This window comes from Paraburkholderia podalyriae, from assembly GCF_014397785.1.
GTDB lineage: Bacteria > Pseudomonadota > Gammaproteobacteria > Burkholderiales > Burkholderiaceae > Paraburkholderia > Paraburkholderia podalyriae.
In genome coordinates this window covers 56,036-171,378 of sequence record NZ_VZQQ01000010.1, presented here as the reverse complement: position 1 = coordinate 171,378, position 115,343 = coordinate 56,036, and the positions used below count along the sequence as shown (strand labels likewise).

At 63.9% G+C, this 115,343-nt stretch carries 104 protein-coding genes and 6 tRNA genes (2 of these 110 running past the window's edge); 35 read left to right on the top strand and 75 right to left on the bottom strand.

The window, feature by feature from the left end; genetic code table 11:
* The 6 genes from F6X42_RS14505 to F6X42_RS14480 form a co-directional block, all read right to left on the bottom strand.
* Nucleotides 1-198, bottom strand: partial view of a branched-chain amino acid ABC transporter permease gene (locus F6X42_RS14505; protein ID WP_187634881.1) — the 5' portion only. 1,149 nt of this gene lie to the left of the window's left edge; the window shows 198 of its 1,347 coding nt (coding positions 1-198); the start codon lies at nt 196-198; the stop codon falls past the left edge of the window.
* On the bottom strand, nt 191-1,129 hold the full coding sequence (locus F6X42_RS14500; protein ID WP_187634880.1) for a branched-chain amino acid ABC transporter permease: 939 nt from the start codon (nt 1,127-1,129) through the stop codon (nt 191-193). Before F6X42_RS14500 ends, F6X42_RS14505 begins: the two co-directional genes overlap by 8 nt.
* A gap of 4 nt (nt 1,130-1,133) precedes the next feature.
* Nucleotides 1,134-1,583, bottom strand: coding sequence for an acyl-CoA thioesterase (locus F6X42_RS14495; RefSeq protein ID WP_187634879.1), 450 nt, complete (start codon nt 1,581-1,583; stop codon nt 1,134-1,136).
* A 31-nt stretch (nt 1,584-1,614) separates the two neighbouring features.
* Nucleotides 1,615-2,763, bottom strand: coding sequence for a 4-hydroxybutyrate dehydrogenase (gene gbd, locus F6X42_RS14490; protein WP_187634878.1), 1,149 nt, complete (start codon nt 2,761-2,763; stop codon nt 1,615-1,617).
* 44 nt (nt 2,764-2,807) lie between these two features.
* Entirely contained in the window at nt 2,808-3,338 is a 531-nt protein-coding gene (locus tag F6X42_RS14485; protein WP_187634877.1) for an NUDIX domain-containing protein, read from the bottom strand.
* 217 nt (nt 3,339-3,555) lie between these two features.
* Nucleotides 3,556-4,863, bottom strand: a complete 1,308-nt coding sequence (locus tag F6X42_RS14480) for a YbfB/YjiJ family MFS transporter (RefSeq protein ID WP_187634876.1) — start codon at nt 4,861-4,863, stop codon at nt 3,556-3,558.
* A gap of 101 nt (nt 4,864-4,964) precedes the next feature.
* Here F6X42_RS14480 and F6X42_RS14475 point away from each other — a divergent pair, with 101 nt between their 5' ends.
* Entirely contained in the window at nt 4,965-5,885 is a 921-nt protein-coding gene (locus tag F6X42_RS14475; protein ID WP_187634875.1) for a LysR family transcriptional regulator, read from the top strand.
* Nucleotides 5,886-5,954: 69 nt separating this feature from the next.
* Here the strand turns inward: F6X42_RS14475 and alaS are convergent, their stop codons facing one another.
* A complete protein-coding gene (gene alaS, locus F6X42_RS14470; RefSeq protein ID WP_187634874.1) occupies nt 5,955-8,579 on the bottom strand; it encodes an alanine--tRNA ligase in 2,625 nt (874 codons plus the stop codon).
* A gap of 265 nt (nt 8,580-8,844) precedes the next feature.
* Between alaS and F6X42_RS14465 the strand changes: the two genes are divergently transcribed.
* Entirely contained in the window at nt 8,845-10,065 is a 1,221-nt protein-coding gene (locus tag F6X42_RS14465) for a CaiB/BaiF CoA transferase family protein (protein ID WP_187634873.1), read from the top strand.
* Nucleotides 10,066-10,083: 18 nt separating this feature from the next.
* On the opposite strand, the gene F6X42_RS14460 is transcribed toward F6X42_RS14465, so the two are convergent.
* Nucleotides 10,084-10,644: an RBBP9/YdeN family alpha/beta hydrolase gene (locus tag F6X42_RS14460; RefSeq protein ID WP_187634872.1), complete on the bottom strand. Its 561-nt coding sequence runs from the start codon at nt 10,642-10,644 to the stop codon at nt 10,084-10,086.
* Between the two features lie 54 nt (nt 10,645-10,698).
* A complete protein-coding gene (gene ggt, locus F6X42_RS14455) occupies nt 10,699-12,516 on the bottom strand; it encodes a gamma-glutamyltransferase (protein WP_187634871.1) in 1,818 nt (605 codons plus the stop codon).
* Between the two features lie 349 nt (nt 12,517-12,865).
* Here ggt and F6X42_RS14450 point away from each other — a divergent pair, with 349 nt between their 5' ends.
* Together F6X42_RS14450 and F6X42_RS14445 are read left to right on the top strand one after the other, a co-directional pair.
* Nucleotides 12,866-14,590, top strand: coding sequence for a glutamine--tRNA ligase/YqeY domain fusion protein (locus F6X42_RS14450; protein WP_187634870.1), 1,725 nt, complete (start codon nt 12,866-12,868; stop codon nt 14,588-14,590).
* A 199-nt stretch (nt 14,591-14,789) separates the two neighbouring features.
* Nucleotides 14,790-15,683 (top strand): transporter substrate-binding domain-containing protein, encoded by an 894-nt coding sequence (locus F6X42_RS14445; protein WP_187634962.1) that lies wholly within the window; start codon nt 14,790-14,792, stop codon nt 15,681-15,683.
* Between the two features lie 16 nt (nt 15,684-15,699).
* Here the strand turns inward: F6X42_RS14445 and F6X42_RS14440 are convergent, their stop codons facing one another.
* From F6X42_RS14440 to F6X42_RS14420, 5 genes are all read right to left on the bottom strand, one after another.
* A complete protein-coding gene (locus F6X42_RS14440; RefSeq protein ID WP_187634869.1) occupies nt 15,700-16,149 on the bottom strand; it encodes an NUDIX hydrolase in 450 nt (149 codons plus the stop codon).
* Between the two features lie 46 nt (nt 16,150-16,195).
* On the bottom strand, nt 16,196-16,579 hold the full coding sequence (locus tag F6X42_RS14435; RefSeq protein ID WP_187634868.1) for a hypothetical protein: 384 nt from the start codon (nt 16,577-16,579) through the stop codon (nt 16,196-16,198).
* A 109-nt stretch (nt 16,580-16,688) separates the two neighbouring features.
* Nucleotides 16,689-18,257, bottom strand: a complete 1,569-nt coding sequence (locus F6X42_RS14430; protein WP_187634867.1) for a methyl-accepting chemotaxis protein — start codon at nt 18,255-18,257, stop codon at nt 16,689-16,691.
* 209 nt (nt 18,258-18,466) lie between these two features.
* Nucleotides 18,467-18,543, bottom strand: a tRNA-Arg gene (locus tag F6X42_RS14425).
* 119 nt (nt 18,544-18,662) lie between these two features.
* The gene (locus F6X42_RS14420; RefSeq protein ID WP_187634866.1) at nt 18,663-19,493 is read right to left on the bottom strand and encodes an undecaprenyl-diphosphate phosphatase; all 831 of its coding nucleotides are present in this window, start codon (nt 19,491-19,493) and stop codon (nt 18,663-18,665) included.
* 585 nt (nt 19,494-20,078) lie between these two features.
* Between F6X42_RS14420 and F6X42_RS14415 the strand changes: the two genes are divergently transcribed.
* From F6X42_RS14415 to F6X42_RS14405, 3 genes are all read left to right on the top strand, one after another.
* Complete coding sequence (locus tag F6X42_RS14415) at nt 20,079-20,987, top strand: aldose epimerase family protein (protein WP_187634865.1); 909 nt, start codon at nt 20,079-20,081, stop codon at nt 20,985-20,987.
* Nucleotides 20,988-21,146: 159 nt separating this feature from the next.
* Nucleotides 21,147-21,860 carry a peptidoglycan DD-metalloendopeptidase family protein gene (locus F6X42_RS14410; RefSeq protein WP_187634864.1) on the top strand — a complete coding sequence of 238 codons (714 nt, stop codon included), beginning with the start codon at nt 21,147-21,149 and terminating at the stop codon, nt 21,858-21,860.
* 97 nt (nt 21,861-21,957) lie between these two features.
* Nucleotides 21,958-22,284, top strand: coding sequence for a hypothetical protein (locus tag F6X42_RS14405; RefSeq protein WP_187634863.1), 327 nt, complete (start codon nt 21,958-21,960; stop codon nt 22,282-22,284).
* A 44-nt stretch (nt 22,285-22,328) separates the two neighbouring features.
* On the opposite strand, the gene F6X42_RS14400 is transcribed toward F6X42_RS14405, so the two are convergent.
* Nucleotides 22,329-22,604: a hypothetical protein gene (locus F6X42_RS14400; RefSeq protein WP_187634966.1), complete on the bottom strand. Its 276-nt coding sequence runs from the start codon at nt 22,602-22,604 to the stop codon at nt 22,329-22,331.
* 419 nt (nt 22,605-23,023) lie between these two features.
* On the opposite strand from F6X42_RS14400, the gene F6X42_RS14395 reads away from it, so the two are divergent.
* From F6X42_RS14395 to F6X42_RS14385, 3 genes are read left to right on the top strand one after another with little or no spacing between them, the layout of a single operon-like run.
* Nucleotides 23,024-23,242: a hypothetical protein gene (locus F6X42_RS14395; RefSeq protein ID WP_187634862.1), complete on the top strand. Its 219-nt coding sequence runs from the start codon at nt 23,024-23,026 to the stop codon at nt 23,240-23,242.
* Nucleotides 23,243-23,268: 26 nt separating this feature from the next.
* Nucleotides 23,269-23,577, top strand: a complete 309-nt coding sequence (locus tag F6X42_RS14390) for a DUF2288 domain-containing protein (protein WP_187634961.1) — start codon at nt 23,269-23,271, stop codon at nt 23,575-23,577.
* Nucleotides 23,574-24,983 (top strand): MATE family efflux transporter, encoded by a 1,410-nt coding sequence (locus F6X42_RS14385; RefSeq protein WP_376776367.1) that lies wholly within the window; start codon nt 23,574-23,576, stop codon nt 24,981-24,983. Before F6X42_RS14390 ends, F6X42_RS14385 begins: the two co-directional genes overlap by 4 nt.
* 290 nt (nt 24,984-25,273) lie before the next feature.
* Here F6X42_RS14385 and F6X42_RS14380 read toward each other — a convergent pair whose 3' ends face one another.
* Entirely contained in the window at nt 25,274-25,441 is a 168-nt protein-coding gene (locus tag F6X42_RS14380) for a hypothetical protein (protein WP_187634861.1), read from the bottom strand.
* Nucleotides 25,442-25,622: 181 nt separating this feature from the next.
* Between F6X42_RS14380 and F6X42_RS14375 the strand changes: the two genes are divergently transcribed.
* The 5 genes from F6X42_RS14375 (at nt 25,623) to F6X42_RS14355 (ending at nt 28,139) form a co-directional block, all read left to right on the top strand.
* Nucleotides 25,623-25,799, top strand: a complete 177-nt coding sequence (locus F6X42_RS14375) for a hypothetical protein (protein WP_187634860.1) — start codon at nt 25,623-25,625, stop codon at nt 25,797-25,799.
* Nucleotides 25,800-26,148: 349 nt separating this feature from the next.
* Nucleotides 26,149-26,307: a DUF3309 family protein gene (locus F6X42_RS14370; protein WP_187634859.1), complete on the top strand. Its 159-nt coding sequence runs from the start codon at nt 26,149-26,151 to the stop codon at nt 26,305-26,307.
* Between the two features lie 110 nt (nt 26,308-26,417).
* A tRNA-Pro gene (locus tag F6X42_RS14365) sits at nt 26,418-26,494 on the top strand.
* 218 nt (nt 26,495-26,712) lie between these two features.
* Nucleotides 26,713-27,171: a SixA phosphatase family protein gene (locus F6X42_RS14360; RefSeq protein ID WP_187634858.1), complete on the top strand. Its 459-nt coding sequence runs from the start codon at nt 26,713-26,715 to the stop codon at nt 27,169-27,171.
* A gap of 155 nt (nt 27,172-27,326) precedes the next feature.
* Entirely contained in the window at nt 27,327-28,139 is an 813-nt protein-coding gene (locus F6X42_RS14355; RefSeq protein ID WP_187634857.1) for a GNAT family N-acetyltransferase, read from the top strand.
* Between the two features lie 96 nt (nt 28,140-28,235).
* On the opposite strand, the gene ppx is transcribed toward F6X42_RS14355, so the two are convergent.
* On the bottom strand, nt 28,236-29,747 hold the full coding sequence (gene ppx, locus F6X42_RS14350) for an exopolyphosphatase (RefSeq protein WP_187634856.1): 1,512 nt from the start codon (nt 29,745-29,747) through the stop codon (nt 28,236-28,238).
* A 346-nt stretch (nt 29,748-30,093) separates the two neighbouring features.
* On the opposite strand from ppx, the gene ppk1 reads away from it, so the two are divergent.
* Nucleotides 30,094-32,157 (top strand): polyphosphate kinase 1, encoded by a 2,064-nt coding sequence (gene ppk1 / locus F6X42_RS14345; protein WP_187634959.1) that lies wholly within the window; start codon nt 30,094-30,096, stop codon nt 32,155-32,157.
* A 17-nt stretch (nt 32,158-32,174) separates the two neighbouring features.
* On the opposite strand, the gene phoR is transcribed toward ppk1, so the two are convergent.
* From phoR to F6X42_RS14290, 11 genes are all read right to left on the bottom strand, one after another.
* Nucleotides 32,175-33,488, bottom strand: a complete 1,314-nt coding sequence (gene phoR, locus F6X42_RS14340) for a phosphate regulon sensor histidine kinase PhoR (RefSeq protein ID WP_187634855.1) — start codon at nt 33,486-33,488, stop codon at nt 32,175-32,177.
* 86 nt (nt 33,489-33,574) lie between these two features.
* Nucleotides 33,575-34,276: a phosphate regulon transcriptional regulator PhoB gene (gene phoB / locus F6X42_RS14335; protein WP_008922879.1), complete on the bottom strand. Its 702-nt coding sequence runs from the start codon at nt 34,274-34,276 to the stop codon at nt 33,575-33,577.
* A gap of 26 nt (nt 34,277-34,302) precedes the next feature.
* Nucleotides 34,303-35,007: a phosphate signaling complex protein PhoU gene (gene phoU, locus F6X42_RS14330; protein WP_187634854.1), complete on the bottom strand. Its 705-nt coding sequence runs from the start codon at nt 35,005-35,007 to the stop codon at nt 34,303-34,305.
* Nucleotides 35,008-35,035: 28 nt separating this feature from the next.
* A complete protein-coding gene (gene pstB, locus F6X42_RS14325; protein WP_376776370.1) occupies nt 35,036-35,878 on the bottom strand; it encodes a phosphate ABC transporter ATP-binding protein PstB in 843 nt (280 codons plus the stop codon).
* A 22-nt stretch (nt 35,879-35,900) separates the two neighbouring features.
* Nucleotides 35,901-36,797 (bottom strand): phosphate ABC transporter permease PstA, encoded by an 897-nt coding sequence (gene pstA, locus F6X42_RS14320; RefSeq protein WP_187634852.1) that lies wholly within the window; start codon nt 36,795-36,797, stop codon nt 35,901-35,903.
* Nucleotides 36,794-37,795, bottom strand: coding sequence for a phosphate ABC transporter permease PstC (gene pstC / locus F6X42_RS14315; protein WP_187634851.1), 1,002 nt, complete (start codon nt 37,793-37,795; stop codon nt 36,794-36,796). The genes pstA and pstC overlap by 4 nt, the downstream gene beginning before the upstream one ends.
* 160 nt (nt 37,796-37,955) lie before the next feature.
* Complete coding sequence (gene pstS / locus F6X42_RS14310) at nt 37,956-38,987, bottom strand: phosphate ABC transporter substrate-binding protein PstS (RefSeq protein WP_187634850.1); 1,032 nt, start codon at nt 38,985-38,987, stop codon at nt 37,956-37,958.
* Nucleotides 38,988-39,382: 395 nt separating this feature from the next.
* On the bottom strand, nt 39,383-40,741 hold the full coding sequence (glmM, locus tag F6X42_RS14305; protein WP_187634849.1) for a phosphoglucosamine mutase: 1,359 nt from the start codon (nt 40,739-40,741) through the stop codon (nt 39,383-39,385).
* A gap of 29 nt (nt 40,742-40,770) precedes the next feature.
* Nucleotides 40,771-41,670 carry a dihydropteroate synthase gene (gene folP, locus F6X42_RS14300; protein WP_376776366.1) on the bottom strand — a complete coding sequence of 300 codons (900 nt, stop codon included), beginning with the start codon at nt 41,668-41,670 and terminating at the stop codon, nt 40,771-40,773.
* A gap of 83 nt (nt 41,671-41,753) precedes the next feature.
* A complete protein-coding gene (ftsH, locus tag F6X42_RS14295) occupies nt 41,754-43,643 on the bottom strand; it encodes an ATP-dependent zinc metalloprotease FtsH (RefSeq protein ID WP_187634848.1) in 1,890 nt (629 codons plus the stop codon).
* Between the two features lie 189 nt (nt 43,644-43,832).
* A complete protein-coding gene (locus F6X42_RS14290) occupies nt 43,833-44,495 on the bottom strand; it encodes an RlmE family RNA methyltransferase (protein ID WP_187634847.1) in 663 nt (220 codons plus the stop codon).
* A gap of 189 nt (nt 44,496-44,684) precedes the next feature.
* Between F6X42_RS14290 and F6X42_RS14285 the strand changes: the two genes are divergently transcribed.
* A complete protein-coding gene (locus tag F6X42_RS14285; protein ID WP_187634846.1) occupies nt 44,685-45,212 on the top strand; it encodes a YhbY family RNA-binding protein in 528 nt (175 codons plus the stop codon).
* A gap of 171 nt (nt 45,213-45,383) precedes the next feature.
* Here the strand turns inward: F6X42_RS14285 and F6X42_RS14280 are convergent, their stop codons facing one another.
* The 7 genes from F6X42_RS14280 to gloB form a co-directional block, all read right to left on the bottom strand.
* Nucleotides 45,384-45,893, bottom strand: coding sequence for a DUF4149 domain-containing protein (locus F6X42_RS14280; protein ID WP_187634845.1), 510 nt, complete (start codon nt 45,891-45,893; stop codon nt 45,384-45,386).
* A gap of 20 nt (nt 45,894-45,913) precedes the next feature.
* Nucleotides 45,914-46,390: a transcription elongation factor GreA gene (greA, locus tag F6X42_RS14275; RefSeq protein ID WP_187634844.1), complete on the bottom strand. Its 477-nt coding sequence runs from the start codon at nt 46,388-46,390 to the stop codon at nt 45,914-45,916.
* 153 nt (nt 46,391-46,543) lie between these two features.
* The gene (carB, locus tag F6X42_RS14270) at nt 46,544-49,798 is read right to left on the bottom strand and encodes a carbamoyl-phosphate synthase large subunit (RefSeq protein ID WP_187634843.1); all 3,255 of its coding nucleotides are present in this window, start codon (nt 49,796-49,798) and stop codon (nt 46,544-46,546) included.
* A gap of 157 nt (nt 49,799-49,955) precedes the next feature.
* The gene (carA, locus tag F6X42_RS14265; protein ID WP_187634842.1) at nt 49,956-51,110 is read right to left on the bottom strand and encodes a glutamine-hydrolyzing carbamoyl-phosphate synthase small subunit; all 1,155 of its coding nucleotides are present in this window, start codon (nt 51,108-51,110) and stop codon (nt 49,956-49,958) included.
* 456 nt (nt 51,111-51,566) lie between these two features.
* A complete protein-coding gene (locus F6X42_RS14260; protein ID WP_187634841.1) occupies nt 51,567-52,808 on the bottom strand; it encodes an MFS transporter in 1,242 nt (413 codons plus the stop codon).
* Between the two features lie 263 nt (nt 52,809-53,071).
* On the bottom strand, nt 53,072-54,760 hold the full coding sequence (locus F6X42_RS14255) for a transglycosylase SLT domain-containing protein (protein WP_187634840.1): 1,689 nt from the start codon (nt 54,758-54,760) through the stop codon (nt 53,072-53,074).
* Between the two features lie 158 nt (nt 54,761-54,918).
* Nucleotides 54,919-55,710 carry a hydroxyacylglutathione hydrolase gene (gloB, locus tag F6X42_RS14250; protein WP_187634839.1) on the bottom strand — a complete coding sequence of 264 codons (792 nt, stop codon included), beginning with the start codon at nt 55,708-55,710 and terminating at the stop codon, nt 54,919-54,921.
* 18 nt (nt 55,711-55,728) lie between these two features.
* Between gloB and F6X42_RS14245 the strand changes: the two genes are divergently transcribed.
* From F6X42_RS14245 to F6X42_RS14225, 5 genes are all read left to right on the top strand, one after another.
* On the top strand, nt 55,729-56,607 hold the full coding sequence (locus F6X42_RS14245) for a class I SAM-dependent methyltransferase (RefSeq protein WP_187634838.1): 879 nt from the start codon (nt 55,729-55,731) through the stop codon (nt 56,605-56,607).
* Nucleotides 56,604-57,050 carry a ribonuclease HI gene (gene rnhA, locus F6X42_RS14240; protein ID WP_187634837.1) on the top strand — a complete coding sequence of 149 codons (447 nt, stop codon included), beginning with the start codon at nt 56,604-56,606 and terminating at the stop codon, nt 57,048-57,050. The genes F6X42_RS14245 and rnhA overlap by 4 nt, the downstream gene beginning before the upstream one ends.
* An 80-nt stretch (nt 57,051-57,130) precedes the next feature.
* Nucleotides 57,131-57,865, top strand: a complete 735-nt coding sequence (gene dnaQ / locus F6X42_RS14235) for a DNA polymerase III subunit epsilon (protein WP_187634836.1) — start codon at nt 57,131-57,133, stop codon at nt 57,863-57,865.
* A gap of 48 nt (nt 57,866-57,913) precedes the next feature.
* A tRNA-Val gene (locus F6X42_RS14230) sits at nt 57,914-57,988 on the top strand.
* Between the two features lie 504 nt (nt 57,989-58,492).
* Nucleotides 58,493-60,367, top strand: coding sequence for an ABC transporter ATP-binding protein (locus tag F6X42_RS14225; protein ID WP_187634835.1), 1,875 nt, complete (start codon nt 58,493-58,495; stop codon nt 60,365-60,367).
* A gap of 85 nt (nt 60,368-60,452) precedes the next feature.
* Here F6X42_RS14225 and F6X42_RS14220 read toward each other — a convergent pair whose 3' ends face one another.
* The 3 genes from F6X42_RS14220 to F6X42_RS14210 all read right to left on the bottom strand — a co-directional run bounded on the left by F6X42_RS14220 (nt 60,453) and on the right by F6X42_RS14210 (nt 63,250).
* Nucleotides 60,453-60,917: a DUF2214 family protein gene (locus tag F6X42_RS14220; protein WP_187634834.1), complete on the bottom strand. Its 465-nt coding sequence runs from the start codon at nt 60,915-60,917 to the stop codon at nt 60,453-60,455.
* Nucleotides 60,918-61,067: 150 nt separating this feature from the next.
* Nucleotides 61,068-61,916: a hypothetical protein gene (locus tag F6X42_RS14215; RefSeq protein WP_187634833.1), complete on the bottom strand. Its 849-nt coding sequence runs from the start codon at nt 61,914-61,916 to the stop codon at nt 61,068-61,070.
* Between the two features lie 269 nt (nt 61,917-62,185).
* On the bottom strand, nt 62,186-63,250 hold the full coding sequence (locus tag F6X42_RS14210; protein ID WP_187634832.1) for a glycosyltransferase family 4 protein: 1,065 nt from the start codon (nt 63,248-63,250) through the stop codon (nt 62,186-62,188).
* Nucleotides 63,251-63,943: 693 nt separating this feature from the next.
* Between F6X42_RS14210 and F6X42_RS14205 the strand changes: the two genes are divergently transcribed.
* Nucleotides 63,944-65,779, top strand: a complete 1,836-nt coding sequence (locus F6X42_RS14205) for an ABC transporter ATP-binding protein (protein ID WP_187634831.1) — start codon at nt 63,944-63,946, stop codon at nt 65,777-65,779.
* Nucleotides 65,780-65,868: 89 nt separating this feature from the next.
* Here F6X42_RS14205 and otsA read toward each other — a convergent pair whose 3' ends face one another.
* Together otsA and otsB are read right to left on the bottom strand one after the other, a co-directional pair.
* Entirely contained in the window at nt 65,869-67,347 is a 1,479-nt protein-coding gene (gene otsA / locus F6X42_RS14200; RefSeq protein ID WP_187634830.1) for an alpha,alpha-trehalose-phosphate synthase (UDP-forming), read from the bottom strand.
* Between the two features lie 52 nt (nt 67,348-67,399).
* Complete coding sequence (otsB, locus tag F6X42_RS14195; RefSeq protein WP_187634829.1) at nt 67,400-68,149, bottom strand: trehalose-phosphatase; 750 nt, start codon at nt 68,147-68,149, stop codon at nt 67,400-67,402.
* Nucleotides 68,150-68,515: 366 nt separating this feature from the next.
* Between otsB and F6X42_RS14190 the strand changes: the two genes are divergently transcribed.
* Genes F6X42_RS14190 through F6X42_RS14180 form a run of 3 tightly spaced genes read left to right on the top strand, consistent with a single transcriptional unit; the run spans nt 68,516 to nt 70,658 of the window.
* On the top strand, nt 68,516-69,250 hold the full coding sequence (locus tag F6X42_RS14190; RefSeq protein ID WP_376776369.1) for an SCO family protein: 735 nt from the start codon (nt 68,516-68,518) through the stop codon (nt 69,248-69,250).
* Nucleotides 69,251-69,273: 23 nt separating this feature from the next.
* Nucleotides 69,274-69,735, top strand: a complete 462-nt coding sequence (locus tag F6X42_RS14185) for a copper chaperone PCu(A)C (protein ID WP_187634827.1) — start codon at nt 69,274-69,276, stop codon at nt 69,733-69,735.
* A gap of 38 nt (nt 69,736-69,773) precedes the next feature.
* A complete protein-coding gene (locus F6X42_RS14180; RefSeq protein ID WP_187634826.1) occupies nt 69,774-70,658 on the top strand; it encodes a cytochrome c oxidase assembly protein in 885 nt (294 codons plus the stop codon).
* 11 nt (nt 70,659-70,669) lie between these two features.
* Here F6X42_RS14180 and F6X42_RS14175 read toward each other — a convergent pair whose 3' ends face one another.
* The 8 genes from F6X42_RS14175 to uvrC form a co-directional block, all read right to left on the bottom strand.
* Nucleotides 70,670-71,170, bottom strand: coding sequence for a GNAT family N-acetyltransferase (locus tag F6X42_RS14175; protein WP_187634825.1), 501 nt, complete (start codon nt 71,168-71,170; stop codon nt 70,670-70,672).
* A gap of 132 nt (nt 71,171-71,302) precedes the next feature.
* The gene (locus tag F6X42_RS14170) at nt 71,303-72,052 is read right to left on the bottom strand and encodes a TraB/GumN family protein (RefSeq protein ID WP_187634824.1); all 750 of its coding nucleotides are present in this window, start codon (nt 72,050-72,052) and stop codon (nt 71,303-71,305) included.
* 209 nt (nt 72,053-72,261) lie between these two features.
* Entirely contained in the window at nt 72,262-72,954 is a 693-nt protein-coding gene (locus F6X42_RS14165; protein ID WP_246530095.1) for a hypothetical protein, read from the bottom strand.
* A gap of 513 nt (nt 72,955-73,467) precedes the next feature.
* A tRNA-Cys gene (locus F6X42_RS14160) sits at nt 73,468-73,541 on the bottom strand.
* Nucleotides 73,542-73,668: 127 nt separating this feature from the next.
* Nucleotides 73,669-73,744: transfer RNA gene (locus F6X42_RS14155), tRNA-Gly, on the bottom strand.
* 62 nt (nt 73,745-73,806) lie between these two features.
* Nucleotides 73,807-73,882, bottom strand: a tRNA-Gly gene (locus F6X42_RS14150).
* A gap of 195 nt (nt 73,883-74,077) precedes the next feature.
* Nucleotides 74,078-74,671 (bottom strand): CDP-diacylglycerol--glycerol-3-phosphate 3-phosphatidyltransferase, encoded by a 594-nt coding sequence (gene pgsA, locus F6X42_RS14145; protein ID WP_187634823.1) that lies wholly within the window; start codon nt 74,669-74,671, stop codon nt 74,078-74,080.
* 204 nt (nt 74,672-74,875) lie between these two features.
* On the bottom strand, nt 74,876-77,080 hold the full coding sequence (gene uvrC / locus F6X42_RS14140; protein WP_187634822.1) for an excinuclease ABC subunit UvrC: 2,205 nt from the start codon (nt 77,078-77,080) through the stop codon (nt 74,876-74,878).
* 256 nt (nt 77,081-77,336) lie between these two features.
* On the opposite strand from uvrC, the gene earP reads away from it, so the two are divergent.
* From earP to F6X42_RS14120, 4 genes are all read left to right on the top strand, one after another.
* Nucleotides 77,337-78,530, top strand: coding sequence for an elongation factor P maturation arginine rhamnosyltransferase EarP (gene earP / locus F6X42_RS14135; protein WP_187634821.1), 1,194 nt, complete (start codon nt 77,337-77,339; stop codon nt 78,528-78,530).
* Nucleotides 78,531-78,921: 391 nt separating this feature from the next.
* Nucleotides 78,922-79,479, top strand: a complete 558-nt coding sequence (efp, locus tag F6X42_RS14130) for an elongation factor P (protein ID WP_187634820.1) — start codon at nt 78,922-78,924, stop codon at nt 79,477-79,479.
* Nucleotides 79,480-79,746: 267 nt separating this feature from the next.
* Nucleotides 79,747-79,953, top strand: coding sequence for a CsbD family protein (locus F6X42_RS14125; RefSeq protein WP_187634819.1), 207 nt, complete (start codon nt 79,747-79,749; stop codon nt 79,951-79,953).
* Nucleotides 79,954-80,141: 188 nt separating this feature from the next.
* Complete coding sequence (locus F6X42_RS14120; RefSeq protein ID WP_187634818.1) at nt 80,142-81,524, top strand: sigma-54-dependent transcriptional regulator; 1,383 nt, start codon at nt 80,142-80,144, stop codon at nt 81,522-81,524.
* Between the two features lie 110 nt (nt 81,525-81,634).
* On the opposite strand, the gene nagZ is transcribed toward F6X42_RS14120, so the two are convergent.
* From nagZ to F6X42_RS14005, 23 genes are all read right to left on the bottom strand, one after another.
* Entirely contained in the window at nt 81,635-82,663 is a 1,029-nt protein-coding gene (gene nagZ, locus F6X42_RS14115; RefSeq protein WP_187634817.1) for a beta-N-acetylhexosaminidase, read from the bottom strand.
* A 65-nt stretch (nt 82,664-82,728) separates the two neighbouring features.
* Nucleotides 82,729-83,196 carry a holo-ACP synthase gene (gene acpS, locus F6X42_RS14110; RefSeq protein ID WP_187634816.1) on the bottom strand — a complete coding sequence of 156 codons (468 nt, stop codon included), beginning with the start codon at nt 83,194-83,196 and terminating at the stop codon, nt 82,729-82,731.
* 24 nt (nt 83,197-83,220) lie between these two features.
* Nucleotides 83,221-83,985: a pyridoxine 5'-phosphate synthase gene (pdxJ, locus tag F6X42_RS14105; RefSeq protein WP_187634815.1), complete on the bottom strand. Its 765-nt coding sequence runs from the start codon at nt 83,983-83,985 to the stop codon at nt 83,221-83,223.
* Complete coding sequence (recO, locus tag F6X42_RS14100; protein ID WP_187634814.1) at nt 83,982-84,923, bottom strand: DNA repair protein RecO; 942 nt, start codon at nt 84,921-84,923, stop codon at nt 83,982-83,984. Before recO ends, pdxJ begins: the two co-directional genes overlap by 4 nt.
* Complete coding sequence (era, locus tag F6X42_RS14095; protein ID WP_187634813.1) at nt 84,910-85,809, bottom strand: GTPase Era; 900 nt, start codon at nt 85,807-85,809, stop codon at nt 84,910-84,912. The genes recO and era overlap by 14 nt, the downstream gene beginning before the upstream one ends.
* Before the next feature lie 54 nt (nt 85,810-85,863).
* Entirely contained in the window at nt 85,864-87,135 is a 1,272-nt protein-coding gene (gene rnc / locus F6X42_RS14090) for a ribonuclease III (RefSeq protein ID WP_187634812.1), read from the bottom strand.
* 184 nt (nt 87,136-87,319) lie between these two features.
* Nucleotides 87,320-88,213 carry a signal peptidase I gene (gene lepB / locus F6X42_RS14085; protein ID WP_187634811.1) on the bottom strand — a complete coding sequence of 298 codons (894 nt, stop codon included), beginning with the start codon at nt 88,211-88,213 and terminating at the stop codon, nt 87,320-87,322.
* 18 nt (nt 88,214-88,231) lie between these two features.
* The gene (gene lepA, locus F6X42_RS14080) at nt 88,232-90,025 is read right to left on the bottom strand and encodes a translation elongation factor 4 (RefSeq protein ID WP_187634810.1); all 1,794 of its coding nucleotides are present in this window, start codon (nt 90,023-90,025) and stop codon (nt 88,232-88,234) included.
* A 176-nt stretch (nt 90,026-90,201) separates the two neighbouring features.
* Nucleotides 90,202-91,908 (bottom strand): group II intron reverse transcriptase/maturase, encoded by a 1,707-nt coding sequence (gene ltrA / locus F6X42_RS14075; RefSeq protein WP_187634809.1) that lies wholly within the window; start codon nt 91,906-91,908, stop codon nt 90,202-90,204.
* Between the two features lie 1,213 nt (nt 91,909-93,121).
* The gene (locus F6X42_RS14070) at nt 93,122-93,394 is read right to left on the bottom strand and encodes a glutaredoxin family protein (RefSeq protein WP_187634808.1); all 273 of its coding nucleotides are present in this window, start codon (nt 93,392-93,394) and stop codon (nt 93,122-93,124) included.
* Complete coding sequence (locus tag F6X42_RS14065; protein WP_187634807.1) at nt 93,391-94,902, bottom strand: DegQ family serine endoprotease; 1,512 nt, start codon at nt 94,900-94,902, stop codon at nt 93,391-93,393. The genes F6X42_RS14070 and F6X42_RS14065 overlap by 4 nt, the downstream gene beginning before the upstream one ends.
* Before the next feature lie 37 nt (nt 94,903-94,939).
* Complete coding sequence (locus F6X42_RS14060) at nt 94,940-95,980, bottom strand: MucB/RseB family sigma factor regulatory protein (protein WP_187634806.1); 1,041 nt, start codon at nt 95,978-95,980, stop codon at nt 94,940-94,942.
* 4 nt (nt 95,981-95,984) lie between these two features.
* Nucleotides 95,985-96,602 carry a sigma-E factor negative regulatory protein gene (locus F6X42_RS14055; RefSeq protein ID WP_187634805.1) on the bottom strand — a complete coding sequence of 206 codons (618 nt, stop codon included), beginning with the start codon at nt 96,600-96,602 and terminating at the stop codon, nt 95,985-95,987.
* 93 nt (nt 96,603-96,695) lie between these two features.
* A complete protein-coding gene (rpoE, locus tag F6X42_RS14050) occupies nt 96,696-97,295 on the bottom strand; it encodes an RNA polymerase sigma factor RpoE (protein ID WP_006051939.1) in 600 nt (199 codons plus the stop codon).
* 101 nt (nt 97,296-97,396) lie between these two features.
* Complete coding sequence (locus tag F6X42_RS14045; RefSeq protein WP_312892675.1) at nt 97,397-97,915, bottom strand: hypothetical protein; 519 nt, start codon at nt 97,913-97,915, stop codon at nt 97,397-97,399.
* A gap of 14 nt (nt 97,916-97,929) precedes the next feature.
* Nucleotides 97,930-99,168 carry a beta-ketoacyl-ACP synthase II gene (gene fabF, locus F6X42_RS14040; protein ID WP_187634804.1) on the bottom strand — a complete coding sequence of 413 codons (1,239 nt, stop codon included), beginning with the start codon at nt 99,166-99,168 and terminating at the stop codon, nt 97,930-97,932.
* 259 nt (nt 99,169-99,427) lie between these two features.
* Entirely contained in the window at nt 99,428-99,667 is a 240-nt protein-coding gene (gene acpP / locus F6X42_RS14035; RefSeq protein WP_004197638.1) for an acyl carrier protein, read from the bottom strand.
* Nucleotides 99,668-99,819: 152 nt separating this feature from the next.
* Complete coding sequence (gene fabG / locus F6X42_RS14030) at nt 99,820-100,569, bottom strand: 3-oxoacyl-ACP reductase FabG (RefSeq protein WP_187634803.1); 750 nt, start codon at nt 100,567-100,569, stop codon at nt 99,820-99,822.
* A 114-nt stretch (nt 100,570-100,683) separates the two neighbouring features.
* A complete protein-coding gene (fabD, locus tag F6X42_RS14025) occupies nt 100,684-101,619 on the bottom strand; it encodes an ACP S-malonyltransferase (protein ID WP_187634802.1) in 936 nt (311 codons plus the stop codon).
* 118 nt (nt 101,620-101,737) lie between these two features.
* Nucleotides 101,738-102,727, bottom strand: a complete 990-nt coding sequence (locus F6X42_RS14020) for a beta-ketoacyl-ACP synthase III (protein ID WP_187634801.1) — start codon at nt 102,725-102,727, stop codon at nt 101,738-101,740.
* A complete protein-coding gene (plsX, locus tag F6X42_RS14015; RefSeq protein WP_187634800.1) occupies nt 102,727-103,833 on the bottom strand; it encodes a phosphate acyltransferase PlsX in 1,107 nt (368 codons plus the stop codon). The genes F6X42_RS14020 and plsX overlap by 1 nt, the downstream gene beginning before the upstream one ends.
* A 171-nt stretch (nt 103,834-104,004) precedes the next feature.
* Nucleotides 104,005-104,184, bottom strand: coding sequence for a 50S ribosomal protein L32 (rpmF, locus tag F6X42_RS14010; protein WP_006051932.1), 180 nt, complete (start codon nt 104,182-104,184; stop codon nt 104,005-104,007).
* A gap of 100 nt (nt 104,185-104,284) precedes the next feature.
* On the bottom strand, nt 104,285-104,926 hold the full coding sequence (locus F6X42_RS14005) for a DUF177 domain-containing protein (protein WP_187634799.1): 642 nt from the start codon (nt 104,924-104,926) through the stop codon (nt 104,285-104,287).
* Between the two features lie 248 nt (nt 104,927-105,174).
* Here F6X42_RS14005 and F6X42_RS14000 point away from each other — a divergent pair, with 248 nt between their 5' ends.
* Together F6X42_RS14000 and F6X42_RS13995 are read left to right on the top strand one after the other, a co-directional pair.
* A complete protein-coding gene (locus F6X42_RS14000; protein ID WP_187634798.1) occupies nt 105,175-105,792 on the top strand; it encodes a Maf-like protein in 618 nt (205 codons plus the stop codon).
* The gene (locus F6X42_RS13995; protein ID WP_187634797.1) at nt 105,789-106,508 is read left to right on the top strand and encodes an SAM-dependent methyltransferase; all 720 of its coding nucleotides are present in this window, start codon (nt 105,789-105,791) and stop codon (nt 106,506-106,508) included. Before F6X42_RS14000 ends, F6X42_RS13995 begins: the two co-directional genes overlap by 4 nt.
* A gap of 79 nt (nt 106,509-106,587) precedes the next feature.
* On the opposite strand, the gene F6X42_RS13990 is transcribed toward F6X42_RS13995, so the two are convergent.
* Genes F6X42_RS13990 through F6X42_RS13975 form a run of 4 tightly spaced genes read right to left on the bottom strand, consistent with a single transcriptional unit; the run spans nt 106,588 to nt 109,734 of the window.
* Complete coding sequence (locus F6X42_RS13990) at nt 106,588-107,589, bottom strand: S49 family peptidase (protein ID WP_187634796.1); 1,002 nt, start codon at nt 107,587-107,589, stop codon at nt 106,588-106,590.
* A gap of 27 nt (nt 107,590-107,616) precedes the next feature.
* Nucleotides 107,617-108,036 (bottom strand): Rieske (2Fe-2S) protein, encoded by a 420-nt coding sequence (locus tag F6X42_RS13985; RefSeq protein WP_187634795.1) that lies wholly within the window; start codon nt 108,034-108,036, stop codon nt 107,617-107,619.
* Nucleotides 108,033-108,692 (bottom strand): HAD-IA family hydrolase, encoded by a 660-nt coding sequence (locus F6X42_RS13980; protein ID WP_187634794.1) that lies wholly within the window; start codon nt 108,690-108,692, stop codon nt 108,033-108,035. Before F6X42_RS13980 ends, F6X42_RS13985 begins: the two co-directional genes overlap by 4 nt.
* Complete coding sequence (locus F6X42_RS13975) at nt 108,685-109,734, bottom strand: RluA family pseudouridine synthase (protein WP_187634793.1); 1,050 nt, start codon at nt 109,732-109,734, stop codon at nt 108,685-108,687. Before F6X42_RS13975 ends, F6X42_RS13980 begins: the two co-directional genes overlap by 8 nt.
* Before the next feature lie 740 nt (nt 109,735-110,474).
* Between F6X42_RS13975 and F6X42_RS13970 the strand changes: the two genes are divergently transcribed.
* The 3 genes from F6X42_RS13970 to mobA all read left to right on the top strand — a co-directional run.
* Nucleotides 110,475-113,660, top strand: coding sequence for an Rne/Rng family ribonuclease (locus F6X42_RS13970; RefSeq protein ID WP_187634792.1), 3,186 nt, complete (start codon nt 110,475-110,477; stop codon nt 113,658-113,660).
* A gap of 191 nt (nt 113,661-113,851) precedes the next feature.
* Nucleotides 113,852-114,958, top strand: coding sequence for a GTP 3',8-cyclase MoaA (gene moaA, locus F6X42_RS13965; protein ID WP_187634791.1), 1,107 nt, complete (start codon nt 113,852-113,854; stop codon nt 114,956-114,958).
* Between the two features lie 11 nt (nt 114,959-114,969).
* Nucleotides 114,970-115,343: the 5' portion of a molybdenum cofactor guanylyltransferase MobA gene (mobA, locus tag F6X42_RS13960; RefSeq protein WP_187634790.1), read on the top strand. It continues 253 nt past the right edge of the window; the window shows 374 of its 627 coding nt (coding positions 1-374); its start codon is at nt 114,970-114,972; its stop codon lies off the right edge, out of view.

The following is a 115,343-nucleotide window of genomic DNA, read 5'->3' as shown; positions in this document are numbered from 1 at the left end:
CAGCAGGTCGTACGACAGCGCGAATACGATCATCGTCGCGCTTTGCGCGAGGTACGCCAGCAGCCAGCTGTGCGGCCAGATGAAAGGCGGTACGCCCAGAAAGGCGACGAGCGCGAACCACGGCGCGAGCGCGCGGCCGCGCCTGCGACGCGGCAGCCCGCTTTCCACCGCGACCGACGCCCCAACCCGCTTACGCATGATCGTCACGCCGTCCGAAGAGCCCGCGCGGCCTCATCGCCAGCATCGCGACGAGCAGCAGATACGGCAGCAGCGGTGCGAGTTGCGCGAGCGTCAGCGCGTCCCATTCGGGCGGCAGCACCGCGCCGGCGAGCGACACCACGTCGCCCAACGACAGATCGCTGGCGACCGCCAGCGTCTGCACGCACCCGACCAGCAGCGACGCGGCCAGCGCCCCGCTCAGCGACCCCAGGCCGCCGATCACGACCACGACGAACACGATCGAGCCGAGCGACTCCGCCATCGCCGGCTCGATCACGAAGAGCGGCGCGCCGATCACACCAGCCAGCGCGGCAAGCGCGGTGCCGGCTGCGAACACGCCGGTGAACACCCGTGGCACGTTGTGGCCGAGCGCTTCGACCGCCTGCGCATGCGTGAGCGCGGCGCGCACGATCAAGCCCGTCTTCGACGCGCGCAGGATCGCGACGAGCGCCGCGAGCATCGCGAGCGACACCGCCATCATGAACGCGCGATAGCGCGTGAAGACCGCGCCGTACAGCGAGAACAGTGGACCGTCGAGCACGGCCGGAATCGGTGCCGACAGCGGACTGAGCCCCCAGCCGAGCTTGACGAGTTCGCCGAGCAGATAGGCGGCGCCGAACGTCAGCAGCAGTTCGGGCAGATGGCCGTGCCCGCGCACCCGCCGCAGCAGCCAGCGCTCGAGCGCCGCGCCCAGCAGACCGACGACGAGCGGCGCGATCACCAGCGCGCTCCAGAAGCCGGCGCGCGCCGCCACTGAAAAGCCGACGTACGCGCCGAGCATGTAGAAGCTCGCATGGGCGAAGTTGAGCACGCCGAGCATGCTGAAAATCAGCGTCAGCCCGGCCGACAGCATGAACAGCAACAGCCCGTAGCTCAGGCCGTTGAGCACTGTGACGATGAACGACTGCACGCGACTATTGCGCCGGCCCGGCGACGCACAGCGGTTCGAGCGCCGCGCGCAGTGCCGCCGGCAGGTTCACCGGACGGCGCGTCGCGCGATCGACGTAGACGTGCACGAAATGTCCCTGCGCGGCGGGCGCGGCCTCGCCGTCGCGGAACAGCCCCACCTGGTAGCGCACGCTCGAGGTGCCGAGCCGCGTGACGCGCAAGCCCGCGTCGACCCGATCGGGAAACACGAGCGGCGCGAAGTAGTTGCACTGCGTCTCGACGACGAGGCCGATCGTCGCGCCGTGCTCGAAATCGAGCACGCCCGCGCGGATCAGATACTCGTTCACGACGGTGTCGAAATAGCTGTAGTAGACGACGTTGTTCACGTGGCCGTAGACGTCGTTGTCCATCCAGCGCGTGGTGATCGGCAGCATATGCGGATACGCGGCGCGGCCGGCGGGGGCGGGTTTGTTCATCGGATGTGGCGGTTGGTGGATGGTGACGCCGTCACAGCGACTCGGTCAGCATGCGGCGATAGTCGTCGGCACTCGCCTCGCGCGGATTCGTGCGATGGCAATGGTCGACCAGCGCGCCCTGCACGACCTTGTCGAACATGCTTTCGTCGACACCCATCTGTTTGAGGCCGGTCGGCAGACCGAGCCGCGCAGTCATGTCAAACAGCGCCTGCGCCAGATCCGCATGCTCGGGCACCCCCATCACGCGACGCATGCGCGCATAGCGACGCTCGGCCACCACGCTAGGCGCGCGCTCGTTGAAGCGCAGCACCGCGGGCAGCACGACCGCGTTCAGCGTGCCGTGATGCAGCGACGTGCGGCCGTTCACCTTCAGGCCGCCCAGCGGATGCGACAGCGAGTGCACGCAGCCGAGGCCCTTCTGGAATGCCATCCCGCCCTGCATCGACGCACTCATCATGTTCAGGCGCGCTTCGCGATCGTTGCCATCCGCGCACGCGCGCTCGATGCTGGCCCATGCGCGTTCCAGACCGTCGAGCGCGATCCCGTCGGCGGGTGGATTGAAAGCCGGCGCGAGGAAGGTTTCGATGCAGTGCGCGATCGCGTCCATGCCGGTCGCGGCGGTCAGCCCCGGCGGCAGGCCGAGCGTGAGGCCCGGATCGCACAGCGCCGATTTCGGCAGCAGATTCCACGAATGAAAGCCGAGCTTGCGGCCGTCGTTCAGAATCACGATCGCGCCGCGCGCGACTTCGCTGCCGGTGCCGGCCGTGGTCGGAATTGCGATCAGCGGCGCGACCGCGTCGGTGATCTTCGCGCTGCCGCCTTCGATCGTCGCGTACTGCGTGAGCGGCCCCGGATGCGTGGCCGCGATCGCGACGCCCTTCGCGAGATCGATCGACGAACCGCCGCCCACCGCGATCAGCCCGTCGCAGCGCTGGTCGCGATACGCCTGGGCGGCCGCAAGCACCATTTCCTCGGTCGGGTTCGACGGCGTGTCGTCGAACAGCGGCACGTCGCCGAGCTTCAGCGCGTCGAGCGCCTGCCGCGCGATGCCGGCCGCGACGACGCCCTTGTCGCTGATCAATAGAGGCCGCTCGATGCCGATCCGCGCGCACTCGGATGACAGTTGCGACAGGGCATCGAAGCCCAGATGAATATGGGTCAGGTAGTAGATGTAGGCCATGCCGTTGCTTCTCCCTGAGCGTGCGCTCATTGACCGCTGATGGTTCACTGCCCCGGCCGCTCGACGAACTCGAACGGCAAACCGCGCCGCCGCATCCATTCGCCGAGCGCCTGGCCGGTGCCCGCGCGCCACGGCCGCAGCTTCGCGGGCTCGACGAGCCGGTATTCGAGCAGTTCGGGCGACAGCGCAATCGCCCCGTGCGCCTTCACGTGATACGCGATGATCAGCTCGTTCTTGCGGATGAATTCGTACACGCCGATCAGCTCGACCGATTCCGTGTGCAGCGACGTCTCCTCGAGCACTTCGCGCGCGATCCCCTGCTCCGGCGTTTCGCCGTTTTCGAGGAAACCGGTGATCAGCGCGAACATCCCCTCGGGCCACGCGGCATTGCGCGCGAGCAGGATCTTGCCCTCGTACTCGACGATCGCGGCGACGACCGGCAGCGGGTTATTCCAATGGACGTAGCCGCACGCGGTATCGGGACAGCTCTGACGAACGCGGCCGCCCTCGTGCTCGGGGTCGCTGCGTTCGGTCAGCGGCTTCGCGCAGCGGGGACAGAATCGGTACTCGGTCATGGTGGGGGACGTCTCTTTGGTCTTTTGCATCACGCGGCGCACGGCTCGCGCGCATCGCCTTCGCGGCAAGCGGCGGCAGCTGCGCGAATACCGCGTTCGATTCGCTCGGAAACATGATGCGCACGGCGAGGATTTCCTGCAACCGCCCGGCGACAGGCGCGAGGAGATGACGGAAAGCGGTCATTTTAGTGCGCTCGTGCGAGATTTGTTTTTAGCGTTAGTTGCAACCGCAATCCGGCATGCGGCCCCGGCCACGCGGCATGCGCGTCACCGCGATCAGCCCCGCCGCCCCTGCCAGCAGCGCGCCTGCGGCGAGGCACAGCGCCAGCGAAAACGATCCCGTGTGCGCGGCGATCGGCGCGGCCACCAGCGGACCGGCAATCTGCCCGATGCCATAGGCCGCCGTTGCGTATCCCATCAGCCCGGCCGCGTCGTCGCCGCGCAGACGCCGCGCCTCGCGCATCGCGAATAGCGTGATCGCGGTAAACGGCAGGCCGATCAGGATGCTGCCGAGCGAAAAGCCCGCCGCCGTCGGCCACACGATGCCCAGCGCAATGCCGAGTGCCTGCAGCACATACGAGCCCGCGAGCAGCACGCGGTTGTCCCAATGCACGGGCAAGCGCGCGGCGAACAACGCGCCGACGATCAGCGCGGCGCCCAACATCGGCCAGAACAGGTCCGGCCACGCCGAGCCAGGCAACGCGTGGCGCGCGATGACCGGCAGAAAGGTCGCGGTGATGATGTAGCCGAAGCCCGGGATGCCGTACAGCAGCACCAGCCAGAAGGCGTCGGCGCGGTGGACCGCATGGCCGGCCTGAACGCCGGCCGTACCGGGCGGCTGCTTTGCGCTGGCGCGTGGTCCGATGGCGGGTTTGGGCACCGCTGAGCTTTCGTCAGCGGGGGCCGCGGCCTTCGCACGTGGTGCGTCGCCAAACACCGGCCACACCAGCACCGACAGCACCGCGCCGATCGCCGCAAAGCCAATCCATCCGATCACCGCGCCATAGCCGCCCGCGACGCTGACCAGCAAGCCGGTCCCGACGATCCCCACGCCCGGCCCCGTATAGATGACCCCGCTCCACGCATGCGCGCCGAGTTCGGCGAGCCGCCGCAAGCCCCATTGCGACGCGAACACGAACGTCCATGCGCTGACCGCGCCCGCGACGAAGCGAACCAGCGCCCACACCCAGAACTGCCCGGTGACGCCCATCGCGAGCGTCAGCAGCACGGTCGCGACGAGCCCGACGCGCACCATGCGCGAGGGCTTGACCCGCAGCGCCGCGCACGTGAGCGCACCGGCGAAATAGCCGGCGTAGTTGAACGATGCGAGCCAGCCGCCGTGCTGGATGTCGAGCTGCGGCTGACCGAGCGATGCGCTGTGCAGCATCAGCGGCAGCAGCGGCGTGAATGCGAAGCGCCCGATGCCGAGCGCGACGGCCAGCGTCACCATGCAGGCGAGCGCCGCGCGCCGGGCGGCGTGCGGTTCGTGGAAGCGCTGGTACGCGCGCGAGGCAAGGTCGTTCATGATCGGACGGTCAAACGGCGACGATATGAATCCATCTTAGCTTGACCTTTTGATCACAGAAAATGAATAATTAGGATGCCAACCATCGCCAGGAGAGAATCATGGATCTGGCCGCTCTCACCATCTTTCGCGCGGTCGTGCGCGAAAACGGCGTGACACGCGCGGCGGCGAAGCTCAATCGCGTGCAATCGAACGTGACCACGCGCATCAAGCAGCTCGAGGAGCAGCTCGGCACCGAGTTGTTCATCCGCGATGGCCGCCGCCTCGTGCTGACGCCGGCCGGCGAGACGCTGCTGCCCTACGCGGAACGGCTGCTCGCGCTTGCCGACGAAGCGTGCCATGCGGTGCGTGAGGATCGTCCGAGCGGCCGTCTGCGTCTCGGCACGATGGAAAGCGTCGCGGCGACGCGTCTGCCCGGCCTGCTCGCGCAATATCACCAGCAATGGCCGGCCGTCGCGCTGGAGCTGGAAATCGGCACGACCGGCAAGCTGATCGAGCGGGTGCGCGAGTTCGAGGTCGATGCGGCGCTGATCGCGACACCCTTCGATCCCGCCGCGATCGGCGAGCTGTTCGAGACCGTGCCGGTGTTCCGCGAAGAGCTCGTGATGCTGACGCCGCGTGGTCATCGGCCGATCCGCGAAGCGCGCGACATCGCGCTATCGACGCTGATCGCGTTCGAGCCCGGCTGCGCTTACCGGGTGTATATCGAAAAGTGGTATCTGGAGCACGGCGTGCGGCCGGCGCGCGTGCTGGAACTCGGCTCGTATCACGCGATCGTCGCGTGCGTGGCGGCCGGCGCGGGCGTCGCGGTCGCGCCGCGCTCGGTGCTCGATCTGCTAACCGATACGAGCAATATCGCGGTACACGAGTTGCCCGCTATCGGCATGATCGACACGCTGCTGGTCTGGCGACGCGGCCATTTTTCGTCGGCGCTCAATGCGCTGCGGCGCACGCTGATGGCGTCGCCCGAAGCGACGGCCGACGCGGATGCGGCGGCGTCCGTGGATGCGAATGCGGCCTGATGATTGAGCCCCCGCCGGCAACCGGGTCCGGCGCAACCCGACCGGCTTCGGCAAAAGCGATCATCGAAATCAAAGCTGGCCTTCGACCCAGCCCTTGACGCCCGCGAGCGCCGCCGGCAAGTTGGCCGGCTCGGTACCGCCAGCCTGCGCCATGTCCGGACGGCCGCCGCCCTTGCCGCCGACCTGCTGCGCCACGAAGTTGACCAGTTCGCCCGCCTTGACTTTCTTACTGGCGTCGGCGGTCACACCGGCGATCAGGCTGACCTTGCCACCTTCGACCGACGCGAGCACGATTGCCGCGCTCTTGAGCTTGTCCTTCAGCTTGTCGACCGTTTCGCGCAGCGTCTTCACGTCCGCGCCTTCGAGCGTCGCGGCGAGCACGTGCACGCCGGCGACTTCGATCGCCTGGCCCGCGAGTTCGTCGCCCTGGCTCGACGCCATCTTCGACTTCAGCGCGCCCAGTTCCTTCTCGAGCGCCTTCACCTGGTCCTGCACCTGGCCGATGCGCTGGGTGAGTTCCGCCGGTTGCGCCTTCAGCACCGCCGCGGCCGCATTGACGCGCGCTTCCAGCTCCTGCACGTAGCGCACCGCGTTGTCGCCCGTGATCGCTTCGACGCGACGGATCCCCGCCGCGACGCCGCCTTCCATCACGATCTTGAACAGGCCGATGTCGCCCGAGCGATTCACGTGCGTACCACCGCACAGCTCACGCGAGAAGCCGAGGTCGAGCACACGCACTTCGTCGCCGTACTTTTCGCCGAACAGCGCCATGGCGCCGCCCTTCACCGCGTCGTCATACGACATCACACGCACGATGCCGGGCGCGTTCGCCAGGACTTCGGCATTGACGATTTCCTCGACGCGGCGGATCTGCTCGTCCGTCATCGGCGCGTTATGCGCGAAGTCGAAGCGGGTCTTCTCGGCGTCGACGAGTGAGCCCTTCTGCTGCACGTGCGCACCGAGCACCTCGCGCAGCGCCTTGTGCATCAGGTGCGTGGCCGAGTGGTTGCGCGCCGTGCGGGCGCGGCGGACCGCGTCGATTTCTGCCTTGACGATGTCGCCGAGCTTCAGCGTGCCCTGCTCGAGCGTGCCGTGATGGCCGACCACGTCGGCCTGAACCTTCAGCGTATCGACGACCGCAAAGCGCGTGCTGGCGTTGGCGAGCACGCCCTGGTCGCCGACCTGGCCGCCCGACTCCGCGTAGAACGGCGTGTGATCGAGCACGACGACCGCCTGCTGGCCGGCCTGCGCCTGCTGCACCGACGCGCCGTCCACGTACAGCGCGACGACCTTCGCGTCGTCGAAGACGATTTCTTCATAGCCGTGGAAGGTGGTCTTCGCGCCCGAGTATTCGAGGCCCTGCGCCATCTTGAACTTGCCCGCCGCGCGAGCCTGCTCGCGCTGACGCGCCATCGCGTCGTCGAACGCGGATTCGTCGACCGTCACTTCGCGCTCGCGGCAGACGTCCGCCGTCAGGTCGAGCGGGAAGCCGTAGGTGTCGTGCAGCTTGAACGCGAGTTCGCCGTCGAGCGTCTTGCCACCCCTGGCGTCGAGATCGGCCAATGCGGCCTCGAGAATCGACATGCCGTGCTCGATCGTCTCGAAGAAGCGCTCTTCTTCCTGACGCAGCACGTCGGTCACGCGCTGCTCGGCCTGCTTCAGTTCAGGGTAAGCGTCGCCCATCTGCGCGACGAGGTCGGCGACGAGGCGATGGAAGAACGAACCCTTCTTGCCGAGCTTGTAGCCGTGGCGGATCGCGCGGCGCACGATACGGCGCAGCACGTAGCCGCGGCCTTCGTTGCCCGGAATCACGCCGTCGACGATCAGGAACGAGCACGCGCGGATGTGATCCGCGATCACCTTCAGCGAATTGTTGCCCAGATCGGTCACGCCGGTTTCGCGGCCAGCGGCTTGGATGAGCGCCTGGAACAGGTCGATCTCGTAGTTGCTGTGCACATGCTGCAGCACGGCCGCGATACGCTCGAGGCCCATGCCGGTGTCCACGCATTGCTTGGGCAGCGGCGTCATGTTGCCCTGCGCGTCGCGGTTGAACTGCATGAACACGAGGTTCCAGATTTCGATGTAGCGGTCGCCGTCTTCGTCGGGTGATCCCGGCGGCCCGCCCCACACGTCCGGGCCGTGGTCGTAGAAGATTTCCGAGCACGGGCCGCACGGGCCGGTGTCGGCCATCTGCCAGAAGTTGTCCGATGCGTAGCGCGCGCCCTTGTTGTCGCCGATGCGGATGATGCGCTCGACCGGCACGCCCACTTCCTTCGCCCAGATGTCGTGCGCTTCGTCGTCTTCCTGGTAGACGGTGACCCAGAGCTTGTCTTTCGGCAACTGGTAGACGCCGGTCAGCAGTTCCCACGCGTAGTGGATCGCGTCGCGCTTGAAGTAGTCGCCGAACGAGAAGTTGCCGAGCATCTCGAAGAACGTGTGGTGACGCGCGGTGTAGCCGACGTTCTCGAGGTCGTTGTGCTTGCCGCCGGCGCGCACGCTGCGCTGCGCGGTCGTGGCGCGCGAATACGGCCGCGATTCCGCGCCGAGGAACACGTCTTTGAACTGCACCATCCCCGAATTGGTGAAGAGCAGTGTCGGGTCGTTACCGGGCACGAGGCTCGACGAACGGACGATCGTGTGGCCCTTCGATTCGAAGAACTTGAGGAATTTCTCGCGGATTTCAGCGGCTTTCATAGCGGGCGGGGGACGGTCCTGACGGTTCCTGACGGAGACTGGCGGTCGATGGGATGCGCCAACTGTCTGTTTCTTAAACGACTGATTATACGGGATCGGCAAGCGTGCGAGGCACCGTGTGCCGCGCGTTGCGAGCTGCGCTACGACGTTCGGCTGACTGCGCCCGCGAGCGGGAATCGCTTAAGATGGCTTGCACGAAACGGCGCACGAAATCACGCAGTGCAACTCGCGCGCCGCCTGCATACCTGAGGAGACATTGAACGATATGGGCGCTCTCAGTCACATCCGCGTGCTGGATCTCACGCGCGTGCTCGCTGGCCCGTGGTGCACGCAGACGCTCGCCGATTTCGGCGCCGACGTCATCAAGATCGAACGCCCCGAGGTCGGCGACGACACTCGCCACTGGGGGCCTCCCTATCTGAAAACGCCGGACGGCGCGGACACGCGCGAAGCCGCCTACTATCTCGCGGCGAACCGCAACAAGCGCTCGGTCACGCTCGATATCGCGTCGCCCGAGGGCCAGCGGATCGTGCGCGAACTGGCCGCGCAAAGCGACGTCGTGCTCGAGAACTACAAGGTCGGCCAGTTGAAGAAGTACGGCCTCGACTATGAATCGCTCAAAGAGGTCAAGCCCGACCTGATCTACTGCTCGGTGACGGGCTTCGGGCAGACCGGACCATACGCGCAGCGCGCCGGTTACGACTTCATCGTGCAAGGCATCGGCGGCTTCATGAGCATTACCGGCGAGCGCGACGCTCAGCCGGGCGGCGGCCCGCAGAAGGCCGGCGTCGCGATCGCCGACCTGATGACCGGCATGTACGCGACGATCGCCGTGCTGACCGCGCTCACGCACCGCGACCGCACCGGCGTGGGCCAATACATCGACATGGCGCTGCTCGACGTGCAGGTCGCGATGCTCGCCAACATGAATTCGAACTATCTCGCGAGCGGCCAGCCGCCGGCGCGCTGGGGCAATGCGCATCCGAACATCGTGCCCTACCAGACATTCCAGACGAGCGACGGCTGGATCATCGTCGCGGTCGGCAATGACGGGCAGTTCCGCAAGTTCGTCGAGTCGGGCGGTCGCCCGGCGCTCGCCGACGACGACCGTTTCGCGACCAACCCCGCGCGTGTACGCAACCGCGAACTGCTCGTGCCGATTCTTGCGGACATGGTCCGTCTGCAGGGAAAGCAGCAATGGATCGCGGCGCTCGAAGCGGCCGGGGTGCCGTGCGGGCCGATCAATAACCTCGCCGAGGTGTTCGACAACGAGCAGGTGGTCGCGCGCGGCATGCAGGTGGATCTGCCGCATCCGTCGGGCGGCAAGGTCAAGCTCGTGCGCAATCCGATCAACATGACCGGCACGCCGCCGCAGGCGCTGAGCCATCCGCCGCTGCTCGGCGAGCATACCGAGCGCGTGCTGCGCGACGTGCTCGGATACGACGCGCAGAGGATCGCGGAGTTGAAGCGGAAATCGGTGATTTGACCGACGAGGCGGCGAGGCTCAGCCCACCGTCGTTAGCGAAGCCAGCCAGCGCCGGCCCTCGTCCCAATCGCCGAGGCCGCTATCGGCATTGATATGGCCGCGCGCGCCGATACCGATCCAGCGGCTGCCCCACGCGTTCGCGCAGGTTTGTGAAAACGGCACGCCACCATACCGATCGTCGCTGCTCGCCACGACGATCGTCGCAAACGGCAGGCGCGTGAGCGGCACCGGCGCAAAGCCGGTCGCGTCCTGCGGGAAATCCGCTTCGGCCGGATCGGGCACGGCGACCAGCAGCGCGCCGGCCACTTTCGCGAGCTGCGTCGCGCTCGCGTACCGCGAGGCCCAGAACGCGGTGGTCAGGCAGCCGAGACTGTGGGCGGCGAACATGACCGGCGAATCCACGGCGTCAAGCGCGGCGGCGAGCGTGCGGCACCAGGCGTCGCGCGAAGGGTGGTCCCAGTCCGGCATCTGCACGCGCACGAACGCGGGATCGAGCGCTTCCCAGCGCGTTTGCCAGTGGCCTGGACCGGAGCCCAGATAGCCCGGCAGTACGAGTGTGGTTGGTTTTTGTTCGCTCATCGCGCTTCCCGTGTTCGGCTGATCGCCCGCTCGCGACAGAGCGCGGCGGGCCGGCTACCGTATCACGCGTGCCACGCCGGCACCGCGGGGATCGCTGCCGGGCTCGGGCGTAGTGCCATTCACGCGGATCATCTGCACGTCGCCGCTGAACGACTGCTGCTCGACCGTATAGGCGAGCGCCTTCAGCTGCGCGGCGAGTTCGTCCGGCGCGGGACGGAACGGCTCGAAGTAGATCGTCTTTTGCGGCAGCAGTTGATGATGGAAACGCATCGCGGCGAGCGCGTCCGTCGGTGGCATCTCGAAGTCATACAGGTTCGTCATGACCTGGAAGATCGTCGTCAGGATGCGCGAGCCGCCGGGCGTGCCGATCGCTAGCGCGATCTTGCCGTCCTTCAGCAGCAGCGTCGGCGTCATCGACGAAATCGGCCGGCGGCCTGGCGCGATCGTGTTCGGCTCCGCATCGGCGGCGCCGGCTGTCGAGGCCACGCCGGGTGTCGAGGCCGGGCCGGTGCCCGACGGCTTGATCACGAAATCGTCCATCGCGTCGTTCAGCAGGAATCCGCCGCCATCCACCACGACGCCCGAGCCGAAATCGCCGTTCAGCGTGTAGGTATTCGAGACCGCATTGCCCCACTTGTCGACCACCGAGAAATGCGTGGTTTGCGGCTTCTCCGTCGCCTCGGCGCCGTCGGCAGCGGGCTTCACCGACGCGGCGCCGGGCGCGTCGTCGGCCTTGACTTCAGCCTTGACTTCGGCCGCACGTTGCGCGAGGTAGGCGTCGTCGATCAGCTTCGCGGTCGGCACTGGCGACGCGTCCGGGTCGCCGATATAGCGCTGCCGGTCCGCGAACACGCGATCCTCGATCTGCGCGATCAGATGGATGTACGGCGCCGAATTCAATGCGAGACCATCGAACGCCGGCTGCAGGTCGGCCCGCATCTTCAGCATCTGGATCAACCCGAGGCCGCCCGAGCTCGGCGGCGGCGCGGTGATCACGCGGTAGCCGTGCCAGTCGGCGGCGAGCGGCTCACGCCACAGCGCCTTGTACTGGCTCAGATCCTGGCTGGTGATCAGGCCGTGGCCGTACATCTGCGAGGTGATCATGCCGGCGGTGCGGCCCTCGTAGAACTCGCGGCCGCCGTCGCTCGCGATCCGCCCGAGCGTCTGCGCGAGCTCCGGCTGGCGCAGCGTCGCACCCGCCTTCAGGTTCGGAAAATAGGCGTCGAAATTGGTCTTGCCGGCGAAACTCTTCGCGGCCGCGTCGCGCCGCTGCTGCAGCCGGGGGTCGACCTGGAAGCCGTCGGTCGCGTAATGGATCGCGGGCGCGAGCACCTGCTTCCATTTGAGCTTGCCGAAGCGTCGTTGCGCTTCCCACATGCCATCGACGGTGCCCGGCACGGCCACCGCGCGATGACCGACCGTGCTCATGCCTGGCACCACGCTGCCCTTGTCGTCGAGGTACATGTCGCGTATCGCCTGCTGCGGCGCGCGCTCGCGATAGTCGAGAAAATATGGCTTGCCGTCGACCAGCAGCGTCATGAAACCGCCGCCGCCGAGGTTGCCGGCATCGGGCCGCGTGACGGCGAGCGTGAAGGCCATCGCGACCGCGGCATCGACCGCGTTGCCGCCTTCGGCGAAGATCTGCTGCGCGGTGTCGGCGCTGTAGGGATCTGGCGCGGCGACTGCCGACGCATCGAGCGCCGGCTTTGGCGGCGGCGTTTTCGCGGCGGCCGGCAACGGCGCCGCGACGTTCACGGCGAGCGCGGCACACCACGCCGAAGCGAGCACGCGGCGGCTTCGGCAACAGAAACGGGCGCTAGCCAAAGCGCTGGCGAAAGGCGCGCGGAACGCGCCGTGCGTCGGGACAGACATCCGAGAAAACTCCGGCAACGAGGCGGGCATGGCGCACGAGCGGTAGAGCTTCGTGCAAGAACATGAGGGACAGCGTGGACGGCTCGGGCAAGCCCGCCCGCGCGAAGGGCCGGGACAGGCGCGCGGGCCGCGCGCAGCAGCGCATCCTAAGTCGTCGCGCCGCGCGCCGCCAACCCGTTTTACCTCCTGTTACAGCCCCGCGCGCTCACTGCGCTGACTGCGGCACCCGCGCCAAACCCGCCCCGCCGTTGGCTGCGCGCCGCAAGCACCTGCCGCGAACCGGCTCGTCAGGTAGAATTGACGGCTAGGCGGGCGCATTGCGCGCCCCTACGGACTCTCATCTTCTCGCATGACTACCGAACGCAAAGACGCTGAACGCACCGACGCGCCCGCGGCATCCAATTTCATCCGCAACATCATCGACGACGACAACCGCACCGGCAAATGGAGCCAGCGCGTCGAAACGCGCTTCCCGCCGGAGCCGAACGGCTATCTGCACATCGGTCACGCGAAGAGCATCTGCCTGAACTTCGGCATCGCGCGCAGCTACGGCGGCGTGTGCCATCTGCGCTTCGACGACACCAATCCGGAGAAGGAAAGCGTCGAGTACGTCGACTCGATCATCGACTCGGTGCGCTGGCTCGGCTTCGAATGGCAAAAAGACCGCACCGAGCATCTGTACTACGCGAGCGACTACTACGACAAGCTGTACGAGTTCGCCGAGCTGCTGATCCAGCGCGGCAAGGCTTATGTGGACAGCCAGTCGGCCGAGGAAATCCGCGCGAACCGCGGCTCGGCCACCGAAGTCGGCACGCCGTCGCGTTTCCGCGAGCGTTCGGTCGACGAAAACCTCGATCTGTTCCGCCGCATGAAGGCGGGCGAGTTCAAGGAAGGCGAGCACGTGCTGCGCGCGAAGATCGACATGTCGTCGCCGAACTTCAACATGCGCGACCCGGTCATCTACCGCATCCGCTTCGCGCATCACTACCGTACCGGCGACGCGTGGTGTGTGTACCCGATGTACGACTACACGCACTGCATCTCGGACGCGCTCGAAAACATCACGCATTCGCTGTGCACGCTCGAGTTCGAAGACCATCGGCCGCTCTACGACTGGATCCTGAACGAGCTCGCCGAAGCCGGCGTCTTCAGGCGTCCGCTGCCGCAGCAAATCGAGTTTTCGCGCCTGAACCTGACCTATGCGATCACCAGCAAGCGCAAGCTGCTGCAACTGGTCAACGAAGGCCATGTGGAAGGCTGGGACGACCCGCGCATGCCGACCATCGTCGGCCTGCGCCGGCGCGGCTTCACACCCGAGTCGATCCAGCTGTTCTGCGAGCGCATCGGCGTGACCAAGGTCGACTCGTGGATCGACATGAGCGTGTTCGAAGGCGCGCTGCGCGACGATCTCGACGAGAAGGCACCCCGCATCGCCGCCGTGCTCGATCCGGTCAAGCTGATCATCGACAACTTCCCCGAAAACCTCACCGAGCCGTGCAGCGCGCCGGTGCACCCGCATCACCCTGAACAGGGCCTGCGCGAGTTCCCGATTTCGCGCGAGCTGTGGATCGAGCGCGAGGACTTCACGCAGACGCCGCCGAAGGGCTACTTCCGCCTGTTCCCGGGCAACAAGGTGCGCCTGCGCTACGGCTATGTGATCGAATGCACGCACGCGGACACGGACGAAAACGGCAACATCGTCGCGGTGCACTGCAACTACTTCCCGGACAGCAAATCGGGCACCGAAGGCGCGAACAACTACAAGGTCAAGGGCAACATCCACTGGGTCAGCGCGACGGCCGCGTGCCCGGCCGAAGTGCGCATCTACGACCGGCTGTTCAAGGAACCGCAACCGGACGCCGGCGGACGCGACTTCCTCGAAGCGCTGAATCCGGACTCGAAGCGCGTGGTCCAGGCCTACCTCGAAACCGGCGCGCGCCATGCGCTGCCGGAACAGCGCTACCAGTTCGAGCGCCACGGCTACTTCGTTGCCGACCGCGTCGATTCGAAGCCGGGTAAGCCCGTATTCAACCGCATCGTCAGTCTGCGCGACAGTTGGGGCAAGCCGGCGTAAGCTCGCGTCAGCGACGTCCCGGCGTTACCGGCCGATCCGGTTGCGGGATGTTCGATCGACACTCACTGCGCGCTCGCCTGGGCGCGCCGGTCCGGGAGGTCCGATGAAGGTTGCAGACCGCCGCGGGGAAAGGTCTGTGGGCACCGTTCGCGTCGCGCGGGGCCCGCGCTATTTACACTTCACGCGTCTGCCGCGCGGCATGCGCAGCGTGCTGCTCGCGCTGGCCGCCTGCGGCCTGGTCATGTTCGCCGCCCCCGCCCGCGCGGACGAACTGACCGGTACGCTGAGAAAGATCCACGACGACGGCGTCATCGTGCTCGGCGTGCGCGAAGCGTCGATCCCGTTCTCGTACTTCGACGGCAAGCGCACGGTCGGCTACTCGCAAACCATCGCGATGCAGATCGTCGATGAGGTCAGAAAAGCGCTCGGCATGTCGCAGTTGCGGGTTCACGAAGTCGCGATCACGTCGTCGAACCGCACGCCGATGCTGCTGAACAACCAGATCGACCTCGAATGCGGCTCGACCACGCACACGGTCGAGCGCGAAAACGTCGCCGCGTTTTCGGACAGCTTTTTCCAGTACGCGGTGCGCATGATCACGCGCAAAAACAGCGGCATCGCCGATTTCCCCGATCTGGCCGGCAAGCCGGTCGTGACGACCGCGGGCACGTCCGACGAGCGCCTGCTGCGCAGACTCAACACCGACAAGCAGCTGAACATGCGCATCACGAGCGTGCGCGATCATCAGGACGCCTTCAACGCGATGAAGGACGGCCACGCGGTGGCGTTCGTGATGGACGAGCCGATCGTCTACGGTTTCAAGGCGACCGACCCGCATCCGGACGATTTCATCGTGACGGGCACGCCGCTCGGCTATGAGGTGTATGCGTGCATGTTCCGCAAGGGCGACGAGCCGTTCCGCGCGCTCGTGAATCGCGTGATCGCGCACTCACAGACGTCGGGCGACGCCGAACGTCTGTACCGACAGTGGTTCACGCAGCCGATTCCGCCGCACGGCATCAACGTCAATTTCCCGCTGTCGGAACAGAACCGCGCGTTGTTCGCGCATCCGAACGACCACGCGCTCGATTGAAAGCGGCGTGCGCCGTCTATAGCGAGCGGTGCAGGTCCGCGAGCGACAGCGTCGTCTCGAAGAGCCGCGTCAGACTACGGCTCGCATAGCGCGCGATTTCATCGATCGACGCCCAACGGTAGTCGTCCATTTCGGGGATCAGCGTGCCGTCCGAACGACGCGGAAACAGCGACGTGCAGGTGCACGTGCTCAGGTCGAGTTCGTCGGCACCCGCGCGCGCCGCGAACAGATGCAGGTCCTTGTCGCGCCGGTAGACGAACAGGCCGAGATCCTTCAGACGACCGGCATCGAGCGCGATGCCGGTTTCCTCGACCATCTCGCGCAGCGCGGTCACGTGTGGCGCCTCGCCCTCCTCGCCCTGTCCTTTCGGGATGTCCCAGTGCGTCGTTCCGGTTGCGTGCGCGAGCAGCACGCGTCCGTCGGGATCGAGCAGCACGATCCCGCACGAGACGATTCGCGGGCTCATCGCGCAGCCTCACGGCATGCACCTGTCCGGCCGCGCTCGCGCATGCTCAACGCTTCTGCAGTTGCCAGGCGCCGCCTTCCTTGCAGAAGTTCGGGCGCAGGTTCATCGATTGCCCTTTCGCCTCGAGTACGACCGCGAGCGAGCGGCAGGCGCGTCCGCCGTCGGTCGAGGTGCTGTCCATCGTGACGGTCGCGTCGATCTTCACGCTATTGCCGGTGCCGTCGTTGACCCACGTGAAGCTCTCGCCGTCCTTCCTGTCATTGAGCGCGCTTAAGACGGCATGCTTGAGCGAGTCGTTGTCACGCTGTCTCATATAGGTGATCGGCGTGTCGTTCAGAAAGGCGAGGTTCGCCCCTTGAGCGCCGATCGCCGCAACGAGCAGCAGGCTCGCGGTACTGAGGTGGAACAGCACACAGGTTCGCGACGACATGAAGGACTCTCCTCGAAGTGAGCACGGCGCGCACGGGCGCACTGCGGCTTTTGATCCAGACCTCAAAAGCATAGCATGCACATTTCGGCAGGCAGCGGGCCCTCGCTGCTCACCCACGCGCGGCAGCCGTCCCCTGCAGGCGGAACGTGTTGACGACGTCGCGCAGCATCTGCGCCTGCTCCTGCATCGACTGCGCGGCGGCGGCCGCCTGCTCGACCATCGCCGCGTTCTGCTGCGTGGTCTCGTCCATCTGTGCGATTGCGAGATTGACCTGTTCGATGCCGCGGCTCTGTTCGTCGGACGCGGCGGCAATCTCGCTGATCACGTCGGTCACGCGCTTCACCGCATCGACGAGCGACGCCATCGTGCCGCCCGCCTTCTCGACGAGCGCCTTGCCGCTGCCGACGCGCTCGACCGAATGCTCGATCAGCGTCTTGATCTCCTTGGCCGCGTCGGCGCTGCGGCGCGCGAGATTGCGCACTTCGCTCGCGACGACCGCGAAGCCGCGGCCCTCCTCGCCGGCGCGCGCGGCTTCGACGGCCGCGTTCAGCGCGAGGATGTTGGTCTGAAATGCGATGCTTTCGATCACGCCGATGATATCGACCACCCGCGCCGAACTCGCCGCGATGCTCTGCATGTTCGCGACAACGTGCTGCACGGCCTCGCCGCCCTCGCCTGCGAGCTGCGACGCGGAGCGCGCCATGCGATTGGCCTGCAGCGCGTTGTCGGCGTTCTGCTTGACGGTGGCCGTCAGCTGCTCCATGCTCGCGGCCGTTTCGCCGAGCGACGACGCCTGCTCTTCGGTTCGCGCCGACAGATCCAGATTGCCCGCGGCGATCTCTTCCGCCGCGACCGTGATGGTTTCGGTGCCGCCGCGAATGCGCCGGATCGCGTCGGCGAGGCGGCTCTGCATGCGCTGCATCGCGAACAGCATGCTGTCCCGATCGTCGCCGGCGAGTGTGACCGGGCTCGACAGATCGCCATCGGCGATCGTCTGCGCGACGCTCGCCGCATAGGCGGGCTCCCCACCGAGGCTGCGCTTCACGTTGCGGATGATCAGCACGAGCGCAATGGTGCTGAAGCTGCCGATCAATAGGATGGTCAACAGATAGCGCAGCAGATCGGCGCGGAACGCCGCGTTGATGTCGTTTACGTAGACGCCCGAGATCAGATACCAGTCCCACGCGGGAAAGCGCTTGACGAAGCTGATCTTCGGCACGCGCTCGTTGTTGCCGGCGAGGCGTCCCATGTAGTCGACGAAGCCCTGGCCCCGCGCCTGGGCGACCTTGACCATCTCGACGAACAGCAGCTTGCCGTCGCTGTCCGCGTAGTGAGACACGTCCTTGTTGCGCAGATCGGCAAGCATCGGATGCATGATCACGACCGGCGTAGCCGTCGACACGATCATGTAGCCGCTACCGGGGTAGCGCATCGCGGACAGGCTCGCCAGCGCCTGCTGCCGCGCCTGTTCGGGCGTCAGCTCGTGCTGGTCGGCGCGCTGCGCGTAGTTGGCGACGATGCTGTACGCGCACTCGACGACGTTTTGCACCGCCGACTTGCGCTCGGCGAGCATCGTCGCGCGCGACTGCCACGCGGCCCAGCCGCCGAGGCCGAGCAGGCCGAGCCACGTAATCAGCAGCGCGAGCCAGAGTTTGGTGTTGAGGCTAAGTCGGTTCACGCGGGTTCCTCCATCGCGGCGCGTCAGACGGTTCTGTCGCATTAACGGGCATTAACGGGCATTAACGGCCTGGCGCGCGATTTCCTGAGTCGGGAAACACCTGAAGTGAGCCGTGCGAACACGCGACAGCGTGGCCGCCACCGCGCGCGCAACATTGCACAAAAACAAAAAGGGTTACAGGCGTGAGGCCTGTAACCCTTCGGTGATTCTGGTACGGCAGGAGGGGCTCGAACCCCCGACCCTCGGCTTAGAAGGCCGATGCTCTATCCAGCTGAGCTACTGCCGTATGGATCGATATCTGCATGAAACCGGCACTCGCGACGAGCCGCCCGATTTCCTACAAACTGAAATTCTAACTGACCTGCAACCAGGCGGGCCCGGATTATAACCGATCGCCCAGCGCGCTCAGACCGGCTGCGGATGCAGCAGGAACCAGCCGAGGAACAGGATCCCCGCAATCGCGCAGTACGCGCCGAACGACGCGAGACGTCCGCGGCCTTCGAAATAGCGCATCAGGAAACGCACGCTCAGGTACGCCGCGATCGCGGTCAGCACGCCGCCGAGCACCGCGTCGACGAGCTGGCTCGGCGCGTGAAGCAGCTTCGGCACTTCGAGCACGCCGGCCGCGAAAATGATCGGCGTGCCGAGCAGGAACGAAAACTCGGCGGCTTTCTCGGTGGTGAGGCCGGCCGCGTTGCCAGCGATCATCGTCAGGCCGCTGCGCGAGAACCCCGGAATCAATGCGCCGACTTGCGCGAGGCCGACGAAGAACGCCTGGCGGAACGTCAGCTTTTCCGGCGCCCGATGCGCGCGCGCGCGCTGCAGGCGATCGCCGAACCACAGCAGCGCGCCGTTGACGATCAACGCAATCGCGACGATCCGCAGATCGTGAAAAAGCGCCTCGAGGCGTTTTTCCAGCACGAGACCGACGAGACCCGCCGGTATCGTACCGATGATCAGCGCCCACATCATGTGGCCGTCGTCGTTGCGGCGACCGCCGAGCGATGCGAAGAAACCACGCACCAGCGCGTACCAGCGCTCGCGGAAGTACCACAGCAGCGCGAACGCGGTGCCCAGATGCAGGGCGACGAGGAACGGCAGCAGTTGCGGCGCATGCTTATCGATATGCATGCCGAACAGCGCGGGCACGAGCAGCGTGTGGCCGAGGCTGCTTACCGGAAACAGTTCGGTAACGCCTTGCAGCACACTCAGAAAAATGAGAAACGACAGGTTCACGCGGCGGTCCTTGTAAGGAAAGTGTCGGGGACTGCGCGCCGCACAAAAACCGAAGCCGGCGCGTCAAGGCGCACCGATTATGCCTGGCTGCAAAGTCAGCGCCAAGCGGGTTAGGCCACATTCGGGGAAATATTGACGCGCCGCGTCACAACTCGACACCGTTGTTACGCGGGAGCAAGAAAGCGGGGCGGCGGATTCGTCGCGCGCGCTGTGAAACAGAGAATGAAACCAGCGGGATCAGCGTTTGAGCGAGTGGAAGAAGTAGTACGTGCTGGCCGTGAATATGCCGAACAAGGCGACCGCCATTGCCGTTGCGAGATCCATGATGCCTCCTGAGCCGATTCGCCCGGGAGTCGAATGGACCGGACGCTCAGGCGGATTATCAATAGGATTCGCCCTTTTCCGACACCCGCAATTTCCCGGGAAGGGTTTCCCCGTAGCGCAAAGCAGCGCAAAATCGCGGTTTCGCCGCCCGCGACGCGGTCGGCGCGAGTGGCGCGAAACGCCGCTTCGATGCAGACCGGGCGGCCCACGCGCACGTCCCCTTTGCGCGACCCTCAACCTTTATCTGGCTACCCATTGACCATGCCTCTCTCCCCGGAACAGGACATTCTCGAGATCGCCCAGGACGCCTCCGTGCTCCGTTTTTCGCCGCAGGCCGGCGGCCGTCTGCTGTCGTGGACGATCGACGGCGAAGAGGTGATTCACTGGCCCGAGCGCGCCGACTGGAGCGTGCCCGCGCGGATTCGCGGCGGCAATCCGCTGCTGTTTCCGTTTCTCGGCCGTCATCGCGTCGACGGCAAGATCGGCTATTGGCGTGACGCGCAGGGCACCGTGCGCGAGCTGCCGATGCACGGCTTCGCGCGCGACCTGCCGTTCGAGCCCCACGCCGACGTGCATGGCGCCGGCCTGCGCATGGTCCTGACCGACAGCGAAACGACCCGCGGCTTCTATCCGTTCGGCTTCCGCTTCGAGGCCGCCTACGCGCTGATCGATCCGCGCACGCTCGAAGTGACGCTCACCACCACCAATACCGGCGACACGCGGCTGCCCTACTACGCCGGTCATCATTTTTACTTCACGCTGCCGCATACGCAGCGCGCGCGGACGACGATCGAGCTGCCGCGCACCGAGCGGTGCCGTCAGCTCGATGACGGCTCGATCAGCCCCGCCGAGCCGGGCGAAGCGAGCTACACGCTCGACGAAGACCGCATCCACGACCGCTTCCATTGCCTGACCGGCACCCCCGACCGACCGGTACGGGTCGAGGCGCCGGGCATCCATCGCGTGATCACGATCGATTTGCAGCGGCCCGGCTCGGTGCCCTGGTACGCGGTGACGACGTGGACCGAAACGCCGCAGTCGGACTTTTACTGCGTGGAGCCGTGGCTCGGGCTGCCCGATGCGATCCATAACGGCCAAGGTTTGCGCTGGCTCGAACCGGGCCAGACCGAAACGGGGGCACTGCGCATGACTGTCGAGAAGACCGGCTGACACGCCGACGCCGGCGGCGAACCGTTCGAAGCGGTCGCGCCCGCCGCCGCCTCGCCCCCCTCGCCGGTGGGGCGCAACACAAAACCGTTAGAATCGAACGCTTTGTCTGACTATGCCGCGTGATCGGGATCGGCGCGCGGCAGCGCTTCGCGGGGTCCAATGCTGGAAACGACAAGAATCAAACGACTCGGCTGCGCGGCGTTGCTCGCGCTGCTCACCGCGTGCGGGTCGGCGCCGGTGGGGCCGGGCTACTACCGGGTCGAACGGGGCGACACGCTATCGAAAATCGCGCGCGGCAACCGGCAATCGGTGCAGAACATCGCGCGCTGGAACAACCTGACCAATCCCGACAGCATCGAAGTCGGCCAGGTGCTGCGTGTCGCGCCGCCGGGCGGCGCGGCGTCCACCAGCGGCGCGATCCGCAGCGGTGGCGGCAGTGGCAGCGCGAGCGCACCCGCTGCGTCGCGTGCTGCGCCCGCCGACTCCGCGCCGGCCACCGCGCCCGCGCCAATCTCGCTGGTATGGCCGGCCGATGGCACCGTGTTCCGCCGTTTCGACGGCGGCAACTCGAAGGGCATCGATATTTCCGCGGCGGCCGGCACGCCCATCGTCGCGGCGGCGCCCGGAACCGTCGTCTATGCGGGCAACGGCCTGCGCGGCTACGGTAATCTGCTGATCCTCAAGCACAACGCCGACTACCTGACCGCCTACGCGCATAACCGCGCCCTGTTAGTGAAGGAAGGCGAATCGGTTCAGCGCGGCCAGAAAATCGCCGAAATGGGTGACAGCGATACCGATCGCGTGATGCTGCATTTCGAGCTGCGCTACCAGGGCCGCTCGATCGATCCGTCAAAGGAACTGCCGCCGCGCTAAGCGGCGCGGACGCGGGAGCCCGCCGTGCTATAAACCCTCACTCCGAAGCGGCGTGGCTGCGTGCCACGCCCCTTCCGTTATTTGCAAGGAATCTGAAATGAAAAGCCCATTGGCGCGCGTCGCGACGACTGCAATGATTGGTCTTGGCCTGCTGACGCTCGGCGGCCTCGGCGGCTGCTCGACCACGACCACGATGACTTATCTGCCGAGCGGCGACACCGGCTTCGCGATCAACTGCAGCGGCAGCGACGCCGGCACGAGCTGGGCCGAGTGCTACAAGCGCGCGGGCGAAGCCTGCGGCAACTATGGATATGACGTGGTTTCGAAAGACGTCGATAACGGCGCGACGTCGGGCGGCACAATCGGCGGGATCTTCGGCGCGAATGTGAAAAATCGCTCGATGGTGATTCGCTGCAGGCAATAAAGACGGCAGCGCCGCGCGGCTGCCCGGCCGGATAGCGTCGCCGGTTAGCGGCGTCGCAAGCGCCCCGAGCGCGGACCGATGCGCGCGGCGAAGCGCAGCAGCAACGCGAGCGCGATCACCCACACGCCGACAAAGACGATCACCCCGGTCATGAGCCCGCGCCGAAAAAGTAATCCGCCATCATCGGCCGCGTATGTGAATTCACGGTGAAGATCGTTGGGCAGATTAAACATCCATGTAAATCCATTCAAAAAAAAGCCCGGCACGAGGGCCGGGCTAACGGGGGTTCGGCGCATATCGGCAAAGGACCGGTTCACCATGCGCCAGAACGGAATCTAACAATCCGCATTTACAAGTGCAATCCATTAATTTTGCGGTCAACGTTACACGGCGTACGGATTCCGCAATCCGTGAATCGGAAATGTCGGAATGAGACCGGCCTAATGCGCCGCAGATGAAATACTCAAGCCGCTAATTCATGGAAACTGGAATGTGCGAGCCTCGCACCAGCTAATGTTCTTGGGGATCGGTGGAAAGTTCCGCGAAAACAGCAGAGGAAAGCGGTCTGGCCGAATAACACTAACTCATTTCTTGATAAAGCCGCTTTTGGTTGCGAATATTAACTTGGTGCGGAAACGCACGTAACGCATCGATTAGTCACGGCAACGCCTCTGAATAAGCTTCGATATCGCTTCACAACAAATTCGCGAATTATGAAACATTTGACATCGACAATTCCGTGGAAAATCCTGAAATCGCATTCAAAGTGCGTTTAGCCATGAATATTCGGACGATTAATGGTCGCGGTCGTGTGCTGCACGGCTCGCGTGCCCGCGTCGTTGAATCCGCCGCCATCCAGGTTCAGAATCCGAGCTGGTCCGATGATGCGCAAAAGACCGCCCGGCGCGTTGCCCCATGCTCGCCGCGCGGCCCGGCGGTCAGCGCCAATAGTTTATAGTGACGGCCCGTCCGACCCCGCCTATGATGACTTCCCACGACGCCTCCCAAAGCCCCCTGTACGCGAAGCTGCTCGGCGAAACCGCCAGGATCGGCTGGAGCGAACTCGAACGTTTCTTCGCGCGCGGCATACTGCTGCGCGTCGCGCGCGATCTCGATCTCGTCAGCGTCGCCGAAGCGATCGCCAACGACGACACCACCCAGGTCGCGCAATGGTTGTCGGCCGGCCTGGTCGAGCGCGTGCAGTCGCAGACGGCCGCCGATTTCGCTGCGCGCGACCCCGAGCTGTGGGCGGTCGTCGTCTCGCCGTGGGTCTGCGTGCAGGAGCGCTCTTGAGCGATGCCGCGCCCGAGGCCGGGACGCCCGAGGCCGGGACGCCCGAAGCCGGGACGCCCGAAGCGGCCGCGCACTCAGCCAGCGCACCCGGGCTGCCGGTGCACTGGCATCGCCGGGTGCTCGTGCTCGCGTTCCCGATCGTCCTCGCGAATCTGACGCAGCCGATCCTCGGCGCGGTCGATACCGCCGTCGCCGGTCATCTGGACGGTGCCTCGTACCTCGGCGGCGTCGCGCTCGGCGGGCTCTTCTTCAACTTCGTGTTCTGGGGCTTCGGCTTCCTGCGCATGGGCACGACCGGCCTCGTCGCGCAAGCGCACGGCGCGGCCCATAGCGACGAGCTGCGCAACACCGTCGTGCGTGCACTGCTGATGACGGCCGCGATCGGCGCGCTGGTGCTACTCGTGCAGCAACCGCTGATCGACTCCGCGCTGCGGGCGATCGGCGGCAGCGACGCGGTGCAGCGGCACGCGCAGGTTTATTGCCACGCGCGCATCTGGGCGGCGCCGCTCGCGCTCGGCAACTACGTGGTGCTCGGCTGGCTGCTCGGCACGCAGCGGGTGCGGCTAGCGTTGCTATCGCAGGTGTTCATCAACAGCGTGAACATCGTCGCGGTGCTGCTGTACGTGTATGCGTTTCATTGGGGTGTGGCCGGCATCGGCGCGGCCACCGCGACCGCCGATGCGCTCGGCTTCGTGCTCGGCCTCGCCCTGTTATGGCACGGCAGGCCGCGCGGCCTGCCCGCGCTGAATCGCGCCGCCTTGTTCGATGCCGCCGCGCTGAAGCGGCTCGTCGTGCTGAATCGCGACATCTTCGTGCGCACGCTGTGCCTGCTGTCGTCGTTCGGCTGGTTCGCGCATCTCGGCGCGCGCCAAGGCGACGCGACGCTCGCCGCGAACGCGTTACTGCTCAATTTCCAGACCTTCATGGCGTACGGGCTCGACGGCTTCGCGCACGCGGCCGAGGCGCTGGTCGGCGCGGCGATCGGCGCGCGCGATCGTCACGCGTTCGCACAGGCGGTCACGGTCACCGCGCTGTGGTCGGCGCTCGGCGCGATCGGGTTCTCGTTCGTGTACTGGGGCGCGGGCGCGTGGATCATCGAGCGGCTGACCGATCAGGCCGCGGTACGGGCCGCGGCCGAGACCTATCTGCCGTGGGCGGCGCTGTCGCCAGTGATCTCGGTGTGGGGCTTCCTGCTGGACGGCGTGTTTATCGGCGCGACGCGCACGCGCGAGCTGATGACGGCGATGGTGGTGTCGCTTGCGGTGTTCGTGGCGGCCTCATCGGCATTGCTCGCGTTGCACGGCAATCATGGGCTGTGGATCGCGCTGCTGATCTTCATGGCTACGCGCGGCATGACGCTCGCGCGTTATTTGCCGGGGCTGTCGCGAGGGATTGCGGCCGCTTAGCGCGGTGCGCAGCGCTTCGTTGGCCGTTCGCCGAACGACAGGCCGTTACGGCTTGAAACAAGCGCATACATATCGCATAACGAGCGCGTCCTAAAATCCTGTTAGCCCGTGCTCCCCGCGCGAACAGTCGGCGCGGGTCAGAAGCGCCGGCGTGCCCGCGCCGGTGCTTCGCCTTCCCACCCCCGCCCTTTCCCGGTGGTTGTCACTTCATCGGCGTTTGCACGTGGCAGGCGCTTGCGCGGCACGGCGTCATCACAGGCTGCGCTCCTCGCTCTTCGCTGAAACAGCGCTCACTGTACGACGGGTGCCGGCACCATCGCGGGCGGCCGATCGTCGGTGGGCACGCCGTGATAGTCGGCGGGATCGCGTGGCGGGTTGCCGCGATGCGCGGACGGATTGCCGGCACAGCCGGCAACGCCGGCGCACAACAGCAACGCAAGAGTCAGAACGCGGGTCATTTTGCAATCGTCTCCGGGACAAGGATGGCGGACGGACGTCCGCCGGCGCGCCGAGAGTCTACCCGCAAAGAGCGTTCCGCGACGCCATCACGCGCGCTTGCGCCTCGCGGTTTCCATTTCGTGAGATTTCGCCGGAGCTGAGCTACTATGGGTTCATGGCTGGACCTACCGGGAGACTGCCATGGACGGTGAATCGATCGCGGGCCTGATCGGGCTCGCAATAGGCCTGTTCGTGCTGTTGGCGTTGTCGATTTTCGAATCGCGAACCTACCGGCGTGAACACGATGGCGAGGGCATGCTGCATCACTGGACGCATCAGCATCTGCATATGCCGCATTGGAGGCGTCCACGGCATTGATCCGGGTGATCTTTCAGCCGGACTTAATGACCTCTAGTCGCGGCACCGGCATGTTACGGTGCCTCAGTTGCGCGCCCGCTCGGTGACGCGATGGCCGCTGTTGCGGCGCATGCGCGCGCCGCGCGGCTCGCTATGCGCTGGACGGGCGCAATGCCTTTCCAATTCCCTTTCTACGCACAGATCCAACGACGACGCTTCGCCGCGCCACGCTCTGATAGGCACATGCTTTGCTGACTCAGATCCAGCAAGCGGCGCGCGACCCGCGCGTCGATTGCCGCGGCGCACAGGCGCCAAACCAGCGTGACGATGCGGCCAGCGATTTCGCGGCCCCCTCAAAAAGGAGAACGCCATGACCGTCGGAACCATCCTGCTAATCGTGCTCGTCCTGCTGCTGATCGGTGCGTTGCCAAGCTGGCCGTATAGCAGCGGCTGGGGCTATCGGCCGACTGGGCTCATCGGCGTCGTGCTGATCATCGTGATCGTTCTGCTGTTGTTGGGGCGCATATAGGCCACCCCGAGCCCACCGCGAGCCCACTGCAGTAAATTTCGTTGCCGGCACGATTCGCCCCGCTCACGGATTGACGCTCCTGTCCGAACCCCCTATACTCCCGGATTCGTCGGAGCGTAGCGCAGCCTGGTAGCGCATCTGATTTGGGATCAGAGGGTCGTAGGTTCGAATCCTATCGCTCCGACCACGAAAAGCAACAGGAAACCCGCGAAGCCACCGGCTTCGCGGGTTTTTTGCTTTTTGGCCCAGGTTAGCTCAAACGCCGACGTCCGTCAGGCACTCGCCTTGCACTTCATCACGCGCGCATGCGACAGTGATTGCGCACGCACCTCACTCCGAGGACGTGCAAAACCGAACGCAAACCCGCCGCAACGGCATCCCAAGCCGCTTAAAAAGGAGACTCCCATGGACCTGATCCTCTGGCGTCACGCCGAAGCCGAAGATGTCGCCGCGAGCGATCTCTCCCGCGCACTCACCACGCGCGGCCGCAAGCAGGCGCAGAACGCCGCGAAATGGCTGCGCGCCCGTCTGCCCGACGACGCGGTCGTCCTCGCGAGCCCCGCCGTGCGCACGATCCAGACCGCCGAGACGTTGAGCGACCAGTATCGCGTCGTGCGCGAGCTCGCGCCGAACGCAAGCGCGAACGACGTCCTCGAAGCGGCCGGCTGGCCCGGCGGCATCGCGCAGACGGTGGTGATCGTCGGTCACCAACCGACGCTCGGCCACGTCGCCGCGCAACTGCTCGGCGACAGCCGTGCAAGCTGGCCGCTGAAAAAAGCCGGCATCTGGTGGATCGAGAGCCGCGAGCGCGACGGCGAACAACAGGCGGTGTTGCGCGCCGCCATCAGTCCGGATCTGATCTGACCCGCGCGCGTCGCGCAGCGCACCCGACATGACAGGCACACACGCGAGGGCTTACAGGTAGTCATCCAATCGTCACGGCTTTGCCACGCGAGCGTCACCCCGCGTTACTACATTGGCGAAAAAGAAATCCTCACTCTTTTCGACCTGGACAGCCAATGCGAGAACTGCCGACGCCCACCCTGCCCTTCGCCACGCTTTTCGAACCGCGCCGTCTGCCGCGCGCCGAGGAAACGGTCACCGCGCAACATCGCCTGCAAGTGTCGTGGGCGCGTACCGACGAAGAGCTGCGTGAAGCGCAGCGTCTGCGCTACCGCGTCTTCGCCGACGAAATGGGCGCACGCCTCAGCGGCCCCGCCGGCCTCGATGTCGATGCATTCGATTCCTACTGCGATCATTTGCTGGTGCGCGATCTCGACACGCTAAAAGTAGTCGGCACCTATCGCGCGCTGCCGCCGCATCAGGCCGCACGCATCGGCCGTCTGTATGCGGAAAGCGAGTTCGACGTGTCGCGTCTCACGCATCTGCGCGCGAAGATGGTCGAGGTGGGCCGCTCGTGCGTGCATCCTGACTATCGCAGCGGCTCGGTGATCATGTCGCTGTGGGCGGGGCTCGCCGCGTATATGAAGCACAACGGCTACGAGACGATGCTCGGCTGCGCGAGCGTCGCGATGGCCGATGGCGGCCACTATGCGGCGAACCTGTATTGCTCGCTGCGCGACAACGCGCTGACCGCGCCCGAATATCGCGCGTTCCCGCATACGCCGCTGCCTGTCGACGAACTGCAGACCGGCGCCGCTGTCGCGCCGCCGCCGCTAGTGAAGGGCTATCTGCGTCTCGGTGCGAAGATTTGCGGCGCACCGGCTTGGGACCCCGACTTCAATACCGCTGACTTCCTGACGCTGTTCCGGCTGTCCGATATCAACGCGCGGTACGCGCGTCACTTCCTCGGCGATGCGCTGCCGCGCTAAACCGCGCCGCCGGAAAACGAAAAAGCCCTGCTTTTGCAGGGCCTTTTCCGTTCATGCGCACGCTGCAAATCGCAGCGCGGGTCGATCTGCAGCGCATCAGTCGTCCGTATAAACGACACGATACGGAATCCCGACTTTTTCCCACTCCGCCGCTTCCTGGATCAGGCTGTAGTCCGTCAACGGATTGTTGGCCACCCATTCGTTCGGCAGACGCACCTCGTAGCCGCCGTTCGCCCGAGCAACCGCGATGCCCGGCAGACCGACGTCCGCGCGTCGGCGAGACAGCAACGCCGCGAGCCGCAGGCAGAACAGCAGCGGCCATTCGACGTCGCGCGTCTGCGACAGCTTGCCGAGCTTGCCCGCATGGCCGAGCACGAGCGCGGCGAGGCGCGCCTGATCGGTGCGTGAAAAGCCCGGCATGTCGGCGTTGCTTGCGATATACGCCGAATGCTTGTGATATGCGCTATGGGAGATCGACAGCCCGATTTCATGCAGCGAGGCCGCCCAGCCGATGAAAATGCGATTTTCCGCGCGGCGTTCTTCGTCCGGTTCGGCGAACTGGTCGTAGAAGCTCGTCGACAGATCGCCGATACGCGCCGCCTGCGGACGATCGACGCCATAGCGGCGCATGAAGCCCTCGACCGTCACCGTGCGCATGTCCTCGTGCTGCGAACGGCCGAGCAGGTCGTACATGACGCCGAGGCGCAGCGCGCCGTCGGTGGTGTCGACATAATCGACGCCCAGTTCGTCGAACACCGCGATCATGATCGACAGGCCGCCCGCGAGCACCGGCACGCGGTCGCTCTTCAGCGCGACCAGTTTCAGCCGGTTCACGTTTTCGGCCTTGATCAGCGCGCGCTTGAGCCGCTCGAGGCCGCCGCGCGAAATGCCGTGGGTGACGCCCGCATCGTTGAAATTGTTCGCCTCGACCAGTTCGGCGAGCGCGCGCGCGGTGCCCGACGAGCCGATCGCCTGCTCCCAGCCCGTCTTCTTGTATTCGGCGGAAATGATCTGGATTTCGCGGCGCGCCGCAAGCTCCGCCTGGCGCATCGTGTAGTCGTCGACGTTGCCGGCTGGGAAAAACGCGCGGCTATGGCTCACGCAGCCGATGTACAGGCTCTCCATCATGATCGGCGTGTAGTGCGAACCGATGATGAATTCCGTCGAGCCGCCGCCGATATCGACGACGAGCCGCTTGCCTGCGCTCGCCGGCACTGAGTGCGCGGCGCCTGCATAGATCAGACGCGCTTCCTCGCGCCCCGCGATCACTTCGATCGGAAAACCGAGCGCGGCTTGCGCCTCGCCGAGAAACTCGCCCGCGTTCTTCGCGATGCGCAACGTATTGGTCGCGACCGCGCGCACGTGGTCCGGATGAAAATCGCGCAGCCGCTCGCCGAAGCGCTTCAGCGCATCCCAGCCGCGCACCTGCGATGCGCGATCGAGCATCTTGTCGCTCGATAGCCCGGCCGCGAGTCGCACCGGCTCGCGCAAGGCGTCGACCTGATAGATCTGGCTGCCCGCGTCGGTTTCCTCGACCCGGCCCACGATCAGCCGGAAGCTGTTCGAACCGAGATCGACGGCGGCGAGGAGTTGGGGGGTATTGGCCATCGGGTAAGCGTACTCCATGCGCGCGAGCGCGGCGGCCGCGGCCGGGGGGGGGGGCGGCGGACGCTGACGGCGCCACGCGCCTGCCCGGCGCCTTCTGCGCATGATGCGCGTCGCGGCCGGCGGCACTGTTCAAAGACGCCATTCTAAGCGTAGCAGCCTTCACTATGTCACCTCGCGGCGCAGAGAGTCCCGTATCGTCGCATATACGGTGCGTCATATTGACGACAGAAGACGATTGCGGCATAAAATGTTAGAAACCCTGCCGATGTCATCAGGACGTCATCAAACCGTGAGAATTTCCGAGCGTCTTTCCGTCTCCATTTCAGACATTCCAATCTCGCCACCGATGTCCGTCCGCTATCCCTTATTGAATCGCGAGCTGGGCATTCTGGGTTTCAACGAGCGCGTGCTGGCGCAAGCCGCCGATCCCGCCGTCCCCTTGCTCGAACGCCTCCGTTTTATCTGCATCACCAGTAGCAATCTCGACGAATTCTTCGAAGTCCGCATGGCCGGGCTTCAGGAACAGATGCGCGACAACCCCGGCGCATTGTCGCCCGACGGCATGTCGCTGCTGCACGTGTACGACCTCGTGGTCGAACGTGCGCAGAAGCTCGTGCATCGCCAGTACACGATGCTGCACGACACGGTGCTCAGCGCGCTCGAACAGGAAGGCATCTATTTCCACGGCACCGAGGCATGGAGCGACGCGCAGACCGAATGGGCGCGCAACTACTTCTTCGACGAACTGCTGCCGGTGTTGACGCCCATCGGTCTCGATCCCGCGCATCCGTTTCCCCGCGTGCTGAACAAGAGCCTGAACTTCGTCGTCGAGCTGGAGGGAAAGGATGCGTTCGGCCGTCAGGCGATGATGGGCATCGTGCAGGCGCCGCGCGCGCTGCCGCGCCTCGTGCGCATGCCGCAGGAACTGTCGGGCTATCCGCATGGCTTCGTGCTGCTGAGCTCGCTGCTCCAACACTTTGTCGGCGAGCTGTTTCCGAGTCTGGTCGTGCGCAGCTGCAATCAGTTTCGCATCACGCGCAATAGCGAACTGTTCGTCGACGAAGACGAAATCACCAATCTGCGCGTTGCGTTGCAGGGCGAACTGCCGGCGCGGCATCTGGGCAATGCGGTGCGGCTCGAAGTGTCGGCGGAAACGCCCGCGCACGTAGTACGGCGCCTGCTCGACGAAAGCGGTCTGTCGAACAAGGACTGCTACTACGTGAACGGCCCCGTCAATCTGGTGCGGCTGATGCAGCTGCCCGAGATGGTCGACCGGCCGGATCTGAAGTTCGTCCCGCACATTCCGTCGACGCCGACGCAGATCGCCAACAGCGCGAGCATGTTCGACGTGATCGATCAGGGCGACGTGCTGCTGCATCATCCATACGAAAGCTTCCAGCCGGTGCTCGAGCTGCTGTTGCAGGCGGCCAAGGACCCGAACGTGGTCGCAATCAAGCAGACCATCTACCGCACGGGCACCGACTCGCCGTTGATGGATGCGCTGATGCAGGCCGCGCGCAACGGCAAGGAAGTGACGGTGGTCGTCGAGTTGCTCGCGCGCTTCGACGAGGAAACCAACATCAACTGGGCCTCGCAGCTCGAAGCGGTCGGCGCGCATGTGGTCTACGGCGTGGTCGGCCACAAGTGCCACGCGAAGATGATGCTGATCGTGCGACGCGTGTCGGCGGGCGGCAAGTCGACGCTCAAGCGCTACGTGCACCTCGGCACCGGCAACTATCATCCGCGCACCGCGCGCCTCTATACCGACTTCGGTCTGTTGACCGCCGAGCAGGAGATCTGTGAGGACGTGCACCATGTGTTCCAGCAACTGACCGGTATCGGCGGCGAGCTCAGGCTGCACGAGCTGTGGCAATCGCCGTTCACGCTGCATCCGAAGCTCGTCGAAGCGATTCGCATGGAAGCCGAGCATGCGCGCGCGGGCAAGAAGGCGCGCATCGTCGCGAAGATGAACGCACTGCTCGAACCGACGGTGATCGCTGAGCTATACGAAGCATCGCAGGCCGGCGTGAAAATCGATCTGATCGTGCGCGGCGTGTGCTCGCTGCAGCCCGGCGTGCAAGGGCTCTCCGAGAACATCACGGTGCGCTCGATCGTCGGGCGTTTTCTAGAACACCATCGCATCTACTACTTCTACGATGGCGGCAAGGAGCAGGTTTATCTATCGAGCGCCGACTGGATGGATCGCAATCTGTTCCGGCGCGTCGAAGTCGCATTCCCGGTCAACAACCGGCGACTGAAGCGGCGCGTGATCGCGGAAGGGCTGTCGGCGTTTCTCGGCGACAATCAGTCGGCCTGGCTGATGCAAAGCGACGGTCACTATCGCCGGCGCCGGCCGGGCAAGGCGTCGCGCAATGCGCAGATGAGTCTGCTCGGCAAGTTCTGCTCGTAGTCGCTTGCGTGCCGCGTTCAAACCTGCGCGGTTTGACAACGCGCCGTCCGATACACCGGAAAGCGCACCGTAAAGGTGCTGCCGCGCCCTTCTTCGCTCTTCACTTCGAGTTGCGCATCGTGCCGTTGCAGCACGTGCTTGACGATCGCGAGACCGAGCCCGGTGCCGCCCGTGTCGCGCGAACGGCTGCGATCGACGCGATAGAAGCGCTCCGTGAGCCGCGGGATATCGGCGGCGGGAATGCCGAGCCCGCTATCGGTGACCGAGAACACCGCATGGCCGCCCTGCGCACGCCAGCTCACCTTGATCGAGCCGCCATCCGGCGTATAGCGGATCGCGTTCGTCACCAGATTGCCGAACGCGCTGAAAATCTCGGTTTCGACGCCGGTGACGGTCAGCGCCTCGTCGGCATCGAGAACGATCTTGTGATGATCGCTGGACAGGCTTTGAGCGTCGTCGCGCAGGTGCCGCAACACCGCGCGCATGTCGATCATCTGATCGCTCGGCGGCTTGTTGTCGCCTTCGAGCTTCGCGAGCACGAGCAGATCGCTGACGATATGACGCATGCGCGACGCCTGCTGCTCCATCAGCTCAAGGTAACGCGCGCGCTCGGCTTCGCCCAACGGCAGCTCGCGCATCGTCTCGAGAAAACCGGACAGCACGGTGAGCGGCGTTTTCAATTCGTGCGACACGTTGGCGACGAAGTCACGCCGCATCGCATCGGTGCGTTCGAGCTCGGTGATGTCCTGCGACAGCACCAGCTTGCGATTGTCGCCATAAGGAAACACCTGCACCGACAGCACGTTCTGGCGCTTGGCGCCCATGCCGCGCATGATCAGCATTTCCTCGTATCGATGCGAATTCAGATAGCGCACGAAATCCGGTTGACGCACCAGATGCGTGATGTGCTGACGCAAATCGCGCTTCGCATCGAGTCCGAAGTGGCTTTCGGAAATCGCATTGCACCACTCGATCTGATCGTGATCGTCGAGCATCGCGACACCGTTCGGCGACGCCTGGATCGCCTGGATGAAACGCGAATGCTGCTGCTCGACCTGGCGCACCTGTGCGTGCCAGCGCTTCGCGAGCTTGTGCAGACGGTAGTAGATTTCGCCCCAGATGCCGGGGGCGCTCGGCACTTCGCCGTACACCGGCGCATCGAGCAGACGCCACAGACGCTGCTTGTGGAAGGTACTGAAGGCGCTCTGTGCGAGCAGCATGACGATGGCGAGAGCGAGCCCAGCCTTGACGTTCACCAGTGCGCCGACCACCGCGCACAGAACAGCAAGCAGCACGACCGACACGATGGAGCGCGCCCAGATGATGTTCATGGTCTAGCGAACGAAGAGAAAAATGCAGCGCAGTAGGGAGGTGTGGCGGCAAAGCGCAACGCTGTGCAGTGCGCCGCCGACGGCTATCAGGCGCTCTTCGCCAGCCGGTAGCCGCTGCCGCGTACCGTTTCAATCATAGCATCGCACCCCGCCGGCTTGAGAGCCGCGCGCAGGCGCTTGATATGCACGTCGACGGTACGCTCCTCGACGAACACGTGATCGCCCCACACCTGGTCGAGCAGTTGCGTGCGGCTGTGCACGCGCTCCGGGTGCGTCATGAAGAAGTGCAGCAGACGGAATTCGGTCGGGCCGAGATCGAGCTTGATCTCGCTGCCTTCCGCATGCGCGGCGACACGGTGCGTGGCCGGATCGAGCTTCAGGCCGTTGATCGCGACGACGTCTTCGGTCAACTGCGGCGCGCGGCGGCGCAGCACCGCCTTGATGCGCGCCATCAGTTCCTTCGGCGAGAACGGCTTCGTCACGTAGTCGTCGGCGCCGATCTCGAGGCCGAGCACCTTGTCCTGCTCGTCGCCGCGAGCGGTCAGCATGATGATCGGAATATGCTTCGTACGCTCGTTGTTGCGCAGATCGCGGGCGAACGAAATCCCCGATTTACCCGGCAACATCCAGTCGAGCAGCACGAGATCGGGCAGCACGTCGCTGATCAGGTTGTGCGCCTGCTCCGCGTTGTACGCGCGAATCGGGCAATGCCCGGCGTGTTGAAGATTGACCGAAATCAGTTCGGAAATGGCGGGCTCATCTTCAATGACGAGAATGCTGCTGGGCATCGGCACCTCTGTTCCTTATCTCTGGGTTAGCTGAGCGCTTCGCGCTCGAGCGCGTCGCGCGACTGGTGCCGCACGTCGGTACCCTTCACGATGTAAATGATGAATTCAGCGATGTTCTTCGCGTGGTCGCCGATCCGCTCGATCGCCTTGGCGATGAACAGGAAGTCGAGGCCCACCGAGATCGAACGCGGATCTTCGGTCATATACGAAATCAGCTTGCGCACGAACGCGCGGAATTCCTCGTCGATCGCCTTGTCGTCGCGCACGATCTGCGCGGCGGCGACCGTGTCGAGACGCGCGAACGCGTCGAGCGCGCGACGCAGGATCGACACGGCCATTTCGCCGGACAGCTTGATCTCGGCGATGTTGATCGTGCGCGATGCACCGTCTTCCATCAGACGCTTGGTACGTTTCGCGATCTTTTCGGCCTCGTCGCCGGCGCGCTCGAGGTTCGTGATGGTCTTCGAGATCGCGATCAGCAAGCGCAGATCGCGCGCGGCCGGCTGACGGCGCGCGATGATGTTGCTGCACTCTTCGTCGATCTCGACTTCCATCCTGTTCAGACGGTCTTCGGCGACGATCACCTGCTCGGCGATGTCGAGGTCGAATTCGTTGAGTGCCTGCATCGCGTTGACGATCTGCGATTCGACGAGGCCGCCCATTTCGAGCACCTTCGACGAAACGAGGTTCAGGTCGGCGTCGAACTGGCTGGACAGATGTTTATCGGACATGTCGTACTCCGTTGTATTGCCCGGCGGATCAGCCGAAGCGGCCAGTGATGTAGTCCTCGGTTTCCTTGCGGACCGGCTTGATGAAGATCTTTTCGGTGTCGCCGAATTCGATCAGTTCGCCGAGGTACATATAGGCAGTGTAGTCCGAACAGCGGGCCGCCTGCTGCATGTTGTGCGTGACGATCACGACCGTGTAGTCGCTCTTGAGTTCAGCAATCAGCTCTTCGATGCGGCCCGTCGAGATCGGGTCGAGCGCCGAGCACGGCTCGTCGAGCAGCAGCACTTCGGGGCGAATCGCGATACCGCGCGCGATGCACAGACGCTGCTGCTGGCCACCCGACAAACCATAGCCGCTCTGGCCGAGCTTGTCCTTCACTTCGTTCCACAGCGCCGCCTTCGTCAGCGCCCATTCGACGCGGTCGTCCATTTCCGAGCGCGACAGCTTCTCGAACATCTTCACGCCGAACGCGATGTTGTCGTAGATCGACATCGGGAACGGCGTCGGTTTCTGGAACACCATGCCAATGCGCGCGCGCAGCAGCGAGATGTCCTGGCGCGTGGTCAGCAGGTTTTCGCCGTCCATCACGATTTCGCCTTCCGCGCGCTGCTCCGGGTAGAGCGCGTACATCTTGTTGAAGGTACGCAGCAGCGTGGACTTGCCGCAGCCCGACGGGCCGATGAACGCGGTCACCTTACCTTCGGGAATCTGCAGATTGATGTTCTTCAGCGCGTGATACTTGCCGTAGAAGAAGTTGAGGTCCTTGACCTCGATCTTCGGACGCGACGGCGTTTGTGCGTGAGCGCTGCTTTCGGGGTCGGAGCCCGCGGGCGCGGCTGCGTGCCCGATCGGATTGAGTTGGGTTTCTGCCATGTTCATCGGATTCACTCCGCCCTTACTTGTTCGAGAAGATCGTGCGCGCGAGGATGTTCAGTCCCAGCACCGCGAGCGTGATCAGGAAGACACCGGCCCACGCGAGGGATTGCCACTGCGCGAACGGGCTCATCGCAAACTTGTAGATGGTGACCGGCAGGTTCGCGACCGGCTGGCCCATATCGACCGAGAAAAACTGGTTCGACAGCGCGGTGAAGAGCAGCGGCGCGGTTTCGCCGGCAATCCGCGCGACCCCGAGCAGCACACCGGTGACGATACCTGCGATCGACGCCTTCAGCGTGATCGACAGTACCATCCTCCACTTCGGCGTGCCGAGCGCGAACGCGGCTTCACGCATCGCGCTCGGCACGAGCTTCAGCATGTTTTCGGTGGTGCGGATCACGATCGGAATCTGCAGCAGCGCCAGCGCGAGCACGCCGGCCCAGCCGCTGAAGTGCCCCATCTTCGCGACGACGAGCGCGTAGACGAACAGACCGATGACGATCGACGGCGCCGACAGCAGGATGTCGTTGATGAAGCGGGTAATGTTCGCGAGCCAGCCTTTCTGGCCGTATTCGGCGAGATACACGCCCGCCATGATGCCGATCGGCGTGCCGATGAAGGTTGCGAGCGCGACCAGCATCAGGCTGCCGACGATCGCGTTGGCGAGACCGCCGCCGTCGGTATTCGGCGGCGGCGTCGACTGCGTGAACAGCTCGACCGACAGACCGCCGATACCGAGACGCAGCGTCGTATAGAGGATCCACACGAGCCACAGCAGGCCGAACGCCATCGCAGCAAGCGACAGCGTCAGCGCTAACGCGTTGGTCATGCGACGGCGCCCTTGCAGACGAACGCGCATCGTTTCGAGCGTCGCGGGGTCCTTCAGACCTGGCATGTTCAGAGACGGCCCGCTCATTTCGCGCCCTCCCCTTTCTCGAGACGCAGCAGCATGACTTTCGAAATCGCCAGCACGATGAATGTAATCACGAACAGGATCAGGCCGAGTTCCATCAGCGCCGACGTATGCAGGCCCGGGTCCGCTTCCGCGAACTCGTTGGCGAGCGCCGACGTGATGCTGTTGCCCGGCGAAAACAGCGAAATATTGTCGAGCAGATTGGTATTGCCGATCACGAACGTGACCGCCATCGTCTCACCCAGCGCGCGGCCGAGGCCGAGCATGATGCCGCCGATCACACCGCTCTTCGTGAACGGCAGCACGATCTTCCACATCACTTCCCACGTCGTGCAGCCGATACCGTACGCCGATTCCTTCAGCAGCACCGGCGTCACTTCGAACACGTCGCGCATCACCGCCGCGATGTACGGGATGATCATGATCGCAAGGATCACGCCCGCGCACAGAATGCCGATGCCGATCGGCGGACCCGCGAACAGCGCGCCGACGATCGGAATGCTGCCGAGCACCGCGCCGAGCGGCTTCTGGAACCACACCGCGAAGATCGGCGCGAACACGAGCAGACCCCACATGCCGTATACGATCGACGGAATCGCGGCGAGCAGTTCGATCGCGATGCCGAGCGGCCGGCGCAACCACGCGGGCGACAGTTCGGTCAGGAATAGCGCGATGCCGAAGCTAACAGGCACCGCGATGATCAGAGCGATGATCGACGTCGCGAGGGTGCCGTAGATCGGCACGAGCGCGCCAAATTGCTTGCTGGGTGGATCCCAGACCGGCGTCCACAGGAACGCGAGACCGAACTCGCGAATCGACGGCATCGATGAGATGATCAGCGATACGATGATGCCGCCGAGCAGCAACAGCGTGACGATGGCGGAAAGGCGTGCGAGGCCACCGAAGATCACATCGCCGGAGCGGCCAGGCGCTTTCTGCTGCGACCCGCTGCCAGGCGGAGTGGCCCGGCTCGTGCCGGACGCAAAATGAATATCGGACATGAGAGCCTGAGGGACCTGTTTCCAGTTGCCGGACGACACATGTCGGGCGGTCGGTGATGCGTGCGGCGCATGCCGCTTGAAAGTCACAGGCCGTCCTCACACGAGGACGGCCGGGGTGCTACAGGGCGCGGTCCCGATCGACCGCGCCCACTTACGCGCGTTACTCGGAGAGCGTCTTGCCTGCCGAATCCTTCACCTTCTGCTTCCACTGCGTGCGAATCTCCGACACGACCGATTCCGGCAGCGAGATGTAGTCCAGATCGTTCGCAGCCTGACCGCCGTTCTTGAACGCCCAGTCGAAGAACTTCAGCGTTTCCGTGCCTTGCGGTGCCTTGTCCTGCGTCGTGTGCAGCAGCACGAACGTCGCGCCGACGATCGGCCATGCGTTCTTGCCCGGCTCGTTCGTCAGAATCTGGTAGAACGACTTCGACCAGTCAGCGCCAGCAGCCGCTGCCTTGAACGTTTCGGTCTGCGGCTCAACCACTGCACCAGCTTCGTTCTTCATCGCGACGTAGTTCATGTGGTTCTGCTTCGCGTACGCCCATTCGACATAGCCGATCGCGCCCGGCAGACGCTGCACGAAAGCGGCGACGCCGTCGTTGCCCTTGCCGCCCGTGCCGGTCGGCCAGTTGACCGTCGAACCTTCACCGACCTTCGTCTTCCATTCCGGGTTGACCTTCGACAGATAGTTCGTCCAGATGAAACTGGTGCCCGAACCGTCAGCGCGACGCACCACGGCGATGTCCAGGTCCGGCAGCTTGACCTTCGGGTTCAGCGCGGCGATTGCCGGGTCGTTCCACTTCTTGATCTTGCCCAGGTAGATGTCGCCGAGCGCTTCACCCGACAGCACCAGTTCGCCCGGCTTCACACCCGGCACATTGACTGCCGGCACCACGCCGCCGACCACCGTCGGGAACTGGAACAGGCCGTCCTTGGCGAGTTCGTCGTCCTTCAGCGGAGCGTCCGAACCGGCGAAATCGACGGTCTTCGCGACGATCTGCTTCACACCGCCCGACGAACCGATACCTTGATAGTTAACCTTGCCGCCGCCGGACTTCTGATAAGCATCGGCCCACTTCGTGTAGATCGGTGCTGCGAACGTGCTGCCCGCGCCGGTGATGTCTGCGGCTTGCGCTGCGATTGCGAAGAGCGCGCCAGCGACGCCAGCGAACACGGTTTGCATCAATTTCATGAGACCTCCAAGGGGGTGTGAGCGTGTGGTGTGAGCGTGAAACTCGAACACCGCGAAGCTTAGGGTCTCTTTATGACAAAAACGTGACTGATCGTGAATCGGATGTGACAGTAATATTACCGGGTGAAAGGTGCCGGGATGGACTGATTGCGCCCGGCGCGAGGCAGGTCGCGCCGCATTATTCAAGGTAGGCGAAAAAGATGGGGCGCGAACGTTTGCGCGCTGCGTGAAGAGGGATTTTTGTGCGGGACGTGTCGATGTTTTGGCGGGTGCGCGTGAGGTTTCGCCGGGGCTCGCGATCGAGCCGAGGTTTGGGGGGAAGCCCGGCCTGATGGCGACGATCAGGCAGGCGCCGGCAAGCGATCGCCACCGCCCGCCGTCAACCCGGGAACCGATCAGGCCGTCGCTTCCCGCACGGCTTCGGCGATCGCTTCCGAATGTTGAAGCGCGTCCGCGAGGTTCTGCGCCTCCACCATCACGCGCAGTACCGGCTCGGTGCCCGAAGCGCGGATCAGCACACGACCGCGGCCGTCGAGCGCGCCTTCGGCCACCTTGATCGCGCTACGAATCGTCGCGCTGCCCTTCCAGTCCGCGCCGGGCTTCATGCGCACGTTGATCAGCTTCTGCGGGAACAGTGTGACGCCCTCGAGCAGATCGGCGAGCGATTTGCTGCTGCGCTGCATCGCCGCGAGCACGAGCAGCGCGGAGACGATTCCGTCGCCGGTCGAATGGCGATCGAGCGACAGAATGTGGCCCGAGCCTTCCGCCCCGAGTTGCCAACCGTGCTCGCGAAGCTGTTCGAGCACATAGCGGTCGCCGACCGCGGCGCGCACGAACTTAACGCCGGCGTTCTGCAGCGCGACCTCCACCGCCATGTTGGTCATCAGCGTTCCGACCGCTCCTTCTACATGGCCGGCGGTCGCGATACGGTCCTTGACCAGTACGTACAACAACTCGTCGCCATTAAACAGACGGCCGGATTCGTCGACGACCTGCAGACGGTCGGCGTCGCCATCGAGTGCGATACCGAGGTCCGCGTGGTTCGCGCGCACCGCGCGAACCAGCGCATCAGGCGCGGTCGCGCCGACGCCGTCGTTGATGTTGAAGCCGTTCGGCGAGACGCCGATCGGGATCACTTCTGCGCCGAGCTCATGGAACACATGCGGCGCGACGTCGTAGGCGGCGCCGTGCGCGCAATCGACGACGAGCTTCATGCCGCGCAGGTCGTACGCGGCCGGGAACGTGCTCTTGCAGAATTCGATGTAGCGGCCAGCGGCGTCGTCGAGACGACGCGCCTTGCCCAGTTGCTCGGAGGCCGCGCACGCAAGCGGCAGCTCGAGCTGCTCTTCGATCTGCGCTTCGACGTCGTCCGGCAGCTTGTTGCCGTCGGCCGAGAAGAACTTGATTCCGTTGTCGTAGTATGGGTTATGCGACGCGCTGATCACGACGCCCGCGGCAAGCCGCAGCGCGCGCGTCAGATAGGCGATGCCGGGTGTCGGCATCGGGCCGGCCAGCATCACGTCGACGCCGGCCGCCGAAAAGCCCGATTCGAGCGCGGCTTCGAGCATGTAGCCCGACACCCGCGTATCCTTGCCGATCAGGACTGTCGGCCGGGTGCCGGTTTTGGCCCACTGATCGGCGCCCGCGAGCACCTTGCCTGCCGCGTAGCCGAGTCGCAACACGAATTCCGGTGTGATCGGGCCTTCGCCGACCTTGCCTCGGATGCCGTCCGTTCCGAAGTAACGACGTGCCATGATTGTTCTCCCTGTTTGTGGCTGCGGGTTCAACCGTGCGCGCGGCTCTGCCTGGTTGCGTCGCGCAGGGTTGCCCATACTTTCAATGCATCGAGTGTTTGCGCGACGTCGTGTACGCGCAAAATCGCGGCGCCCCGCTCGGCCGCGCACACCGCCGCGGCGATGCTGCCGGCCACGCGCTCCGGCGCCGGCCGCCCCGTGACCGCGCCAATCATCGACTTACGCGACATGCCCGCAAGAATCGGATACGGCGCTGCGGCGCGTGGCGCCGTGTCGCGCAGATGCGCGAGCAACGCGTAGTTGTGCTCGACGACGGTCTTGCCGAAGCCGAAACCCGGATCGACGCTGATGCGCTCGCGCCCAATCCCCGCCTGCTGCAACGTCGCGACACGCTCCTCGAGGAAATGGCGGACGTCGCTGACAACGTCGCCATAGTGCGGCTCGCCGAGCTGCATGGTCTGAGGCTCACCCAGCATATGCATCACACAAAGGCCGCAGTCGCTGTCGCGCACCGCGTCGATCGCGCCGGGCATGCGGAAGCCCCAGATGTCGTTGATCAGGTCGGCGCCCGCGCTCAACGCATGACGCATCACTTCCGGCTTGTACGTATCGACCGACAACGGCACGTTCGCACCGCGCAGTTGCTCGACGAGCGGTATCACGCGCTGCAGCTCTTCGTCGAGCGGCACCGGCGGCGCGCCGGGACGCGTCGATTCTCCGCCGATATCGATGATGTCCGCGCCCTCGAGCATCATGCGCTCGGCCTGGCGCAGCGCATCGCCGCGCATCGCGTACATCCCGCCATCGGAGAAGGAATCGGGCGTAACGTTCAGGATGCCCATGACCAACGGGCGTTCAAACGTCAGCTTGAATCGGCCGCATTGCAGCGGCTCTGGAACGGGTACGGAAGAAGAATCGACTTTCGACACGTAGCAATGCTTCACTTGGAACGGATAAATGCAAAACGGGCCGGTGTGTAGCACACCGGCCCGCACTTTCTACTGGCTGCCGATCAGGCCGGCGCGGTTGCGCTGCCCGGCTTGACTTCGGTGCCCGGGCTGCCGCCCGACGAGGCGTCGCTTGCCGACGGCGGCGAGCTTTTCGGTGAACGCGGCGGACGGCCAGCCATGATGTCGTTGATCTGATCGGCGTCGATCGTCTCCCACTCCATCAATGCGGCGGTCATCGCTTCGACCTTGTCGCGGTTCCCTTCGAGCAGGCGCCGTGCGAGATTGTACTGCTCGTCCAACACATGGCGGATTTCCGCGTCGACCTTCTGCTGCGTCGCTTCCGAAATGGTCCGCGTAAAGCCGCGGCCGAACGGCGAAGCCTCGTTTTCGTCGTCGACATAGACCATCGGCCCGAGCGCGTCCGTCATGCCGAAGCGGGCAACCATTGCGCGGGCCGTCTGCGTCGCCTTGTTGAAGTCGTCCGACGCGCCGGTGCTGATCAGGTTCAGGAACAGCTCTTCCGCGACGCGGCCACCGAACAGAATGGCAAGTCGGTCGAGCAGATATTCCTTCGAGTACGTTTCGTTGTCATGCTCCGGCAACTGCCACGTGACGCCCAGCGCGCGGCCGCGCGGAATGATCGTGACCTTGTGCACCGGATCGGCCTTCGGCAACAGCTTCGCGATCACGGCGTGACCCGATTCGTGATACGCGGTAGCACGCTTCGATTCTTCGCGGATCACGGCCGACTTGCGCTCCGGCCCCATGAAGATCTTGTCCTTTGCGTCCTCGAAGTCCGTCATTTCGACGATGCGCTTGCCGCGGCGCGCCGCGAATAGTGCTGCCTCGTTGACGAGATTCGCGAGATCGGCGCCCGAGAAACCCGGCGTGCCGCGCGCGATCACTGCCGCATCAACGTCGTTCGAGATCGGCACCTTGCGCAGGTGCACCTTCATGATGTGCTCGCGGCCGCGAATATCGGGCAGACCCACGTACACCTGACGGTCGAAACGGCCCGGACGCAAGAGCGCCTTGTCGAGCACATCCGAACGGTTCGTCGCGGCGATCACGATGACGCCCGAGTTCGCCTCGAATCCGTCCATTTCGACGAGCATCTGGTTCAGCGTCTGTTCGCGCTCGTCGTTACCGCCGCCCATGCCGGCGCCGCGATGACGACCGACTGCGTCGATTTCGTCGATGAACACGATACACGGCGCGTGCTTCTTGGCCTGCTCGAACATGTCGCGCACACGAGCCGCGCCGACACCGACGAACATTTCGACGAAGTCCGAGCCCGAAATACTGAAGAACGGCACCTTCGCCTCGCCGGCGATAGCGCGCGCGAGAAGCGTCTTACCCGTTCCCGGCGGGCCAACGAGCAGCACGCCGCGCGGAATACGACCACCGAGCTTCTGGAATTTCTGCGGATCGCGCAGGAAGTCGACGAGTTCCGACACTTCTTCCTTGGCTTCGTCGCAACCGGCGACGTCGGTGAAATTGATTGCGTTGTTGTTCTCGTCGATCAGTCGCGCGCGCGACTTTCCAAACGAGAAGGCCCCGCCTTTGCCGCCCCCCTGCATCTGTCTCATCATGTAGAACCAGAAACCGATGATCAGGATCGTCGGCCCGAGGTAATACAGCACGGACATCAGTGCATTGGGTTCGTCGTCAGCCTTGCCGCTCACCTGTACGCCATACTTCATCAGATCGCCGACCATCCAGATGTCGCCGGGCGACACGATCTGGTACTTCTGGCCGTCTGCTGGAGTGACCGTGAGGTTCCGCCCCTGGACAATGACGTTCTTGACTTTGCCGTTCTTCGCGTCGTCCATGAACTGCGAATAGGAAACACCTTCCTGGACACGGGGCTTGTCGAACTGCTTGAACACCGTAAACAGCACCAGTGCGATCACCAGCCACACTGCTGCTTTCGAAAACATATTGTTGTTCAAAGCACCACTCCTTCACTTAGACGGGCGCCTACATTTGCCTTGCGGCACCACTAAAGCATTCTAATCCAGTCCGCAGACCCCTGCCATAACGTTTCACTACCACGAAAATAGGTAGCGGCCCGGCTCGACGCCAGTCTCCAACGCATCGGGCTCGTTATTGGCAGAGGTGAAAAATGGATCGCCGCACCCCTATGCGGGACGCTTCAAATGCTTACCCAAAATAAATGTTTCTGACGATTTATCCCGCGACGCCTTCGGCTTGCGGGCCGCCACCACCTTGAATTGGCGCTTGAACTTTTCGACAATCTGACTATAACCGCTGCCGTGAAAGCATTTGACTAAAAGGGCACCATCCGATTTCAGGTGATTTTGCGTGAATTCCAGTGCGAGATCGCATAAGTGCTCGATCCGCGCCGCATCCGCGATCGCCACGCCAGACAGGTTGGGCGCCATATCCGAAATTACAAGGTCTACCTGGCGCGCACCGACCAATTCTTCGAGCTGGACCAGTACCGAGTCTTCGCGGAAATCACCTTGGATGAAGTGCACGTCGGCCACGGGCTCCATTGGCAGAATGTCTAGAGCGATGATCGTGCCGTCGATGCCACCTTCGCGCTCCAGGTTGCGCTGCGAGCCACCCGCGAGCTTGTTGCGCGCGTACTGGCTCCAGCTGCCCGGCGACGAACCCAGATCGACGATCACCTGCCCCGGACGGATCAGCTTGTCCTGCTCGTCGATTTCCTTCAGCTTGTAGGCCGCTCGGGCGCGATAGCCTTCCCGCTGCGCCATTTTGACGTACGGATCGTTGATGTGGTCATGCAGCCACGCGGTGTTGAACTTGTTTTTTGCCATTAAAGATTGAACTGTTGCTGCGTCGGGTCGCGCTTTAGGGGATAATACGCGGTTAATTCGCGCGGCCACCGCCACACTGGCGGCTATCCGCGATTCTGTTGTTCTGACGCGCGCCCTGCCGAATCAAGCCGCCCGAATCGCTCGGACAAAACGCAGGAGCCGCCATTTTAGTCGAGTCTCCCACTTTCCATGCCAGCCCTCAAAGTCTCTTCCGACCAACGCGCCGAGTTGCGCTCCCAGGCACATGCGCTCAAACCGGTCGTGCTCGTCGGGGCCGAAGGCTTGACCGACGCTGTGCTCACCGAAATCAAGGTGCATCTCGCGGCACACCAGCTGATCAAAATCCGCGTGTTCGGCGATGAGCGCGACGAACGCATCGCCATCTACGAAGAAATCTGCGACACCCTGTACGCGGCGCCGATCCAGCATATCGGCAAGCTGCTCGTGATCTGGAAGCCCGAATCGGCACAGCCCGCGGCAAAAGCGAAGCGCGGCGCGTTGCCGAGCGCCCGCGAAGCGGCAGCCGAAGAAGCCCGGCCGGCCAAGGGGCGCGCGCCGCGCGTCGTCAAGGTCGTCAAGCCGACCGACGTGCCGATGCGCAAGCCGCGAGCCAAAGCGGTGCTGGTGCGCGGCAATGAACGCGTGACGCAGGGTGGCAACATCAAGCGTGCGAAGAAGCGTCAAACCAGCGCGAAGCGCTCGCATCAGTCGAAGTAGGAGAACATGCGGCCACGGTGCGGACCGACTCCGCACCGCGCGACTGAATCGCAGTTGGCCACCGGATTTCGCGACGATTAGCCGCGACTCGACGCTCATCGCGGGCATCGGCACCAACCCGCGGCAATAGCGCGGCGTCACACCACTAGCCATCAGAGTCACCCGCGAACTTCAGCCAGCCACCTTCCTCGCAACATCGCGCGCGCCCTCTTCGTCGGCCGCCACACCAACACGCGACGGCAGCAGCCACACGAGCGCAAGACCCAGCAGGCTCTCGATCAGATAGAACAGACTCGACACGCCATGCAGGATGCCGAATCGCGTCGCATAAACGGAATGCCCGACGTCGCTGCCCGCCTCCACCGCGGCGACGCGCATCGCGTTCATGAACGGCTGCAACGCGAAATAGCCAACAAGCACGCATCCGAGCATACCGGCGAGCAGCCAGCGCAAGCGGCGATACTCGCCACTGCCGCGCCGCACGAGCAGATTGGCGAGACCGAGCAGCAAAATGCCGCACACGACGCCAATCACACCCTGAACCCGAAACAGCTGCGCGGCAACGGCACCCGCCGTCATCCGGTCGAGCGTCGTGAATAGCACGGGCGCGACCGCGTAGCCGATAGTCAACAGACTACCGACCCACGCGACCGTCAACAGGCGGAAAAAACGATGCGGCATCAGAGACACCGGCGTCACCCTCAGATGTAGCTGACCGCGATGATTTCGTATTCGCGCACGCCGCCAGGCGCCTGCACCGACGCGACATCGCCTTCCGACTTGCCGATCAGCGCGCGCGCAATCGGCGAGCTGATCGAGATCAGGCCGTGATCGATGTCTGCTTCGTCATCGCCGACGATCTGGTATTTGACCGACGCGCCCGACGCGAGGTCCTCGAGCTCGAGCGTCGCGCCGAACACCACGCGCCCGTCCGCTTCCACTTGCGACGGATCGATCACCTGCGCGCCCGCGAGCTTCGACTCGATTTCGGCGATGCGGCCTTCGATGAAGCCCTGCTTTTCCTTCGCAGCGTCGTATTCCGCGTTTTCCGACAGATCGCCCTGGGCGCGCGCTTCCGCGATCGAGTTGATCACGGCCGGACGTTCAACCGATTTCAGGCGCTGCAATTCATCGCGCAGCATGTCTGCGCCGCGCTTCGTCAATGGAATAGTGCTCATAAACAACTCTGGAGGCAAAAAACGGCCATAAAAAAAATCACCGCGGTTAAGTGCATTCCGCGAAAGCCGCCGCCCGTGCACAGACCCGGGCCGCAGCACCTGCGGAACGCCGCTTAACCGCGGCACTTACATCTTGGACAGGAAGTCGAAGCCCTAGTTTAGGCGAGCATGGAGTCCTTGTAAATCATAGACTTCCAGGTTCTTCAGATAGCGAAGACCCTCCACCGCCGCGCGCGCGCCCGACATCGTCGTGTAGTACGTGACCTTGTTCGCCTGCGCGCTCATGCGGATCGAGCGGGAATCGGCGATCGCCGCGCGCGTTTCGTCGACCGTCGTGAAGACGAGCGCGATCTCGCCGTTCTTGATCATATCGACGATGTGCGGACGGCCGTCCTTCACCTTGTTGACGACCTTGACCGGCACGCCGGCCGCTTCGATCGCGGCAGCCGTGCCCTTGGTCGCGACGATCGGATAGCCGAGCTCGTGGAGCATGCGCGCGACTTCGACTGCCTTCGGCTTGTCGGCGTCCATCACGGTCAGGAGCACCGTGCCCGATTCCGGCAGACGCGAACCCGCCGCGAGCTGCGACTTGAACAGCGCCTCGCCGAACGTCTGGCCGACGCCCATCACTTCGCCGGTCGAACGCATTTCAGGTCCGAGCACCGGGTCGACCGCCGGGAACTTGACGAACGGGAACACTGCTTCCTTCACGCTGAAGTACGGCGGTTCGACTTCCTTCGTCACGCCTTGCGCTGCGAGCTTCTGGCCGACCATCGCGCGCGCCGCGATCTTCGCGAGCGGCAGGCTGGTCGCCTTCGACACGTACGGCACCGTGCGCGACGCGCGCGGGTTCACTTCGAGCACATAGATGATGTCGTCCTTCGAACCGTCAGCCCGCGGTACCTGCTGGATCGCGAACTGCACGTTCATCAGTCCGATCACATTCAGCGCCTTCGCCATCGCGGCGGTCTGGCGCTTCAGTTCGGCGACCGTCGCCTTCGACAGCGAATACGGCGGCAGCGAGCAGGCCGAGTCGCCCGAGTGCACGCCCGCCTGTTCGATGTGCTCCATCACGCCGCCGATGAACACGGCCTCGCCATCCGAAATGCAATCCACGTCGCATTCGATTGCGTCGTTCAGGAAGCGATCGAGCAGCACCGGCGAGTCGTTCGACACCTTGACGGCCTCGCGCATATAGCGTTCGAGGTCGCGCGGCTCGTGGACGATTTCCATCGCGCGGCCGCCCAGCACGTACGACGGACGCACGACGAGCGGATAGCCGATTTCGTCGGCGAGCTTCAGCGCTTCGTCTTCGGCGCGCGCGGTGCGGTTCGGCGGCTGACGCAGACCGAGCGCTTGCAGCAGCTTCTGGAAGCGCTCGCGGTCTTCGGCCGCGTCGATCATGTCCGGCGACGTACCGATGATCGGCACGCCGTTCGCCTCGAGATCGAGCGCGAGCTTCAGCGGTGTCTGGCCGCCGTACTGCACGATCACGCCGACCGGTTTTTCCTTGTCGACGATTTCGAGCACGTCTTCGAGCGTCAGCGATTCGAAGTAAAGACGGTCGGAGGTGTCGTAGTCGGTCGAAACGGTTTCCGGGTTGCAGTTGACCATGATTGTTTCATAGCCGTCCTCGCGCATCGCGAGCGCGGCATGCACGCAGCAGTAGTCGAACTCGATACCCTGGCCGATCCGGTTCGGGCCACCGCCCAGCACCATGATCTTCTTGTTGCTGGTCGGATTCGCTTCGCACTCTTCCTCGTAGGTCGAGTACATGTACGCGGTCCTGGTCGCGAACTCAGCCGCACAGGTATCGACGCGCTTGTACACCGGACGCACGTTCAGCTCGATACGGCGCGCGCGCACGTCCGCCGGCTTCGCGCCGAGCAGCTTGCCCAGACGACGATCCGAGAAGCCGCTCTGCTTCAGATACTTCAACTCTTCTTTCGTGAGGCTCGCGAGCGTGTGGCCCGTCAGCGCCTTTTCCTTCAGCACGATCTGTTCGATCTGCGCGAGGAACCACGGGTCGATCGCGGTCTCCTCGAAGATCTCTTGCGCGCTCATGCCGACACGGAACGCGTCGCCGACATACCAGATGCGATCCGGACCGGCTTCGCCGATCTCGCGGATGATCTCGTCGCGATTGGTGGTCTTTTCGTCGAGACCGTCGACGCCGACTTCGAGGCCGCGCAGCGCTTTCTGAAACGACTCCTGGAACGTGCGGCCGATCGCCATGACTTCGCCGACCGATTTCATCTGCGTGGTCAGGCGCGAATCGGCTTCACGGAATTTCTCGAACGCGAACCGCGGGATTTTCGTGACGACGTAGTCGATCGTCGGTTCGAACGACGCCGGGGTCTGGCCGCCGGTGATTTCGTTCTTGAGTTCATCCAGCGTATAGCCGACAGCGAGCTTTGCCGCGACCTTCGCGATCGGGAAGCCGGTTGCCTTGGACGCCAGCGCCGACGAGCGCGACACGCGCGGATTCATTTCGATCACGATCATCCGGCCGTCATTCGGATTGATCGAGAATTGCACGTTCGAGCCGCCCGTGTCGACGCCGATCTCGCGCAGCACCGCGAGCGATGCGTTACGCAGGATCTGGTATTCCTTGTCGGTCAGCGTCTGCGCTGGCGCGACCGTGATCGAGTCGCCGGTGTGGATGCCCATTGGGTCGAGGTTTTCGATCGAGCAGACGATGATGCAGTTATCCGCCTTGTCGCGGACCACTTCCATCTCGTACTCTTTCCAGCCGAGCAGCGACTCTTCGATCAGCAGTTCGCGCGTCGGCGACAGGTCGAGACCGCGCTTGCAGATCTCTTCGAATTCGTCGCGGTTGTACGCGATACCGCCCCCCGAGCCGCCCAGCGTGAACGACGGACGGATAACGACCGGATAGCCGCCGCTGCCAGTTTCCGCGGCGATCTTCGCCTGCACCTGCAGCGCTTCTTCCATCGAATGCGCGGTGCCCGATTTGGCCGAACCGAGGCCGATCCTGGTCATCGCGTCCTTGAACTTCTGGCGGTCTTCCGCCATGTCGATCGCTTCCGGCGATGCACCGATCAGCTCGACCTCGTACTTCGCCAGCACGCCGTGCGCGTGCAGATCGAGCGCGCAGTTCAGCGCGGTCTGGCCGCCCATCGTCGGCAGGATCGCGTCCGGGCGCTCCTTCGCGATGATGCGCTCGACCACTTCCCACGTGATCGGCTCGATGTAAGTCACGTCGGCCGTGTTCGGGTCGGTCATGATCGTCGCCGGATTGCTGTTGACGAGAATGACCTTGTAGCCTTCCTCACGCAGCGCCTTGCATGCCTGCGCGCCCGAATAGTCGAACTCGCACGCCTGGCCGATGATGATCGGACCCGCGCCGATGATGAGGATGCTCTTGATGTCTGTCCGCTTCGGCATAACGCTCTCGCTAATGTATTCCTGAATTCTTTCCGTCGGCGCGCGCAGTTTTGAGAATGCGCGCGCTGTTTCGCAGCGTGCCCGCAGCGTGGAGCCGCCGGCCGCAGCGGCCGCCGCGAGCCGTCTCCGGCTGGTCTTTGCGGCCGGCCTTACTGCTTCAAGCCGCTGCGCTGTTGCCGGCCTTCTGCGCGTCCATCAGCGCGGTGAAGCGGTCGAACAGGTACGCGATATCGTTCGGACCGGGCGACGCTTCCGGGTGGCCCTGGAAGCAGAACGCCGGCTTGTCGGTCAGCGTGAAGCCCTGCAGCGTGCCGTCGAACAGCGAAACGTGGGTCACGCGCGCATTGGCGGGCAGCGTGTCGGCATCGACCGCGAAGCCGTGGTTCTGCGACGTGATCACCACGCGGCCGTCTTCGAGATCCTTGACCGGATGATTCGCACCGTGGTGGCCGGTCTTCATCTTCATGGTCCTGGCGCCGACCGCGAGGCCCATGATCTGGTGGCCGAGGCAAATACCGAAGGTCGGGATGCCACGCTCGATGAACTCCTTCGTCGCCGCGATCGCGTAGTCGCACGGTTCCGGGTCGCCGGGGCCGTTCGACAGGAACACGCCGTCCGGGTTGAGCGCGAGCGCGTCAGCGGCGCTCGATTGCGCCGGCAGCACGGTGACATGGCAGCCGCGCTCGGCCAGCATGCGCAGGATGTTCTGCTTGACGCCGTAGTCGAATGCGACCACCCGGTACTTCGGCGCCTTCTGCTCGCCGTAGCCCGTGCCCAGACGCCATTCAGTTTTGGTCCACTCGTAGGTTTCCTGGGTCGACACGACTTTCGCGAGGTCCATGCCCGCAAGGCCCGGGAACGAGCGTGCGAGTTCGATGGCCTTGGCTTCGTCGTCGGAACCAGCGAGGATCGCGCCGTTTTGCGCGCCTTTGTCGCGCAGTACGCGGGTCAGCTTGCGGGTGTCGATGCCGGCGATCGCGACCACGCCTTCGTCCTGCAGATATTGGGGGAGCGTGCGCTCCATGCGGAAGTTTGACGCGAGAACCGGCAGATCACGGATGATCAGGCCGGCGGCATGGACTTTCGTCGCTTCGACGTCTTCGGCGTTCACGCCGACGTTGCCGATATGCGGGTACGTGAGGGTCACGATCTGGCGCGCGTAGCTCGGGTCAGTCAGGATTTCCTGATAGCCGGTAATGGCGGTGTTGAACACGACTTCACCGATGGTATGCCCGGGGGCGCCGATCGAATAACCACGAAAGACCGTGCCGTCGGCGAGCGCGAGCAAAGCGGGAGAAAATGACGGCAACACGGGAGACTCCTTGGGGGAACACCCTGTTGCCACCTGTCGATCCGATTGCAAGCCGCAGCGAAACACATGCTGGATGCGCGCGCAGACTCGCTCGCGAGCTGCCGGTGACGCTGCAAGGGGCGCGATGGTCCAATGTGTGGACGACTCGGCTGGGTGCGGGGCCCTTCTTGCTACGCCAATGGCGCGCGGCGGATGAACGGTATGGGGGAGGTAGGCGCTAGGGTGCGGGTTGATAAGCTCAAACCTTGAAATTATAGCCTGAATCCGCCCTTCCCTCCAAATCCGAGATAGGACACGAACCCCGGACGGCCTGTCGGGCGGACGATCAAAGCCTTGCCAGGCGGCGGAGCGAGATCTTTGCCACGCACTTCCATACGGCTCGAGGGCACGACGTTGGCGGGAACGGAACAGCCGTGGCGGCCCGTACCTCCGATGCAAGAGCCGACGCGCCGCCGCTCAAGCCTCCTGTTTCGCGCGCATCTCGGCCGACTGGGCAAGTTGCCGACCGGGCAACACGTACCAGATCGCGCTCAGCACCTGCAGCGCGACGAGGATTTCCCACGCGCTCAGATGCGCGACCACCGGGTAATGCCCGCCGCTGGCCGGCCAGTGCGACAGCACCGCGCCGACGCCGATCTGAAAACCGAAGATCAGCAGAAAAATGATCAGCGTCAGCGTCGTGTTGACCCGCCCGTTCATCTGCGGCGGGAAATGCCGCGCCATCACCGCATAACTCAAAATGCCGGTGCCGCCGAAGATCCCGTAGGCGGCCCACAGCAGGCTTGCCGGCAACGGCGCGTTGAACATGATCAGCATCTGCGTCAGCACGTACAGCGCCATGCCGATGCCGCAGAACGCGTGCAGCGAGATGCCGCGCCGCTCGAGGCTACGCGCGGCCGCGCCGAACCCAACGCAGCCGGCCATCATCGCGAAGCCGAGAATCGACACGAGCGCCGCCGCCCGGCGTGGCTCGAAGCCTTGTACATCGCGCAGCCATGCTCCGACCCACAACGACTGCATCGCGTAAAAAACGCCTTGCGTAACGACCGAAAACGACGCGATTTTCCAGAACGCCGCGCTGCGCAAGATGTGCCACGTGCCCTTGAACTGCGCGACGAGGTTCGCCTGACGATGCGTTTCGCGCGCGTCCGGCGCGAGCGTCCATTGTGCGAGCGCGACCATCACCGTCAGTACGCCGAGCCCGACGCAGACCGGGCGCCAACCGGAGAAACCGAGCACCCAGGTGAGCGGCGAGCCGACCATCACGCCACCGAACCCACCGATCGCCATCACGAGCCCGTTCATTAATGGCAGACGCGCCACCGGAAAATGCTGCGCGAGCGCCTTGAACGCGGCGCCGAGACACACGGACACGCCGACGCCGATCAGCAACCGCCCGACCATCATCATGCCGAGACTGTGCGCGGCGCCGAATACCCAGATGCCGAGCGCGGCAAAAATCAGCGTGGCAGCCGTCACGCGACGTGCGCCGAAGTGGTCGAGCAGCACGCCGGCGGGGATCTGCGCGCCCGCGAAACCGAGGAAATACAGACTGGTTAGCACACCCAGATCGGCGGCGGACAGACCGAGATCGCGCGTGATGAACGGCGCGAAACCGACATTGACGCCACGAAACACGTAAGAGACGAAGTAGCCGGCGGAAAAAAGCAGAAAGACGCGCAGTCGGGTCGACGACATAAATCAGGAAGTAAGCCTGGAAATGATCTCAAGAACCTCGCCTGAGGTTCGGACGGATCGGGACAGGACGGCACCGAACGGCCAATGTGACCGAAGCACGAACAATAAAGTAAATACGGCCAACCCGCAGGAATCGTCCGCGCAATGAAAAACGCCGTCACCCTAAGCGGACGGCGTTGCATGAACACGGTGCGTGATCGGAGCGCAATCCATGCGCTGCCCCCGCAACGCATGTGGTCACTACCGTGGGAGCCGCTATTGGTCTATTTACCCTTCTTCTTCGCGTTGGCCGCGATCTTCGGGCGGCTCTCTGCCGCGGCCTTCGACGCCTTGCCGGGCACCGAGGCCGACACCTTCTCGACCTTGCCCTTGGTGGCAATGGGCGCCGCCGGCTTGTCACCCTTGCCGCCCGGCTCGGAGACCTTGACGATGGCTGAATGGCCGCGCCCTTTCTTCTTATCGTAGCGCGAATAGCCGTGTGAGTCTGCGGCACGGACGCCAATCTTCTGCACGCTGCCGCCTTGCACGTCGGCGGCGATTTTTTCAGGACCTGGCTCGTTCGGCACCGACTTGCCGACCGGCACGTGCAGCACGACGACCTGACCGCGCGAAACCTGATCGCGATGCGTCTTGTTCCACGCTTTCAACTGACCGACCGACACGCCATAGCGCAGCGCGATGGCGGCCATCGACTGATTGCGGCGCACGCGGATCAGCATCTTGCGCGTGTCGGGGACGTCGGGCTCCATCGCGAGCACCGCGCTCTCGGCAACGTCGGCGCTGATGTCCTCGTCGTCGTCCGAGCCGCGCGGCACGACGATCGTCGAGCCCGGCTTCAGGCGCATGCCGACGGGAATCTTGTTCACCTCCATCAGCGTGTCGGCGTCGACGCCGATTTTCTGCGCGATCGCCGCGGGCGTCGCGCGTTCGTCGACCGTGTAGGTGGTCCAGGACGACAGCGAGCCCGAGTACGTTTTCAGATTGCGCTCGAACGCGGACGCGTTGTCGAACGGCAACAGGATCTGCGGCTGCGTCGCGCCGAGAATCACCGGCTTCTTGAACGACGGGTTCAGCGAACGGAACTCGTCCGTCGACATATTCGCGAGCCGCGCGGCGATGTCGACGTCGATGTCGTGCGAGGTCGTCACGGTCACGAAGTACGGGTGATTCGGAATAGACGGCAGCGTGAGCCCGTACATCTGCGGGTTCATCACGAGGTTTTTGACCGCCTGCAGCTTCGGCACGTAGTTGCGCGTTTCGCTCGGCATACGCAGGCTCAGGTAGTCGGTCGGCAGACCCGCCGCCTCGTTACGCGCGATCGCGCGCTGCACGTTGCCCTCGCCCCAGTTATACGCGGCGAGGGCGAGTTGCCAGTCGCCGAACATGTCGTGCAGGTTCGACAGGTAGTCGAGCGCGGCGCTGGTCGACGCGAGCACGTCGCGGCGCTCGTCCTGCCACATGTTCTGCTTCAGGTTGTAAGTGCGACCCGTGCCCGGCATGAACTGCCACATACCAGCCGCCTTGGCGACCGACAAAGCCTGCGGGCTATACGCAGATTCGATGAACGGCAGGAGCGCGAGCTCGGTCGGCATATGGCGAGCCTCGAGCTCCTCGACGATGTGATACAGGTATTTCTGCGAGCGCTCGGTCATGCGCTGCACGTAATCGGGACGCTGTAGATACCAGTTGAGCTGCATGTCGACGAGGTCGCTCTGCAGGTCCGTCATCTGGAAGCCACGACGAATGCGGCCCCACAGATCGGCGTCCTGACTCGTCAACTGATTGACGGAGCTCTGGTCGACATTGATGGTTTCTTTAGCGGTGGCGTTCTTGCGAAGGGCGTCGGCTACGGCTTGCTGGCTGGCGGAGTTATTGGCGGTGTTCGTCGTCGGTCCCTGGCTCGCGCACGCGGCGAGTGTCAGGACCAATAACGCACTTAAGATGAATCGCATGAACGTCTCGGTTTCCACAAGGGGCTGGAATTTGCAGCCGATAGTACGAAACGTCAACGTTTCCGTCAATCGGAAAATCGAGAAAAAAATCAACCAAATCTTGGGCTTGGCGAATTCTTCCGATTCATCGCGTGAAGAAGCGCCGAATGCCCTCCGGATCAACGGAAGCGGTTCTTCCATTCGCGCATCAACGTGAAGGCTTTCAGCCGGTCGGACACCGTCTCGTGCAATTGTGCTTCAAGGTTCGATTGGATCGCCGGCTCGCCGGCTCGCAGGAACGGATTGACCGCGCGCTCGTGCGCGATCGTGGTCGGCAATGTCGGCTGACGGCGGGCGCGTAGCTCGTTCGCCTTGTCGCGCCACGCTTGCAGTTCGGCGTTGTGCGGCTCGCAAACGAGCGCGAAGCGAATGTTCGACAGCGTGTATTCGTGCGCGCAATGCACTTCGGTTGCGCCGGGCAGCGCGGCGAGTGCATCGAGCGAGTTCAGCATCTGCTGCGGCGTGCCTTCGAAAAGGCGCCCGCAGCCGCACGCGAACAGCGTGTCGCCACAAAATACGTGCGGCGTGCCGCGCGAATCGGCCGCCTGGAAATAAGCAATGTGTCCGCTCGTGTGGCCGGGAACGTCGAGCACGCTGAATTCGAGTGCGGGTGCCGCGATCGTCACGTGATCGCCGTTTTTGAGACGATGCGTCAGGTGCGCGATCGCTTCGCCGGCGGGGCCATAGACCGGCACGTCCTGCCCGTTCAGCAGATCGGCCACCCCGCCGACGTGGTCTTGATGATGGTGCGTGAGTAAAATAGCGCTCAGCCGCCAGCCTTGTTGGGCCAGACAGGCGCGCACTGGGGCGGCTTCGCCCGGATCGACGACGACCGCGTGGTGTCCGTCGGCAATGATCCAGATGTAATTGTCTTCAAACGCCGGGACCGATACGTACTCGAGCGCATTCATAGGCGACGCATTTTTAATATGACTGACCGAGCGATTATAGACTGGCCCGCCTGGACCGATTCGCCGCCAGGCCGCTACGTGCTCGACTGGGAGCAAACCCAGCTCGACCGCGTGGTGTCGGACATGTTCGGCTATCATGCGCTGCAACTCGGCCTGCCGCAGCTTGACGCGCTGCGCGAGAACCGCATGCCGTGCCGCGGCCTCGTGCTCGACGCGGCGAGCGGCGCGAGCGCGCCGTACACGTATCCGCGCTCGGCACGTCGTGGCAGCGCGAGCGGCATCAGCGGCGCGGGCATAGCTGGCGGCGACAATCCCGCGAATGCCGCGTCAGGCGCCCTTGGTCTGCACGCGCCGGCCGGGCGCAGCGCGGTCTGGTGCGACCTGCTCGATCTGCCTTTCGAAGCGCAAAGCGTCGACCTGCTCGTGATGCCGCACACGCTCGAATTCACCAGCGACCCGCACCGGCTGCTGCGCGAAGCCGAACGCGTACTGGTGCCCGAAGGCCAGCTGATCATCCTCGGCTTCAACTCGTTGTCGCTGTGGGGCGTACGGCAGTCGATCGGCAAGATGACAGGCCGCCCGTTCGTGCCCGCCGCCGTCGACCTGATCGCGTTCACGCGCCTGAAGGACTGGATCAAGCTGCTCGGCTTCGACCTTGAACGCGGACGCTTCGGATGCTATCGTCCGCCGCTCGCGAGCGATCAATGGCTCGCGCGTTACGGCTTCATGGAAGCCGCCGGCGACCGCTGGTGGCCGATTTTCGGCGCCACCTACATGATCAAGGCGATCAAGCGCGTGCGCGGCATGCGCCTCGTTGGGCCGCTGAAAGTTAAAAAGCCCGTCCTCGCAGCGGGTCTCGCGCCCGCCACCCCGAACACACGTAACCATAGCGAATGACTCCGGATCACATCGACATCTATACCGACGGCGCCTGCAAGGGCAATCCCGGCCCTGGCGGCTGGGGCGCGTTGCTGCGCTTCGGCAGCCAGGAAAAAGAACTGTTCGGCGGCGAGGCCAACACGACCAACAATCGCATGGAGCTGATGGGCGTGATTTCCGCGCTCGAGGCGTTGAAGCGCCCGTGCAAGGCGATCGTGCACACCGACTCGCAGTACGTACAGAAGGGCATCAGCGAGTGGATTCACGGCTGGAAGAAGAAAGGCTGGGTCACCGCGGCGAAGCAGCCGGTCAAGAACGCCGATCTGTGGAAGCGGCTCGATGCGCTCGTCGCGCAACACGAGGTGGAATGGCGCTGGGTGCGCGGCCACAACGGACATCCGGAAAACGAACGCGCCGATCAGTTGGCCAATCGCGGCGTGGCATCGCTCGCGCAGTTGTAAGGAGACTGCGCGCGTCAGCAACGACGCGCAGCGCCCTCTCCACTTTTTTCTGCAATTTTTTCGAAGCTGGCTAATCCGACATGCGTCAACTGATCCTCGATACCGAAACGACCGGCCTGAACGCCCGCGGCGGCGACCGGATTCTCGAACTGGGTTGCGTCGAACTGGTGAACCGCCGGCTGACCGGCAACAACCTGCACTTCTATATCAACCCGGAGCGCGATAGCGATCCGGGCGCACTCGCGGTGCACGGCCTCACCACGGAATTTTTGAGCGACAAGCCGAAGTTCGCCGAGATCATCGACCAGTTCCGCGACTTCATCCAGGACGCGGACCTGATCATCCACAACGCGCCCTTCGACATCGGCTTCCTCGACGCCGAGTTCGCGCTGCTCGGTCTGCCGCCGGTGAACACGCACTGCGGCGAGATCATCGACACGCTCGCGCAAGCCAAGCAGATGTTCCCCGGCAAGCGCAATTCGCTCGATGCGCTGTGCGACCGCTTCGGCATCAGCAATGCGCACCGCACGCTGCACGGCGCGCTACTCGACTCGGAACTGCTCGCAGAAGTCTATCTGGCGATGACGCGCGGCCAGGAAAGCCTCGTCATCGACATGCTTGGTGAAGCGCAGACCGGCGGCGATACGCACGCGCCGCGCGTCGCGCTCGACTTGCTGGAACTGGTCGTGATCGCTGCGAGCGACGTCGAAAGCGCCGCGCACGAAGCGGTGCTCGACGGTCTCGACAAAGCAATCAAAGGTATCAGCGTCTGGCGTACTGAACCCGCGCCCGCAACGGATGAGCAAACTGCTTGAAAAAGACTGGACGTACCCGGAAATCCCTGACATAATTTGACTCTCTTCGGGTGGTTAGCTCAGCGGTAGAGCACTGCCTTCACACGGCAGGGGTCACTGGTTCGATCCCAGTACTACCCACCAGATTCTTGGTGTGTCGATCACCGAAGACAAAAGGGCTTACGTAGCAATGCGTAAGCCCTTTTTCTATTTGCCGGCAATTCTTCGCGTGCGCCATCCGAGGTACTGCTGGCCGTAGAACCACGTCGTTCCGTAGGTTGGCGAGCGCCCCGCCTTGTTGCTATATTCGGCGAACGGGCATTCGCCCGATCCGGCTCCGTCCGGTTTCTCCATCTTGAACCATCTCAGGGAGGCGCCACATGTTCGCAGTGCATCGCGCATTCCCTCGCATGGTGTCGCGACCGTCGGCCCGTCCGCCACGACCGATGAGGCCATAAAGCCGCCGCGTCGTCGCTGATGCTGGGGCGCCTCGACAGGCGCGCCGCGTTCATTCCGGACAGTCCGTTGTTCCGTTGCCGTTGCCTGCCGTCGCGTTCCCGCGCGGATTCCGGCCTCCGCTGGCTGTCTACCCTTTTTCGTTTCTGACTGGAACCTCGGCGCGCTCGTGCGTCGCCGGGTCGAAAGCAAATGGCCAACAGAAAACTCGACTTTCGCGGACAAGCCTTCAAGGATGTCCTCGGCTTCACCTTCCGTCACTGGGCACAACAGCCGTGGCGCATCGTCGTGATCACGGCGCTCGCGCTGCTCACAGCGGGCGCCGACATCCTGACGCCGGTCTTCGCCGGACGTCTCGTCGACGCGATCGCTGCCGGTCCGGCATCGTCGGCGCCCGTCTGGCACCACGCGCTCGATGCCTTCGGCGTGCTTGCCGCGCTTGGCCTCGCCGTGACCCTGCTACGCCAGGGCGTGTACTTCAACATCATCCGCTTCACGCTGAAGATGATGAGCGAGATCGCCGCGCGCGCGTTTCATCGCGTGCAGCGCTTTTCGACCGACTGGCACGCGAACAGCTTCGCTGGCTCGACCGTGCGCAAGATCACGCGCGGCATGTGGGCGCTAGACCTGCTGAACGATACGCTGCTGATCGCGCTGCTGCCATCGCTCGTGATGCTGGCCGGTGCGACCGCGCTGCTTGGTTGGCGCTGGCCGATGATGGGCGTCGTCGTCGGCATCGGCTCGCTGCTGTACATCGGCGTGACCGTGACGGTGTCGCTCGGCTTCGTCGCGCCATCCGCGCGTCTCGCGAACGCCTGGGACACGCGCATGGGCGGCGCGCTCGCCGATGCGGTCAGCTGCAACGGCGTCGTCAAGGCGTTCGGCGCGGAAGCGCGCGAGGAAGCGCGCCTCGCGCACGTGATCGGCAAATGGCGGCAGCGCACGCGCCGCACGTGGGTGCGCGGCACGCTCAACGGCGGCCTCCAGGGCGGCATGCTGGCCGCGATCCAGGCCGCGATTCTGGGCGTGGCGCTGCTGCTGTGGGCGCGCGGCGAAGCGAGCGTCGGCGACATCACGTTCGCGCTGACGATGTTCTTCATGCTGCAAGGCTACCTTCGCGACATCGGCATGCACATCCGCAACCTGCAACGCTCGGTCAACGACATGGAGGAACTGGTGTCGCTCGAAAGTCAGCCACTCGGCGTCGAGGATCGTCCCGGCGCCGGCCCGATCGCGATCCGCGTCGGTGAGATCCGCTTCGAGCACGTGTCGTTTCATTATGGCGCGCACAGCCGGCCGCTCTACGACGACTTCTCCCTACGCATCGCGCCGGGCGAGCGCGTCGGGCTGGTCGGTCATTCCGGCTCGGGCAAGACCACCTTCATCAAGCTGATCCAGCGCCTTCACGACATTTCGGGCGGCCGGATCACGATCGACGGTCAAGACATCGCGCAGGTCCGGCAAGCGTCACTGCGCAGCCAGATCGCGATCGTCCAGCAGGAACCTGTGCTGTTTCACCGCTCGCTTGCTGAGAATATCGCGTATGCACGGCCAGGCGCGAGCCGCGCCGACATCGAGCGTGCCGCGCGGCTCGCGAGCGCGCACGACTTCATCGCCGCGCTGCCGAATCGCTACGACACGCTGGTCGGCGAACGCGGAATCAAGCTATCGGGCGGTGAGCGTCAACGCGTCGCGATCGCGCGCGCGTTTCTCGCCGACGCACCGATCCTGATCCTCGACGAAGCCACGTCGAGCCTCGACAGCGAAAGCGAAGTGCTGATCCAGCGCGCGATGGAGCGGCTGATGCAAGGACGTACGACGCTGGTGGTCGCGCATCGGCTGTCGACGGTGCGAGCACTCGACCGGCTGCTGGTGCTCGACAAGGGCAAAGTGATCGAAGAAGGCAGCCACGACGCGCTGATCAAACGCGACAACGGCTTGTACCGTCGCTTGTTCGAGCGTCAGGCGCTGGAGTTGATCAAGGGTCTCGGCGAGCCGGAGCGCGTGCGCGAGACGGCAGAGTTCAAAGCCGACCGGGTCGGCGATTCCGGTTTGCTGGTCGGCTAGCGCGACGCAGGGATGGATTAGCCGCCGCGGCAAGCCTCGCCACGCTTAACGCCACTAGCCTCGCAGGAATGGAAGGCCCGCCGCGCTAAACCACGCCGGCGGGCAGCCCGATACCACGCGCCATTCCGGTCGCGGCAAACACCATCAGTACCAGCAGAACGGTCTGGATCACGCTGAAATGCGCGTAGGAACGCGCCCTCTTCAGATTTGGCGCCGCGCCGCTCCGGATCGACGCGCGCCAGCGCATCAGGCCGAGCATGGTGGGCACCTCGAGGATCAGGATCAGCACCAGAAACGCCATCTTCACGTGAAAGAGCGGCTCGTGCAGGTAGTAGTCGGCGCCCTTCTCATACCCGCCGAACACGCGCATCAACCCGGTCACGATCAGCACCAGCGCGGCGATGCCCCAGCCTGAATCAGCACGGAACACCGAACGCAACGCGGCGGGCACCGACGCGCGACGCAGCGACCACGTGCGCCTGAGAATCGACGCGAGCGCAAAACCATAAGCGAGCAGATGAAGGGCGGCAAGCAACCAGCGAACCAGCATGGCGACTCCTGCGAAAGACGCAATACGATCGATGAGTGTTTCCCACGCCCAGCTGTAGGCCGGGCGCCGTGATTGCATTATCGGCGAAGCTTCGCTTCGGGATGCGTGCATCGGTCATGCGACGTGCTTAATAGCACAAAACGTGCTGCGTCAGACCTGACGCAGCGTCGTGTCGAGCGCGCGGGCGGCGACGCGATCTCCTTCGGTCGTCAGCGGGGCGCGGAAAACGGTCTGCCGGTTATGACCCGCGGCGGCCGGCGAATCCCACAGCAACTCAACCTTCGGACGTACGCCGAACGCACTGCGCGCAAGCGACGGCGCCGCGACCGAGCTCATCGGCGCCGCTGACGCACCGGCCTCGCTCGCCGCGCCGAAAGCAACCACGGGCGCCGGCCTCGCGCGCGTATCGGAACCGCTCGCCCAACGCACCGACAACTCGCGCGCGTCATATTGCCCGACCTTGCGCCGCTCGGCCCACACGACGACGGTGCGCGTCAGCGGATCGAGCGACACGGCATAGCGGCCGATCGCGAAACGCCGCGCCGCCACATTGGTACGCCACAACGGCAGCGGCCGGCAGATCCACAAGACCATCGCGTACAGCACCGGCGCCGCGACGAGCCAGCCGTTGGTGGCTGCGACCGCCTGCATTGCGCGACGCCAACCGGCGCTCGCAACGAACGCGCCGACCGACCACAGCGCAAACAGAAACCCGAGGAACGCGAACAGGCGCAGTGCCTGCCGCAGCCATTGCGGCAACGGATGAAACGGACGCTCAGCGACGGCGCGCGCGCCCGGCAGAAAGATCAGCAGGAACAGAAAGACGAGGTTGATACATGCCCATGGCGAAGATGCCATCGCGGTCAGCGCGGTGGTCAGGTTCATCTCGGACATCGAGAAAAGCCAGCGGGCGGCGAGCACGAGACCGATGGCGCGCAACGTAAAAATCGTTCCGGCGCCGGGCGCGGCGTTCGCACGCGTCTCCTTCGTTCTCGCCAAGGCATCCTCCTGTCGTCGGCGCGCCGCAGCCCATTTTGCGGCACGGCCATTATAGGGATATTACCGAGACTGGCTCGTTCGCGCCGCGCGGAAATCCGAATTTTCAGTTGCGCGCCGACGAAAAATGCGGCGCATTCAACAACGCCCCGCGGGCGACATGCCAGCGGGGCGTCGAAAGCAGCGAAGGAAGTTTACAACCGGTTCTTGCTGCCAGGTCTTTCTAATGCGAATCAACTACGGCGAATCAACTACGTCGAATCAACCGCCAATCAGCCAGCGTTGACTTCGCGCAGCACCGTGCGATGCTTGCGTCGCAGCAACTCTTCGTACGTGGCGACGTAGTTCTGCGCCATCACCTTCGACGAGAAGCGGGATTCGAACGCCTTGCGCACGCCAGCGCGCGACAGCGTGTTCAGACGCTTGACGGCAGCGACCGCGCTGATTTCGTCTTCGACGACGAAACCCGACACGCCGTTTTCGATCACTTCGGGCACCGAACCGCGATTGAACGCGATCACCGGCGTGCCGCAAGCCATCGCCTCGATCATCACGAGACCGAACGGCTCCGGCCAGTCGATCGGGAACACCAGTGCGTGCGCATTGCCGAGAAACTCGCGCTTTTCAGCTTCGCCGATTTCGCCGATGTACTCGACGTATGGCAACGACATCAGCGGCTTGATGACTTCTTCGTAGTAGGCACGGTCGGCCTTGTCGATCTTGGCGGCGACCTTGAGCTTCATGCCTGCCTGCCCGGCAATGCGAATCGCCCTGTCAAGCCCCTTCTCCGGCGAGACGCGGCCCAGGAATGCGAGGTAGCTGGGCTCGACGTTGGGAATCGGCTTGAGCACGTCTTCCGGCAAACCGTGATAGACGGTTTCCAGCCAGTGCGCCTGAGGCAGCGGACTGCGCTGGTTGTCAGAGATCGACACGACCGGCACGTCGCTGAACGTGTTGAAGATCGGCTGCAGTTCCGGCAGATCGAGACGGCCGTGCAGCGTCGTCACGAACGGCACCGGCTGACGCGCGAACAGCGAGAAGGGGTAGTAGTCGATGTGGAAATGCAGCACGTCGAATTCGTCCGCGCGGCGGCGCACTTCTTCGAGCAGCAGCATGTGCGGCGCCATCACGTCGCGAATCGTCGGGTCGAGGCGCAGCGCCTGCGGCCAGAAAGCTTCGAGCTTCGCCGAGGTTTGCGAATCGCCGCTTGCAAACAGCGTGACGTCGTGGCCTTGCTCGACCAGAGCCTCGGTCAGGTAGGACACCACGCGTTCCGTACCACCGTACAGCTTGGGAGGAACCGCCTCGTGCAGCGGAGCGATTTGAGCGATTCGCATAATGACGAACTCCTAGTAAAAAATCAGGCAAAAGTACTGCATTTGGAAAAAGCGACTCGCTTGCTCGCCAGGGCAGTCTGGCCGGAGATGCCGGCGCGGGCCTGATTCTTTTGAGAAATCCTGCGATGGATCGCTTCGGTAACGGGCTCAGACAAATGGACCAGCGTCTGCGCATGTGCGAGTAAACGCGCACCGTGCACCTACGTTGACAAACTGTCAGAAAATTTGCCGGCCTAACGGGCATGCATTATCGATGCCCGGATGGTTGCCGCAGCGCGGCATTTCAAAGTCTTTACGTTGTTACAACCACGAAACACTTTGCAAACCCTTGTTTTCTAAGACAGTTCTAAAGTGTCCATGAAGTTTCCGCGACGCAGGCGCAACCTTGTCTGTGAACTCTCGTGCGTCAATCTTGCCGATAGGAATGCAAAATTGCCGCGGCGCGGTTGAATGCAATTTGTAATCATATCTCGAAATTTTCCGCAATCTGCCTGAATGCCCCGACGGCTGGTGTCGAGACCATGCAGATCGTGGAGGTCCATCGCGAAATCAATCGCGTCAAAGCCCGGATACACAGGGCGCAATCGCCTTTGCATGTTTACAATGCGAAGCATCGGCTTCACGGAGAGCCATGCTTGTCCGTGTAGTCGGCGCTTTGCATGCACAACCCGCAACACATCGATCTCAGCTCAATTGGAACACTTGACCATCGCCCAACGTAACGCCCAGAACGCAAAGCTCGCGAGCTATGCGCACCGGCCGCTTGCGTTTCTCTTCCGCTTTATCCGCCGCCATCCGCTCGCGCATGCGATCGTGTTGTGCAGCGTGTTTGCGGCCGTGGGCTGTGCACTCGCTTCGCAATATGCGATCAAACATCTGATCGACGTGCTCGCCGGCGGCCGGCATCATCCCGGGCCGCTGTGGGGCGCGTTCGCGATCCTCGTCGGCCTGATCGCCGCCGACAATATGTTGTGGCGGGTCGGCGGCTGGTTCGCCGCCCACACATTCGTCGCCGTGACGGGCGATCTGCGGCGGGACCTGTTCCAGTACCTGAGCGGCCACTCGCCGACTTACTACGCCGAAAAGCAGCCCGGCATGCTGGCAAGCCGGATCACCGCGACCTCGAACGCCGTCTACACCGCCGAAAACACCACCGCGTGGAACGTGCTGCCGCCTTGCATCGCGGTGCTCGGCGCGATCGTCATGATCGTTGCGGTGAACCCGCTGATGGCGGCCGGCCTGATGCTGTGCTCGGCTATCCTGGCGGTTGTGCTGTACAAGCTCGCGGGCCGCGGCTCCGCGCGCCACCATAATTTCGCGACCAAGGCGGCATCGGTCGACGGCGAACTTGTCGACGTGATCAGCAACATGGGCCTTGTGCGCGCGTTCGGCATGACGTTCCGCGAACAGCGCCGTTTTGCGTCGACGGTCAAGTCGGAAATGGACGCGCGCCAGCAAAGCCTGCTCTATCTGGAGAAGCTGCGTCTGCTGCACGCCGTGATCACCGCGTTGCTGTCGGCCGGACTGCTCGGCTGGGCGCTGTGGCTGTGGGACCAGGGCCGCGCGACCTCGGGCGACATCGTGCTCGTCAGCTCCCTCGGCTTCACGATCCTGCACGGCACGCGCGACCTCGCCGTCGCGCTCGTCGACGTCACCCAGCATGTCGCGCGACTCGCGGAGGCCGTGCGCACGCTGCTCGAACCGCACGGCATGCCCGATCGCGACGACGCAACCGAACTCGTGCCGCAGGGCGGCCGCGTCACGTTCGACAGCGTCACGTTCGCCTATGCGCGCCGGCGGCCGATTCTCGATCACTTCGACCTCGATATCGAACCCGGTCAACGCGTCGGCCTGATCGGCAAGTCGGGCGCCGGAAAATCGACGGTACTTTCGCTGTTGCAACGCTTCTACGAAACCCAGGGCGGCGCGATCAGGATCGACGGCCAGGACATTGCATCGATTACCCAGGACAGCCTGCGCCACGCGATCGCGCTGGTGCCCCAGGACATCTCGCTGTTCCATCGCTCGGTGTACGAGAACATCGCGTATGGCCGCCCGGACGCGAGCCGCGAGGAAGTGCTCGCGGCCGCGCGCGAGGCGCGTTGCGCGGACTTTATCGATGCGATGCCGGAGGGCTACGACACGATCGTCGGCGACCGCGGCGTGAAGCTGTCGGGCGGCCAGCGCCAGCGCATCGCGATCGCGCGCGCGATTCTGAAGAACGCGCCGATCCTGCTGCTCGACGAAGCCACGTCCGCGCTTGACAGCGCGTCCGAAGAAGCGATCCAGAAGGCGCTCGACCGGCTGATGGTCGGCCGCACCGTGATCGCGATCGCGCACCGTCTGTCGACGCTGAACAACTTCGACCGGATCATCGTGATGAGTGCGGGCAAGGTCATCGACGACGGCACGCCGGAAGAACTGCGTCAGCGTCCGGGCCTCTATCGCGATCTGCTCGCGAAGCAGTATGGCAAGGGCCAGACGCTGCATATCGGCGGCAAGAAGGTCGACGAACAGCACGTAGCCTGAGTCACGCAGGGTCCGCGCACTGCGTGTCGCATGAAAAAGGCCGCTCCCTGGAGCGGCTTTTTGCTGTCTGGCTCGCGGCCCGGCTTGGCTTAGCCGGCCGCGCTCTCGCGCGCCGCCCTCTTGCGCGCGGCGCCCGCCCTACCCAACGGCGCGCGCGCCTTCGCGCTTCTGGCACGCTTCGCGGCATCGACATCCTGCAGATCGCGCATGAAGTTATCGCGCCACACCGACACGTTGTTCTCGCGAAGTTGCGCCATCATGTCGCGATAGCGTGCCTGGCGCTCGGCGAGCGGCATGCCGAGCGCCTGCGCGAGCGCTTCGGCCATGCCGTCGATATCGACGGGATTGACGATCAGCGCGCCGTCGAGTTCCTGCGCCGCGCCCGCGAAGCGCGACAGCACGAGCACGCCGGGATTCTCCGGATCCTGCGCCGACACGTATTCCTTCGCGACGAGGTTCATGCCGTCGCGCAACGGCGTCACGTAGCCCACGTGAGCGGTACGGAACAGCGCCGCCAGCACCGGGCGCTCATACTGTTTGTGGATGTACAGAATCGGCGTCCAGTCCAGCTCGGCGAAACGTCCGTTGATCCGGCCCGACTCGCCTTCGAGCTGCAGCCGGATGTCCTGATACGCGTGCAAGTCGGCGCGCGTCGGCGGCGCGATCTGCAGGAACGACACCTTGTTACGCTGCGCGACCGTATGTTCGAGCAGGCGTTCGAACGCGCGGAACCGCTCGACTAGCCCCTTCGAATAATCGAGCCGGTCGACACTCATGATCAGCTTGCGCGAATGCAGCGTTGCCTTCATCGTACGCACCGGCTTGCCACGCTCGCCCGCCTTCGCGAGCTCGGCGATCTCGTCCGGATAGACGCCGATCGGATACGCCGAGGCGCGCAGCGTGCGGCCGAACGCATGCACGGTGAGCGGCCCTTTCGCCGATGCGTCGATCGAGCCGCCCGCCTCGTTGACGACGTAGTCGCAGAACGCGCGCAGATCGGGGCCGGTCTGGAAGCCGAGCAGGTCGAATGAACACAGCGCCTCGACGAGCTCGCGATGCGGCGGCACCGACAGCAGCACCTGCGAGGCCGGAAACGGAATGTGCAGGAAAAAACCGATGCGATTCTTCACGCCTGCCGAGCGCAGCGCCTGCGCGAACGGGATCAGGTGATAGTCGTGCACCCAGATCACGTCGTCGGCGTGCAACAGCGGCACGAGTTGCTGCGCGAGCCACGCGTTGACGCGGCAGTAGCCTTCGAAGTCGTGCCGGTCGTACTGGAGCAGGTCGGATCGATAGTGGAACGCGGGCCACAACGTCGCGTTCGAGAAACCGCGGTAGTACTGGTCGTAATCGCGGCGCATCAGCGGGACGGTCGCGAAGGTCACCGGACCGCGCTCCTCGACCTTGATCTGCGGCTGGCCGGAGGTGAGCACGTCGCCGCTCCAGCCGAACCACATGCCGCCGGTTTCCTTCAGCGCGTCGTACACGCCGACCGCCAGACCGCCCGCCGCCGGGCCGCCCTCCGAAATGGGCGCCACCCGGTTCGAAACAATGATCAGTCGGCTCATCAAGCGCGATTCCCGATGCAGTATGTTGTTTTCGTTGAACGGGGCGCCGGCGTCATGCGCCGCGCGCCGCCGCGACGATCGTTTCGAGCCAGTCGAGCAGTGACGACACCGATTCGACACGCGCGTGCGCCATCGTTTCGCCCGCGCCGACCTTGATCGACAGACCGCCGCGCTCGTTGACGACCGCGAAGCCCTTCTCGTCGGTCAGATCGTCGCCGGCGAAGATCGGCGTGCGGCCGGTGAACGGCAGCTCGTCGAGGAACGCGCGCGTCGCGCGGCCTTTGTCGACGTCCTTCGGCTTGATCTCGTAGACCATCTTGCCGGGCTGCAGAACGTACGAAGCGGGGTAATCGGCGACGAGCCGCTCAGTCGCCGCGCGCGCGACCGGCTCGCGCTCGGGCGCGTTGCGGTAGTGCAGCGCGAGCGCCGCGCCCTTGATCTCGAGCAGCATGCCCGGATGTTCGTTGACGACCTGCGCGAGCACCTGCTCCATGCGCAACAGGCGCTCGTCGTGAAAGCCGATGCGCTGCGTGTCGCCATTCGCATCGCGCCGCTCGGCGCCATGCAGACCGGCGACCGGCAAATCGGGCATGCCGAGAAAACTGTCGATGCTGTCGATGCCGCGCCCCGACACCACCGCGACCGCGCCATTCGTCAGACTGCGCAGCTCGCGCAGCAGGTCGATCACGCGCGGCTGCACCAGCACGCCGTCCGGGGTGGGGGCGAGTTCGACGAGCGTGCCATCGAAATCAAAGAAAAATGCCGTCTCGCTCGGAGACAGAACAGCCGGAAGTGCTTGCATCGCGTAGGTTCGCCTTTCAGCCATCGATGGCCGGAAAAGTGTGCGCATCTTACCGCGCATCCATCAATTTTTCGAGAAAGTAAGCCGGGACTCAAGCCCGGCGGGCAGTCTGTGTGGCTGTTTGCGTCGATTGCGTTCAAAAGCGCAACGATCGGATTTCACCCGGCTTTCAGCCAGCTGCGTCAAATTGACTCGCAAACCGTGCGCCCGGCGTGTCGCGCGACGCTGGCGTCGATTTTGCGCTACAGTCGCTGCCACGCGGCCCCCTCGGCGGTATGCACACCGTTGCATGCGCTCCCTCAATCGTGTGTCGCGCGCGAATCTTGCGCGCCATGATCAGGTGACGGTGCGCCTCCTGCTCCATCGATTCGTGTTGTCTGCTCTTCAATCGAGTCATTGAACCCTGCTTTGTTCCCGATCCTTCCACCCCAGCGCCCGCAGTTAAAGCTGTCCCGCTCACGACCCAGGCGAACTACGCACCGGTTCATGCAAGGGGTGGCACGCCGGTTTGCAGCGGCAGCGTCACTGATTACGCTGGCCGCGCTCGCCGCACTGACCGGTTGCACGCGGCACGCCGAGCCGTGGCAATTGACCGACGTGACCGGCCACCTGCCGGATCTGGATTTCACATTGACCGACGACACCGGCCGCCCCGTCAACGCCGCTTCGTTCAAGGGCCGCGCGTCGCTCGTCTACTTCGGCTATACGCATTGCCCGGACGTCTGCCCGGAAACGATGGGCCGCCTGATGCAGGTGCTCGGCAAGCTCGGCCCCGATGCGCAGAAGGTGCGCATCCTGTTCATCACCGTCGATCCCGCGCGCGACACGCCGCGGGCCTTGCACGACTACGTCGGCGCGTTCGACGCACAGCGCGCCGAAGGGCTGACCGGCACCGACTGGCAGATCGAGTCGCTGGCGAAGCGCTATCGTGTCGCTTATCAGATGGAAAAGCGCGACCCGAACGGCAACTACGAGGTCACGCACAGCTCCGCCGTCTATGTGTTCGACAGCCAGGGCCGCGCTCGCTTGCTCGTCACCGATCACGACACGCCCGATGCGATCGCGCAGGACCTGCGCCGCATCATCGATGACCCAACCTGATTCTTATCCCAATCCATTCCATCATGACGTTCAAGCTCAAACCATTCGCTTCCCTCGCCTGCGCGCTCGCGCTGTCACTCGGCGCCGCGTCGGCCGCGCAAGCGGCCGATGCTCACGCGATCAGCATCAAGGACGCGTGGGTACGCTGGCTGCCGAACAACCTGCCCGCGGCCGGCTATGCGACGCTCGTCAACGCGAGCGACAAGCCGATCGACCTCGTCGATGTGTCGAGCGACGACTACGGCGATGCGATGCTGCATCAAACGGTATCGAACGGTTCGACGCAGAAGATGGTGATGGTCGACAAGCTGACGGTGCCCGCGCATAGCCAGGTCGCGATCGCGCCGGGCGGCTATCACGTGATGCTCGGGGACCCGAAGCACAAGATCGCGCCGGGCGACACCGTGCATCTGACGCTGAAGTTCTCGGACGGCGATACAGTGAGCGCGCCGTTCGCGGTCAAGTCGCCGGGCCAGACCAAGTAAGCGGCAGCCGAGCCGCCGCCGCAGCACGCGCCATCGCCATGAACCTGCTCTACTGGCTCGATCCCTGGGAGTTTTCGCCGACCGTCGTGATCGCGTTGCTGATCCCCGCGATCCTGTTCGTGCGCGGCGCGCGCAAGGCGCGGCTGTCGTTCGCGCGGCGTCTGTCGTTCTGGTTCGGGCTCGTCGCGCTGTATGTCGTGCTGCATACGCGGCTCGATTACTTCTTCGAGCATGAGTTCTTCATGCATCGCTTGCAGCATCTGGTGCTGCATCATCTCGGGCCGTTCTTCATTGCGCTGTCGTATCCGGGCGCGGCGTTGCGGGCGGGGATTCCGTTGCGCTGGCGACAGCGCTTCGTGCGACCCGCGCTGCAAGCAACGCTCGTGCGCCGGGTGCTCGACGTCGTCATGCACCCGGTCGTGGCGGTCACACTCTTCGTCGGGTTGATCTATTTCTGGCTGCTGTCGCCGATTCATTTCGTCGCGATGCTCGACTGGCGGCTTTATCGCGTGATGAACTGGAGCATGGCGATCGACGGCCTGCTGTTCTGGTGGCTCGTGCTCGATCCGCGTCCGGCGCCGCCCGCGCGTCTGTCGCCGGGCAAGCGCGTGCTGGTCGTGATCGCGGCGATTCCGCCGCAGATCGTTCTCGGCGCGTTCATCTTTTTTACGACGCACGAACTGTATCCGATCTACTCGATCTGCGGCCGCGCGTTCACGTGGCTGAGCCCGATGCGCGATCAGCAGATCGGCGGGCTCCTGCTATGGATTCCGGGTTCGATGATGAGCGTGATCGGCGCGCTGATCGCGCTGCGTCATTGGATGCGGCTATCGTCGCGCGGACGCCTGCGCGCCGAGCGGCGCGCCAAAGCGGCGCGCGGGCTCACGCATGCGGCGTCGACGACCACGAACGTGCCCCGCTGATCCGTTCGCGTTCACAGCGAACGCATCCACACATGCGGGATGCCGTCTTCGTCGTGAATCTCCGAGACCGGCCTGAAGCCGAACGCACCGTAAAAACCTTGCAGATGCGCCTGCGCGTGCAGACGGATCGGCGTATCGGGCCACTGTGCATGGATTTGCGCGAGCGAGCGTTCGAGCATCGCATTGCCGAGACCTATGCCGCGAAACGGCGCGGTCGTCAACACCCGGCCGATGCGCACATCGGCATCCGCCGCATCCGGCAACAACACGCGCAGATAGCCGGCCAAGGGCGGCAGCGCCGTATCGTCACCAGTGACATACGCGAGCAGATGCCAGGCTTCGATGTCGAGCCCATCGATATCGCCATACACGCAGTTCTGTTCGACGACGAACACCGCGCTGCGGGCGGCCAGCATCTCATAGACTTCGACGCCGGTGAGGTCCACGAACGGCTTCCAGCGCCATTCGAGTCGGGCGAGCCGCGCGGCGGCGGTGTACTGCGAATCAGTCATGGGTAGCTTTCAGGGTCAATGCGCGACAGCGCGGGCAACGATCCGCAATTATGCCGCGCGTGCCCGTCTCGGACTATCGCGCGGGTCGGGTGGCGGATTAGCTGTGTACGGTCGCGAAATCCACGCACGCGCTTAGAACATCGCTTGCACGGGTCGCGTGAGACAGTCGGGCAGATTGCCGGGGCCGCACAGATGCAGCGCGCCGACGACCACCAGCGTGCGCTCGCGCGCGTCCGGCAATTCGTTCAGCCGCGCGGCCCACGCGCGGTTGCGCACGTCGAGGATCGCCTGACGGATGCCGGGCAGATTGAACATCGGCGATTCGACGGCGATTTGCTGTATCGCGTATAGATCGCCGTCCAGCCACGCCGCGTGCATCCGTTCGAGCGTGCGCTGCGGCTCGCCGCGGTCGGCCATCAGCATGTCGAGCGCAGCGGCGATGGCTTCGAGCGGAATCGATTCGAGCGCGACCGCCACGTCCTGCGCGGATTCGAGATAGCGATACGGCTTCGCCTGCGCGATCGCCGAGCGCAGCATGCGCGGCTCGACACCCTCGCCGACCTGCTGCAACAGCGTCGGCGCGACGATCAGCGCGGCCCACGGACGCAGTGTTTCAAGCGGCGCGAGCAGATCATCGGTCGGCCAGAGCGCCTGCAACTGCGTCCAGGCTTCGTCGCGCATCAGGGGCCGCAATTGCGCGGCGTCAGGATGCGCGTCGGCTTTGAGAAACGGCAGGATTGTCGCTGCGTCGGACTCGAATACGAGCGCGTCGGCCCAGTCATAAGCTTCGGCGACCCATGGCGGCGTTCGACGGCTCGTTGCGGGAAACAGATGCATCGAGCCGAGCAGGCGGACCCGGGTGCCGGTGAGTTGGAAATACATGCGGCTTGAATGAAAACAGGCGATGACGATGCAGCGATTCTATCGCCCGATCTGGATGCGTCGCGCCGGCGCGCGTTGGGCATGTCATCTGCTCGTGCCGGACGCACCGTTCATCCGAATGCGCTGTGCTCCCGCGCGAGCCAAAATCAACAGCGACAAATAACGATAGAGCAATAAATGCGGCGACATCTCACACGTTTGAATGCCGATTATTGGCCGCCTTTTTTGAACGACTCGAGTCCGGTCGTATAGCGCTCGTTTCTCACACCATTGCTGCCGTAATACTCTTCCACTGATTTCGCGCAACGCCCGACTTCCGGCACATACCAGAACGCCTTGTACGTGCGTCCGGTCGCTTGAACAGGGCCGATTTTCTGCGCATGCGTGATCATCGCGGTGTCGCCCTGCTCGACCTGCGTGGCTTGCGTGACCATCTGCCGCGGCTCGAGCTGCGCGACCCAGTCGCCTTCGGATTCGATCTTGATCGCCTGGAATTTGCCGGCGGGCACTTCGACGGTTTCCGTTCCGAGCACCCGATACTGCGAGTTCCACTTCTGCGAAGCGAATACCCGGTTCGGATGCTGCTCGGAGTATTCGACGTTCCAGGTCTTGCCCGGCGACAACGGAAACGCGAACGGCCGGTTCACGACCGTACCGGTGCCATTCACGCTGCGCTCGCGGCTCCAGTCCGCCTCAGCAATCACCTCGCGCGGCGCTTGCGTCGAGCCCGCAGCCTTTGATTCGAAATAGATGTGCGACGACGTCGCGCGCAGCACTGTCACCTGCTCGTGCGTCTGGTTCCAGCCCGACGGTCCTCTTTCGCTCGTCGACGTGTATGTCCACGTGTCCCCGGCCTTGACCTCGGGGGCCGGCGCCGATTGCGCGATCGCCGACAACGGCAAACCGAGACTCAGCAGAATGGCGGCGGCTCTGATTTTTTGATAGGTCGAATATAGGTTTTATGTGCAACGAACAACATCGCCGACCACTTTACATCAACGTCGCTGGAACGGTGCCATCCCACGGCGAATTGACCGCACTGGTAATCACAATGCAAATTCGAAAGAAAACAAAATGCTACTGAAAGACAACAAAAAACGAATGATAACCAGACCTGCCATTCGGGCGGCATCGAGCGCGTTGATATCGTCCGCATGCGGCGGAGGGTTCTTCCAGCAATTTTGCGATTGACGGCAAGCACGTCGAGTCTAAGCGATGCGCACAGAAACGATGACAGCTTTGCGCTCACGTCGAACGGTGGACTGCATTGTGTCGAGGGAAGCTCTCGTTCAACGCGAATTCGGCGGGCGCTCTGTCGGTCAGCTCGAGCAGCACCTGTGACCACCGTCGGACGAAAAAAGGTACGGAAAAAGAAAAGCCCCGACGAGTCGGGGCTTTTACTTTACATCAAAGACTGGAGGCGCGAGCCGGAGTCGAACCGGCCTAAACGGCTTTGCAGGCCGCTGCATAACCGCTTTGCTATCGCGCCGCAAGCGGACTGGAACCTAGACACGGTTCGCAGATTTTCCGGTAGTGACCAGAAGAACCGAAGCTCTGGAAAGTTCAGAACGACCGGCCTTCCAAACAAAAAGGGAAGCGTTGCTTCCCCTGATGGATGGAGCGGGAGACGAGGCTCGAACTCGCGACCTCAACCTTGGCAAGGTTGCGCTCTACCAACTGAGCTACTCCCGCATTGAACTGCTTCACACCCCGCTGTGTTTTTACTTCGCCAAACAACGCGATGCTTCGAAAACTGGAGCGGGAAACGAGGCTCGAACTCGCGACCTCAACCTTGGCAAGGTTGCGCTCTACCAACTGAGCTATTCCCGCGTTGCAGTGCATTTACTGCCACTGCTTTACTGCGTCTCCGGTGTTTCGCGTTGCGTGCATCGGAGAAACGAGATTATGGAGAAGCGACTGAAACGTGTCAACCCCATTTGCCCACCTGTTTTAAAGAAAATATTTCTCTCGTAGTTGCATGGGGTTCGAACATACTTTTGCGCCAACGCGCCCTTCCTTTCACCGTCACGCAATGCCGCTGCGCTCGCGAATCTGCGGCCACGCGAGCTTCATGTAGTACAGCATCGACCAGATCGTCAGGAACGCGGCCAGATAGATCAGCCACAGGCCCCATACGCGCGTATCGACCGTCAGGCCGCCACCGAGCGGCAGCGGGCCATAGAAAAGGAGCATCGGAATTGCGACCATCTGGCACGCGGTCTTGAATTTGCCGAGCGAGTTCACCGCGACGCTCTTCGACGCGCCGATCTGCGCCATCCATTCGCGCAGCGCAGAGATCGCGATTTCGCGTCCGACGATTACGAGCGCGATCGCCGAATCGATCCGCGTGAGCTGCACGAGCACGAGCAGCGCCGCGGTCACCATCAGCTTGTCGGCGACCGGATCGAGAAACGCGCCGAATGCCGAGGTCTGATTCCATTTGCGGGCCAGAAAACCGTCGAACCAGTCGGTGAGCGCCGCCAGGATGAAGATCGTCGCGGCCGCGAGATTGCGGTGCGCGGGGCTCATCATCATGTCAGGCAAATAGAACACACCGACGACGAGCGGAATCAGCACGATCCGCAGCCAGGTCAGGAATATCGGAAAATTAAACGGCATGGGGCAGGCGCAGCGTCTGACGAGTGAGTTGCAATTGTGCCGTGTCACAAGGCCTGCCACAAGCAAGCGGGCGCGAGCATGGCCGTGCGCGGCGACAAGCGGACCGCGCCCGGCGCGTGATTCGCGCGGCCGACGCATCCGCAGTGCGACGCCTTAGGTCCGGCGAGCCGTCATTCCGAAAACAGCGCGGTTCGGCCCGCAAATTCAATGCAGTTGCCGGTAGATCTGCTCGGCGAGCGCCTGGGAAATGCCTTCGACGCTCGCGAGATCCTCGACGCTCGCGGCCACCACGCCGCGTAAGCCGCCAAAGCGCGCGAGCAGGCGCTGACGCCGCTTCGCCCCCACGCCTTCAAGTTCTTCGAGCCGCGAGGTCTGGCGCGTCTTGCCGCGTTTGGCGCGCATGCCGGTGATCGCGAAGCGGTGCGCTTCGTCACGGATCTGCGCGACCAGCATCAGCGCGGCGCTTTCCTTGCCGAGTTCGAGCGGCGTGCGGCCGTCCGCGAAAATCAGCGTCTCGAGACCCACTTTGCGCCCCTCGCCCTTCGCGACGCCGACCAGCATGCCGGTATCCAGCCCCAGCTCCGTGAACACCTGCCGCGCGATTTCCACCTGCCCCTTGCCGCCGTCGATCAGCACGATGGTCGGCAGCACGCCGCCGGCCGCGGCCGGCTCGGCGGCATCGGCGGCGAGCGACGGATCGGCGGCCGCGTCGCTTTGCGATTCGGCGGCTTCGTCGCTCGCATTCGCGGCGGCTTGCGCGACCATCTTCTCATAGCGGCGCGTGAGCACCTGGCGCATCGCCGCGTAATCGTCGCCGGGCGTGATACCGGTGATGTTGTAGCGCCGATACTCGGACGACTGCATCTTGTGATGGTGATAAACGACGCACGACGCCTGCGTCGCCTCGCCCATCGTGTGACTGATGTCGAAGCATTCGATGCGCAGATGCGCCAGGTCGTCGCACTCCATGCCGAGCGTGTCGGTCAGCGCGCGCGTGCGCGCCTGCTGCGAGCCCTGCTCGGAGAGCAGGCGCGCGAGCGCGAGCCGCGCGTTCTGCTCGGCCATCGCGAGCCACGCGCGCCGCTGCCCTTGCGGTTGACGCAGCACCGTCACCTTGTGGCCCGCCTGCTCGCTAAGCACATCGACGAGTTCGCGCGCGGGCGCATGGCTAACCACGAGCACCGGAGGCACCCGATTGCCGAGGTAATGCTGCGCGATGAACGCTTCGAGCACTTCGGATTCGACGCCGCTGGGCGCGCGGCCCTGGCGGCGCTGCGTAGCAAAGGCCGATTCCGCGTTGCCGTCGGCGCCTTCGTCGCTGAGTCCGTCCGCGCTCGCTTCGGCATCTTCGTCACTGGTGTCGGCGTCTTCGTCTTCCGCTGGCATGTCCCGCGCGATCGCAAGCGCATCGGCCGAGGCACTGGCCGCTTCGGCCGACGGCGCGGCTACCGGTGCATCCGCCGAAGCGGCATTCCGATCGCCGTCTTCTTCGAGCCCACCTTCGTCCGCCGTCAACGCGCTCTCCACGTGCGCGGGAAAGTACGCCTTGTCGCCGAGATGCCGCCCGCCACGCACCATCGCGAGATTCACGCAAACGCGGCCGCCCAGCGCGACCACCGCGAGAATGTCGACGTCGCTATCGCTGCCGACTTCGATCGCCTGCTGATGCAGCACCGTCGACAGCGAGCTCATCTGATTGCGCACCGCGGCGGCCTGCTCGAACTTCAGCTCGCTCGCGAACGCATGCATCTTCTGCTCGAGCTCCTTCATCACCTCGCCCTGACGGCCAAGCAGAAAGCGCGATGCGTTGGCGACGTCGCGCGCGTAATCCTCTTCGCTGATGTTCGCGACGCACGGCGCCGTGCAGCGGCCGATCTGATGCAGCAGACACGGCCGCGTGCGGTTGTTGAACACCGAGTCTTCGCAAGTGCGCAGCTGGAACACGCGCTGCAGGATCTGGATGCTCTCGCGCACCGCCCACGCGCTCGGGAACGGGCCGAAGTACTGGTTCTTGCGATCGACCGAGCCGCGGTAATAGGCCATCCGCGGAAACTTGTGGCCAGTCAGCTTCAGATACGGGTACGACTTGTCGTCGCGAAACAGGATGTTATAACGCGGCGTGAGCGCCTTGATCAGGTTGTTTTCGAGCAGCAGCGCCTCGGCCTCGGAACGCGTGACCGTCGTCTCGACGCGCGCGATGCGCGTGACCATCATCGCGATGCGCGGCGACAGCTGCGTCTTCGTGAAGTAGCTCGATACGCGCTTCTTCAGATCGCGCGCCTTGCCGACGTAGAGCACCGCGCCGCTCGTGTCGTAATAACGGTAGACGCCGGGCAGATGCGGCAGTTGGACGAGCACTTTTTTCGGCTCGAAAGTGTCGGGGGCGTCGGCTGCTTCGGGTTCGGTCATGCGGGGTCGATTGGGGTGGTACTGTCTCGCGCTGCCTCGCCGCTTGCACCGATCTCACACCGATCGCACCGATTGCGCCGGCTGGTGGCCGGCAACGTGCACCGGAGGTCGTGTCGCGCGTCGCGCCATGCTGCCGCGTGTGGGGCAAACGGCGCGCGCGATCGCGAGCGAGGCTTTAGAATCGCCAGTTTAGAACATTCCGCGTTGGTTCGAAGCCGCTCCGCGTCGCCGGAGTCACCGAGCCAGCCGAGCCGCCATGTCCTCCGTCGCGCCCGACCCCGGATCACCCGCCGCCCCTGCCAACCCGATCGCCTGCGATATCTTCTGCGCGGTGATCGACAACTACGGCGACATCGGCGTGTGCTGGCGCCTCGCGCGCCAACTCGCGCGCGAGCACGGCTGGCAGGTGCGCGTGTTCGTCGACGATCTGCATGCGTTCAAGCGGCTGTGCCCGTCGCTCGCGCTGGAGCGTTCGCGGCAGACGCTCGACGGCATCGTCATCGAGCATTGGCACGAGCCGTCCGATGCGGGCGATACGCTCGAAGTCGCCGACGTCGTGATCGAGGCGTTCGCCTGCGAGCTGCCGCCCGTCTATATCGCGGCGATGGCTGAATGCGCGCGCGCGCCGCTGTGGATCAACCTCGAATATCTGAGCGCCGAGGACTGGATCGCCGATTTTCACTTGCGGCCGTCGCCGCACCCGCGCCACGCGCTCAGCAAGACCTTCTTTTTCCCCGGACTCGGCCCCGGCACCGGTGGCGTCCTGAAGGAGCGCGATCTTGACGCGGCACGAGCCGCGTTCGAAAGCTCGCCAGCCGCCCGCACCGACTGGTGGCGCAACGCCACCGGCCACGCGCCGCCGCCCACCGACGCGACCGTCGTGTCGCTGTTCGCTTACGAAAACCCGGCCATCGACAGCCTGCTCGACCAATGGCGCGACAGCGCAAGCCCGATCGTACTGCTGGTGCCCGAAGGTCGCATTTCCGGCGCAATCGCGCGCTTTTTCGGTTTAGCGTCGTTTGCAGCGGGCACCCATGCGACGCGCGGCAACCTCAGCGCGCACGCGCTCGCGTTCACCGAACAGCCGGGCTACGACGCACTGCTCTGGGCGAGCGACGTCAATTTCGTGCGCGGCGAGGACTCGTTCGTACGCGCTCAGTGGGCCGTGAAGCCGTTCGTCTGGCACATCTATCCGCAGGCCGATGACGCCCATCTGCCAAAGCTCGACGCCGCGCTCGCGCACTACTCTCGCACGCTGCCCGCAAACGCGCGCGCCGCGCTCGAACGTTTCTGGCACGCCTGGAACGGCGCGGGTCAGCCGAACTGGGCGGAATTTGTGTGCCACTATGCGACGCTGAAGCGGCGCGCCGCGGCCTGGGCGGTCGAACTCGCGCAAGTTGGCGATCTCGCCGGAAATCTGACCTCGTTCGCAAAAACTCAGTTAAAATAAGCGGTTATCCAACGGCCGACGACGCAAGCGCGGCCCGATTCGAGCAACAACCGCGTGGTCAGCCCGTCTGACCGGTCCCCTCGAAAAATACAGCACGCTTCCCAATCTTCTGGCCGGGCACGCGAATGTCAAAAAAGGGACGTATGTAGTGGTGTTGCAGATCGGCGCCACTCGTGTACACGCCCGAGCAGGGTAAAAATCAGGTAACGGACAGGTGGAAACGCCGGGGCATCACGCCACGGGTCTTCGCCGCGAGCCGGTCCCGTTTCACGCATCCGGACTGCGGCCGCTTCACGCGGCGCGCGGCAGGCGGTGGGCGAAACGCCGAAGCTGCTTGCGCCGTATGCCGTCGAGCAACAGTTAAGCTATTTATCTCGTACAGGACAGTTTTATGAAGACCGCACAGGAACTCCGCACCGGCAACGTCGTGATGATCGGCGCAGACGCAATGGTCGTGCAAAAGGCCGAATACAACAAATCGGGCCGTAACTCCGCCGTCGTCAAGATGAAGTTCAAGAACCTGCTGACCGGTGCAGGCATGGAAACCGTGTACAAGGCGGACGACAAGTTCGACGTTGTCGTGCTCGAGCGCAAGGAAGTGACGTACTCGTACTTCGCCGACCCGATGTACGTGTTCATGGACGCGGACTACAACCAGTACGAAGTCGAAGCCGAAATGATGGGCGACGCGATGCACTACCTCGAAGACGGCATGGCTTGCGAAGTCGTGTTTTACAACGACAAGGCGATCTCGGTCGAACTGCCGACCACGCTGGTTCGCGAAATCATCTACACGGAACCGGCTGTTAAGGGCGATACGTCGTCGGGCAAGGTGCTGAAGAACGCCAAGCTGAATACCGGCTTCGAACTGCAAGTACCGCTGTTCTGCAACATCGGCGACAAGATTGAAATTGACACGCGTACGCACGAGTACCGCAGCCGCGCCTAACCGCCCGTCTGCCTCCCCGTTGGCCGGCGCCCGCCGGCCTGCACAAAAAGCGCTCAATTTTTGGGCGCTTTTTCTTTTCTGTCGCGCCGTGTATGGTTTAGGAAAACTTTACCGGCAACTTTCTCAAAATTGCCATCGCGACATCCTGTTTTTGCGTCGCGCGCACGGCAAGCCCTTGATCCATTTCATCAAAGTCTTTTGGCACGATCACTGCTAGGTGGAGAGTTACGCGAGTAGCGCTGATTTTCCAACCTGGAGGGAGGCACCATGAACAACGACATCGCAGAGGGCAAATGGCGACAGATGATCGGCAAGGCGAAGGCCGCATGGGGCGAACTGACGGACGACGAGTTGACCAAGGCTGAAGGCCGGGCCGACAAGCTCGCTGGTCTGATTCAGGAACGCTATGGCAAAACCCGTGAACAGGCGGAACTCGAAGTGCGCCGGTTTTTCGATAGCAACCGGGATTTCTGACAGGACCAGTGAAGGAGCTACAGGCGCCGGCACCGGGCGACTCAAGGCGCGGTGCCGGCGGCTGTCGTTTCTTCGCCGCCCCAGGACCGTTTGGATAGACCTGTCATCGAGCCCACCAGAGCCCGCGGTGCGCCATCAGCGTTGGCGGCGCGCCGGGCATTTAACCCATTCATAAAGTTGCGCTCGCCATGCCACACGCCCTGATTGTTGAAGACGATCCCAACAGCCTGTCCGGTCTGTCGGCAATCCTCGCCGCCGACGGCTTTTCCGTCGACACCGCGACCACGCTCGCCGAGGCCCGCGCCGCATTGACGCGCTTCATTCCAGACGTCGTGCTCGTCGACCTGAATCTGCCGGACGGCAGCGGCCTCGATCTGTTGCAGCATCTGCCCGCGCATCCGCCGGGCGGCGCAGTTCCTGTGATCGTGATGACTGGCAATGCGACGGTCGAGAGTGCGATCGAGGGATTGCGGCACGGCATCTGGGATTATCTGCTGAAGCCGGTCAACATCCCGCGTTTACGCAGCCTGCTCGCGCGCATTCCGCGGCCTTATGAGCTGACCGAGGAAGTGCAGGCGCTGCGCGCGTCGCTGCGTCAGCTTGGGCGCTTCGGCTCGATGCTTGGCCGCAGCAGCGCCATTCAGCACGTGTACGACACGATCGAGCGTCTCGCGCCGACCGAAGCCGCAGTGCTGATCTCCGGCGAGGCCGGGACGGGCAAGCGGATCGCCGCGCGCACGCTGCACGACATGAGCCGCCGCCGCAAAGGCCCGTTCGTCACGTTCGATTGCCGCGGCGCGGCCGCCGGCGGCCTCGATCGCTCGCTCGACAGCATGCTGTTCGGCCATGAACGTGGCGCGTTCGGTGGCGCCGAGCAGCGCGAGCCGGGCCTGTTCGAACAGGCGAGCGGCGGCACGCTGTTCATCGACGAAATCACCGAGTTGCCGCGCACGCAGCAGGAAGCGCTGTTGCGCGCGCTCGATTCGCAGACCTTCATGCGCGTGGGTGGTAGCAATCAGATCGTGACCGACTTCCGGCTGATCGCGTCGACGCGCAAGCCGCCGCGCGCGGCGGTCGCGGACGGCTCTCTGCATCAGGACCTCGCGCTGCGCCTCGAAGCCGCCGCCGTCATGTTGCCGCCACTGCGCGAGCGCGGCGAAGATCCGGTGCTGATCGCGCAGGCAGTCGTCGACGCACTGAATATGGAACAGACCGCGCGCGGCACGTCCGAGGTCGCGAAGCAGGCGGGGCCGAACTTCCTGCGCGAATGCCTCGCTTACGACTGGCCGGGCAACCTGCGAGAGCTGCAGGAACGCGTGCGGCGCGCGTATCAGGCATCGGGCGACGTGGTCGAGTCGTTGCGCGCCGACGAGGCAGGCACGGCGAACGGCCGCGATCTGAACGGCAGCCGCGTGCAGGTGACGGTCGGCACGCCGCTCGCGGACGTCGAAGAAATGCTGATTCGCGCGACGCTCGACGCGGTCGGCGGCACCCGGCATCGCGCGGCATCGTTGCTAGGAATCAGCCCGAAGACGCTATACAACAAGTTGCAGCGCATGCGCTTGAACTGAGCGCTCGGGTCGCGCGTGCCGCGAATGCCTGGCAAAGCTCAACGGAGGCTCGCACCGTTCGAAGCTGATAAAAAATGGCGCCTTGAATGGCTTCAAGGCGTCATTTCCGTTTATGCAAATGCGCTGCGCAACAGCCTCTGCGCTTCGGCGTAGCGTGGCTCGGCCATCAGCTTACCCCAGGTGAGCGCCTTGCCGCGCGGCCGCATGCGCTTCAGACGCCGCCGCGATTCCTTCGACGGCGTGACGCGCAGCGCGTCGAGCACCTTCTCCGCTTCGTGCGGCTGGTTGCAGATCAGCACCATGTCGCAGCCGGCCTCGAGGGCTGCCGCCGCGCCTTCGGCCAGCGTGCCGCCCTGGCGCGCGGCTTCCATCGACAGATCGTCGCTGAAAATCGCGCCTTCGAAACCAAGCTTGCCGCGCAGGATGTCCTGCAGCCAGATGCGCGAGAAGCCGGCCGGTTTTGCATCGACCCGCGGATAGACGACGTGCGCGGGGAGCACTGCGCCAAGCGACAGACCGAGCCAGTCGTACGGCGCGACGTCGTTGCCGAGGATCTCGTCGAGCGGGCGTTCGTCGACCGGCATCGCGACGTGCGAGTCCGCCTGCGCGAAGCCATGCCCCGGGAAATGCTTGCCGCAGTTGCTCATGCCCGCGAGTGCAAGGCCGTGGTTCAAACTCTTCGCGAGCAGCGCGACCACGCGCGGATCGCGGTGAAACGCGCGATCGCCGATGACCTGCGAGTACCCGTAATCGAGGTCGAGCACCGGCGTGAAACTCATGTCGATACCGCACGCGCGCAGCTCCGCGGCGAGGATGTAGCCGACCGCGGTCGTCACCTTGGTCGCGTGCAGCACATCTTGGTCCCACAGCGCGCCGAGCTTGCCCATCGATGGCAGCACCGTGAAACCGTCGGTGCGAAAGCGCTGCACGCGGCCGCCTTCGTGATCGACGGCGATCAGCAGATCCGGGCGAATCGCGCGGATTGCAGCGGTCAGCGCGATCAGTTGCGCGCGGCTCTCGTAGTGGCGCGCGAACAGGATCACGCCGCCGGTCATCGGGTGAGCGAGACGCCTTTTGTCATCGCGGTTCAGCGTTTTGCCGACTACGTCGAGCATCACCGGTCCGGGTGTGGTTTTCATCGAATTCCGCTGGAAAGGAGACTGAGGCAAGACTAACGCGACCGGCAGCGGCCGCGTTCACGTTTTTATTCGGTGGCGGAGTGCGCAGCGCAAGCCCGTGACGCCGGCGCTTCAGCCGGGGCTTGCGTCCCGCCCGGCCGCTGCGTCTCGGCGATCACGAACGACACCGCGTAATCACGCTCGTCACTGATCGTCACGCGCGCTGTGATGCCGCGCGCGTCGAGCCAGTGGGCCAGCTCGCCGGAGGCGACCACCATCGGCTCGCCGCTTGGCCGGTTCAGCGTCTGCAACGTGCGCCAGGTCATCGGCCAGTGCATGCCGAGGCCGATTGCCTTCGAGAACGCCTCTTTCGCCGAGAAGCGCGTCGCGAGAAACGCGAGACCGCGCGCCGCCGAACGGGCGTGGCGCGCGTGGTACACGCGTAATTCGTCGGGACCGAGCACTTTCTCCGCGAATCGGCCATTGGTGCGAGTCATCACCGCTGCTACGCGGCTCACCTGAACGATGTCGGTGCCGATGCCGTAGATGGCCATGCGTGCGTCCGTCGCCAGGTTGCGTTACGCGCGCGCGCCGAGACGCGCGGCGACCATGATCGCCTTCATCTCGCGCACCGCGTTGTCCCAGCCCGCGAAGATCGCGTGCGCGACGATCGCATGGCCGATGTTGAGTTCGACGATGCCATCGATCGCCGCGATCTGCTGCACGTTCGTGTAGTGCAGGCCGTGGCCGGCGTTCACTTTGAGGCCGAGCGTCGCGCCGAATTCGACCGCGCGCACGATGCGCTCGTATTCGCGCTGCTGTTCGACGGGATCGTGCGCTTCCGCATAACGGCCGGTGTGCAGTTCGATCACCGGCGCCCCGGCTTCGTGCGCGGCGCGAATCTGCGTTTCCTCGGGGTCGATGAACAGCGAGACGCGCGAGTTCGCGTCCGCGAGTTGCTTGCACGCGGCGCGCACCGCCTCGAACTGCCCGGCGACATCGAGGCCGCCTTCTGTCGTCAGTTCCTCGCGCTTTTCCGGCACCAGGCACACGTCGTGCGGTTGCACCTGGCACGCGATGTCGAGCATTTCCGGCGTGACCGCGCATTCGAGATTCATGCGGGTTTTCAGCAGCGGACGCAGCTTGTGAACGTCCGCATCGACGATGTGCCGCCGGTCTTCTCGCAGATGCAGCGTGATCGCATCGGCGCCGGCTTCTTCGGCCATCAGCGCGGCGCGGATCGGATCGGGATAGGACGTGCCGCGCGCGTTGCGCAGCGTGGCGACGTGGTCGATGTTCACGCCAAGGTCGATCACAGTCGGCGAAGTCAGGAAGAAGCTCATAAGTTCTGCAGGTCGATCAGGATCTGGCGGGTGGCAAGCGGCGCGCCGCCGAGATAGGTGTTGAGCAGGAAGCGCATCAGCGTTTTGCTTTGCGCGACGGTCTGCGCTCGATGGTAATCGTCCTTTTCCATATCGAGCAAGGTTTGTCCCGACACCACCGGCCACTGCGCGGGCCATTCGTCCGATGCCTCGCGCACGCCGCGCTCGGGATCGAATACGTAGCGGCCGTCGGCGAGCACCGCTTTGCGCGCGACCGTGCGGTCGAGGGCCATCGCGTAACCGGTCTCGCGTAGCAGCACGCGTTCGAACGAGCGCAGCACCTGCACTGGCGGCTCATCGTGCGCGAGTCGCGTCAGCGTGACGACGTAGTGATGGAACAACTGAGGATGCGGGTCTTCGCGCGCGCAAAAGCGCACCAGCAGTTCATTGACGTAGAAACCACACAACAGCGCGTCGCCGGTCAGCGGCAGCATGCCGCCGACCCATTCGGCGCCGGTCAGCGTGCGCATTTCGGACTTGCCCGACCACGCGAGCGACAGCGGCTGGAAGGTTTGCAGCACGCCGCGCAACGCGGAGTGCGGGCGCTTTGCGCCCTTCGCGACAAGCGCGAGACGGCCGTGATCGCGCGACAGCACGTCGATGATCAGGCTGGTCTCGCGATACGGGTAGCTATGCAGCACGAACGCGGGCTGTTCGGTGATCCGGTATTCGGATGCGGACGTGCGCGGCGCGCGACGCGCCGGCGTTTTGCGCGGCTCGCCGTCGTCGGCGGGTGCGCTTTTCACGCTTTTTGGGCTTTTCGCGCTTGTTGGGCTTGTTGCGCTTTTTGATTCAGTCGACGATTCCCTCGCGCTACGCGCGGGCCGCGACGGCTCGTGCTCCGGGTCGTCCGGAGCCGAGTCCGAATTCAGCGTCATCCACGCGTCATTCGTACCCATACGCACGAAGCCCGGCTTCGTTGTCGGCCCAGCCGCTCTTCACCTTGACGAAGGTTTCGAGGTACACCGGCCCGTCGAACAGCTTTGCCATGTCGAGACGCGCCTCGGTGCTGATCTGCTTCAGCTTCGCGCCTTTCTGGCCGATGATCATCGCCTTGTGCGTGTCGCGATCGACGAGGATCGTCGCGAAGATACGGCGCAGCCGCCCTTCGGTCTCGAACTTGTCGATCAGAACAGTGCTCGTGTATGGCAGTTCGTCGCCGGTCCAGCGGAAAACTTTCTCGCGCAGGATTTCGGCGGCAAGGAAGCGCTCGCTGCGATCGGTCAGGTCGTCCTCTCCGTAGATCGGCTCGCCTTCGGGCAGGAACGGCTTGACGGTCGCCATCAGACGCTTGATATCGTCAGGATTTTTTGCCGACAGCGGCACGATCTCGTTGAACTCGCGTAGCGTGCTCATCTGCTGCATGAACGGGAACAGCGAGTCCTTGTCCGACACGCGATCGAGCTTGTTCGCGATCAGCAGCGTCGGCGCCTTCGCCGGGATCAGATCGAGCACCCTCTGGTCGTCGGGGCCAAAGCGGCCCGCTTCGATGACGAACAGGATGGCGTCGACCGAGCTCAGCGTCGACGTGACAGCGCGATTCAGCGACCGGTTCAGCGCGCCGCTATGTTTGGTCTGGAAACCCGGCGTATCGACGAAGATGTACTGCGCGTCTTCGAGCGTGTGGATGCCGGTGATGCGATGGCGCGTGGTCTGTGCCTTGCGCGACGTGATACTGACTTTCTGGCCGACCAGCGCGTTCATCAGCGTGGACTTGCCGACGTTCGGACGGCCGACGATCGCGACCATGCCGCAGCGAAAACCAGTGGAAGTGGGAGCGTTCATATTCGGACTACGGCAGGTTCAGTTCGGTGCGCGCGACGCGCACGCCGATGGCAATCAATGGCCCGCATCGGCGACGCGCGTTTGCACCGCGTCGGCAATGCCGGGTTCGTGTTCGGCAGGTGCTGGGGCCGCCGACACAACCGGTACGGGCGCGGCGGTAACGCTCGATGCGGCAGTGCCCGTTGTGGTTTCGCGGCTGCGCTGACGATCTGCGCTGCGAGCGTGCGACGGTGCGTCGGCTTTGAGGTCGGGTGTTTTGTCCGCGACGGACTTTTCGGCCGGCTTGTCGGCAGGTTTCTCGCCTGTGTGGATCGAAACCTTGTCGGCCCTCTCGGACTTGTCGGCGTGCTCCGGCTTGTCCTGTGCGCTGTACTCCACATGCGCGGCACGGATCACGGCCAGCGGCGCACCGGCCGCACCCGGCGCGGCACGCTCGGCTGCAGGTCTTTCAACCGCTGACTTTTCCGCGACAGGCTTGTCGGCATGGGCTTCCACCGCGGCAGCGACGCGCCCTTCACCGCGCGCGCTCTTGCGATCTGGTGTGCGCAGATCCAGTGCGGCCTGCACGCCGGTCACGCCCGGCACGATTTCCTGCTCGGCGTTTTTTGCTGCGCGCGCGCCCTTCGAGCGCTTCGACTTCGCGACCACGGCTGGCGCCGCGGCCATCACTTCGTCGAGCGCCTTCTTTGCGGCCGCCTGCTCCGCCGCGCGACGGCTCGCACCCGAGCCGGACACCTTGACGTCCAGCTTCGGCACCGTGCATTCGACTTCGAACTGCTGATTGTGCGCTGCACCATGGGTGGCGACGACCGTATAGGTAGGCAACGCAATCTTGTGGCCCTGCAGATACTCCTGCAGCAGCGTCTTTGCGTCCTTGCCGAGCGTGCGCGGGTCGATATGGTCGAGGATCGGCACGTAAAGGCGCTTGATGACCGTCTGGGCAGCCTCGAAGCCGCCGTCAAGAAAGATCGCCCCGAGCACTGCCTCGAGGGTATCGGCGAGGATCGACGGCCGGCGGAAGCCGCCGCTGCGCAACTCGCCCTCGCCGAGCCGCAGGCCCTCCGAAATATTGAGTGCCTGAGCGATCTCATAGAGCGACTGCTGTTTCACCAGATTGGCGCGCACGCGCGACAGGTCGCCTTCGTCGAGTTTGCCGAAACGTTGGAACAAAAGCGCAGCCACCGCGCAATTCAGAACGGAGTCGCCGAGAAATTCGAGCCGTTCGTTATGCGTGGAGCTATGACTGCGGTGGGTTAAAGCCTGGCGCAGCAATTCCGCATTGCGAAATTCGTAGCGCAAACGGCTTTCCAACGGAGATAGGGGCATGGGCAGAGTATAACGCGGGCGCCTGACCCGGCGGAAACGCGGGGCGCCAGCGGAAAAAGCGTAGTGAAGCGACGTTACCGCGACTTCTTAAAGTAGCATGACAACACGCCGCGACCGGGATAACCGGATGCCGATTATTCGCGCGGCGTGTGAGAAGCGATCAACAAGCGACAATGCACGCGACTCACTGGAAAGAGCCGATGCGCCGCAGATCGCTGAAGTTCATCCAGATGAAAAATGCGCGGCCAACGATATTGTGTTCAGGCGCAAAACCCCAGTACCGGCTATCCGCGCTGTTGTCACGGTTATCGCCCATCATGAAGAAACTGTCCGGCGGCACTTTGCAGATCACGCCACGCGCGTTGTACTGGCAGTTGTCGCGATACGGATAGTCTTCCGCACCGACAATGAACGGCGGCACCGCCGGATTATTCAGAATCGCATTCTTGCGGCCGTCGATATCTTCCTGGAACTGCTTCGCATAACCGAGTCGCTCTTCGTCGAGATAATCGGGCAGCGGCGTTTCGGGCACCGGCTTGCCGTTGATCGTCAGCTTCTTGTCCTGATACTCGATCACGTCGCCCGGCAGTCCAATCACGCGTTTGATGTAGTCAACCGATTCGTCCTTCGGATAACGGAACACCACAACATCGCCACGCTGGACCGGGCGGCCCTGCGTGACCTTCGTGTTGATGATCGGCAAACGAAGACCGTATTCGAATTTATTGACGAGGATGAAGTCGCCGACCAGCAGCGTCGGCACCATGGAGCCCGATGGGATCTTGAACGGCTCGACCACGAACGAGCGCACGACGAACACCACCAGAATCACCGGAAAAAAACTCGCCGTATATTCGAGCCACCACGGCTGGCGCAACTTGTCGTCGCGCAGACGCGCGCGCGTTTGCGCGGCATTTTCATCTGCGAAACGCTCGCCGATGCGCGCCTGCTGACGATCGAATTCGGCGACCGCGGCTTCCGCCTCGCGGCGCCGTTTCGGCAGAAAAACCAGCTTGTCCGCGACCCATGCGACACCCGTCAAAACGACGAGCACAAAAAGAATCAGCGCAAAATTCATAGCGTTCCGTTATTCAACTTATTTGTCTTCGACACGCAGGATAGCGAGGAAAGCCTCTTGCGGGATTTCAACCGAGCCCACCTGCTTCATCCGCTTCTTGCCTGCCTTCTGCTTTTCGAGCAGCTTCTTCTTACGCGTAATATCGCCGCCGTAGCATTTTGCCAGCACGTTCTTACGCAACGCTTTGATGTTTTCGCGCGCAATAATGTTCGAACCGATCGTGGCCTGAATCGCTACGTCGTACATCTGACGGGGAATCAACTCGCGCATTTTCGCTGCCACTTCGCGGCCGCGGTACTGGCTTTGCGAGCGATGCACGATAACCGACAGCGCATCGACCTTGTCGCCGTTGATCAGCATGTCGACCTTCACGACGTCGGAGGCGCGGTATTCCTTGAACTCGTAATCCATCGACGCATAACCGCGCGAAATCGACTTCAGACGATCAAAGAAGTCGAGCACGACTTCACCCATCGGAATTTCGTACGTGAGTTGGACCTGACGGCCGTGATACTGCATGTTGATCTGGTTGCCGCGCTTCTGCGTACACAACGTGATCACCGCGCCGACGTACTCTTGCGGCATGTACAGGTTCACGGTGACGATCGGCTCGCGCACTTCCTCGATCTTGGATGGCTCTGGCATCTTGGCGGGGTTCTCGACCATCAGGGTCGTGCCATCGCGCTGCAGGACTTCGTAGACCACGGTCGGCGCCGTCGTGATCAGGTCCATGTCGAACTCGCGTTCCAGACGTTCCTGCACGATTTCCATGTGCAACAGACCGAGGAAGCCGCATCGGAAACCGAAACCGAGCGCCTGCGACACTTCCGGCTCGTACTGCAGCGACGCGTCGTTCAGCTTCAGCTTTTCGAGCGAGTCGCGCAGCGCATCGTACTGGTTCGCTTCGACCGGATAGAGACCCGCGAACACCTGCGGCTTCACTTCCTTGAAGCCCGGCAGCGGCTCGGCCGCCGGCTGGTTCACGAGCGTTACCGTGTCGCCGACCTTCGCCGCCGCGAGTTCCTTGATACCGGCGATGATGAAGCCCACCTGCCCCGCCGACAGCGATTCGAGATTCTTCGACTTCGGCGTGAACACGCCGATATGTTCAACTGGAAACTGCGCGCCGGTTGCCATCAGCCGGATCTTGTCCTTCGGACGCAGCGTGCCATTGACGATGCGTACGAGCATCACGACGCCGACGTAGTTGTCGAACCACGAGTCGATGATCAGCGCCTGCAGCGGCGCTTCCAAACCGCCCTTCGGCGGCGGCACTTTTGCGATCAACGCTTCGAGCACGTCTTCGACGCCGAGACCCGTCTTCGCGCTGCAATGCGTCGCGTCGGTCGCGTCGATGCCGATCACGTCCTCGATCTCGGCGATCGCGTTTTCGGGGTTCGCCGCCGGCAGATCGATCTTGTTCAACACCGGAACCACTTCGACGCCGAGTTCGATGGCCGTGTAACAGTTGGCGACGGTTTGCGCCTCCACGCCCTGGCTCGCGTCGACGACGAGCAGCGCGCCTTCGCACGCGGACAGCGAGCGGCTGACCTCGTACGAGAAGTCGACGTGCCCCGGTGTATCGATCATGTTCAGGTTGTAGACCTGCCCGTCACGCGCGCGATACGACAACGCGGCGGTTTGCGCCTTGATGGTAATGCCGCGCTCGCGCTCGAGATCCATCGAGTCGAGCACCTGTGCTTCCATCTCGCGGTCGGACAGACCGCCACAAATCTGGATGATGCGATCGGCGAGCGTCGACTTGCCATGGTCGATGTGCGCAATGATCGAGAAGTTACGAATATGATCCATTCAGTGCCGATCAAGCGAAAAGGCGCGCCCGGACAATAGCGGAGCACGCCTTGTAAGTAGGTGAGTAGGGTAGCCCCTATCCTTTCAGGATAGGGGCCCCCGTGGAACCGGACTTGCGAGTTATCCCCGCATCCGGCTCGAGCCATACCATTAAAGGTTGCCCTTTATAAGCCCCGTCATGGCTTTGACGGAACCGGCTTAGCTACGTTCAAACCTCCAGCATGCACCTGCCGGTGGCAATTTGGGTGAAGCAGCACGCGATTCGACAGAGCGTCAGTACCACCATGCACCTTATAAATCAGATGATGGTCATGCCAACCCGAGTCGAACTCTAGTGCCTGGTCGCAGTGCGCACAATTGCCGCCTTGCGACGTGTACAGCTTGAACCACTGCCTCAGGTAACTTCTGGATTGCTCCATCCAATGCTGCCTCAGTTGTTCGCCATATTGCTCCCAATCGGGATCAAAAGGATGAAAGTCCCCCCTCACCTTCTTGTGCCGCCTGATCGCTGTGCCACTTACGTGGTATAGCTCCAGCAGCCCCAAACTACCATCTTTACGTACCGTGGGGGTGGAAAGCACCCATTCACGATCTCCAACTTGATGAAAATACTTTTTCCTAATCCAGTCAGATTTCTTGTTTGCGTGTCGCCGTTTCGCCCACCGCCAGAGCCGCTGAAACACTAAGTGATCCATGCGGCTGTAGGCCTGCTTGGCAACCGCGGGGTGGTGATATTGCGCCCAGCCCCGCAGCATCGGGTTCAACATGCGAATCAAATCCGCCTGCTTCACCGTCTTGTTCTTGCTGATCGTTTCCGCCACCTTGCGATAAAACGTTTTCACGTTTTTCTTGCTTGGCTTGATGAGCAGCTTTCCCGAGTACTTTCGGAAAGACCACCCCAAGAAATCGAAGCCGTCGTCGATGTGAACAATCCGAGTCTTTTCCTCCGATAGCCGCAATCCTCGTTGTGCGAGAAATGCTTCCACCCAAGGCCTGATTTCGCCCGCCAGTACCTCTTGCGAGGTACCGGTGATAACAAAATCATCCGCGTATCGCACCACATGCACTTTCAACTTCTTGGCTCTACCAATCCCAAATTTCGCACCGAGGTGCTCCATAAGGTCCTGTTCAAGCCCGTTCAGCACCATATTTGCCAACGTCGGGGAAATAATGCCCCCCTGTGGTGTCCCGGCTTCCGTCGCCTGGTACCGGCCCTGATACAACAGACCGGATTTCAGCCATTTCCGAAGGATTCCGGTGTCCATTGGGACATGGGTACCCAGCCAGTCGTGACTGATGTGGTCGAAGCATCCTTTGATGTCGGCTTCCAACACCCATGACGCCGAATCCGGCCGCCGCAAGCACTGGAACAACTGGGACATGGCGTCGGCTGTCGAGCGATTGCGCCTGAACCCATAGGAGTTCGGGTCGCTCGTTGACTCTGCCACTGGCTCCAAGGCCAGCAGATACAAGGCTTGCATCGCCCTGTCCCGCATGGTCGGAATGCCCAGAGGGCGTTCCTTCCCATTAGCCTTGGGGATAAAGACTCTCCGTAAGGGCAGAGGCTTATATCCTAGCCGCTTCAACCTGCCGACAGCATCCCATCGGCTCTCAGGCGAATCCCACAGTTCGCGATCGACTCCAGCCGTTCGCGCACCTTGGTTCTGCGTAACACGTCGTACCGCATACAGCTTTGCGGACAACGTGCGGGTCAGCATCCGTTGCAGAGTTTTCACCCTGCGCCAGTCACCCTCCCGCGTCGCCTTCGCAATTCGAATCTGCATCCCTCTCACGTTCCGTTCAACCCGTCGCCAATCTACGGCGTGCCAATTGTCCGGAGCGTGTGAAAGCGCAGATCCATCCTTTCGGACAGATACTCTCATGCTGCTCTCCCGCTTGATTAAGTGAATCCCGCGCGAAGAGCAACACGTCCCTTGCGGGAGCGATTTGCTCCCGCGAGGGGTAAGAAGAACAACACTGACGACTAAGAAGCCGCCAGCAATCACTATGTTCGCTAGAGGATAGCCGACCGTCCTGCGACGGTAGACCAGACGGAAGTCTGCCCGCTTTCGCGTGGGGTGATGTTGCAACCCCTATGCATCCCATTACAGGACACCATTCGCTTTTTCCGTCCTCCCATACCCGCATGGTCAACAGCCTTCCTTACGGTCCGCCTGCCTGCGATAAGTTGCAGGCAACCATACGGGCTTACCACGTTCCCGGTGTGTCACACGACTGGGGTAGGTCCCGCCTTTTCCCCGGTGGCTCGAAGACGACGTAACTCGAAGTTCCAGCGAGTTATCCAGCCACGTACCTTTTGGTTAGAGCCCAGCAGCGTTTGGCTCCTCAATAGTAACGAGGTTTATCAGCAGTTCACTTACATTGACCGTTTCAGCCAGCCTAGCTCCTTGAGCCCATGCTGCTTGGGATCGCCGAACGACCGTCTCACGACGGCCGCCCGCCCGAACTTCCGGGGGCTACATTGTCAGAAGAGCTTCACACCTCACCGTTAGCCAGTGACGCATGTCTTCCTAGGCTACTGCTGGTCGTACAGCAGGTTCACTCACTCATCAATGCTGCCGATGAGGCCGAACAATGACACACCGAGCTTTCGCTCGTGTCTTCTAACGAAACCCAAACCCTAAGGTCTGGGAATTGCAAACATCATCCCGCCCAGTCGGCGGAGATGAAGCCGCTGACTGGGCGGGACCTGACGGTAATCAGGTCAATACAATAAGGTCCCCGGCTACCCGCTCCGGCTTCCGATTTCATTACGAAGGTGTGCCCAAAAGAGGACACATCTACTACTTAAATTGCGGCCCACAAGGTGACCGCCTACGGAGGGCATGGTGGGTTTCCCCTATAACCCTCATCAAGGTACTGCAGTCGATGCTCCGTAGCGTGGAGCGGACGGACACGAGCGTGCGTGTCGCACAAAACCTATCTATTTTAGCCGAAAAGCCCATCGGCCGGCGCATCTTGCAGAGCGCGGGCCGCAAGACGGCGTAGAAGATGCGGGAAATTTACCGCGGGCATCGCGGTGAGCCGGGGCAAAACGCCCACGGATCGCGCGAATCACAATGCCGTGCACGCGTATCAGGATGCCGCCGCGACACGCGACGCATGCGCGACCAATGCCGCCCGCACGCGCGCTTCGTCGAGATGATAGTGGCACAGTTCGACGCCATCGCAAACCAGCACCGGCACCCGCTCGTCGTAACGCGCCTCGAGCAGCGGATCGCTGTCGACGTCGATCACCTTCAACTGCGCGCCGAACTCCGCCAGCAACGGCTCGAGCGCGGCGCACATGTCCTCGCACAGATGGCACCACGTGCGCCCATAGAGCGACAGCGATGCCGTCTTCGTCATTTCTGCGCGCTGCGCGGGCGGACCGGCACAAACTGCGTGTTGTCGCCACGACGAACCAGCAACGCGACCATCTTCTGCGAATCGAGGTGCGAGGTCAGATCGTCGAACTGCTTCGCGCTCGTCACGTCCGTGTCGCCGACCCGCAAGATGATGTCACCCTTTTGCAGGCCGACACGCGCGGCCGGACCATCGACCGCGTCGACCTGCACGCCGTTCTGAATCTTCAGCGCTTTCTGCTGGTCGGCGGGGATGTCGCTGACGGCGATGCCAAGCGCGTTCGTCGCGCGCTGCTTCGGCGCCGGCGGCTTCTTCTGATCCGCCTTCGCGACCTTGTCCGGCTGCATTTCTGCGATCGTGATCGACAGGTCGCGCGTTTGACCCTTGCGCCAGATCGTGATCGACGTCTTCGTGCCCGGCTTCGTATCGCCGACCATGCGCGGCAGGTCCGTCGCGGTGTCGACCGAATGGCCGTTGAACTTCAGAATGATGTCGCCCGGCTGCACGCCGGCCTTCTCGGCCGGGCCACCCGGCTCGACGCTACTGACGAGCGCGCCCTGCGCCTTCGGCAGCCCGAGCGAATCGGCGACGTCCTTCGTCACTTCACCGATCGCCACCGCGATGCGGCCGCGCACCACTTTGCCCGAACTCTTCAGCTGATCGGCCACGCGCATCGCTTCGTCGATCGGAATCGCAAACGAAATGCCCATGAAACCGCCGGTGCGGCTATAGATCTGCGAGTTGATGCCGATCACCTCGCCCTGCATGTTGATGAGCGGACCGCCCGAGTTACCCGGATTGACGGCCACGTCGGTCTGGATGAACGGCAGGTAATCGCCGGTGTCGCGCCCCTTCGCGCTGACGATACCGGCCGTCACCGTGTTTTCGAGACCGAACGGTGAACCGATCGCGACGACCCATTCGCCCACGCGCACCTTGTTCGAATCGCCGATCGTGATAGTCGGCAGGTTCGACGCGTTGATCTTCACGACCGCGACGTCGGTGCGGTCATCGACGCCGATCAGCTTCGCCTTGAATTCGCGCTTGTCGGTCAACGTCACGTAGATCGTGTCCGCGTCGTCGACGACGTGCGCATTGGTCATCACGTAACCGTCCGTCGACAGGATGAAGCCCGAGCCAACCCCGCTGTTCTGTTCGGAATCGGCGTTGTCCGGCGCATCCGGGCTGCCGCCGCTACCGCCGCCTCCACCACCGTTATCGCCCCCGTGCGGTGATTTCGGCGACTGCGGCAACGGAATCCCGAAAAAGCGACGGAAGAACTCCGACATGTCACCGTCGTCCATACCCGGCGGCAGGCCACCGCGGGACGTGCCGTTCGACACGCGCGTTGTCGTACGAATGTTGACGACCGCCGGGCCGACCTTGTCGACGAGGTCAGTGAAGTCGGGCAGATTGGCAGCGGGAGCCGCCGATGCCATGTGCGGCACAAGTGGCAAACACGCCGCCAGCACTACGGCCGCGAGGAATTTGCGCACCGAGAAAGTCGTCATATCTTAGCAAGCCGAGGGATTTCAGGATTCGAAAGGGTTACTTCGGAGCTTTGTATTCTATGGCAGACGCGAACTGCTGCAATGTGGTTTGAGGCACTTCCCCGAGCAGGGTAATCCAGAAGTCGCCCTGACGCTTGACCAGTACGTGTGTCGCGCCGCTATCGCCCGTTCCCTCCTTGCGCGTATTGTTCTCGACCGGCTCGACGAACACCGAAATCGCCGCCAAGCCATCGGAAAACACGGCCTGATCGACGGGAATCGGCGGCTGCCCCGCCTCGCGCGACGCCATTGGACGGCGCAGCTGGCGGATCACGTGAAAGCCCGCCACCGACGGCGTGATCTGCCAACCCTGCGCGACCATGTCGACCGGCTCGACTGGCGGACGCACTACTGTCCAGCCCGCGAGATTGCGAATCCCGTTGACGATGCCCGCCTTGTCGACCGGCACGCCGATGCGGACCTGCGAAAACGACAGCTGCTCGAGCACCTGGCCGCTCGGGTCGAGCGTCTGCGCGCGCAGCAGAAGACCGGTCTTTTTGTCAGCCCATAGCTTGTACGCGAAGCGATACGCGTCTTTCGGATCGAGTTCCATCACGAGGCTGTCGACGCCCGCGACGCGGTCGTCGCCAAGCATCTTCGGCTCGTAGACGGACAGCACCTGCTCGCCATTCACGGACAGCAGCGCGGGGAACGAGTCCTTGTTCTGCCGCTTTTCGAGAACGACGATACGCCGCTCCGGCACGAACGTGTACATGTCGTCGTTATGCCGCAGCATTTTGCGCGGTTTGCCGTCGAGGCTTTCGAGTTGCTCGAACTCGCCGTCAGTATGGGTGGAGTAATGCGCGATGCGCGACGTCTGCACGAAATTGCCGCGCTGATAGACGAACGCACCCTCGTAGTTCTGCTGCTGGGCGGCCTGATGGATGCGGTCGAGCAGTTCCGCCGCCGTGTGACGGGCGACGGCCGGCCCGTCTTGTGCGAAGACCCGCGGTGTGGCGGACAACAATACGGCTGCGCAGAACAGAAATGCTGGCAGCCGCCCCCAGATAGTCGTTTTATTGAACCGCGGAGTCTGCATCAAACTATTGGCCCTGCGTGGAGACTGAGGCAGCGCGAAGCACCGGCATCGAGCCTGCCATCACCGGTTGTTGCGCGAATTGCTGATGAGCTTCGAGGTATTGATCAAGGCTCGCGTCGCGAATGATGTTGGAGTCCTGCGGCGCGGGCACCGCTGCCATGGCGACTCGCTGCACCGCGTCGCCGTGCGATTGGAGCGAAGCGAGCTGGGCCCCCGGACCACCCGGCACTCCCTGCAATTGCGGCACGACGATCCAGGTCAAGGTAGCGGCGGCGGCGGCGACGGCAAAAGCGGGCACGACCCGGCGGCGGAGCCCGAGCAGGCGGCGCGTGACCGACGCGGACGCGGCGGCTGGCGCCAGCACATGCGGCTCGCTTTCGAGACGCGCGGCAAAGCCGCTCAGAAATGCGCTGCTCCTTGCGGGGCTGACCGCGAGATCGTCGGAACGCAGCGCGTCGCCGATCAGGTGGTAGCTAGACCAGGCGGTGCGATCATCGCCGTCTAGCTCCGCAACAAATTTGCCCAGATTCAGATGCGCTTCGCCGAACAGCTCGCCGTCGACGAAAGCGGATAGACGCTCGCCGTGCGAGCCCGCTTGCGATTGCATCGAGACAGACCCCATGATGCTCCCCATCTTCCAAATACCCCGTAGTGACACCACTATTCCAGATATTGCACCGCCGCCCCGCCAGGCCGGGTGGACGTTCAGACATGTCTACCAGCGCTTGCCTTCGGGTGTGTCAAGCAACGGTCGCAATTTTGCCGCAATGGCTTCGCGAGCGCGGAAAATTCGTGATCTGACTGTGCCAATCGGGCAACCCATCATCTCGGCGATTTCCTCGTAACTCAAACCCTCAATTTCTCGAAGAGTAATGGCGGTGCGCAATTCTTCCGGTAAAACCGCCATCGCAGCATTGACCGTCTCGGCGATCTGCTTGCTCATCAACATCGACTCAGGCGTGTTGATATCCCTTAGTTGGTCAGCGTCGGAGAAAGTTTCAGCTTCTTCAGCATCCGCTTCGGTCGAGGTCGGCGCGCGCCGACCTTGGGTGGCAAGGTAGTTCTTCGCGGTATTGACCGCAATCCGGTACAACCACGTATAAAACGCCGACTCGCCGCGAAACTGCGGCAACGCGCGGTACGCCTTGATAAAAGCGTCCTGCGCGACGTCTTCGACTTCGGCGGGGTCCCGCACGAGACGCGAGATCAGCCGGAGAATCTTGCGGTGGTATTTGGAGACCAGAAGCTCGAACGCGGCCTTGTCGCCCTTCTGGACGCGCTCGACCAGCACCTGATCTATTTCTTTTTCGCTCACCTGATAAATCCGTAATCTATGGGGCGCATGGCGGGGGACCATTGTAGCGTCCCCCTCGTGAGGGCACGTTACTACGGTAACAGCGGTTACAGTCGTTACAGTCAAGCGCCGGCCGCGCGCCGGCCTAGCACGGAAAGTTCGCGGAAAACCGTGGGCGGCAGCGCGTCGGCGGCGAGCAGCAGGGAGCGCACGCGGCCGGTCGGCGCACGCATGAGGCCGCGCCTTCGACCACCCTTGGGTTCGAGCGCAAGCACCAGCAAGCGGCCGCTCCACTGCACGCAACCGACTACGCGGCCTCGCGCGAGCAGCACGCCCGCGCGGTTCCAGGCGGAAATTTCATCCATCGCGATATGCAGCGCGACGGGCTGCGCCGCGTCATGCCTCGCCGCGCACAGTCCGAGCAGCGCTGCCACCGCGAGCGTCAACGAAGCGGCCTGCCACGCGCCCAACCGGGGCGCGACGCAGGTATAGATGGCTAACGTCACGGTCAGCACGAACGCCCCTAATGCGGCACGCATTGCGACCGAGCGACGCAGCGCAATTCGCTGCGTCGCTCTGCCCGACGTTGCCGGTGCGGGGACAAGCGCCGGCGAAGCCGGCGTCGTGGACGGACGCGTCACCCGTGCTCAGGCGATCAGGCGCGCTTGAACACCAGCGTGCCGTTCGTGCCGCCGAACCCGAACGAGTTCTTCAGCGCAACGTCGATCTTCATGTCCCGCGCGGTGTTCGCGCAGTAATCGAGATCGCAGTCCGGGTCCTGGTCGAAGATGTTGATGGTCGGAGGTGAGACCTGGTGATGCACGGCGAGCACCGTGAACACAGACTCCAGACCGCCGGCGCCGCCCAGCAGGTGGCCTGTCATCGACTTGGTCGAATTGACGACTATGCCCTTCGCGTGGTCGCCGAACGCCCGCTTGATGCCGGTCGTCTCCGCCAGATCGCCGAGCGGCGTGGACGTGCCGTGCGCGTTCAGGTAGTTCACCTGATCGCCGTTGATGCCCGCGTTCTTCAGCGCGGCGAGCATGCAGCGGCGTGCGCCGTCGCCGTCTTCGAGCGGCGCGGTCATGTGATACGCGTCGCCGCTCATGCCGTAGCCGCCGATTTCCGCGTAGATCTTCGCCCCGCGCGCCTTCGCGTGCTCGTACTCTTCGAGCACCATCACGCCCGCGCCTTCGCCGAGCACGAAGCCGTCACGGTCCTTGTCCCACGGACGGCTCGCGGTCGCCGGATCGTCATTGCGCTGCGACAGCGCGCGTGCCGCCGCGAAGCCGCCGATACCGAGCGGCGATACGGTCGATTCCGCGCCACCGGCGAGCATCACGTCGGCGTCGCCGTACTCGATCAGGCGCGATGCCTCGCCGATGCAGTGCAGACCGGTCGTACACGCGGTGACGATCGACAGATTCGGGCCCTTGATGCCGAACTTGATCGACAAGTGGCCGGAGATCATGTTGATGATCGAAGCCGGCACGAAGAACGGCGAAATGCGACGCGGGCCGCGATTGAGCAATTCGGTTTGGGTGATTTCGATCATCGGTAGACCGCCGATGCCCGAACCGACCACCACGCCAATGCGCTCCGAATTCTCGTCGGTGACTTCGAGGCCGCTGTCCTGCATCGCCTGGATGCCTGCAGCCACGCCGTAATGGATGAAGGTATCCATGTGGCGCGCCTCCTTACCGGGGATGTAGTCCTCGATATTGAAGCCCTTCACCTCGCCGGCGAAACGGGTCGAGAAGTTCGACGCATCGAACTTGGTGATACTGGCAATCCCAGACTTGCCGGCGACCAGATTGGCCCAGCCATCGGCAACATTATTGCCAACAGGCGAAATCAGCCCCAGGCCTGTAACAACAACACGACGGCGGCTCACGGTAACCCCTTTTTTCATAGATGACAAACGCAAAAGCCACAGCGGCCACAGGAATCGCCCTGTGTGCCCTGTGGCTGTTTAAGTCGGCAATCGCGCGGAAAGTTGCGCTGTCAACATCGCTGGCTCCTGCGTGGCAAGCGGCGCGGCGCAGGGTGTGCCAATGATGGACACGCCCAATAGCGCAGACCCTGCTGGCACCGGCAGGCGGCACGGCAGGTCGTCATGCGCGGCCCGTGCAGGAACGCAGGCGCGAATGACCTTAGGCCTTGACGTTCGCGCGAGCGTAGTCGATCGCTTGCTGAACGGTGGTGATCTTCTCGGCTTCTTCATCGGGAATTTCCATGCCGAATTCGTCTTCGAGGGCCATCACGAGCTCAACGGTGTCGAGCGAGTCGGCGCCGAGATCGTTCACGAACGACGCTTCGTTCTTGATTTCCGCTTCCGCAACGCCCAGTTGTTCCGCGACGATCTTCTTGACGCGCTGTTCGATATTGTCCATTACCCCTCCAAGGGAAAAGAAGTTCAAAAATACAGGTGCGCGCATTTTATCAGGTTTGACCCGGCAAAAAAGCGGCGCATCGGGTTCCTGTCAGCGCATGCGCCTCGTGCTTTTCGCAAACGCATCAAGGCGCGGATAGTAACCGAAATTGGTCACTGCATATACATGCCGCCGTTCACGTGCAGCGTCGTGCCGGTGATGTAGCCCGCTTGCGGCGACGCGAGGAACGCGACCGCATGCGCGATGTCTTCCGGGCTGCCGAGACGGCCGAGCGGAATCTGCGTTTTCAGCACGGTCTGCTGCTCTTCGGGCAGCGCCTTCGTCATGTCGGTATCGATGAAACCAGGCGCGACGCAATTGACTGTGATGCCGCGGCTGCCGATCTCGCGTGCGAGCGCGCGCGTCATGCCCGCGACGCCGGCCTTCGCGGCCGCGTAGTTGATCTGCCCCGGGTTGCCCGCCGAGCCAACCACCGACGTGATGTTGATGATGCGACCGCCCTTCGCCTTCATCATCGGGCGCAGCACCGCACGCGACAGACGGAACACCGACTTCAGGTTGGTGTCGACCACCGCGTCCCAGTCGTCGTCCTTCATGCGCATCGCCAGTTGATCCTGCGTGATGCCAGCGTTGTTCACGAGTATGTTGAGCACGCCGAATTCCTTGACCGTGCGGTCGATCAGCGCTTCGGCCGCGGCCGCGTCGTTGACGTCGAGAACGGCGCCGCGGCCGTTAACGCCGGCCGCCTTGAACGCTTCGGTGATCGCAGCCGCGCCGCTTTCGCTCGTCGCGGTGCCGATGACCGTCGCGCCCTGACGCGCGAGTTCCATCGCTATCGCACGGCCGATGCCGCGCGATGCGCCCGTCACGATTGCGATCTGCTTGTCGAGAGTCTTTTGCATCTGTCAGTCCGGATGCCCTTCAAATAGGGCTCATTGATTCTTGTTGATTCGTCTGTCGAGGGATGCCGCGCTAGCGCGGCACTGCTCTGTCGATACCCGTTCGCGAATGCGGTCTCAGCCTGCCGTCACGAGTTTCAGCGTTTCTTCGAGCGACGCCGGATCGAACACCGACGCGCCAACAAGATTACCGTCGATGCGCCTGGTCAAACCCGCAAGGACCTTGCCCGGACCGCATTCGATCACATGCGTGACGCCCTGCGCGGCCATTGCCTGCACGCACTCGACCCAGCGCACCGCACCAGCCGCCTGGCGCACCAGCGCGTCCTTGATTCTGGACGGCTCGTTGACCACGGCGACGTCGACGTTGTTGATGACCGGGATCGACGGCACCTGCACGTCGATGCTCGCCAGGTATTCGCGCAGTTGATCCGACGCGGGCTTGAGCAGAGACGAGTGAAACGGCGCCGACACCGGCAGCGGCAGTGCGCGCTTCGCGCCCTTCGCCTTCGCGACTTCGCAGGCTTTCTCGACTGCGGCCTTGTGGCCCGCGATCACGACTTGCGCCGGCGCGTTGAAATTGACCGCCTCGACGACGCCCGCCGCCGACGCTTCCGCGCAGACCGCGCGCACCGTGTCGTCGTCGAGGCCGAGAATCGCGGCCATTCCGCCTTCACCCACCGGCACCGCGGTTTGCATCGCCTGCGCGCGGAAACGCACGAGCGGCACTGCGTCGCGGAACGCGAGTGCGCCGGCCGCGACGAGCGCCGTGTATTCGCCAAGACTATGTCCGGCGACGATCGCCGGCGCCGGGCCGCCCGCCTGCTGCCACGCACGATAGGTAGCGTAGGCCGCGGTCAGCATGACCGGCTGGGTGTTGGTGGTGAGATTGAGATCTTCGGCGGGGCCTTCGGCGATCAGCTTGCCGAGGTCCTGGTTGAGTACGTCGGAGGCTTCCTGAACCGTCTCACGCACGATTGCCTGATCGACGAATCCGTTAAGCATGTCGACTGCCTGCGAACCCTGCCCAGGAAAAACGAACGCGAATTTCATATCGTCCCCAAAATCGGTTTAATCGGATTGGCGGCCGGCCGCGGCTGCCAAATGGCGCGCGGTATTACTCCGGCCGCATGGGGCGCCGTCAGCGGCGCCCAGCGATGCGTCGTCGCGCTCAGTAGCGAATGACCGACGCGCCCCACGTGAAGCCGCCGCCGACGCCTTCGATCAGCACGTTCTGGCCGCGCTTGATGCGCCCGTCGCGCACCGCGACGTCGAGTGCGAGCGGAATGGACGCCGCCGAAGTATTGCCGTGCTCGCCCACCGTGACGACCATGCGCTCCTGCGGCAGGCCAAGCTTGCGGCAAGTGCTCTGCATGATGCGGATATTGGCCTGATGCGGAATCAACCAGTCGACCTGCTCCGGCTTCAGATTCGCTTTTTCCAATGCTTCGATCGCGACTTTCTCGAGCACGTTGACGGCGAGCTTGAACACCGCCTGACCGTCCATGTGCAGGAACGCGCTGCCGGCGACTACGCCGCCATTCACGTTGCCCGGCGTGCAGAGAATACTCGAATGGCTGCCGTCCGCGTGCAGTGCGCTTGCCAGCACGCCCGGTTCGTCGGACGCCTGCAGGATCACAGCGCCGGCGCCGTCGCCGAACAGCACGCAGGTGGTGCGGTCGTTGAAATCGAGAATGCGCGAGAAGGTTTCCGCGCCGATCACGAGCGCCGTGCGATGCTGGCCGCTGCGAATCAGGCTGTCCACCGTCGCGACTGCATACGCGAAGCCGGAGCAGACCGCCTGCACGTCGAACGCCGCACCGTGGTTCCTGATGCCGAGCTTGTTCTGCAGCAGGCAGGCAGTGCTCGGGAACACGAAGTCGGGCGTGGAGGTGGCGACCACGATAAGGTCGATGGACTGCGGATCGATGTCCGCCGCTTCGATCGCGCGCTGCGAGGCGATCAACGCGAGGTCGCTGGTCGTGACGTCCGGTTCGGCGAAGTGACGCGCATGGATGCCCGTGCGCGCGACGATCCATTCGTCGCTCGTCTCGACACCTTGCCTGGCGAGACGCTCAGCCAGATCCTGATTAGTGACGCGGTTGGGCGGCAGACAGCTGCCGGTGCCCAGCACGCGGGAGTAGATTGTGGATTGAGCCATTATGCCTTCGAGGATTGCGCAGCGTAGGGCTCGGCCGGCTGGCCTGCGATCGGGCTTGCGTGACCCGCACCGCTTGCGTCGCGCGCCGCCTGTTCGAGAGAACCCGCGTTCTCTTCCATCGCTCGCGCAAGGCGTTCCAGCACGCCGTTTTTGACGGCATCATACCCGCGTTTGATAGCCCACTCAAACGCATAGGCATCGGCGGAACCGTGGCTTTTGATCACGAGCCCGCGCAAGCCGAGCAGCGCGGCGCCGTTGTATTGCCGATGATCGACGCGTTTCTTGAAACGCATCAATACCGGCAGCGCGAGCACCGCCATCACCTTGGTCAGCCACGAACGGCCGAACTCTTCCTTGATGATATTGGACAGCATTTGCGCGAGACCTTCGGACGTCTTCAGCGCGACATTGCCGACAAAGCCATCGCAGACGATCACGTCGACGGTGCCCTTGTAGATGTCGTCGCCTTCGACATTGCCGTGAAAGTTCAGTGTACTCGCACGCAGCAGTTCGCCGGCGCGCTTGATGATGTCGTTGCCCTTGATGACTTCTTCGCCGATGTTGAGCAGCCCGATGGTGGGCCGGTCTTTCCCTTCGAGCGCGGACACGAGCGCGTGCCCCATCTCGGCGAACTGCAGCAGATGCTGCGGCTCGCAGTCGACGTTGGCGCCCAGGTCGAGCATCATCGTATAGCCGGCGGGATTGGGCAGAGCAAACGCGATGGCCGGGCGCTCGATGCCCGACAGCGTTTTCAGCACATAACGCGAGACCGCCATCAGTGCGCCGGTATTGCCAGCGGAAATGCAGGCTTGCGCCTCGCCTTCCTTGACGCGGTTCAGCGCCACGCGCATCGACGAATCTTTTTTCTTGCGCAGCGCGACCTCGACCGGATCGTCCATCGCGACGACCTCGGTAGCAGGCACGACGGTCAGCGCCGGCAGATCCTGAGCCTTGAGCTTCTTCAACTGCGCACGAATCGCACTTTCAATGCCGACGAGCAGCAACTGCGCATCGGGACGCGACCGAACGAAGTTGACGGCAGCGGGAACGGTCACGGACGGGCCGTGGTCGCCTCCCATGCAATCTATCGTGAGCTTTACAGTCATGGAGTGCGACGAAATTCAGACGCTCGGCTTTGGGTCGCGGCAAGCGCTAAAGCGCCAACTGCGATCGACACAAAAAAGCGGCAGTTGAATGCCGCCTTTTTGCCGAACCAGGAAAATGTCAAGCGATCCGATCGCTACGCGAAACGCCGCAGGGCGCATCGCAGTCAACGATTAGTCGTTCTTCGTCTTGACGACTTTCTTGCCGCGATAGTAGCCGTTCGGGCTAACGTGGTGACGCAGATGCACTTCGCCCGTGCTCGGCTCAACGGCCAGCGGCGCTGCCGTCAGGAAATCGTGCGAACGGTGCATGCCGCGCTTCGACGGCGACTTCTTGTTTTGTTGAACTGCCATGACTAACTCCAAAAAATTTTCCGAATTCTAACACAGCCCGATACGGTCTTAACCACTAGCCAAACGGCCAATGCGCCCGCATCACGCCCCCTGCAACTGTTCAGCGCTTCTTGCCACCCGGCTCGTCACGCTTCAGTCTTTCGAGCGCCGCGAACGGATGGCGCCGCTCGTTGGACTGTTCCGGCCCGCTGGCATCGCCAGCTTCGTCTTGCGCGGCTTCGTCGCCGTCCGCGCCCGAGACAAGGCTCTCGTGCACTTCAGGGCAGACCTCATGTTTTGGCACAAGCGGCAAGGAAAGCAGCAACTCTTCTTCGATCAAGTCGATGAGATCGAACTGGCGCGAACCCACGATCACCTCGACTTCATCCTCGTCGAGCGGAAATTCTTCGGTTTCCGCCTCCGTACTGACGATCCGGTAGGTTGCATCGACGTTGAACGCCTGCGAATACGGCGTCAAGCACCGCTGGCATTCGAGCCACGCGGCACCGTGGATCGCCAGCCGCAGATAAGGCTGGGGACCTTCGGTGCCATCGTCCTGCAATTCCGGCTGCGTCGTCCCTTCGGCCTGCCATGTAAACGCGGTGTCGCGATCTGGCGCTTCCGCCGGGACTTCGTTTAACATGCGCGGCAGTTGCGAGACGCGCACGACACCCGCGGCCTGACGCCCGCTTCGCGCAAATTCGAACAGATCGAGCTCATGCGGGTCGGACAGACCTGCAGGTTTGCCAGGATGTTGAGTCATGTGCGCTCCTGCTTCGGCAAGCATGTTGCCGGGGTGATTCGCGAAGGACGATCAGATCCGCCGCGAAGATAATCCGGTTTGCCAGCCGGGCGGGGCCCGGCCGTTGCGTTCAACCCTTCAAGCGCAAGCATACCGTGAAAAGCCCGAGATCATATCCGTTTTGTCTTTTTGAGTCAAACACTTAAGCTCATACGCGCGCGAACCTCGCGCGAACCAGTACGACCCGTCTCTTCCGCTGCCAGCAAACCATGCCTGATTCCCTCAAACGCCCGCCACGCCTGATTCTGGCGTCGAGCTCGCGGTATCGCCGCGAGTTGCTCGAACGCCTGCATGTGCCGTTCGACGTCATCGCGCCCGCGATCGACGAAATCCCACTCGCCAATGAAACGCCCGAAGCAACTGCGCTGCGGCTCGCCGAAGCTAAAGCGCGTGCGGCTGCCCGAGGCCTTGCCGCCGACGAACGCGCGCTCGTAATCGGCTCCGACCAGGTCGCCACCTACGACGGCCTGCAGATCGGCAAACCGGGAACGCACGACAAGGCGCTCGCGCAACTACAGGCGATGCGCGGCCGCGACGTGCTGTTCCATAGCGCGCTGTGCCTGTTCGACAGCGCGACGGACAGCGCGCAAACCGTGGACGTGATCACTCGCGTGCGCTTCCGCAACTTGCCAGACACGGCACTCGACGCCTACCTGCACGCCGAAACACCGTACGACGTCGCCGGCAGCGCTAAGTCCGAAGGTCTCGGCATCGCGCTGCTGGAAGCCATTCATTCCGACGACCCGACCGCGCTCGTCGGCCTGCCGCTGATCGCGCTGTCGCATATGCTGCTCGCGGCCAACTACCCGCTTCTGGGGGAACAATGACCGGCACCCTCTACCTGGTTCCGAACACGCTCGGCGAAGGTGACGCGAGCGCGCTCGATCTGGTGCTACCCGCGCCGGTGCGCGCCCGCGCGGCGTCGCTGCACTATTACATTGGCGAAAACGCTAAAACCACGCGCGCCTTCCTGAAGAAAGTCGGCACCGAGCGGCCGATTCAGGAAATCGAGATCCGCGAATTGAACGTCAATACGCCGGCCGGTGAGATCGACAAGCTGCTCGCGCCGCTGCTCTCGGGCACCGACGCCGGCCTCGTCTCCGAGGCCGGCTGCCCGGCAGTCGCGGACCCGGGCGCGCTGCTCGTGCGACGCGCGCACGAGCGCGGCGTGAAGGTCGTGCCGCTGGTCGGGCCGAGTTCGATTCTGCTTGCGCTGATGGCGTCGGGGCTGAATGGCCAAAGCTTCGCGTTTCACGGCTACCTGCCCGTCGACGCTGCCGAACGCGCCAAACGACTGCGCGATCTCGAACAACACTCGCGCAAGAGCAAGCAAACGCAGATCTTCATCGAAACGCCCTACCGGAATCGCGCGCTGCTCGATACGCTGCTCGCGACCTGTGCGCCGTCGACGCTCGTCTGCGTCGCGGTCGACCTGACTCTGCCGAGCGAAAAGATCGCAAGCCGGAGCGTCGCCGACTGGAAGAAGAAGCCTGACATCGACCTGCATAAGCGGCCGGCGATTTTTTTGATTCTGGCGGCCTGAGAACACGCACCGAAATCCCGCGCCAAAGACAAAGCCCGCGCGATCGGCCGAGTCGACCGCGCGGGCTTTACCTGCGAATTCACCGCAAATTCATTTTCGTGCCCAGCGCCATTGCCCGGACCGCGCCGGCGCCAACCGCCGCGCCGAACTTGCGCGCAACACGGTCCGTAATGCTCTCTTTTACCGTGTAGTCGATAATATCCGGCGCCTTGAAGATCTCGCGCGCGACGTAATCCGCATCGCCAAAGCCGTCCACCAGGCCCAGTTCGACGCTTTTCTGCCCTGTCCAGAACAAACCGGAGAACATGTCCGGGGTTTCATGCAGGCGCTTGCCGCGCCCCTGACGCACCGCATCGATGAACTGCGAGTGGATCTGATCGAGCATATCCTGCGCATGTTCGTCCATCTTCGGCGTTTCAGGCGAGAACGGATCAAAAAAGCCCTTGTTCGCACCGGATGTGCGCAGCCGTCGCTGAATGCCCAGCTTGTCCATCAGGCCGGTGAAACCGAAGCTGTCCATCAGCACGCCAATGGAACCAACGATGCTAGCCTTGTCGACATAGATCTTTTCCGCCGCCGCGGCCGCGTAGTATCCACCCGATGCACACATATCGCCGACCACGACGTACAGCGGTATAGATGGATATTTGGCGCGCAAGCGCCGGACTTCGCTGTTGATAATGCCGGCCTGTACCGGACTGCCGCCCGGACTGTTGCAATAAAGGATTACGCCCGCGGTATCGGAATCCTCGAATGCGGAGTCGAGTGCAGTGTTGATATCTTCGGCGTTCGCTCTCGTATCGGTCGCGATCTCGCCATCAATCGAAACCATCGCCGTATGACGGCCAGCCGTGGCGACCCGCTCGCCCGAGAAATTCAGCGCACCCCACGCTGCCAGGGCGAGCACAGCGAGGAAGACGAAACGGAAGAAAATCCGCCAGCGCCGCGCGGCGCGTTGCTCGTTGATCGCGGCGAGCGCGATTCGCTCGAGAGCGGCCCGCTCCCAGCCCGGCTCGTCGGCGGGCGGACGGGAGCGGCCGCCCGAGGCCGGGTCCTTTTCGGGGGTCGAGTTGTCTGACATGCGGAAAGTGAAAAGATAGAAAGGAAATCAGCGCGCAACTGGCAGCAATTCGCCGTCAGGCAACCAGAATACCGCCCGGCCCGCGGACGTATCGCGTTCTTCCACCTGCAGCGGACGCAACCTGCCTCCGCGACACGGACCACCGACGCATTTGCCGGTATCCGGCGCGTAAATCGCGCCATGCGTCGCGCACATCAAGTATAAACGGGACGATTCGAAGAACTGCCCCTCTTGCCAGTCGAGTTCCATCGGCACATGAGCGCAGCGATTCAGATAGCCGTACGCGCAGCCATCATATCGGACGAAAAACACCACGACATCCTGCCCGCCCCCGAGCCGCGCGACGCGCCGGATGCCGTCGCCGCCGTCGACCAGCTCGTCGGCCGCGCAAATCCGCACTCCCTGCGCGACCGCGGCAGCAGCGGTGTCCACGCCGTCGTCGCTCATGCGTGCTCCCGCAGCCAGCCGGACAGATCGCTGACGTTCGATGCGACGAACTTCGGTGACATCGCATTCAGCGAATTCGCCGGATGCGCGCCGTAAGTCACGCCGATGCCCGCCACGCCGGCGTTGAGCGCCATTTGCAGATCGTGCGTCGTATCGCCGATCATGACGGTGCGCGCCACATCCTGCCCCAATTCTCGCGTGAGCTCATGCAGCATTGCCGGATGCGGCTTCGAAAAGGTTTCGTCTGCGCAGCGGGTACCGTCGAACAGACTCGTCACGCGCGCCTGATCGAGCGCGCGATTCAGCCCAACGCGGCTCTTTCCTGTCGCGACCGCGAGCAGATAGCCGACATCGCGCAACTCCTGAAGCATCTCGCGCACGCCGGGGAACAGCTCAGTGGTCTGGTCTTTCATCAGAAAATGAAAGCGGTAGCGCTCAGAAAGCCGCGGATAGTCGGCCGGATCGAGCGTCGGCGCGGCAATCTGCAGTGCGTCGCGCAGGCCGAGGCCGATTACGTAGCTCGCGGCTTCGTCGGCGGGCACCGGCAGGCCGAGGTCGCGACATGCCGCCTGGATGCTGCGCGTGATATGCACGGTCGAATCCATCAGCGTGCCATCCCAGTCAAACACGATCAGGTCAAATTGCTCTCTAGCCATGCAAGGTCGTCTCCGGGTTGGACCCCGTGCGTAGTTCGTTGAGTTGTTCGATAAAGCCGCGGCAGTCGCCCGGCAGCGGCGCCTCCAGCTGTAGAGGCGCACCGGTGGCCGGATGCGTGAGCTTGAGCCGGTAAGCGTGCAGAAACATACGTTTGATGCCCGGCTTCGCGTTGGCGCGCGCGAGCGCCTTGTTCAAGGCGAAATCGCCGTATTTGGCGTCGCCCACGATCGGGAGTGCCAGATGTTGCAGATGCACCCGGATCTGGTGCGTGCGCCCCGTCTTCAGCTCGGCCTCCAGCAGCGCGTAGTCTTGCCAGCGGTCGACCAGGCTGAAGATCGTGTGGGAAGCGAGGCCATCGGCCTGCACGCGCACTCGGCGTTCGCCGTCGGCGGTCAGGTACTTGTGCAGCGGCTCCTTCACAGCGCGCCGGCGGCCCCAGTCGCTCGCCCATTCACCGTGCACGCACACGTAGTAGCGTTTGTCCATCCGGTTGTCGCGGATCTGCTCGTGCAGATTGACGAGCGCCGCGCGCTTCTTCGCGAGCATCAGGATGCCCGAGGTCTCGCGATCCAGCCGGTGCACGAGTTCAAGGAATTTCGCCTGCGGCCGCATCCCGCGCATCTGCTCGATCACGCCGAACGCGACACCGCTGCCACCGTGGACCGCGACGCCGGCCGGCTTGTCGATCACGAGCAGATGCTCGTCTTCGAACAGGATGGGAAAGCCGGCCACGGGCACGGGTACATGGACTGCAGCCTGATTCGGCTGCGCGACGCGGATTGGCGGCACCCGCACCAGATCGCCCAACTCGAGCCGGTATTGCGCATCGATGCGACCCTTGTTGACCCGCACTTCACCGCTACGCAGGATGCGATAAATATGGCTTTTCGGCACGCCCTTGCAGACGCGCAGCAAGAAATTGTCGATCCGCTGACCGGCCGAGCTGTCATCGATTTCAATCAGCGAAACCTGATCGCTCGAAACCGGGGCTTCGACCGCACCTACAACCGATCTCTGGGATGTTTTGCCTAACTCTTTCATTCTGAATATAATTTGCCCAGCAGTCCGCGATAGTCGGCGCAGTGTTCGCACAGCGTCCGGAATGCGGGTGGTTGCGCGAGCGCAAGCGATAAACCGTTATTTTACTTGCGCCGGGGTCTGGTTGCTCGCCCTGAAAATGAGATGCAACAAGTTGCACGCACGAAGTCAGCACCCGGCAGGGACGGCGCCCGCAGGCGCGTTCGGTCAAGGTCGGCTTCGACGGTAACGGAATTTTGGTAAAAAAGAATTTAACTTTCAGCTTCGCGTTTTCCGGGCGGTATGACGCCCTGCTGGACGAAGCTGCAAGTCGCGAAAATACGGCGTGCGCCCGAGGCGTCTTGTAGAAAGTACAAGACTTGGCGACGTCAAAAGAAGGCGAGACACCCCCAGCAGGAAAAGACGCGCCGCCTGCGCGAACTTCCCGTTGCGGCATGACCGCGGACTTCGGCCCTTCGCTCGCGCGCCCATTTGGCGCGCCGGCTTCAGAGGGCGAAGACTTATGAAGGTCTGCTGGCTAAACGCGGCGTGTCAGGCCATGATTTGAAGCCGTGTTCGCATGTGCCCTGCGGCACCGTGCCCGTTTTTTTAACCGGGCTGGGCCCTCTCAGGCAATTCTCCCGCCATCTTTCCCGCTCCAGCGTGTTTGTGAAAAACACAATAGACGCGGCACGCCTACTCTCCCCGCTCTCGCGACTGACAACCGCGCGGCTGGGCTGGCGAGGCCGCTCTGGAGCCGTTCAATGAAACGAATGTTGTTCAATGCGACGCAGCAGGAAGAGCTGCGCGTCGCCATCGTCGATGGACAAAAACTCATCGACATCGATATCGAAACCGCCGGCCGCGAACAGCGCAAAGGCAATATTTACAAGGGCATCATCACGCGCATCGAGCCGTCGCTCGAGGCCTGTTTCGTCAACTACGGCGAAGACCGTCACGGCTTCCTGCCGTTCAAGGAAGTCGCCCGCCAGTACTTCCGCGATGGCGTCGACATGCGTTCCGCACGCATCCAGGACGCACTGAAGGAAGGTCAGGAACTGATCGTCCAGGTCGAAAAGGAAGAACGCGGCAACAAGGGTGCAGCCCTGACCACGTTCATCTCGCTGGCCGGCCGCTATCTGGTTCTGATGCCAAATAACCCGCGAGGCGGCGGCGTGTCGCGCCGGATCGAAGGCGACGACCGTCAGGAACTGCGCGAAACCATGGCGCAGCTGCAACTGCCGGAAGGCATGAGCATCATCGCGCGCACGGCGGGCATCGGCCGCAGCGCCGAAGAGCTGCAGTGGGACCTGAATTACCTGATGCAACTCTGGCGCGCGATCGAAGCCGCGTCGCAAAGCGGCACGGCCGGCCAGCCGATGCTGATCTATCTCGAATCGAGCCTCGTGATCCGCGCGATCCGCGATTACTTCCAGCCGGATATCGGCGAAATCCTGATCGACACGACCGAAATCCATGACCAGGCGCGCGCCTTCATGGACATCGTGATGCCGGACAACGTCGGCAAGGTGAAGCGCTACCACGACGACGTGCCGCTCTTCTCGCGCTTCCAGATCGAGCACCAGATCGAAACCGCGTACTCGCGCACCGTGCCGCTGCCGTCGGGCGGTGCGATCGTCATCGATCACACTGAAGCGCTCGTCGCGATCGACGTGAACTCGGCGCGCGCCACCAAAGGCGCAGACATCGAGGAAACGGCCGCGCGCACGAACCTCGAAGCCGCCGATGAAGTCGCCCGCCAGTTGCGTCTGCGCGACCTGGGCGGCCTGATCGTGATCGACTTCATCGACATGGAATCGGCCAAGAGCCAGCGCGAAGTCGAACAGCGCCTGAAAGACGCGCTGAAACACGACCGCGCCCGCGTGCAGATGGGCAAGATCTCGCGCTTCGGCCTGATGGAGCTGTCGCGTCAGCGTCTGCGTCCGGCCCTGTCGGAAGGCAGCCACGTCACGTGTCCGCGCTGTAACGGCACGGGCCACATCCGCGATACCGAATCGTCCGCGCTACAAGTGCTGCGGATCATTCAGGAAGAAGCGATGAAGGAAAACACCGCGGCGATCCACTGCCAGGTGCCGGTCGAAGTGACCGCCTTCCTGTTGAACGAAAAGCGCGCCGAAATCAACAAGATCGAGTCGCGCTTCAAGGTCAACGTCGTACTGATCCCGAACAAGCACCTCGACACGCCGCACTACAAGCTCGAGCGTCTGCGTCACGACGACGCGCGCCTCGATGAGCCGCGCGCATCGTGGAAGATGGCCGAAGAAGCGGCCCGCGAGCTCGAATCGGAAACTGGCTACAGCAAGCGCGCCGAGGAAGTCAAGCCGAAGCAGGAAGCGGCGGTCAAGGGCATCACGCCCGAGAAGCCGGCTCCGAGCGCGCCGGTTCGCCCGGCTGCAACCCCTGCTCCGGTCGCGGTAGCGCCGGCCAGCGGCGGTTTCATCGGCTGGCTGAAGAATCTGTTCGGCATGCAGCCGGCTGCTCCGGCGCCCGCCGCGCCGGCCACGACCGACAAGCAGGCTCGTCCGCAACGCGGCGAGCGCGGTGAGCGCACGGGCGAGCGTGGCGGCGATCGCAATCGCAACCGCCGTAGCGGCGCAAGCGGCCGCGACGCGGCAGCGCGCGGCGAAGGCGTGAGCGGCGGCCGTCAGGCGCAAGGTCAGCAGCGTCGCGAGGAACGCGAAGGCCGTGAGGCACGCGAAGGCCGCGAACCGCGCGCGCCGCGTGAACAGCGCGAACCGCGTGAGGCCCGTGAAGGCCGCGAACCGCGTGAAGCACGTGAAGCACGTGAACCGCGCGAGAGTCGCGAACGCGACACCCGCGGCGTCGAGCGTGCGGAAGCCATCGAAGGCACGGCACGCGCCGAGCGTCAGGAACGCGGTGAGCGCCGCGAGCGTCGCAAGCCGCAAACGGAAGCCGCCGCGGCACTGACGCAACCCGACACGCAAGCCACCGACGAACTGACGCGCGACCGCGCCGCAGCGGGTGAAAACGGCGTGCCGGTCGATCAGGAAACCGTCGCACGTGACGGCGAAGAGCGTCGTCGTCGCCGTCGCGGTCGTCGTGGTGGCCGTCGCGAGCGGGAAGAGGACGTGAATGGCAACCTCGCGGCGGACGTCGCGGAAGCAGAAGGCGACAATGTTGCGGCCAGCGACGAAGCGCCGGTGCGCACCGGGCAGCCGGTCGAGCACACACGCGAAGTCAGCGAAGCCAAGAGCAGCGTGACGCCGGTCGAAGTCGTGGTCGCCGCTGTCGCAACGGAGAGCGCCGTCGTGACTGAACTGCATGCGGCAGCCGAAACGCCGGCTCTCGCGGCAGAAAATGCTGCGAAGACCGAAAAGGTCGTGCCGGTCGAAGAGGCTCCGGCGGCATCGATCGAACCTGTGGAACCGGCCGTGGAAGCGCCGGCCCAAGCAGAGCAAGCCACGCAGGCCGCGAGCGAACCGGTCGCGCCGGTTGCGCCGGTCGAACCGGCCGCGCAGGCCGAATCACCGGCTGTCGAGCCGGCCGCGGCACTGCAGCCGGCCGTTCCGACCGAACCGCAAGCCGCTCCGGCGGCGCTCGACATCGCGGCTCCGGCAACGACCGTCGAGGCGCCGGCAGTCGAGCCGGCAACGCAAGCCGAGATCGTCGAGCCGCAACCGGTCGTCGCAACGGAACCGGCCGTGGTCGAAGCGGCGCCCGTCGCCGCGGCCCCGCAGCCGGCTGCCGTGCGCAGCGTCGCGCCCGCCGCATCGGCCGACGCATTGCAGCCGATCCTCGAGCAGGCTGGCCTGATCTGGGTCAACACCGACGCCGAGAAGCTGCGCGCCGCGCAGGAAGCGGCGGCGCAGACAGCCAAGCCGCCGCGCGTGGTCCGTGAGCGCAAGGCGCTGCCGGCGGTCGACACCACGCCGATGCAACAGGTCGAAACGATTAAGCATCCGCAGTAAGCCGCGTCGTTGTCCGTGAGAAAGCCCGCCCGTTCCGGCGGGCTTTTTCTTTTGGCGACTATTTGTGGGCGCGAGCCGCGTCATGCCGCTCCCCGTATACCCCGACAACGTGCGTCGCCCACCTGCCGCCACGGGCATTTCCGATAGAATTAATCATTCGCTGTCCGTCCACGCACCTGACAAAGCACTTCATGTCCCGACGCATCATCCCCGTTGCCGATCTCAGCGCGGCGCCGGTCATCACCGGCCCGGCGCAGACGCCTAGCGGCGTGCTGCACGATGCGCTCGCGCGTCCGCTGCGCGATCTGCGCATCTCGGTGACCGACCGTTGCAACTTCCGCTGCGTCTACTGCATGCCGCGCGCGGTATTCGACAAGGACTATGCGTTCCTGCCGCACAGCGCGCTGTTGAGCTTCGAAGAGATCGAGCGGCTCGCGCAGTTGTTCGTCGCCCATGGCGTCGAGAAAATTCGTCTGACCGGCGGCGAGCCGCTGCTGCGCAAGAACCTCGAATTCCTGATCGACCGGCTCGCCCGCTTGACCACGCCCACGGGCCGTCCGCTCGATCTCACGCTGACCACCAACGGGTCGCTGCTCGCGCGCAAGGCGCGCAGCCTGAAGGACGCCGGCCTCACGCGCGTGACCGTCAGCCTCGACGCGCTCGACGACGCCCTGTTCCGCCGCATGAACGACGCCGACTTCGCGGTCGCCGACGTGCTCGACGGCATCGCCGCCGCGCACGCGGTCGGGCTCGCGCCGCTGAAAGTGAACATGGTCGTCAAACGCGGCACCAACGACGGCGAAATCGTGCCCATGGCGCGTCATTTCAAAGGCACGGACGCGGTGCTGCGTTTCATCGAATACATGGACGTCGGCACCTCGAACGGCTGGAACATGACCGAAGTGCTGCCTTCCGCCGACGTCGTCACGCGCATCGCCGAGCATTTCCCGCTCGTGCCGCTCGAAGCGCACAGTGCCGCCGAAACCGCCCAGCGCTGGGGCTATGTCGACGGCGGCGAGATCGGCGTCATTTCGAGCGTCACGCGCGCGTTCTGTGGCAACTGCACGCGCGCGCGTTTGTCGACCGAGGGCAAGCTGTATCTGTGCCTGTTCGCATCGACCGGTCACGATCTGCGCGCGCTGCTGCGCGGCGGCGCGAGCGACGCCGAGATCGCCACCGCTATCGCCGAGATCTGGCAAGGCCGCGGCGACCGTTATTCGCAGTTGCGCAGCAGCCAACCGGCCGATTCGGGCGAGCCTGCCGGGCGTCGCGTCGAAATGTCCTACATCGGCGGCTGAGCGGCCGACGCATGTCCATCACCCGCGAACAGATCACCGGCCTCGTGCTTGCGGGCGGGCGCGGCACGCGCATGGGCGGCGTCGACAAGGGGCTGCAGCCGCTGCACGGCGAAGCGCTCGCCGCGCACGTGCTGCGGCGCCTCGCGCCGCAGACCGGCCCGCTGATGATCAGCGCGAACCGCCATCCCCATACCTATGCGGCGCTCGGCTTGCCGTATCGCGCGACGCTCGTCGCCGACACCCTCCCCGACTTCCCCGGCCCGCTTGCCGGCATGCTCGCCGGACTGCGCGCCACCGGCACCGCGTACCTGCTGAGCGCGCCCTGCGATTCGCCGTGGCTGCCGGCCGACCTCGCCGCGCGCCTCGCGCACGCGCTCGATGCGAA

Coding starts and splice junctions, on each gene's coding strand:
- F6X42_RS14120 (WP_187634818.1), top strand. CDS start 80,142: ATGCCACACGCCCTGATTGTTGAAGACGATCCCAACAGCCTGTCCGGT.
- pstC (WP_187634851.1), bottom strand. CDS start 37,795: ATGTCCGATATTCATTTTGCGTCCGGCACGAGCCGGGCCACTCCGCCT.
- F6X42_RS14280 (WP_187634845.1), bottom strand. CDS start 45,893: ATGCCGCATCGTTTTTTCCGCCTGTTGACGGTCGCGTGGGTCGGTAGT.
- F6X42_RS14465 (WP_187634873.1), top strand. CDS start 8,845: ATGGGCGCTCTCAGTCACATCCGCGTGCTGGATCTCACGCGCGTGCTC.
- F6X42_RS14400 (WP_187634966.1), bottom strand. CDS start 22,604: ATGGTGAACCGGTCCTTTGCCGATATGCGCCGAACCCCCGTTAGCCCG.
- plsX (WP_187634800.1), bottom strand. CDS start 103,833: ATGACTGTAAAGCTCACGATAGATTGCATGGGAGGCGACCACGGCCCG.
- F6X42_RS14415 (WP_187634865.1), top strand. CDS start 20,079: ATGCCTCTCTCCCCGGAACAGGACATTCTCGAGATCGCCCAGGACGCC.
- recO (WP_187634814.1), bottom strand. CDS start 84,923: ATGGGTACGAATGACGCGTGGATGACGCTGAATTCGGACTCGGCTCCG.
- F6X42_RS14020 (WP_187634801.1), bottom strand. CDS start 102,727: ATGGCTCAATCCACAATCTACTCCCGCGTGCTGGGCACCGGCAGCTGT.
- F6X42_RS14180 (WP_187634826.1), top strand. CDS start 69,774: ATGAACCTGCTCTACTGGCTCGATCCCTGGGAGTTTTCGCCGACCGTC.
- F6X42_RS14185 (WP_187634827.1), top strand. CDS start 69,274: ATGACGTTCAAGCTCAAACCATTCGCTTCCCTCGCCTGCGCGCTCGCG.
- F6X42_RS14445 (WP_187634962.1), top strand. CDS start 14,790: ATGCGCAGCGTGCTGCTCGCGCTGGCCGCCTGCGGCCTGGTCATGTTC.
- F6X42_RS14360 (WP_187634858.1), top strand. CDS start 26,713: ATGGACCTGATCCTCTGGCGTCACGCCGAAGCCGAAGATGTCGCCGCG.
- alaS (WP_187634874.1), bottom strand. CDS start 8,579: ATGAAAGCCGCTGAAATCCGCGAGAAATTCCTCAAGTTCTTCGAATCG.
- F6X42_RS14475 (WP_187634875.1), top strand. CDS start 4,965: ATGGATCTGGCCGCTCTCACCATCTTTCGCGCGGTCGTGCGCGAAAAC.
- F6X42_RS14290 (WP_187634847.1), bottom strand. CDS start 44,495: ATGGCAAAAAACAAGTTCAACACCGCGTGGCTGCATGACCACATCAAC.
- ppx (WP_187634856.1), bottom strand. CDS start 29,747: ATGGCCAATACCCCCCAACTCCTCGCCGCCGTCGATCTCGGTTCGAAC.
- phoU (WP_187634854.1), bottom strand. CDS start 35,007: ATGTCCGATAAACATCTGTCCAGCCAGTTCGACGCCGACCTGAACCTC.
- F6X42_RS14355 (WP_187634857.1), top strand. CDS start 27,327: ATGCGAGAACTGCCGACGCCCACCCTGCCCTTCGCCACGCTTTTCGAA.
- F6X42_RS14065 (WP_187634807.1), bottom strand. CDS start 94,902: ATGACGACTTTCTCGGTGCGCAAATTCCTCGCGGCCGTAGTGCTGGCG.
- era (WP_187634813.1), bottom strand. CDS start 85,809: ATGAACGCTCCCACTTCCACTGGTTTTCGCTGCGGCATGGTCGCGATC.
- F6X42_RS14210 (WP_187634832.1), bottom strand. CDS start 63,250: ATGCGAATCGCTCAAATCGCTCCGCTGCACGAGGCGGTTCCTCCCAAG.
- F6X42_RS14125 (WP_187634819.1), top strand. CDS start 79,747: ATGAACAACGACATCGCAGAGGGCAAATGGCGACAGATGATCGGCAAG.
- phoB (WP_008922879.1), bottom strand. CDS start 34,276: ATGCCCAGCAGCATTCTCGTCATTGAAGATGAGCCCGCCATTTCCGAA.
- dnaQ (WP_187634836.1), top strand. CDS start 57,131: ATGCGTCAACTGATCCTCGATACCGAAACGACCGGCCTGAACGCCCGC.
- F6X42_RS14460 (WP_187634872.1), bottom strand. CDS start 10,644: ATGAGCGAACAAAAACCAACCACACTCGTACTGCCGGGCTATCTGGGC.
- carB (WP_187634843.1), bottom strand. CDS start 49,798: ATGCCGAAGCGGACAGACATCAAGAGCATCCTCATCATCGGCGCGGGT.
- acpP (WP_004197638.1), bottom strand. CDS start 99,667: ATGGACAATATCGAACAGCGCGTCAAGAAGATCGTCGCGGAACAACTG.
- moaA (WP_187634791.1), top strand. CDS start 113,852: ATGTCCCGACGCATCATCCCCGTTGCCGATCTCAGCGCGGCGCCGGTC.
- F6X42_RS14480 (WP_187634876.1), bottom strand. CDS start 4,863: ATGAACGACCTTGCCTCGCGCGCGTACCAGCGCTTCCACGAACCGCAC.
- phoR (WP_187634855.1), bottom strand. CDS start 33,488: ATGAACATCATCTGGGCGCGCTCCATCGTGTCGGTCGTGCTGCTTGCT.
- F6X42_RS13990 (WP_187634796.1), bottom strand. CDS start 107,589: ATGTCAGACAACTCGACCCCCGAAAAGGACCCGGCCTCGGGCGGCCGC.
- F6X42_RS13995 (WP_187634797.1), top strand. CDS start 105,789: ATGACCGGCACCCTCTACCTGGTTCCGAACACGCTCGGCGAAGGTGAC.
- F6X42_RS13985 (WP_187634795.1), bottom strand. CDS start 108,036: ATGAGCGACGACGGCGTGGACACCGCTGCTGCCGCGGTCGCGCAGGGA.
- pgsA (WP_187634823.1), bottom strand. CDS start 74,671: ATGCCGTTTAATTTTCCGATATTCCTGACCTGGCTGCGGATCGTGCTG.
- nagZ (WP_187634817.1), bottom strand. CDS start 82,663: ATGAAAACCACACCCGGACCGGTGATGCTCGACGTAGTCGGCAAAACG.
- gloB (WP_187634839.1), bottom strand. CDS start 55,710: ATGAATGCGCTCGAGTACGTATCGGTCCCGGCGTTTGAAGACAATTAC.
- F6X42_RS14225 (WP_187634835.1), top strand. CDS start 58,493: ATGGCCAACAGAAAACTCGACTTTCGCGGACAAGCCTTCAAGGATGTC.
- rpmF (WP_006051932.1), bottom strand. CDS start 104,184: ATGGCAGTTCAACAAAACAAGAAGTCGCCGTCGAAGCGCGGCATGCAC.
- fabG (WP_187634803.1), bottom strand. CDS start 100,569: ATGCAAAAGACTCTCGACAAGCAGATCGCAATCGTGACGGGCGCATCG.
- F6X42_RS14070 (WP_187634808.1), bottom strand. CDS start 93,394: ATGACGAAGACGGCATCGCTGTCGCTCTATGGGCGCACGTGGTGCCAT.
- earP (WP_187634821.1), top strand. CDS start 77,337: ATGTCCTCCGTCGCGCCCGACCCCGGATCACCCGCCGCCCCTGCCAAC.
- uvrC (WP_187634822.1), bottom strand. CDS start 77,080: ATGACCGAACCCGAAGCAGCCGACGCCCCCGACACTTTCGAGCCGAAA.
- efp (WP_187634820.1), top strand. CDS start 78,922: ATGAAGACCGCACAGGAACTCCGCACCGGCAACGTCGTGATGATCGGC.
- F6X42_RS14285 (WP_187634846.1), top strand. CDS start 44,685: ATGCCAGCCCTCAAAGTCTCTTCCGACCAACGCGCCGAGTTGCGCTCC.
- acpS (WP_187634816.1), bottom strand. CDS start 83,196: ATGGCCATCTACGGCATCGGCACCGACATCGTTCAGGTGAGCCGCGTA.
- F6X42_RS14000 (WP_187634798.1), top strand. CDS start 105,175: ATGCCTGATTCCCTCAAACGCCCGCCACGCCTGATTCTGGCGTCGAGC.
- ggt (WP_187634871.1), bottom strand. CDS start 12,516: ATGTCTGTCCCGACGCACGGCGCGTTCCGCGCGCCTTTCGCCAGCGCT.
- rnc (WP_187634812.1), bottom strand. CDS start 87,135: ATGCCCCTATCTCCGTTGGAAAGCCGTTTGCGCTACGAATTTCGCAAT.
- F6X42_RS14370 (WP_187634859.1), top strand. CDS start 26,149: ATGACCGTCGGAACCATCCTGCTAATCGTGCTCGTCCTGCTGCTGATC.
- F6X42_RS13980 (WP_187634794.1), bottom strand. CDS start 108,692: ATGGCTAGAGAGCAATTTGACCTGATCGTGTTTGACTGGGATGGCACG.
- ltrA (WP_187634809.1), bottom strand. CDS start 91,908: ATGAGAGTATCTGTCCGAAAGGATGGATCTGCGCTTTCACACGCTCCG.
- pdxJ (WP_187634815.1), bottom strand. CDS start 83,985: ATGAGCTTCTTCCTGACTTCGCCGACTGTGATCGACCTTGGCGTGAAC.
- glmM (WP_187634849.1), bottom strand. CDS start 40,741: ATGGCACGTCGTTACTTCGGAACGGACGGCATCCGAGGCAAGGTCGGC.
- F6X42_RS14495 (WP_187634879.1), bottom strand. CDS start 1,583: ATGAACAAACCCGCCCCCGCCGGCCGCGCCGCGTATCCGCATATGCTG.
- F6X42_RS14175 (WP_187634825.1), bottom strand. CDS start 71,170: ATGACTGATTCGCAGTACACCGCCGCCGCGCGGCTCGCCCGACTCGAA.
- lepB (WP_187634811.1), bottom strand. CDS start 88,213: ATGAATTTTGCGCTGATTCTTTTTGTGCTCGTCGTTTTGACGGGTGTC.
- F6X42_RS14055 (WP_187634805.1), bottom strand. CDS start 96,602: ATGGGGTCTGTCTCGATGCAATCGCAAGCGGGCTCGCACGGCGAGCGT.
- F6X42_RS14450 (WP_187634870.1), top strand. CDS start 12,866: ATGACTACCGAACGCAAAGACGCTGAACGCACCGACGCGCCCGCGGCA.
- F6X42_RS14005 (WP_187634799.1), bottom strand. CDS start 104,926: ATGACTCAACATCCTGGCAAACCTGCAGGTCTGTCCGACCCGCATGAG.
- F6X42_RS14260 (WP_187634841.1), bottom strand. CDS start 52,808: ATGTCGTCGACCCGACTGCGCGTCTTTCTGCTTTTTTCCGCCGGCTAC.
- F6X42_RS14060 (WP_187634806.1), bottom strand. CDS start 95,980: ATGCAGACTCCGCGGTTCAATAAAACGACTATCTGGGGGCGGCTGCCA.
- gbd (WP_187634878.1), bottom strand. CDS start 2,763: ATGGCCTACATCTACTACCTGACCCATATTCATCTGGGCTTCGATGCC.
- pstA (WP_187634852.1), bottom strand. CDS start 36,797: ATGAGCGGGCCGTCTCTGAACATGCCAGGTCTGAAGGACCCCGCGACG.
- lepA (WP_187634810.1), bottom strand. CDS start 90,025: ATGGATCATATTCGTAACTTCTCGATCATTGCGCACATCGACCATGGC.
- F6X42_RS14435 (WP_187634868.1), bottom strand. CDS start 16,579: ATGTCGTCGCGAACCTGTGTGCTGTTCCACCTCAGTACCGCGAGCCTG.
- otsB (WP_187634829.1), bottom strand. CDS start 68,149: ATGCAAGCACTTCCGGCTGTTCTGTCTCCGAGCGAGACGGCATTTTTC.
- F6X42_RS14375 (WP_187634860.1), top strand. CDS start 25,623: ATGGACGGTGAATCGATCGCGGGCCTGATCGGGCTCGCAATAGGCCTG.
- rnhA (WP_187634837.1), top strand. CDS start 56,604: ATGACTCCGGATCACATCGACATCTATACCGACGGCGCCTGCAAGGGC.
- F6X42_RS14255 (WP_187634840.1), bottom strand. CDS start 54,760: ATGCGATTCATCTTAAGTGCGTTATTGGTCCTGACACTCGCCGCGTGC.
- greA (WP_187634844.1), bottom strand. CDS start 46,390: ATGAGCACTATTCCATTGACGAAGCGCGGCGCAGACATGCTGCGCGAT.
- fabD (WP_187634802.1), bottom strand. CDS start 101,619: ATGAAATTCGCGTTCGTTTTTCCTGGGCAGGGTTCGCAGGCAGTCGAC.
- F6X42_RS14380 (WP_187634861.1), bottom strand. CDS start 25,441: ATGACCCGCGTTCTGACTCTTGCGTTGCTGTTGTGCGCCGGCGTTGCC.
- F6X42_RS14485 (WP_187634877.1), bottom strand. CDS start 3,338: ATGACCGAGTACCGATTCTGTCCCCGCTGCGCGAAGCCGCTGACCGAA.
- F6X42_RS14410 (WP_187634864.1), top strand. CDS start 21,147: ATGCTGGAAACGACAAGAATCAAACGACTCGGCTGCGCGGCGTTGCTC.
- F6X42_RS14245 (WP_187634838.1), top strand. CDS start 55,729: ATGACTGACCGAGCGATTATAGACTGGCCCGCCTGGACCGATTCGCCG.
- ppk1 (WP_187634959.1), top strand. CDS start 30,094: ATGTCCGTCCGCTATCCCTTATTGAATCGCGAGCTGGGCATTCTGGGT.
- otsA (WP_187634830.1), bottom strand. CDS start 67,347: ATGAGCCGACTGATCATTGTTTCGAACCGGGTGGCGCCCATTTCGGAG.
- pstB (WP_376776370.1), bottom strand. CDS start 35,878: ATGGCAGAAACCCAACTCAATCCGATCGGGCACGCAGCCGCGCCCGCG.
- F6X42_RS14405 (WP_187634863.1), top strand. CDS start 21,958: ATGAAAAGCCCATTGGCGCGCGTCGCGACGACTGCAATGATTGGTCTT.
- pstS (WP_187634850.1), bottom strand. CDS start 38,987: ATGAAATTGATGCAAACCGTGTTCGCTGGCGTCGCTGGCGCGCTCTTC.
- F6X42_RS14170 (WP_187634824.1), bottom strand. CDS start 72,052: ATGTATTTCCAACTCACCGGCACCCGGGTCCGCCTGCTCGGCTCGATG.
- F6X42_RS14220 (WP_187634834.1), bottom strand. CDS start 60,917: ATGCTGGTTCGCTGGTTGCTTGCCGCCCTTCATCTGCTCGCTTATGGT.
- F6X42_RS14440 (WP_187634869.1), bottom strand. CDS start 16,149: ATGAGCCCGCGAATCGTCTCGTGCGGGATCGTGCTGCTCGATCCCGAC.
- F6X42_RS13970 (WP_187634792.1), top strand. CDS start 110,475: ATGAAACGAATGTTGTTCAATGCGACGCAGCAGGAAGAGCTGCGCGTC.
- F6X42_RS13975 (WP_187634793.1), bottom strand. CDS start 109,734: ATGAAAGAGTTAGGCAAAACATCCCAGAGATCGGTTGTAGGTGCGGTC.
- F6X42_RS14390 (WP_187634961.1), top strand. CDS start 23,269: ATGACTTCCCACGACGCCTCCCAAAGCCCCCTGTACGCGAAGCTGCTC.